Consider the following 81771-nt stretch of genomic DNA (forward strand, 5'->3'; position numbering starts at 1 on the left):
GCCGTTTCGCCCCGGGATGCCGGCTTGTACGACGCGATGCTCGACGGCTGGTTTCGCAGTGAAACCGGCGAATTGCTCAAGGGCTTTGCCATCACGGCCGGCGATACCTTGCTGGATGTGGGCTGCGGCGAAGGTGTGGCGACGCTGTTTGCCATGCGTCAGGGCGCGTCCGTGATCTTTACCGACAGCGAACAGGACAAGGTGCGCGACCTGGCTCGCCAAGTCGAAGCCCAGGCTGCCGCGCCGTTCCTGGGGCTGGTCAGCAACAGCCTGCCGCTGCCCCTGGCCGATGGCTGTGCGAACAAGATCGTCTGCATGGAAGTGCTCGAGCATATCCATGAGCCCGAGCCGTTCATGGCCGAGCTGGTGCGCATGGGCCGCCCCGGGGCGCAGTATTTGCTCAGCGTGCCGGCCTCGGTGGGCGAGCATTTGCAGCAAGGCATCGCGCCGCCGGGCTATTTTCAAGCGCCCAACCATGTGCAGATTTTCAGTGCCGAACGATTCGCCGCGCTGGTGGAGGACGCCGGGCTGGTGATCGAGCATCGCCAGGCCAGCGGGTTTTTCTGGGTCATGGGCATGATTTTCTTCTGGGCCAGCGAACGAGCGGCTGGCCGGGACCTCGAGGGTGCCGTGCGAGACCGTATCCAGGCACCGTATCCGCCGTTGATGGAGCGTTGGGCGAGCCTCTGGCAGGACTTGCTGACGCAACCCGACGGCTTGGTGATCAAGCAGGTGCTGGACCGGTTCATGCCCAAGAGCCAGGTCATCATCGCGCGTAAACCCGATCCTTCTTCCGGGAGTACTTCATGAGCGGCAAGCGGATCCTGGACATCGAATTGCTGCGCGCCGTCGCGGTGATCGGCGTGCTGTTCCATCACCTGCAGGGCATGCCGTTTCCTGGCGGATGGCCGCGCCTGGCGGCCCTGGCCGACAGTTTCCAGCTGTGGTGGGGCGTGGACCTGTTTTTCGCGATATCCGGGTTCGTCATCGGGCGCAGCCTGATTCCGCAATTGCGTCGCTGCGACAGCCCCCGGCAATTCTGGGCCGTCACCCGGGAGTTCTGGATTCGCCGGGCGTTTCGCCTGTTGCCGTCGGCCTGGCTCTGGCTGCTGCTGGTGTTGTTCGCGGTGTTCTTCCTGAACCGTTCCGGCGCGTTCGGCAGCGTGCAGGCCAACCTGCAGGCGACCCTGGCCGGTTTCCTGCAATTCGCCAACCTGCGTTTTGCCGATGCGTTCATGCAGTATGAATACGGCGCGAGCTTCGTGTACTGGACGCTGTCGTTGGAAGAACAGTTCTATTTGATCCTGCCGCTGCTGGTGTTCGTCTCGCGTCGCTATTTGGTGTGGGTGTTGCTGGCGGTGGTGCTCGTGCAGTTTTTCACCTGGCGGGCGTTGTGGCTGTCGGTGATCCGTACCGATGCCTTGGCGCTGGGTGTGTTGTTGTCGATCTGGAGCCTGCGGCCCAGCTACTGGCGCTTCGAGCCCACGTGGTTGCTCCGCCCGCCCCTGGGTGTGCTGCTGGTACTGGGCCTTGGCGGCGTGATGGCCTGGATCGCGACCGAGCACTTCAATTTGGCATTCTACCGTCTCGGGGTCATTGCGGTGCTCAGCGCCGTGCTGGTCTGGGTGGCCTCTTACGATCGGGATTACTTGTTGCCCCGCGGTCGGCTGAAAACGGCGCTGACCTGGGTGGGCAGTCGTTCCTATGGGATCTACCTGATCCACATCCCGGTGTTTTTCCTGCTGCGCGAGTTGTGGTTTCGTTTCGCCCCCTTGGGCTCGCCGGACCCGGCAAGCCATCCCTGGCCGGCCCTGGCGTGTGCGTTGTTGCTGATCGGGCTGTTGAGCGAACTCAACTACCGTTGGGTCGAAATGCCCATGCGCAATCGTGGCGCCCGGTTGGTCGAACGCCTGTCCGCCGCCCGAACCGTCCTTCCTGTTTCTGGAGCCCCGTCATGCTGAGCCTTTTGAAGAAACTCACCACGGGCACGCCCGCGCCCGCCGAACCGGTGGCCGAGAAAGTCGACCCGTACATGCTCGGGCTGCACGATGCGATGCTCAGCGGCTGGTTCAACCAGCAAACCGGCGAACTGTTCACGGGTTTCCCCGTGACACCTGAGGACACGTTGCTGGACGTGGGGTGCGGCGACGGCGGCAACGTGCATTTTTGTGGGATGCGCGGGGCGAAGATCATCATCGCCGACATCGACGCGGCCAAGGTCGAAGCCACGCGCCAGCGCTTGAGCGACACCCCGGCGCGCGGCGTCGAGTGCCATGTGACCGACTGCAACCCGCTGCCCATTGCCGACGCCACGGCCACCCGGGTGGTGTCCACCGAAGTCATCGAGCACGTCGACGACCCGGCGCAGTTCCTCGCCGAACTGGTACGGGTCGGCCAGCCCGGCGCGCTGTACCTGCTGAGCGTGCCGCACCCCAGCTCCGAAGACCTGCAAAAAGACATCGCCGCGCCGGAGTACTTCCGCAAGCCCAATCACATTCGCATCATCAGTGAAGAGCAGTTCAAGGCGATGGTCAGCGAGGCCGGGCTGGAGGTGTTGAGCCACAGCCAATACGGGTTCTATTGGTCGATGTGGATGCTGTTGTTCTGGGAGGCCAAGGTCGACTTCAGCAACGCCGACCATCCGCTGCTCAATCACTGGGCCGACACCTGGCAAGCGGTGCTGAACTCACCGCGCGGGGCGCAGATCAAGCAGGCGCTGGACGCGGTGGTGGCCAAGAGTCAGGTGATTATTGCGCGTAAGCCTTGATGACGTGGGTAGGCCTCAACCCTGTGGGAGCGAGCTTGCTCGCGATAGCGTTGGTTCAGCCGCCTATAGATTGACTGACCCACCGCTATCGCGAGCAAGCTCGCTCCCACAATGACGCGCTCGGCGTTAATCTGCACATCTTTTGCGCGCGGTAAGGCTTCATGACTGTTTTTTTCCGGCTCTCCCTGGCCCTCGCCGTGTTGCTTTTGGCGGGCTGCGAACAACCGCCACTCCCAGCCCTGGATCAACAGTTGTATATCTGGCAGCGCCAATGGACAAAGGCTCATGAGCCGGCGCTGCGCCAAAGCCGGGGCGATTTTTCCACGCTGCGGGTGCTGGCGTTGCAGGCTTTTCCCGGGGCGGGCTGGCGCCGTGCGCGGATCGACCCGGGCCTGCTCAAGGCGGACGGCCGTCCGCTGATCGCCGTGATTCGCCTGGACGGCCAGCTCAAGGCCTTGGACCAGGACGAGGTCATTGCGCAAATCCAGCAAGTGCTGGGCGATTGGCAAGCCCAGGGCCTGACCCCGGTGGGCGTTGAGATCGACCACGATGCTGGCAATGCACGGCTGCCGGCCTATGGAAACTTCCTCGGCCAACTGCGACACAGCCTGCCGGCCAACCTGCGGCTCAGCATCACGGCACTGCCGGCCTGGCTCGACAGCCCCGCATTGCCGGGAGTGTTGGACGCGGTGGACAGCAGCGTGCTGCAGGTCCACGCGGTGAGCGATCCACGGCAAGGGCTGTTCGATCCGAAACAAGCCCGGCACTGGGCACAACGCTGGAGCGAGGTCACCACGCGGCCGTTTTATCTGGCCCTGCCAGCCTACGGCGTGGCGCTGTTGACCCAGGAGAGCGGCGTGCCGGTGGTGGAGAGCGAAGTGCCGATCGATCGCGGCGGCGAGCGTCGGGAGTTGCTGGCCGATCCGCAACAAGTGGCCGGGCTTGCGGCGGATTTGCGGGCTGATCCACCGAAACATCTCGCGGGGCTGATCTGGTTTCGTCTGCCGCTGGCCGGCGACCGGCGAGCGTGGAGCCTGACCACGCTCGGTGCCGTCGCCCGGGGCGATCACCTGGACAGTCGCCTGGCATTGCAGTGGGAGGAGCAGGGCGGTTTGTACGATATCCGCCTGGTCAACCAGGGCAATCTCGACCGCCCCTGGCCCCAGCGCCTGACATTGGCGGTCGGGGCGTGTGACGGCGTCGATGCCTTGGCCGGTTACACGTTGCAACAAACTCCCGGACTGCTTACCTTCACCCGCATTCAGGAAGGCCGCTTGGCGGCTGGTAGCCAACGAGCAATCGGTTGGGCGCACTGTACGAAAATCGACCAAGGAGGTTTCAATGTTTACCCGTAAGTGGCCTCGTCACCTGCTGTGCCTGAGCCTGTGCCTGCCGCTGGGCCCGGCGTTGGCCTGCGGGCCGGATTTCCCGATGCGCCTGCTGGATAACCGCGCCCAGACCCTGGCGGAGTTGCCCGAAGGCAGCTTTCGCTTCGAGGTCAGCCGCCTCGGCCAGGCGATTGCCGGGCTCAAGCCGGCCACCGAGGCGACGCGCAACCCGGACTACAACTATGACGACCTGCCTTCCTACGTTGAACAACGCAACCAGGCCGAGCAGATTGGCCTGACCCCGCCGCAACAAGCGGTGGTGGAGCGCCTCCGGGCGCTGACCGATATCGACCAGGTGGCGGCCGAGGCGGCCAACCTGCCCGATGAGCTGCGCCTGTATGCGCTCGGCGCGACGGCTTTTAACGTCGGTGAGCATCAGCGCGCCGTGGAAGCGTTCCAGCAATTGCTGGCGTTACCGGCCGACCAGCGACGGTTGCGCAGCACCTGGGCCGCGTATTCCCTTGGGCGGGCCTTGTTTGCCGTGAGCACCGAGGCGGGCAGCGGCGACCCTGTGGCCTTGCAGGATCAGGCGCGAGCGGCGTTTCGCCAGGCCCGGGAAATGAGCATCGCCGGCTTCAGCGATCCGCTGGAACTGGGCATCGCCAGTCTTGGCGAAGAAGCCCGGGTGGCCTACACCGCCGACGACTGGGAGAGCGCCATCGGCTTGTACGCGATCCAGAACCTGCAAGGGTCCCCGGTCGGTTACAGCTCGTTGCTGCAATTGGCACAAGGCCTGAGCGTCGAGTCGGATGAACGCTTGGGCGAGCTGCTCAAGACCAAAGCGGTGCAGCGACTGGTCACCGCCTACCTGCTCAGCCGCGTTGGCTGGTGGGACGGTGAAGAACCTTCGGGTGAGAAAAGGTTGGTCAAACTGTTGCAGACCAGCGCCCGGGACAACCTGGACGATGCTGACCGTTTGGCGGCGGTGAGTTACCAGCACGGCGATTACGCCAACGCCCAGGCGTTTGTGCAAAAGGCTCCCGACACAGGCCTGGCCTGGTGGGTGCGCGCCAAGCTGGCCTTGCGCGACGGCGACAAGGTGGCCGCGGCGGCGGCCTATGCCAAGGCTGCCCAGGCGTTTCCGAACGATGAATCCTGGGGCAGCCGGCGCACACCGGATTGGAATTATGAATCGGTGCAACCCAAGTGCCGGGTCGAAGGGGAAAGCGCGATCCTGGCCTTGCAGCGCGGTGATTACCTGCAAGCCTTCGATCAGCTCTATCGTGGCCAGAGCAACTATTGGTATGACGCTGCCGCCGTCGCCGAGCGGGTGCTCACAGTGGATGAGCTCAAGCAGTACGTCGACGCTCAAGTCCCGGCGCCACCGGCGTTGAGCCAAGAGGACCGGGACAACTACGTGCCGCTGCCGGTGGCCGCGAGCTTGCGCAATCTGTTGGGCAGGCGTTTGTTGAGGGAAGGGCGCTTCGATGAGGCGCCGGCTTATTTCGATAACCCGGACCTGCAGAACAAGGCCCGTGCCTATGGGCAGTTGCGCCAGGACGCCGAGTCCAAGTGGTGGCCAACCCGGCGGGCCGAGGCGTATTTCCAAGCGTCGTGGATGGCGCGCAAATGGGGTATGGAACTGCTCGGCTATGAGATGGCGCCGGATTACGCCAGCCTGGGCGGCAATTACAGCCTGGAACCGGTCGAGCTGAACGTCGGGCCACTGGTGGCCGAAGGTGAAGTGCAACGCCAGCAGGCCAGCGTCGCGCAGCCGGATGTGCGTTATCACTATCGGTTTGTTGCCACGGCGCTGGCGAGCCAGGCGGCGGATTACCTGCCCCATACCAGCCAGGCGTTTGCGGCGGTGCTGTGCAAGGCGGTGGGGTACAACTCCAGCCTTGAAGAGCAAAGCGCGTTGTACCAGCGCTATGTGAAGGAAGGCCCGTACGTGGATTGGGCTGGGGATTTTGGCCATCAATGCCAGGAACCGGACTTCGGCAAGGCGAACAAACGCTACGTGACCCAGGCCCTGGACCCGATCCGCTCGGCGCTGCGGCCTTACAAGGTTGGGCTGGAAGTGGGCGGGGTCGTGCTGGTGGTGGCGGTGGGATTGGGGTTGATCAGTCGTCGGCGGCGCAAGGCCCGGATATCAGCCTCCTGAGGTGAAGCACCCATTGTGGGCGCGAGCTTGCTCGCGATAGCGGCATTGCAGGCACTACAAGTGCCTATGGATGACCGCATCGCGAGCAAGCTCGCTCCCACAGGGCCGGGTGTTATCGCCCGTGGAGCGTTGTTCCTACATCTGCGTCGCCATCCCCTCCACATTCATGGCCGCCTGGCGCAACGCCTCCGAACGGGTAGGGTGCGGGTGGCAGGTCAGGGCGATGTCCTCGGCCGAGGCGCTGAACTCCATGGCCACGCAGTATTCCCCGATCATCTCACTGACGCTCGGGCCCACCAAGTGCACGCCAAGGATTTCATCGGTGCGCTCATCGGCCAGGACCTTGGCGAACCCTTCGGTCTCGTGGTTGATCTTGGCCCGACTGTTGGCCGTGAATGGAAACTTGCCGACTTTGTAGGCGCGGCCTTCGGCCTTGAGCTGTTCCTCGGTCTGGCCGACGCTGGCCAGTTCCGGACGGGTGTAGATGACGCTGGGGATCAGCGCATAGTTGACCTCGGCGGCCTTGCCGGCGATCTGTTCGATGCAGGCCATGGCTTCGTCTTCGGCCTTGTGGGCCAGCATCGGTCCGGCCGTTACGTCGCCGATCACCCAGACGCCGGGTGCTTCGGTGCGGTGATGCTGGTTGGCGAGCATGCCGCGTTTATCGGTGCTCAACCCGACGTTCTCCAACCCCAGCCCTTGTGTGTAGGGCCGCCGACCGATGGCGACCAGCACGTAATCGGCGTCCAGGGCCTGTGCTTCGCCGCCCGCCGCCGGTTCGACCTGCAATTGCACACCGCTGGCCGAGGTCGTGGCGCCGGTGACTTTCGAACTCAACTTGAACTGGATACCTTGTTTAGCCAAGGCCCGTTGCAAGGTCTTGCCGGCCTCGCCGTCCACGCCCGGGCAGATGCGATCGAGGTATTCCACCACGGTCACCTGGGCGCCCAGGCGCCGCCAGACCGAGCCCAGCTCGAGGCCGATGACGCCCGCGCCGATCACCACCAGATGCCGGGGCACCTCACCCAGGGACAAGGCGCCGGTGGAGTCGAGGATGCGCTGGTTGTCGATGGTCACGCCTGGCAGCGGCATGGGTTCCGAGCCGGTGGCGATGACGATGTCCTTGGCGGTGAGTTCGGTCTTGCTGCCATCGGCACCGGTGACGGTCACCTTGCCCGGCCCGTCGATGTGGCCCCAGCCTTTGATCCAGTCGACCTTGTTCTTGCGAAACAGAAACTCGATGCCCTTGGTCAGGCCCGTCACGCTTTCGTCTTTCTGCTTCATCATTTGCGCAAGATTGAGGGTAGGGCTGACTTCAATGCCCAAGTTGGCGAACTCCGTGCCCGTGGCCGCTTCGTACAGTTCCGAAGCGTGCAGCAAGGCCTTGGAGGGCATGCAGCCGACGTTCAGGCAGGTGCCGCCCAGGGTGGCTCGACCTTCGACACAGGCGGCCTTCAACCCTAACTGCCCGGCCCGAATCGCCGCGTTATACCCACCGGGTCCACCGCCCAGAATGACCACGTCATAGTTGCTCATCGCTGTTCTCCCGCTTGGCCTGATAAAAAATTATGGCCGTAATATGAGCGTTTCCAAAGATTCCGGTCAAGGCTTAAGTCAAGAGGTCGGCGTGGGCCTTGTCATGAAGAATTCAAAACGGAAATTTCACAGTAATCGTTATAAGGTAACGGCCTATAACGAAGCGGCGGTGGCGTCTGCCCACAGGCCCGGATTTTGATCGCCACGAAAGCTGGGGTGGTATGCAAGTCGATCTAGATATCGAGGGGGCACAAGTGGCCGAATGGCCGCGTTTCCAGCGCGCGTCGTTTCAAGGGCGCCGCTTGAAGCTGATCGCCTGCGCCTTGGGAGGCGTGGCGGGATTGGGTCTGGTCCTGGCGTTTTTTATCGGGGTGTTTTCGCCGCAATCGCTGTGGCCAGTCTTGTTGGTCAGCCAAAGCGCGGGACTGGTGGTGCTGGTGGCGGGCTTGCAATCCGCTTGGTGGGTGACGCAATGGCGCAGCAGAGCGTTGTTGCCGGCTGTGGATAACCATAACCTGCCGACGGAAAACGAGCCTGTTGATAACTTGGGTTGGTATGAGCGGCTGCTGGACCGCATCGGTGCCGGTTCGGTCGGCTTGCTCAAGCAAATCGGTGCGCCTGCGTTGTGGCTGGGCGGTTGGGCCGTGCTGGTATTGCTGGGCCTGGAGCACGCCTGGGACTTGCAATTGCCGGCTGCCGCCCTCGGTACTTCGGCCAGTGTGGGGGCGGTGTTGTCGTTGTTGTTGGCGTTCGGGTTATTGGTGTTCGAGCGGCAATTGGCCCAGCAGCCCCCCGTGGAATGGCCGGAAGCGTCAGCGCTGGCGCAACTGACCCGGGTGGCGATCATCGTGCTGGTGCTTGGCGCCTTGTGCTTGTTGTTCGCTGCAGAAACGTCCATCTGGCCGGTGCGCCTGGCGGTGCTGATGGGGCTGTTGCCGGGGCTGGTGGCGGCGGAGTTGTTGCTGCGCGCGGTGCTATCGTTGTTCATCCCGCGCCGGGACGCCCTGGAGCCGACGCTGCTGGGCCGCAGTGTCATCGCCGACCTGCTGCGCTGGCCGCCACAACCGTTGCTGGCCTTGCAGCATGAACTGCATAACCGTTTCGGTATCGACCTGCGCCAGATCTGGGCCTTCAGTTACATGCGTCGGGCTTTTTTGCCGGTGTTGGCGTCAGTGGCGCTGGTGGGCTGGTTGTTGACTGGCGTGCACGAAGTGCCGTTGCAGGGGCGGGGCATCTATGAGCGCTTCGGTAAACCGGTAGAGGTGTTCGGTCCCGGCTTGCATGTCGCGTTGCCTTGGCCGTGGGGCAGGGTGCTCAGCGTCGAGAATGGCGTTGTGCATGAACTGGCGACCAGCGTCGCGCAGAGTCGTGCGGAGGTCGAAGCTGAACCGGCGGAGGGACCGGCACCGGCCATTGCCAATCGGTTGTGGGACGCCAGTCATGTGAACGACAAATCCCAGGTCATTGCCAGCCGTCGTGCCGACCAGCAGAGCTTTCAGATCGTCAACATGGATGTGCGCTTTGTCTATCGCATCGGCCTGACGGATGCCGCGGCGCTGGCGGCGACTTACAACAGCGCCGATGTGCCGACGCTGATCCGCAGCACCGCCAGCCGCATCCTGGTGCATGAGTTTGCTTCGCGTACGTTGGATGGTTTGTTGGGCGCCGACCGTGTGAGCCTGGCCGACGAAATCGGTCGCGCTGTCCAGGCTGATCTGCAATCCCTCGACAGCGGTGTGGAAATCCTGGCGACGGTGGTGGAGGCGATTCATCCGCCGGCCGGTGCGGCCAATGCCTACCACGGCGTACAGGCCGCGCAGATCGGCGCCCAGGCATTGATCGCTCGGGAGCGTGGCGCGGCGGCGGAACAGACCAACCAGGCGCAATTGCAAGCCAGCATCGCCCATGACCGGGCCAGTGCCACTGCGCGGGAAATCAACGCGACCGCCCAGGCTGCCGATTTGCGTTTCAATGCCGACCGCAAAGCCTACGCCACGGCGGGGCACGCTTTTGTGCTGGAACATTATTTGAGCCAACTGAGCCAGGGCCTCGGCAATGCCCAGTTGCTGATTCTCGATCATCGCCTGGGCGGTAGCAGCAACGCGCCGACCATCGACTTGCGAACCTTCACGCTGCCGGCCGACCCCGCGTCGCCGCGTAACCCTGTCCCGCCAGGAGCTGCCCATTGAGCCAGTCCTCTTCACACGGTCACCACGACCACACCGGTCACGATCACGGCCATGCCGGTCATCACCATGGTCATCATCATCACCACCATCACGGCGACCCGGAGCAAGCCGGTCCGTTTCCTTGGCGGCGGATGGGCTGGGCGGTGTTGTTGGTGGCATTTGCCGTCGCGGCCGCGAGCCTGGTGCAAGTGCGGTCGGGGGAGGCCACGGTCATTACCCGTTTCGGCAACCCGGCCCGGGTGCTGCTGCAACCTGGCCTGGGGTGGCGCTGGCCGGCGCCGTTCGAGGCGGCGATCCCGGTGGACCTGCGATTGCGCACCACGTCCAGCGGCCTGCAGGATGTCGGTACCCGCGATGGACTACGGATCATTGTCCAGGCCTACGTGGCCTGGCAGGTCCAGGGTGACCCGGACAATGTGCAGCGTTTCATGCGCGCGGTGCAGAACCAACCGGACGAAGCTGCGCGGCAGATCCGCACATTTGTCGGCTCCGCGCTGGAAACCACGGCCGCCAGTTTTGACCTGGCGAACCTGGTCAACACCGATGCCAGCCAAGTGCGTATCGCCGATTTCGAAGCGCAGTTGCGTCAGCAGATCGATCAACAGTTGCTCACCACTTACGGTGTGCGAGTGTTGCAAGTCGGTATCGAACGCCTGACGTTGCCCTCGGTAACATTGACTGCAACGGTAGACCGCATGCGGGCAGAGCGCGAAACCATCGCCACCGAACGCACCGCCATCGGCAAGCGCGAAGCGGCGCAGATTCGCTCCGCCGCAGAACGTGATGCGCGAGTCTTGCAAGCCGATGCCACGGTGAAAGCCGCGGATATCGAAGCGCAGTCGCGAGTAGAAGCGGCTGAGATCTATGGTCGGGCATACGCCGGCTCCCCTCAGCTCTACAATCTGCTCCGTTCGTTGGACACCTTGGGCACCATCGTCAGCCCAGGCACCAAGCTGATTTTGCGCACCGATGCCGCACCATTCCGTGTCCTGGTGGACGGTCCTGCTTCCATGGACGGCAAAGGTGGAACACAACCATGAGTTTGGTTCCACGTGGAACAAATGGGTTATCCAGTCCTTGGATCCAGGCCGGGCGTTTGGCGTTTCTGGCGCTTTACGCCGTCACGGTCTTGGCGGCGTTGGCCTGGGTCTTTTCCAACGTGCGCCAGATCGACCCGCAAAATCGTGCGGTGGTGCTGCACTTCGGCGCCTCGGATCGTATCCAGAATGCCGGCCTCTTGCTGGCTTGGCCGCGTCCCGTGGAACAAGTGATCCTGCTGCCAGCAGCGGATCGGGTGCTCGAACGGCGGGTGGAAAATCTGCTGCGCTCGGACGCGGCCTTGCAAGCTGATCGTGTGGCCAGTTTCGCCACGCCGGTCAGCGATGCGTTGGCCGGCTCCGGTTATTTATTGACCGGTGATGCCGGCGTGGTGCAACTGGATGTGCGGGTGTTCTATAAGGTCACTGATCCTTACGCTTACGTCTTGCAAGGTGAACATGTCCTGCCGGCACTGGACCGACTGGCGACCCGCAGTGCCGTGGCCCTGACCGCCGCCCGGGACCTGGACACCATTCTGGTGGCTCGTCCCGAACTGATGGGCAGTGACAACCAGGCTGCCGAGCGCCGCGAACGCTTGCGAGGCGATCTGGTTCAGGGGCTTAACAGACGCCTGGCTGACCTGGCGGCGACGGGGCAGGGGCTGGGCATCGAAGTGGTGCGGGTCGACGTGCAATCGAGTCTGCCCGGGCCGGCGGTGAGTGCTTTCAACGCGGTACTGACCGCCAGTCAGCAGGCCGACAAAGCCGTGGCCAACGCCCGGACCGAAGCGGAAAAACTCACCCAGGTCGCCCGCCAGGACGCTGACCGTGCCGTGCAAGTTGCCCATGCCCAGGCCAGCGAGCGGCTCGCCAAGGCTTCGGCCGATACGGCCACGGTGCTCGGGCTGGCGAAGACCCAAGGCAGCGATCCGCAAATGCTGCTGCGCCTGTATCGCGAACGCATGCCCGCCATCCTTCGCCAGGCCGGTTCAGTGACAACGGTCGACCCGAAAGACGATTCTCGCCTGATCATCCAGGGAGCCGGACAATGACCGCTCGAACGCCTGCTGTACCGATGTTGTCCTCGGCGGAGCAACGCATCGCCGCCCGGCAACTGACCTTGGCGATGCTCGCTCTCGGCTTGCTCGCATTGGGCCTGGCATGGCGCGGCTGGTCGCCGGAGCAGAACGGTGTCAGCCAACTGCTGTTGGGGTTCGCCTCGCTGTTGGTGGCGGTGCCAGTGATGCGTTCGGCCTGGTACAGCTTGCGGTACCCGAGCCTGCACGGAATCACTGACCAACTGATCGCCCTGGCGATGCTCGGCGCCTGGGCCACCGGCGATCTGCTGACGGCGGCGTTGCTGCCGATCATCATGATCTTCGGCCATGTGCTGGAAGAGCGCAGTGTCATAGGTTCCCAAGAGGCAATCCATGCCCTTGGCCAACTGACCCGCAGCCAAGGTCGCAAGGTACAGGCCGACGGCTCGATCCTCGACGTCGACAACGCGACGCTCCAGGCCGGCGATGTCGTGGAGGTGCGCGCCGGTGACCGAGTGCCGGCCGATGGTCGGGTGTTGTCCGGTCAGGCCAGCCTCGACACCGCGCCCATCACCGGTGAGTCGGTGCCGCTGGAGGCGGTGGTTGGCACGGAAGTCTTCGGTGGCGCGATCAACCTCGATGGTCTGCTGCGCCTGGAAGTGACCCGTACCGGCGAAGCGTCCACCTTGGGCAAAGTCATCGCCCTGATGCAAAACGCCGAACGCTCCAAGCCACCCATCACCCGTTTGCTGGAACGCTACGCCGGCAGTTACCTGGTATTGGTGTTGTTGCTGGCGGCAGTGACCTGGTTCGTGACCAACGATGCCCAGGCGATGTTGGCGGTATTGGTGGCGGCGTGTCCCTGCGCGTTGGTGCTGTCGGCACCGGCCACCGCCATTGCCGGGATCGCGGTGGCGGCGCGCCACGGGATCCTGATTCGCAGCTCGGCCTTCCTGGAAGAACTGGCGGACCTGACCTCGTTGGTCGTCGACAAGACGGGCACCTTGACCTATGGCGTGCTGCGCCTGCAATCCATCGAAGCTGCCCAGGATGCTCACCCATCGTTGTTGCTGCCGCTGGCGGCCAGCCTCGGTTCGGCCAGCAGTCATCCGGTCAGTCGTGCCTTGGCGGGGCTGGTGGAACAGGACGACTGCCTGCCCCTGACGGACATTCGTGAGCGCCAGGGGTTGGGTGTGGTCGCGATGACGACTCAGGGCGAAGCGGCGCTCGGTCGGCCGGAGTTGTTTGCCCAGCTGGGCATTCACCCCCCTGCGGTTCCTGAGCACGACGGGCCGATTGCCGGTCTGGCGCTGGATGGGCAGTTCCTCGCCTGGCTGCTGTTGGCCGACAGTGTCAAGCCGGAGGCACGGGTGGCCATGGCCGAACTGCGCGAGTTGGGTCTGGGCCGTCAGTTGCTGTTGACCGGCGATCGCCAAAGCGTGGCCACGGTCCTGGCCCGGGATGTCGGCATCGGCGATGTGCAAGCTCAGGCCTTGCCGGAAGACAAACTCAAGCGGGTCATGGCTGAAATCGACCATGGGTTCCGCCCGATGGTGGTGGGCGATGGCATCAACGATTCCCTGGCGCTCAAGGCCGGTGTGGTGGGTGTCGCGATGGGAGCCGGCGGCGCAGACATCGCCCTGGCGTCGGCGGACATCGTGCTGATCGGCAGCGACCTGCGGCGCCTTGGCACCTGCGTGCGACTGAGTCGCCAGTGTCGGCGCACGTTGCAGGTCAATGTGATCATTGGCCTGGGCTGGACGCTGGCCATCGTTGCCTTTGCCGCCTTCGGCTGGCTGGGCGCGGCGGGGGCGATGATCGCGGCGCTGCTGCACAATCTCAGTACCCTGCTAGTGTTAGGTAATGCCGGGCGCTTGCTGCGGTTCCAGGAGCCATTGCTCAAGATCCAAGCGAAGGGCACCGTTGAGTAGGGTCAGCGAACTGCGTGCTGTACTTGCAGTCTGCTATTTGGAGAGGGCGTGCCAGCGCAGGAGTTACCCGCCACAGGAGTGATTTGGGACAGCGATAGAAAAAGGCTATAAATTCGATAGCCTGCTATTTTTCTAGCATGGTCTACCCTCATTTCAGACGTCTGAAACAAAGGGGGATTTTCCATGCTCGCGCAACTTCCACCGGCCTTACAGAATTTGCATCTACCGCTTCGGCTGCGGCTCTGGGATGGCCATGAATTTTCACTGGGGGACGACCCCAGCGTCACGATTGTGGTCAAGGACCCACAAATGGTCGCGCAATTCACCCACCCAAGCCTGGACGCATTGGGGGCGGCGTTTGTCGAAGGCAAACTGGAACTCGAAGGCCCGATCCACGAAGTCATTCGGGTCTGCGATGAATTGAGCCAGGCGTTGGTCGAGGACGATCCCGACAACCAGCCGGTGCGCTCGGTCCACGACAAGGAAACCGACGCCAAGGCGATCTCCTACCACTACGATCTTTCCAACGCGTTTTATCAGCTATGGCTCGACAGCGACATGGCCTATTCCTGTGCCTATTTCGAGACAGGCAGCGAAACCCTCGAGCAGGCCCAGCAAGCCAAGTTCCGCCACCTGTGTCGCAAGCTGCGATTGCAGCCGGGTGACTACTTGCTGGATGTCGGTTGCGGATGGGGCGGCCTGGCGCGTTATGCCGCGCGGGAGTTTGGCGCCAAGGTCTTCGGCATTACCCTGAGCAAGGCGCAGCTGACGCTGGCCCGGGAACGGGTCAAGGCCGAAGGCCTGGAAGATCAGGTCGAGTTGCAACTGCTGGATTACCGCGACCTGCCCCAGGACGGACGCTTCGACAAAGTGGTCAGCGTGGGTATGTTCGAGCATGTCGGCCACGCCAACCTTGCGCAGTACTGCAAGACGCTGTTCGGCGCCGTGCGCGAGGGTGGGCTGGTGATGAACCATGGCATCACTGCCAAGCACACCGACGGGCGTCCGGTCGGTCGCGGCGCGGGCGAGTTCATTGAGAAATACGTCTTTCCCAATGGCGAGCTGCCGCACCTGTCGATGATTTCCGCGCAGATCAGTGAAGCGGGACTGGAGATCGTCGATGTGGAAAGCTTGCGCATGCACTATGCACGCACGCTCGATCACTGGAGTGAACGCCTGGAGGACAACCTCGAGGCAGCGTCGAAGGAAGTGTCGGAGCAGGCACTGCGGATCTGGCGTCTATACCTGGCCGGCTGCGCCTACGCGTTCGCCAAGGGCTGGATCAACCTGCACCAGATCCTGGCGGTGAAGGCCCATGCCGACGGTAGCCATGAGCTGCCATGGACCCGCGACGACATCTACACCCCTTAGAGAATCGGGGAAATAAGCCGGGCGATCCGCATGCCGACCTTCTGCAGGCGGTGGGTCTCCCGGCTTTCCTGTTTGTCGATTTCCTGGGCCTGGGCGAAGTCCTCTTCGAGCATTCGCTCGACCTCGGTGGCGAACGGGATATCCACGGTGAGCAGCATGACTTCGAAGTTCAAGCGGAACGAACGGTTGTCCAGGTTCGCACTGCCAATGGCGCTGATTTCCCGGTCGATCAACACCACTTTCTGATGCAGGAAGCCCGGTCCGTAACGGAACATCCGCACACCGGCCCGTACCGCTTCAAACGCGTACAGGCTGGACGCTGCGTAGACGATCTTGTGGTCGGGCCGCGAGGGCAGCAGGATGCGCACATCCACGCCGCGCAGTACCGCCAGGCGCAAGGCTGCGAATACCGCTTCGTCGGGGATGAAGTAGGGCGTGGTGATCCAGACGCGTTCGCTGGCGGCGTGAATGGCCTCGACGAAAAACAGCGAGCAGGTTTCATAGGCGTCGGCCGGGCCGCTGGCCAGCAACTGGCAAAGCACGCCGTCGTCCGGGTAGCTGTCCGGCAGGATCAGCGGGGGCAGGGAACGGGCCGCCCAGAACCAGTCTTCGGCGAACGACTCTTGCATACTCGCCACCACCGGCCCGCACACTTGCACATGGGTGTCACGCCACGGCGCCAAGGGTGGTTTATCGCCCATGTATTCGTCACCGACGTTGTGCCCGCCGACGAACCCTTGCACGCCGTCCACCACCACGATCTTGCGATGGTTGCGAAAGTTGACCTGGAATCGGTTGAGCCAACCGCTACGGGTGGCGAACGCTTTTACGTGGACGCCACCGTGGCGCAAGGCTTGCACGTAGCGGTGGGGCAGGGAGTGGCTACCAATGCGGTCATAGAGCAGGTACACGGCCACGCCTTCGGCGGCTTTCTTCAAGAGCAGCGTGTGCAAGCGTTGACCGAGGCGGTCGTCATGGACGATGAAGAACTGGATCAGCACGGCCTCGCGTGCCTGCTCGATGGCCTGGAAAATCGCTTCGAACGTGGCGTGGCCGTTGACCAGCAAACGCACCTGATTATTGGCCAGGCACGGTGTGCGCCCCAGTTTCGGCATGGCCCGTAACGAGGCGTAGGCCTGCGAGGCGCGAGCGGTCAGGGCTTCTTCAACCCAGGGGCGCCAATTCAATTCGGAGATTGCCTTGCGCATTTCTTCGTTGGCTTGCCGGCGCGCCTTGATGTAACCGTCGAAGGTGCTGCGGCCGAACACCAGATAAGGAATCAACGTCAGGTAGGGAATGAAGGTCAGCGACAAGGCCCAGGCAATCGAGCCTTGGGCTGTGCGCACCGTCAGCACGGCGTGGACGGCGGCAATGGAACCCAGGGTGTGGAGCAGCGCGATCAGGTAACCGAAAACATGCGGGCCGAAATAATCCATGGGGCAGCCTTGCTCCTGAAGTTTCAATGCTTAACAGACCATGTTCCGTGGCGAATGTCGCTATTTAATTCACCGGTCCAGGCCCTGAACCGAAGCCCCTGGCCGGCGTCTAACGGCCACTTGTCCTCTGGAGTTCGTGTAATGAATGTTCGTCTGCTGGGTTTGGCCTTGGCGATGGGTTTGTCGGTTCCGATGGCGGCTCAGGCGCAGATGCTCCAGCCGGGTTTGTGGGAATTGACCACCAGCAATATGAAGGTCGATAACCAGAACCTGCCGGACCTGCAACTGATCCTCGGCCAGCTGCAAACCCAGATGACCCCGGAGCAACGGGCGATGCTGGAAAAGCAGGGGATTACCATGGGCGGCAAAGGCATTCGCGTGTGCCTGACCCCGGCGCAGGTGCAAACCAATGACATTCCACTGCAAGACCCGCAGTCGGGCTGCAAGCAGCAGATCACCGAGCGCACCGGCAATCAGTGGAAGTTTCGCTTCAGTTGCCCGAAAGCCCAGGGGGCTGGGGTCGCGACATTCCAGAGTGATCGTGAATTCACCACCAAGGTCAACGGCACGTTCAATGCCACCGGCATCCAGCAGAACGGTAGCCTCGACACTCGCGCGGTATGGCTGGGACAGGATTGCGGGACGGTCAAGCCGAGGGCTTGAAGCTCATTTGAAGTAATCGCTTGGTGAGCCTGTGGGAGCCGAGCTTGCTCGCGGTGCAGACAATTCGGTGAGTCGCCAAGGGCATCACCGTTCATCGCGGGCAAGCCTTGCTCCCACACATGCTCTAAGGCCGACTCAGCGCTTCGTACAACGTATTGAGGTTGTATTCGAACAGGCCGGTGAACGTACTGGCCGGTCCGCTGGCGGCGAGTGCATCGGAGTACAGCGTGCCGCCGATGTGAGCGCCGCTCTCGTCGGCGATCTGCTTGAGCAGGCGTGCGTCCTTGATGTTTTCCATGAACACCGCTTTGACTTTCGCCTGACGGATCTGGGTAATCAGCGCCGCGACTTCTGCCGCCGACGGTTCACGTTCGGTGGATAACCCCTGGGGCGCCATGAACTCGATGCCATAGGCCTGGCCCAAGTAACCGAACGCATCGTGGGACGTCACGATCTTGCGATTACCGGCAGGCAATGCGCCGAGCTTGGCCTTGGCTTCGGCGAGTAGGGCGTAGATTTTCTTCAGGTACGCCTGGCTGTTGCGTTCGTAGTCGGCCTTGTTGGCCGGGTCGGCAGCTTCCAGTGCCTTGGTGATGTTGCGGACATACAGCTCGGCATTCGCCAGGTTGTGCCATGCGTGCGGGTCGGGGATGGTCTCGCCGTCCTCATCCAGTGACCGCGGGATGACGCCACGGCTGGCGCTGATCACCGGGGCGCTGGTTTCGGTGCTGGTCACCAGGCGGTCCAGCCACGGTTCGAAGCCCAAGCCATTCTTGATGATCAGTTTTGCCCTGAGCAACGCCTGGGCGTCGTCTGGGGTGGGTTCGTAGGTGTGAGCATCGGCGTCCGGCCCGACCATGTTGGTGACTTGAATATGCTCACCACCGACCTGTCGGGTCATGTCGGCGAGGATGCTGAAGCTGGTCACTACCTGAAGTTTTTCGGCCGCGGACAGGGACATGGACAGCATCAGACTGATTAGCACGAGCAGTACGCGCATCGGGAAACACCTCATTGGGATGTGAGCAAGGGCGGGCGGCGCAGCAAACCGTGCACCGGCCCGAATACCACCGACAGCAGATACGACACGCCCGCCACCAGAACGATGGACGGTCCGCTGGGCAGTGAGTAATAGAACGACAACAGCAGGCCAAGCCAGACCGAGAGGCAACCGAGCAGCGCGGCGATCAGCATCAGCAGCGGCAGGCGACGGCTCCAGAATCGTGACGCGGCGGCCGGCAGCATCATCAGGCCGACGACCATCAACGCGCCGATGGCCTGGAAACCGATCACCAGGTTCAGCACCACCAGGGTCAGGAACACACCGTGGGCCAACGGGCCGAGACGACTGACGGTTTGCAGGAACAGTGGGTCGAGGGTATCGAGCAGCAGCGGTCGATAAATCAACGCCATCGCCACCAGGCTGACGCCGCAAACCCACAACATGCCGTTGAGTGTGGGGCCGTCCACCGCCAAGGCCGAGCCAAACAGCAGGTGCAACAAGTCCAGGCGTTTGCCGGCCATGCCGAGGATCAACACCCCGGCCGCCAGGGAAATGGGATAAATCGCCGCGAGGCTGGCGTCCTCTCGTAGGCCAGTGCGCCGGGTAACCCAGGCGGCGAGCCCGGCCATGCTCAAGCCCGCCCCCAGGCCGCCCAGGGTCAAGGCCGGTAGGCTCAGCCCGGCGAACCAGAAGCCGAGGGCGGCGCCAGGCAGGATGCCGTGTGCCACGGCGTCACCGATCAGGCTCATGCGCCGAAGGATCAGGAACACACCCAACGGCGCCGTGCTGCACGCCAACACCAGGCCACCCAGCAGGGCCCGACGCATGAAGACAAACTCTTGGAAGGGTTGCCAGAAATGTGTGGCCGCGAGCATCAGGCCACCCACGCATGGGGTTGTTGGGCGATCAAATCGATACTGCGGCCCAGCACGCAGCCGGTGTTCTTGATCAGCAGCGTGTGGGGGACGTGTTGGCGTACCGCTGCCAGGTCATGACACACCACCACGAGGGTCCTGCCCGCCGCGTGCCAGCGATGAATGTGTTTCCACAATAGCGCCTGGCCTTGTTCGTCGAGGGCGGCGTGGGGTTCGTCGAGCAACAGCAACGGCGCTTCGGCCAGGCTCAGGCGAGCGAGCAGGGCGCGTTGCAGCTCGCCTCCCGACAGCGCCATTAACGGACGCTGCTCAAGGCCGCTCAGGGCCCAATCGTCCAGTACGGTCTGCAACAACTGTCTACGCATGGCTGGCGTGTGGCGATTGCCCCAAGAGCCGGCGGCCACCAGGTCTTGCAAGTTGATGGGAAATTGCCGGTCCAGATGTTGCTGCTGGGGCATGAATGAAACGCCACCACGCCGTGGAACATTCAAGGTGACTTTACCGGCTAGCGGCTTTTGCAGCCCCGCGAGCACTTTCAACAGGCTGCTCTTGCCGGAGCCGTTGGCACCGATGATGGCGGTGAGGCTGCCTGCCGGTCGCGCCATGGTGAGGGGCGGCGTGAGGGGCTGTCCGGGTGCACCCCAGCGCAGTGCTTGGCAGTCGATCATGAGGGCTCCCGGGTCCAGCGGCTTTGCGCCACGGCGTCATGGGCATGAAGGCTTTCGGCGTGGACGACACGCACATCCAGGGCGGTGATCTCCGATGAGCGAGCCAGGGCCGTGCTCAATCGCCGCGCGGCGTCTTCGCAGAACATCAGGTTTTGGCCGTTGGCCAGGGCGAAGGCTTGTTCATCGGCGCGTTTCACGGCGGTCTGCACGGCGGTGCCGAGGGCTGCTTCGGCTTGGTTGATGAACGACTGCAGCGGCAATTCATCGACAGCGGCGTCCAGACGTAGCGTCAAGGTCGCCATGCTGCGCTGGCTATGGGGGGTGGCGACAATGCCGTTCGATGAGCCCAACCATGCAAGAATTTCGGCATGCTCAAGTCTCTTGTTAGCAAAGTCGTCGACAAATTGCTGTTGGATCAACTGCCGGGCAAGGGCCGCCGAACAAGGGCAAGTCGAGGAATAGGGGATCTGAATTTTCAGTTCCACGTGGAACATTGTGTTTTTCAACTGAGCTTCGATGCTCACCGGATAGCCTTTCCAGCCTGCCAACGGGCTGATCAGCGCCGGACGTTTGAGCAGCAGTTCGGTATGCACACTGAGCGAAGCCGCACGGGATAAGCCTTCATGGCTGTCGAGAAATTGCTCCAGGATTCGGCGCAATAGTGCTGGCGAAAGGGGCGTCTCTTCCAGCAACCCCAGCGCCAGATATAAGCGCGACATATGGATGCCGCGCGCCTCGCTGTCATCGAGGCTGACACCGGCGTCGACCGTTGCGCTGAGGCGCTGGCCATCAATCAACACCGGCGTTGCGATGCCACACATGCCTACCCAATCAAGGGGCAGGGTTTGACGTGAAACCTGCGCAGCCACATCGGGCAGCGTTAACGCATTCATGGTCGAGGCCCATCGAAGGTTAAAATTAGATGTTATAGTATAACGGTTAATTTTAAGAAGCCTTTTCCATGAAAGGAGTTTCATCTCTTCGAATGTTCAGGTTCCACGTGAAACATTAACGTGATGAATCCTGGCACCCGTTCATGCGACCGCATGTAAATGCGCCGGTGCTACCGCCCGAGCTGGAAAAACGATTGAGGGTTGTCCAGCCCACACGCCGGCTGTACCCAACCCAACTTTCTCCATCCGACGCCAGTCCGGTAAAGAACGTGAGCTGACCGTAACGGCTGTTCGTTTGCGCCCAATAGCGGCGACTGGCGGCTTCAAAACCGCGCAAATAAAGCGTGTTTCCAACCGTCGCCACGCTATAGGCATTGCCTTGCATGTCCACGCACGCCAGCAAATTCGCGCTACGGGTGCAGTTGGCCAAGAGTGGACTCTGGGCCGTCGCGCTTAACGCCCACAGCAACAGTGGGCCCGCGAAAACAAATTTCAGAGGATTGCGCATGAGTGGATCTCAGACCAATGAGGAGCGGCGGGGCTGGTTGAATCGTGTTGTTATACTATAACATAAAACGATCAAGCCATGAACCCAGCCAAACCCTGGAAACGAGCCGTCATCGAAGCGGCCGCCCGATGAGGATATACCTGATGCCCAATCGTCTTCCCGTCACCGTACTTTCCGGATTCCTCGGTGCCGGTAAAAGCACACTGCTCAATCACGTCCTGCGTAATCGCGACAACCTGCGGGTTGCCGTGATCGTCAACGATATGAGCGAGATCAACATCGATGGCAGCGAAGTCCAGCGAGATGTCACCCTGAGTCGTTCCGAAGAGAAACTGGTGGAAATGAGCAACGGCTGTATCTGCTGCACGTTGCGTGAGGACTTGCTCAAAGAAGTCGGGCAACTCGCCAGGGAAGGGCGTTTCGACTACTTGCTGATCGAATCCACCGGTATTTCCGAACCGCTGCCAGTGGCGGAAACCTTCACATTTCGTGATGAAGAGGGCCGTAGCCTGGCCGATGTGGCACGACTCGACACCCTGGTCACGGTGGTCGATGGGGTGAATTTCCTGCTGGATTATCAGGCCGCCGAAAGCCTGGCGTCACGGGGCGAAACCCTGGGTGAGGAGGATGAGCGCTCGATCACCGATCTGCTGGTCGAACAAATCGAGTTTGCCGACGTGATTCTGATCAGCAAGATCGACCTGATCAGCCAGCATGAGCGGGAAGAGTTGACCGCGATTCTGCAGCGTCTCAACGCCCAGGCGCAGATCATCCCCATGGTCATGGGGCAGGTGCCACTGAGCAGAATCCTCGACACAGGCCTTTTCGACTTCGAACGCGCCGCCCAGGCACCTGGCTGGCTACAGGAACTACGGGGTGAGCATGTGCCAGAAACCGAGGAATATGGCATCGCTTCGACCGCTTATCGGGCTCGCCGGCCGTTCCATCCCCAGCGGTTCTTCAACTTCATCGACCGGCCGTGGCCCAATGGCAAACTCCTGCGCTCCAAGGGGTTCTTCTGGCTGGCCAGCAAGCCTGAGGAGGCGGGCAGTTGGTCTCAGGCTGGCGGCTTGATGCGACATGGCTTCGCCGGGCGCTGGTGGCGGTTCGTGCCGAAAAACCAATGGCCGCAGGATGAAGAGAGCACCGCAGCGATCATGAAAAACTGGCTGGCTGCCACAGGCGATTGCCGTCAGGAGTTGGTCTTCATTGGTCAGGACATTGATTTTGGCCAACTCGCCGCTGAACTGGACGCCTGCCTGCTCACCGATGCGGAAATGGCCCTCGGGGTCGAAAATTGGCGCTTGTTGCCGGATCCGTTCGGACCGTGGCATGAAGAGGTTGCAGCGTGATGCTGGCGCCGAGTCCGAAACGAGCGAAACAGGTACGACAGGTCCAAGGTGATACGCCAGGGGTGTTCACGCAGATCCTGGATGACGACACAAACCTGGCAGTCTGGCAGCGTCAGCTTCCCGCACACATCAGCGATTTTGCGGCCATGGTGCTGGCGATGGATCAGCCGCTGGCTGAATCACGGGTGCTCGACTTGCCAGAGGAAGACACCCAGCCAGCGCTGCACGGTCTGGCCGCGGGTTTCAGCGACCTGCAGGGCTATGAAGGCTTTATCGCCGATGTTTCCTGGCTGGTCTGTGCGTTTGCCTGCCTGTTGGGCGCGCAACGTGTCGGTCTGCGTCTGCGCACGCTGGACAAAGCCATGTGCCCGCGCTTCCATGTTGACCACGTACCGGTACGGCTGTTGACCACCTATGCGGGCGTCGGCAGCCAGTGGCTCAAGGAAGAGGTCATGGACCGCCGGCACCTGGCCCAGCCTGAGGCAGAGCCGGTAGATCCGCGCGTGATCCAGCAGTTTGGTTGCGGTGATGTCGGCTTGCTTAAAGGCGAGAAATGGCACGGTAATGAGGGGTTTGGCCTGATCCATCGTTCGCCTGCGCCTGCGCCGGGAGAGCGTCGCCTGATGCTCACGCTGGATTGGCTGGCTTAAGGCTTGAGCCAGGTGCCTTGGCTTTGTCCTTCGCAAAATGGCTGCAGGTACGCGGCATCGGTCGCCACGCCGTAATAGTGAATATCCTGGCGGTAAGGCATATTGGCGACCTGGGCGTTGCTGCAAACGCCGAACGCGCCACCAGGGCATTGATCGACGTATTGCACCTCGACCTTCTGGCCGGCAAGGTTTGGCTGGCAGAAGCCATCGGCAAACAGTTTCTGCGGAATGCTGCGGTTCTGTTGGCAGACTTTCACATCGAGTCGCTCCGCCTGGCTGTGAACCACGCAGGCCTGGGCCAGCGCCTGGTCCGACGTCAGTGCCAGCAACCACCAGCCGATCAATCGCATATTCACCTCCATCGAAAGCCGTCGATTATGTTGCAGCACATTCCCACCCATGTCATCGCCGGCCCTTTGGGCGTCGGCAAGACCAGCCTGATCAGGCATCTGCTGGCCCAGCGACCGGCCAATGAGCGCTGGGCGGTGCTGATCAACGAGTTCGGCCAGATCGGCCTGGATGCCGCGCTGCTGACCCAGGCTGGCGATGGTATCGCACTGGGCGAAGTGGCCGGCGGCTGCTTGTGCTGCGTCAATGGCGCGCCGTTTCAGATCGGTCTTGGACGTTTGCTGCGCAAGGCCCGGCCGGATCGGCTGTTCATCGAACCCTCGGGCCTGGGCCATCCGGCACAGTTGATGCGGCAACTGAGTCAAGCGCCCTGGCTCGGCGTGCTCGCGGTACAACCCTGTGTGCTGGTGTTGGATGCCCGGGCGATGGCGGACGGCAAACCCTTGCCCGAAGCGCAGCGACAAATCCTGGCGGATGCCGGACTGTTGGTGCTGAACAAATCCGAGAGCCTCACGAAGGCCGATCGCGAACGGGTGACGGCACAACTGTCAGGGTCTGCGTTGTACTGGACGCAACACGGGGCATTACCGATCGATCGATTGCCAGGCCTTGCGGCTCAGGGCAGCGGGGCCGTGGGTAACGTGAACCTGCCCAAGAGTCTGGGACAGATCCCGGCGATCTGGACCGACCCGACGCAACCCATCTGCCTGTATCAGCAGCAGGACGGAGGCTGGAGTATCGGCTGGCGCTGGCACCCAAGCCAACGATTCGACGCGGCGGCGCTGACGCGATGGCTACAAGACCTGGGCTGGAAACGGGCGAAGATGGTTATCCACAGCCGCGACGGTTGGGTTTCAGCCAATGCGTTGGAGGGGGCGGCGCTGGGCTGGCAAGCCAGCGAGTGGCGCCAGGATTCTCGGGTCGAGCTGATTTTCGATCAACCGCAAGACGTCGATCGCCTGAAAACCGGTCTGGTGAGTTGTCGATGTTCCTGAATCAGCCTTGTTTCAAGGCTTCCACTTGTTGTGTTCCTGGCGCCACTGGCTCAATTCGATGACTTCAGCCCTGGGCCTGGTCTGGACCGGTTCGATGGGCGCTGGCGGTGTTTCTTCGAAGGGCATCGGGTAGGGCGCCAGCTCGATGTGCGCGCTGTGGGCACCAAATTGGGTGATGGTGCCCGAATGGCGGCTTTCGCCGGTGACGGTGAACTCGAAGTTGTAGACGCGAGCCAAGCGTCGTCGACCGTTGGCGTCCTTCACGAAGCCGATTCTTTTCAGCGCCACGTTGCCGTCCAGCAGCTCGATCTTGAGGTTGGCGCAATGCTGCATGACCCTCGCCAACGCCCGTTCGCGCAAGCCATGGTTGTGCCACAGCCAGGCGCCGCCGGTAGCCAGCAGCATCAGCACAAAGATGTTTCCAAGGGTCAGCATGAACGAAGTGCTCCAACAAGTTGCTGTCAGCTTAACTGTCTCGCCGGTCTGTCGTACAGGCTGCGTTTAGTCGCATACTGCGCGGCTTGAATTTCAATCGTTTTACGGAAACTTCCTGCATGAAACGTACGCCTCATCTGCTTGCCATTCAGTCCCACGTGGTGTTCGGTCACGCTGGCAATAGCGCCGCAGTGTTTCCGATGCAGCGGGTCGGCGTGAACGTCTGGCCGCTCAATACCGTGCAGTTTTCCAATCACACCCAGTACGGCCAATGGGCCGGTGAGGTGCTGGCGCCAGAGCAGATACCGGCATTGGTAGAAGGCATTGCCGCTATCGGTGAGCTGGGGCATTGCGATGCGGTGTTGTCCGGTTACCTGGGCAGTGCGGCTCAGGGGCGGGCGATCCTGACGGGCGTGGCGCGGATCAAGGCTGCCAATCCCAAGGCGCTGTACCTGTGCGACCCGGTCATGGGGCACCCTGAGAAGGGCTGCATCGTGGCGCCCGAGGTGAGCGAATTTCTCCTGGAAGAAGCCGCTGCCGTGGCGGACCTCATGTGCCCGAACCAACTGGAGCTGGACAGTTTTTCGGGGCGCAAGGCGCAGTCGTTGCTGGACTGCCTGGCCATGGCCCGCGCGTTGCTGGCCCGTGGCCCGAAGGCGGTGCTGGTCAAGCACCTGGCCTACCCCGGCAAACCCGATGACAGTTTCGAAATGCTGCTGGTGACCGCCGATGACAGTTGGCACCTGCGTCGTCCACTGTTGGCTTTCCCGCGCCAGCCGGTGGGCGTGGGCGACCTGACGTCGGGCTTGTTCCTGGCGCGGATTCTGCTGGGGGACAGTTTGGTCGCGGCGTTCGAATTCACCGCCGCGGCGGTGCACGAAGTGCTGCTGGAGACCCAGGCCTGCACCAGCTATGAGCTGGAACTGGTCCGTGCCCAGGACCGGATCGCCCATCCACGGGTGCGGTTCGAGGCTGTGCCAATCAGCCTCTGATCGCCCCTGTGGAATGCTGCAAATCCCTGTGGGAGCGAGCTTGCTCGCGATGAGGCCATCACATTCAACATCGATGCTGGCTGTGACATCGCCATCGTGAGCAAGCTCCCACCTTTGACGCTCGGCGGCCGACTAAGGCCCGTCCGCCTTGATCTCCTGGTAGCGCCTCTCCAGTTCCTGGCGGATCTGCCGCCGTTGCTGGGCTTGTTCGTAGCGGCGTTTTTCTTCGCTGTTTTGCGGCTGCAAGGGCGGCACGGTCGCGGGCTTGCGTTGGTCATCCACCGCAACCATGGTGAAGAAGCAACTGTTGGTGTGGCGCACCGAGCGCTCGCGAATATTTTCGGTCACGACTTTGATGCCCACTTCCATCGACGTGTTGCCGGTGTAGTTCACCGAGGCCAGGAAGGTCACCAGTTCGCCGACATGAATCGGCTCACGAAAGATGACCTGATCGACCGACAGGGTCACCACGTAGCGTCCGGCGTAGCGGCTGGCGCAGGCGTAGGCGACTTCGTCGAGGTATTTGAGCAAGGTGCCGCCATGGACATTGCCAGAGAAGTTGGCCATATCGGGGGTCATCAACACCGTCATCGACAGCTGGGCGTTTCCAGGTTCCATAACGTACTCACGGTTCAAGGCAGTCATTCGGGAGTGCACCTCTGCGGGTGCTGGGGAGTGGCCTGCGAACAGGTCACTAGGTTTTAAAAACCACCGATATCGGGACGCTGCGCCTGTGGTTGCCGTCACGCGCCGATGGATCTGTTTCCATATATTGCACCGTCTTTTTGTCGGAAGTCGCGGTGTTACCCTTCAAAAGCCCATTGCGAGGGCAATTCCTACAGAGGAAACGGATTTCTCCAGCTCTGCAGTGAGTCATTTTGAACAGGGAGCCCCGACATGCATGCCATCAGTTTCATCCAGGATTTGGCGATCATCATGATGGCGGCGGGGTTGGTGACCGTACTCTTTCATCGTTTCAAACAACCGGTGGTATTGGGCTACATCGTGGCCGGCTTCATCATTGGCCCGCATACGCCACCGTTCGGTTTTATCCATGACGAAGACACGATCAAGACCTTGGCCGAGCTCGGGGTGATCTTCCTGATGTTTTGCCTGGGCCTGGAATTCAGCCTGCGCAAACTGTTCAAGGTCGGCGCCACGGCCTTCATCGCGGCGTTCCTCGAAATTGTGCTGATGATCTGGATCGGCTACGAAATCGGCCGCTGGTTCGACTGGAGCACCATGGACTCGCTGTTCCTCGGCGCCATCCTGGCCATTTCCTCCACCACGATCATCGTCAAGGCGCTCAACGACCTGAAGATGAAAAACGAGCGCTTCGCCCAGCTGATTTTCGGGGTGTTGATCGTCGAGGACATCCTGGGCATTGGCATCATCGCCTTGCTGTCGAGCATTGCCGTCAGCGGCACCGTGAGCTCCGGCGAGGTATTTTCCACCGTCGGCAAGTTGTCGCTGTTCATGATCGTCGCGTTGGTCATCGGCATTCTGCTGGTGCCGAGGGTGCTGGCCTACGTGGCGAAGTTCGACAGCAACGAAATGCTGCTGATTACCGTACTGGGCTTGTGTTTCGGCTTCTGCCTGCTGGTGGTGAAGCTGGAATACAGCATGGTGCTCGGGGCGTTCCTGATCGGTGCGATCATGGCCGAGTCCCGGCAACTGCTGAAGATCGAGCGCCTGGTGGAGCCGGTGCGTGATCTGTTCAGCGCGATCTTCTTCGTCGCCATCGGGTTGATGCTCGATCCGGCGATACTGCTGCAGTATGCCTGGCCAATTGCCGTGATCACGGGCGCAGTGGTGCTCGGTAAGATGTTGTCCTGCGGCCTCGGTGCCTTTATTGCCGGCAACGATGGACGCACCTCGCTGCGCGTAGGAATGGGTCTTTCGCAGATCGGCGAGTTTTCCTTCATCATCGCGTCGCTGGGGATGACCCTGCAGGTCACCAGCGATTTCCTCTATCCGGTCGCGGTCGCCGTCTCGGTGTTGACCACTTTGCTGACTCCGTACCTGATCCGGGCTGCCGACCCGCTGTCCGTCAAGTTGGCGACGGTCATGCCGAAACGGCTGACGCGAGTGCTGGGGATGTATGGCGAATGGCTGCGTAGCATCCAACCCCACGGAGAAGGGGCGATGGTGGCGTCGATGATCCGGCGAATTTTGCTGCAGGTCGGCGTCAACCTGGCGCTGGTGATTGCGATTTTTGTCTCGGGTGGTTTTTTCGCCGAGCGGATGTCGGCTTACCTGCAAGCATGGATCAGCGACCCGAGCTGGCAGAAAGCATTGATCTGGGGCGGGGCGTTGCTGCTGTCGCTACCGTTCCTGATCGCCGCGTACCGCAAGCTCAAGGCGCTGTCGATGCTGCTGGCGGAAATGGGCGTGAAGCCGGAGATGGCTGGCCGCCACACCCAGCGTGTGCGTCGGGTGATCGCCGAAGTGATCCCGATTCTCTCGCTGTTGGTGATTTTCCTGCTCTTGGCAGCCTTGTCGGCCAGCATTCTGCCGACCAACAAGTTGCTCGTACTGATCGCCGTGGTGGCGACTGCCGTGGCGGCACTGCTCTGGCGCTGGTTCATCCGCCTGCATACGCGGATGCAGGTGGCCTTGCTTGAAACCCTGGACAACCACAAGGAGTCGTCCGGGCATTGACCGGCGGCGGGGCTCAGCTTTCCAGCCAGACGTCCCGGGCCCAGTGCCAGACCGATTCCCAGGTTTCCTCGGCGATCAGTTCTTCTTCGGCCTGCCACAGCACCACCGTGCCGTCCTCTTCGACGCAGTAATAATCGTCGCCGTCCTGGCAGATCGGGATCAGGCTGCGGTCGACACCGGCATCCCAGGCGTTGGCGGCCACGTCCGGCAGGTAGGTATGGGACTGTGGATCGGTGACGGTCACCGGCTCCAGGCTGCCGTAGACGACATCGCTGACGGTCAGCAAAAACTCCCTGAAGACGAATGGGATATCGATGAACAGCTGCTCTTCGATCTCTACCAGCAAATCTTCGTCGGGCAATTCCAGCGGGACCGGTACGGGCTCGTTGGCTTCACGCAATTGTTCGATGATTTCTTCCACGTCCGGGGATCCTCTTTCTCGATGGCGCGGTTTCATATGAAGCGGTTTATACAGTAGCTCGCTATAGATGCAACCGCGAAATAGAAAACCCCGGCCTGGGCCGGGGTTCTTTTATTTCAACATGCGAAACGCGAAAAGGTTCAACCGTTCTGGCGGATACCTGCCACCAGCCAAGGCTGGTCATCGCCCTGGGCGCGTTCCATGTTCCAGCTTTCGCTGAACGCTTCGCCCTTGTCGAAGCGAGAATCCTTCGACACACCGATGAAGGTCAGGGTGGCGATGGTCTTGTCGGCGCGATCATCGACACCATCCAGTTGTACCTGCAGGTTATCGATGTAGGTGGACTGGAAGCCATCGCCCAGCTCGGCTCGCTCGCGCTTGAGGAACTCGAGCAGTTGCGGGGTCACGAACTCGGCGATCTTGTCCATTTCGTTCGCGTCCCAATGCTGCTGCAGGGCCATGAAGTGGTTGCGGGCGGCTTCGATGAAGCGCTGCTCGTTGAACCAGGCCGGCGCATTGATGACCGGACGAGCGGCCGCAGGCGCTGCCGAACCACCGAAGATCGAACCACTGGCGGGCTGCTGGTTGAACACTTCACGCTGCATCGGCATCGGAGCATGGCCGGCTGGAGCGAGTTGCTCCTGCTGTTTGCGACGACGGGCGGCAATGAAGCGGAAGACCAGGAAAGCGATGACCGCCATGATCAGGATGTCGAAGATCTGCATGCCCTGGAAGCCGTCGCCCATGAACATGGAGGCGAGCAGGCCACCGGCGGCGATGCCGGCCAGGGGGCCGAGCCAGCGCGAAGCGCCGCTGGCCTTGGTGGCAGCGCCAGCGGCACCGGCCGCGCCTGCGGTGGCAGCGGTGGAGCCGGCGGCAGAAGACGGCGCCATCTGGCTGGTCTGGTGAGTCGGGGCTGCTCCCGAGCTTTTACCACCGCCAAAGCGCTTGGCGGCATTGGCGTCGATGGCCATCGTCAGGCCGATGCACAACGCCATGGCGATGCTAAGAAAACGTTTCATATAAAGGCATTCCCATTTGTGGATAGCACGCGCGCCATGTTGCACAGCTGAACTGTTGCTGGCTAGCGGCAGAGTGTTTCGGGCTTTTGCGTGACAGGTTAGGTTCAGCTTCAGCTGTGCAAGAGGGCCTGTTCGCTTTGGGCTGTAGGAAAGCGGAACAAGTTCTATCGGAAATGTTTCCCTGAACAACTGTGGGAGCGAGCTTGCTCGCGATAGCGGTGTGTCAGTCAGCATCAATAATGACTGATCGACCGCTATCGCGAGCAAGCTCGCTCCCACAGGGGCCTACATAAATCTTTAGATCGCTTCCAGCTTGGCATACCCCAGCATCAGCCACTTGCTGCCTTCGCTGAAGTTCACCTGCACCCGGGCCTGGGCGCCGGCGCCTTCGAAGTTGAGGATGACGCCGTCGCCGAACACCGAGTGCCGCACGGTCTGGCCGAGGCTGAAGCCGGTTTCCGGGATGTCGCTGCCGCCGAACAGGCTGCTGGTGCTTTGTTGCTGGCCGCCACCGAATGGTCGGCTGACACTGTTGGACAGCCGCACTTCCTGGATCAAGCCCTTCGGCACTTCACGTACGAAACGCGACACCTTGTTGTAGGTCTCGCTGCCATACAAGCGTCGGGTTTCGGCGTAGGTCAGCACCAGATTCTGCATGGCACGGGTGATACCAACGTAGGCCAGGCGCCGTTCTTCCTCCAGGCGTCCCGGTTCTTCCAGGCTCATCTTGTGGGGAAACAGGCCTTCTTCCATGCCCACGAGGAACACGTAAGGGAATTCCAGACCCTTGGCACTGTGCAGGGTCATCAGTTGAATGCTGTCTTCATGTTCGTCGGCCTGGGTGTCGCCGGCCTCCAGGGAGGCGTGACCCAGGAAGGCCGACAGCGGCGACAGGTCTTCGTCTTCCTCGGTGTTCTCGAAGTTGCGCGCGGCGCTGACCAGCTCCTCGAGGTTTTCCACCCGGGCCTGGCCTTTCTCGCCTTTTTCCGCTTCGTGATAGGCGATCAGGCCGGACTGCTCGATGACGGTCTGGGTCATCAAGTGCAGCGGCATCTCCACGCACTTGGCGGCCAGGTCTTCGATCAGGTCCATGAAGGCCTTCAGGGCGCCGGCGGCGCGACCGGTCACACCTTTGTTGGCCACCAGTTGGCGCATGGCTTCCCACATGGACACATGGCTGTGGCGCGCGTGATCGCGAATCGCTTCGACGGTTTTTTCGCCGATGCCTCGCGTCGGCACGTTGATCACCCGCTCCAGGGCTGCGTCATTGCCACGACCTTCGAGCAGGCGCAGGTAGGCCATGGCGTTCTTGATTTCAGCACGCTCGAAGAAGCGCTGGCCGCCATAGATGCGGTAGGGGATCCGTTCGCGCAGCAACGCTTCTTCCAGCACCCGCGATTGGGCGTTGGAACGGTACAGGATGGCGATGTCGCTACGGGCCAGGCCGGTTTTCAGCGCGCTCTCGATGGTTTCCACCACGTAGCGGGCTTCATCGTGTTCGTTGAAGGCCGCGTAGAGGTTGATCGCCTCGCCTTCGCCGCCGTCGGTCCACAGCTCCTTGCCCAGGCGCCCTGTATTGTTGGCGATCAGGGCGTTGGCGGCCTTGAGGATGCCAGCGGTCGAGCGGTAGTTCTGTTCCAGGCGGATGACTTCGGCGTCAGGGAAGTCCGCCGAGTACTGGTGAATGTTCTCGATCTTGGCGCCGCGCCAGCCGTAGATCGACTGATCGTCGTCACCCACCACCATCAGGCTGTCGCCGCCCTTGGCGAGCAAGCGCAACCAGGCGTATTGCACGGCGTTGGTGTCTTGGAATTCGTCCACCAGTACATGCCGGAAGCGCTTTTGATAGTGGGCCAGCAGGCCTGGGTGGTCGCGCCACAGGTCCAGGGCCCGTAGCAACAGCTCGGAAAAATCGATCACCCCGGCACGCTGGCACGCCGCCTCGTAAGCTTCGTAGATGCTGCGCATCGTCGCCAGGAACAAGTCGCCGCTGGCCTGGATGTGCTGCGGGCGCAGGCCTTCGTCTTTCTGGCCGTTGATGAACCATTGGGCCTGGCGGGCCGGCCAGCGCTGTTCGTCCAGGCCCAGCTCGCGGATCACGCGCTTGACCAGCCGCTGCTGGTCGTCGCTGTCCAGGATCTGGAAGGTCTGGCTCAGCCCGGCTTCCTGCCAATGCGCCCGCAACAAGCGGTGCGCCAGGCCGTGGAAGGTGCCGACCCACATGCCGGCGGGGTTGATGCCCATCAGTTGTTCGATGCGATGGCGCATCTCGGCCGCGGCCTTGTTAGTAAACGTCACCGACAGGATCGAATGGGGCGAGGCGTTCTCGACCTGGATCAACCAGGCGATACGGTGCACCAGCACTCGGGTTTTACCGGAGCCGGCACCGGCCAGGACCAACTGACGACCCACGGAGGCAGCTACGGCCTGACGTTGGGCATCGTTGAGGGAGTTCAGCAGAAGGGAGAGATCATCGCGCATCGGGGCATTCTAGGGTGCGGCGCCACCCCGGGCAAACCGAGCTTTGCATCAGCCGATAAAAGAGCACTGGGTGATGACCGGCGGGTCACAGGCTACAGGCGTTGGCGGGACTCGCTCGGGAGCGGCGCCACCCAATGAAATAGCGAATTTTTTCCTTGTTTTTATGAGTTGGGACAGTGTGGGAAGGCCTATGGCTTGTGTATGCTCGGTGCTCGTTTCGGGTTCTCCACGTTTCACTGAATAAGAACAAGAACAGTGCCAATGACCCTCAATTCCGATCCGGCGGGCCCCTGTGTGGAACCGCGGATCATCTGCAAGCAGTACGCCACGGAGATGGCGGTCGAGCGCACACGTCTGTTGTATCAAGGCTCACTGCTGCCTACGCTGTTCATGCTGCTCAATGGTCTGGTCTGCGCCGCGCTGTTATGGGAGCCGCGGCGCTATTTCCTGGTGAGCGTCTGGCTCGTCTGGTTGTTGTCGCTGGTGGCGCTGCGGGTGATCCAAGTGGCGGCTTTCGATTCGGCGATGCCAAGCCGCCAGGCGCACCCGATCTGGTTGCGCATGTTTTTGCTGGGCTCGGCGATGACCGGCCTGACGCTGGCCGGGGCCGGCATCGCGCTGGTCCCGGCCGACAGCTTCCAGCAGCAGGCCTGGGTGTTCGGCCTGATCGGCGCGGCGGCGCTGTCGGCCAGTGTGGCCTATGCCGTGAGCCTTCCAGCATTCCTGTCCTTCACCTTGCCCTGCCTGTTACCGGCCATCGGTTATCTCTTCTGGGGCGGCGACGAGCAGCAACGTGGGTGGGGCTGGCTGGGGCTGATTGTGCTGGTTTCCCTGATCGTGGTGGCCTGGCAAGTCAATCGCTTGATCCAGAGTGGCATGCTGCGACGCTTCCAGAACCAGGCCCTGATCGAGCATCTGCAGCAAACCCAAACCCGCAGTGAGTCGCTCAACGAGGCGCTGGCCCGGGAGGTCGAGCAACGTCGCTCGGCCGAGGAGAAACTGCGGGCGGCCCAGGTTGGCCTGGAGGCCCGGGTCGCGCAACGCAGCCTTGAACTGGAGGTCGCCAGCCAGGCCCTGAGCAAGAGCGAGGCGCGCCTGGCCCTGGCCCTCAAGGCCAGCGAGCTGGGGTTGTGGGACTGGAACCTGCAGACTGACGAAGTCCATCACACCCAGCTCAAGGAGCTGTTCGGCCTGGAACCCGAATACGTCACGGCGATGCTCAGCCACCTCACCCCGCGCCTGCACCCCCAGGACGTGCCGGCGCTCAAGCGGGCCCTGGTCGAACACCTCAAGGGTCGCAGCGAGGATTACCAGATCGAATACCGTGTGCGTCACGGCGATGGTCACTGGGTCTGGATCGAAGACCGTGGCCGGGCCGTGGAGCGCAGCGCGAGCGGACGGGTGCTGCGCATGGTCGGCACCCGGCGCGACATCAGCGTCAGCAAGGAACTCGAGCAGCAACGCCAGCTGGCGGCCACGGTGTTCGAGGCCGCCAGCGAAGGTATTGTGATTTTCGACCCCAGCTACCTGTTGCTCGCCGCCAACCAGGCGTTCACGCGGGTCACCGGTTTCAATATCCAGGACATGCTCGGGCGCAACGTGGTCGACCTGCCGTGCAGCCGCGATGCGCGCCGGCACTACTCCGTCATTCGCCAATCGCTCAAGCAGCACGGCACCTGGCAGGGGGAGTTGGTGGAGGCACGGGCCAACGGCGAGCTGTATCCGCAGTGGCTGCAACTGAACGTCGTGCGCGATGTGCGGGGGAATGTCAGCCATATCGTGGGCTTCTTCGCCGATCTTTCGGCACGGCGCGAATCCGAAGAACGGATGCGCTACCTGACCCATTACGACGAATTGACTGGCTTGGCGAATCGTTCGCTGTTTCGCGAACGCCTGAACGAAGCTCATCAGCGGGTGCGCCAGGGTGGACGGCGCAGCCTGGCGTTGCTGCATATCAACCTGGACCGTTTCAAACTGCTCAACGACAGCCTCGGCCATGACATCGCCGACCAGTTGTTGCAGAGAATGGCGCGGCGCCTGATCAATGCGCTGCCCGAGGCGGATACCATCGCCCGGTTGTCCGGCGATGAGTTTGCGGTGTTGTTCGATGCCTACGGCAACCTTTCAAGCCTGGCGCGGGTGGCGACTCGATTGGCCGCCAAGCTGCGGGTGCCGCTGACCATCGAGGGCCATGAACTGGTGCTCAGCGCTTCCATCGGCATCAGCCTGTTGCCTGACAACACGCGGGAAATTGCCACGCTGGTCAGCCAGGCGAACATGGCCATGCAGCACGCCAAGCATTTGGGGGGCAACAACTTCCAGTTCTACACCGAGAGCCTCCAGGCCAGCACGCTGGAGCGTCTGCAACTGGAAAACCAGCTACGCAAGGCCTTGGAAGAGCAACAACTGAAGGTCTTTTATCAGCCGAAACTGTGCCTGGCGACCGGTCGCCTGAACGCCGCCGAGGCGCTGGTGCGCTGGGATCATCCGGCCATGGGGCGGGTTCCGCCGGGGGATTTCATCGGCCTGGCCGAAGAGACCGGGTTGATCGGGCCGATTGGCGAGTTCGTGTTGCGCCAGGCCTGTTGGCAGGCGTGCGAGTGGCAGCGCCAGGGGCTCGAGCCGATCAGGGTGTCGGTCAATCTGTCGGTGCATCAATTGCGCCAGGGCAAGCTGGTCAGCCTGGTGCGACAAGTGCTGGAAGAAACCGGTCTGGCGCCCCAGTACTTGGAGCTGGAGTTGACCGAGAGTCAGTTGCTCGACAGCGTTGAACACATCATCGCCACGTTCCAGCAATTGCGTGACCTCGGGGTCAAGCTGGCGATCGACGATTTTGGCACCGGCTACTCATCCCTGAGCTACCTCAAGCGTATTCCGGTGGACTACGTGAAGATCGATCAGGCATTCATTCGCGGGCTGGGCGAGGGCAGCGTGGATACCGCCATTACCCGGGCAATCATTGCAATGGCCCATGGGCTGTCGCTCAAGGTAGTGGCCGAGGGCGTCGAGCGGCAGGAACAGCTCGATTTCCTCAGGAACGAGCGTTGCGATGAGGTGCAGGGGTATCTGATCAGTCGGCCAGTGGAAGCTGACGGGCTGGCCGGGTTGTTGCGGATGCAACACTTGACTGAATGAACCCGATCCTCGACATGGAACTTCCCGCCAGACGCTTTTAGTGTCTGACGGGAAGTTTTTAACATGTGCTTAGTTGGTCACGAGTACTTCATCAATGTGATGCAGCAACTGCCCTTCGAAAAAAATGCTCACGCCAGTGACATGAGACTCGCCGGGTACTTTGTACTCGACGACTTTGTCGGTAATGACCGGCAGTGAAACTTCATTGGAAGATTCAAGTTGCAACTCCAGTCGCAGATCAAAGGACTTGTCCTGCATCGAGCTTCGTACCAGCTTCGGGGTAATGCCGGTGTGGGGTACGGTTACAGTGCCGAAGGTACGGAACGACGCGGCACCTGGCATGCGATCGATTTGTGCGGTCCAATCTTTGGTTGTGATTTTCATGGTAGTAACTCCTTTAGTTAAGTTGATTGCGTCCTGCGGGAGCCAATATATCGACTTTGACTTGATAGTGTCTGGAAAATTGAGAGGGGTATTGTAAGAAGACGTTAGTTGCTGAGTGAGTTGTCAGGTTCTTCGTTGGTCATGTTATCGATGACGCTGGAATATGTTGTTGGGGAAGTAGTCAGTAGTCAGTGATTGAATAGGCGGTTTTTCCCAGCCAGGGCTCAGGTCACGTCTGGGAACTCGTGGATCGGCAATGCAGAGGGTTTGCGCCAAGGCACAGGCTGCTACATCTGGCGATCCTCGGCCAAAACAAAGGGGCAGCGCGGCAATCCAGTTACGTTTTGGACGGGCAAAGCGCCAATTCTTGTAGTATAACTACAAGCTTGCTACATCCCGGCATTTGCCCATAACAAGAGTCCAGCCCCTTGAACCTGTTGCAACACATCGCCCAGTCACGCCACTTGCTGCGCAAGTCGGAGCTGAAAGTCGCCGATCACGTACTGCTTGATCCCGCGGCCGTGATGCATAGCTCCATGGCCGATCTTGCCCACAGCGTCGGCATCAGCGAACCGACCATCGTGCGCTTCTGCCGGGCCATCGGTTGCTCGGGCTTCCAGGACCTGAAACTCAAGCTGGCGCAAAGCCTGGCCGCTGGGGCGAGCTTCGGTCAGTTTGCGATCCATGAAGATGACTCGGTGGCGGACTACAGCCTGAAAATCTTCGACACCACCCTGCACACGCTGATGGAGGTTCGCGAGAAGCTTGACCCGGTGGCGTTGCAGAAAGCTGTCACGGCCATGTCCCAGGCCCAGCGTGTCGAGTTCTATGGCTTCGGCGCTTCGGGCGCGGTGGCGGCCGATGCCCAGCACAAGTTCTTCCGGTTGCTGCTGACGGCGGCAGCCTATTCCGACCCGCACATGCAGGCCATGTCGGCGGTGACGTTGAAACCCACCGATGTGGCGATCTGCATTTCCCAGTCGGGGCGTTCCAAGGACCTGCTGATCACCGCGAACCTGGTGCGTGAAAGCGGTGCCTCGCTGATCACCTTGTGCCCGAGCCAGACACCGCTGGCGGAGCTTTCCACGGTGAACCTGGCTATCGACGTGCATGAAGACACCGAGATCTACACGCCGCTGACCTCACGTATCGCCCACCTGGTGGTGATCGACGTCTTGGCAATGGGCGTCGCCATGGCCCGTGGCCCGAGCCTGGTCAACCACCTCAAGAGCGTGAAGCGCAGCCTTCGCAGCCTGCGGCTGTCGCCCAAGTCGGTGAAGGCGCTGGACGACTAAAGTCCCGAGCTTTGGGTTGAGGGGCTTTTGTGGCGAGGGAGCTTGCTCCCGCTGGGTTGCGAAGCGACCCCCAACGCTTATCCAGACACGCCGCATTGGCAGGTTTACGCAAGCTCCCTTGCCACAGGGTGTTATCTGCCCGAATTCATCGTTCTGTAACCCCCGCGCCGCCAAACGGTCATCGCGCGCCTTCATCGTGAAACTCCCGTATACGTCTTGGGAGTCTCGACATGACCCAGTCCTACGAAGAACGCAGCGCCGTCAAAACCCGTCGTCAGCAGGAAGATCAGCGCCGCATGGCGTTCCGTCGTGCCATCGAAGACCGCTATGAGCAGCGCCAGCTCCTGGCCGAGATCAGCGAATTTCCTGACGCGGCAGAATTCAACTACTGGCAGGCATCGTCGGTGGCTTCCCGTCGAAACGCTCAACCAGGCCAATGATCTGAGCGCGCTCGCCGCGCACGAACGCCAGGAAGGCGTGGGCCACCGGTGACAGGCGTTTGGCCCTGGCCTGCACCAGGCACCAACTGCGATACAGCGGCAATTCCTCCACCGGCAACTCGATGAGTGCGCCGGACGACAACTCCCGGCTCACGGCGTGGCGCGTCAACAGCGCCACGCCCAGCCCGGCCACCACGCATTCGCGCTGGGCTTCCGCCGACGCCACTTCCAGCGTCTGGGTGAAATGCACCCGTTTCTCCTTGAAGTATTCCTCGCAGGCCAGTCGCGTGCCGGAGCCCGGTTCGCGCAACAGCAGCGTGTAGGGCTCCAGGTCCTGCAAGCGCAGCGGACCCAGGTGGCTCAGCGGATGATCGGGCGGCGCCACGGCGACGATCGGATTGTTGAGGAAGGGCAGGAACTCCAGGCCCATGTCCTGGGGCACCATGGACATGATCACCAGGTCGTCGCGGTTGTCCGAGAGGCGGCGGATGACCTGGCCGCGATTGACCACCGTGAGGTTCAGATTGACCTCCGGATGCTGGCGCTTGAACGCGGCGAACAGGTGCGGGACGAAGTACTTGGCGCTGGATTCCACCGCCAGCTTCAATTGGCCTTGCAGCGACCCCTGCATGTCCGAGAGCTGCATATCGAGGTTTTCCAGGCGCCCGAAGATGTCTCGGCTGGCACGTTGCAGGGCTTCGGCGGCTTCGGTCATGTAGAGTTTCTTGCCGACATACTCGAACAGCGGTTGGCCAATCAGCTCCTCCAGGGATCGAATCTGTAGGCTAACGGCCGGTTGTGTGAGAGACATTTCGTCGGCTGCACGGCTGTATGACCTCAGGTCGCACACCTCGTTGAAAATCTGCAATTGACGCAATGTCATACGCATCAATGACTTACGCATTTTCTAAGCACTCTGGGGGCAGGCGGATAACGCAACTATAAGTCTTTGCTTATGCATGACCCAATAATTATTCATTTTTGTTAATCCACAGCCAGGACTAGTGTGGAGCTGCGACCAATTGTTACATCTGGTCACGCGTCGGCCTGGATCTCAGGCCGTGGTATCACCGGCTCAAGGGAACCTCCAATTGATAACAAAGATCCTGATCGCCAACCGCGGTGAGATTGCCGTCCGCATCGTGCGCGCTTGCGCCGAGATGGGCATTCGCTCGGTCGCGGTCTACTCCGACGCGGACCGTCATGCGTTGCATGTCAAGCGTGCGGACGAGGCCCACAGCATCGGCGCCGATCCGCTGGCCGGCTACCTCAACCCGCGCAAACTGGTGAACCTGGCGGTGGAAACCGGCTGCGATGCGTTGCACCCCGGTTACGGTTTCCTTTCGGAAAACGCGGAGCTGGCGGACATCTGCGCTGAGCGCGGTATCAAATTCATTGGCCCGTCGGCGGAAGTCATTCGCCGCATGGGCGACAAGACCGAAGCGCGCCGCAGCATGATCAAGGCCGGTGTGCCGGTCACGCCAGGCACCGAAGGCAACGTATCGGGCATTGAAGAAGCGCTGACCGAAGGTGATCGGATCGGTTACCCGGTGATGCTCAAGGCCACGTCTGGCGGCGGCGGTCGCGGTATCCGTCGCTGCAACAGCCGTGAAGAACTCGAACAGGCCTTCCCCCGGGTCATCTCCGAAGCCACCAAGGCATTCGGTTCGGCGGAAGTGTTCCTGGAAAAATGCATCGTCAACCCCAAGCACATCGAAGCGCAGATCCTGGGAGACAGTTTCGGCAATGTGGTGCACCTGTTCGAGCGTGATTGCTCGATCCAGCGCCGCAACCAGAAGCTGATCGAAATCGCCCCGAGCCCGCAGCTGACCCCCGAGCAGCGCGCCTACATCGGTGACCTGTCGGTGCGCGCGGCCAAGGCCGTGGGCTACGAGAATGCCGGCACCGTGGAGTTCCTGCTCGCCGAAGGCGAGGTGTACTTCATGGAGATGAACACTCGGGTGCAGGTGGAACACACCATCACCGAAGAAATCACCGGTATTGACATCGTTCGCGAACAGATCCGTATCGCTTCCGGGCTGCCACTGTCGGTCAAGCAGGAAGACATCCTGCACCGGGGTTTTGCGTTGCAGTTCCGGATCAACGCCGAGGACCCGAAAAACAACTTCCTGCCCAGCTTCGGCAAGATCACCCGCTACTACGCTCCTGGCGGCCCGGGTGTGCGCACCGACACGGCGATCTACACCGGCTACACCATTCCGCCGTTCTACGATTCGATGTGCCTGAAACTGGTGGTCTGGGCGTTGACCTGGGAAGAAGCGATGGACCGTGGCCTGCGAGCCCTGGATGACATGCGCCTGCAGGGGGTCAAGACCACTGCCGCGTATTACCAGGAGATCCTGCGCAATCCGGAATTCCGCAGCGGCCAGTTCAATACCAGCTTCGTTGAAAGCCACCCTGAACTGACCAACTACTCGATCAAGCGCAAACCCGAAGAGCTGGCCCTGGCCATCGCCGCCGCCATTGCCGCCCACGCAGGCCTGTAAGGAAAGTATGACCATGTCCAAGAAGATCTTTGTTACCGACACAATCCTGCGCGACGCCCACCAATCGCTGCTCGCCACCCGCATGCGCACCGAAGACATGCTGCCGATCTGCGACAAGCTCGACAAGGTCGGCTATTGGTCGCTGGAAGTCTGGGGCGGCGCGACATTCGACGCCTGCGTGCGCTTCCTCAAGGAAGACCCGTGGGAGCGCCTGCGCCAACTGCGCGCGGCGCTGCCCAACACTCGCTTGCAGATGCTCCTGCGCGGCCAGAACCTGCTGGGCTACCGCCATTACAGCGATGATGTGGTCAAGGCGTTCGTGGCCAAGGCCGCCGTCAACGGCATCGACGTGTTCCGTATTTTCGATGCGATGAACGACGTGCGTAACCTGCGGGTCGCCATCGAAGCGGTGAAGGCCGCCGGCAAGCATGCCCAGGGCACCATCGCCTACACCACCAGCCCGGTGCACACCATCGAGGCGTTCGTGGCCCAGGCCAAGCAGATGGAATCCATGGGTTGCGACTCGGTGGCGATCAAGGACATGGCCGGCCTGCTGACCCCGTATGCCACCGGCGAACTGGTGAAGGCGCTGAAGGCCGAGCAATCGTTGCCGGTGTTCATCCACTCCCACGACACCGCCGGCCTGGCCGCGATGTGCCAGCTCAAGGCCATCGAAAACGGTGCCGATCACATTGACACCGCGATCTCCAGCTTCGCCTGGGGCACCAGCCATCCGGGCACCGAATCCATGGTCGCGGCCCTTAAAGGCAGTGAATTCGACACGGGGCTGGACCTGGAACTGTTGCAGGAAATCGGCCTGTACTTCTACGCCGTGCGCAAGAAGTACCACCAGTTCGAAAGCGAGTTCACCGCAGTGGACACCCGCGTCCAGGTCAACCAGGTACCGGGCGGGATGATCTCCAACCTCGCCAACCAGTTGAAAGAGCAGGGCGCACTGAACCGGATGAACGAAGTGCTGGCGGAGATCCCGCGCGTGCGCGAAGACCTCGGCTTCCCGCCGCTGGTGACCCCGACCTCGCAGATCGTCGGCACCCAGGCGTTCTTCAACGTGTTGGCCGGTGAGCGCTACAAGACCATCACCAACGAAGTGAAGCTCTATCTGCAAGGCGGTTACGGCAAGGCGCCGGGTTCGGTGAGTGAAAAGCTGCGTCGCCAGGCCATCGGCAGCGAAGAGGTGATCGACGTGCGTCCGGCCGATTTGCTCAAGCCGGAAATGACCAAGTTGCGTGGCGAAATCGGTGCGCTGGCCAAGTCCGAAGAGGACGTGCTGACCTATGCCATGTTCCCGGACATCGGTCGCAAGTTCCTCGAAGAACGCGACGCTGGCACCCTGACCCCGGAAGTGCTGCTGCCCATCCCCGAGGCGGGCAGCGTCAGCTCCGCGGGCGGCGAAGGCGTACCGACCGAGTTCGTCATCGACGTTCACGGGGAAACCTATCGCGTCGACATCACCGGTGTGGGCGTCAAGGCCGAAGGCAAGCGTCATTTCTACCTGTCCATCGATGGCATGCCGGAAGAGGTCGTGTTCGAACCGCTCAATGAGTTTGTCAGCGGCGGCAGCAGCAAGCGCAAGCAAGCCACCGCGCCGGGCCATGTCAGCACCACCATGCCGGGCAACATCGTCGATGTCCTGGTCAAGGAGGGCGACGTGGTGAAGGCCGGCCAAGCGGTGCTGATCACCGAAGCCATGAAGATGGAAACCGAAGTGCAGGCGGCCATCGCCGGCAAGGTCACCGCCATTCATGTGGCCAAGGGCGACCGGGTCAACCCGGGCGAGATCCTGATCGAGATCGAAGGCTGAGTTAACAGCCTCGATACAACGCTTTAACCTCGGGGGGGCAGGTGCTCCCCTTTTTTTTGCCTGGCTTTGCGCGTCCCCCCGTGGGAGCGAGCTTGCTCGCGAAAGAGGTGTGACCACCAGCAAAAATGTTGAATGTGCCGACGCTTTCGCGAGCAAGCTCGCTCCCACAGGGATGGTGGTGTCTGCCGAAAATGAGTCAGAACATCATCCGCCACTGCCCCATCAGCGTGCCGTTGCGATTGTCCTGGCCGGTTTCACCCTTGTAGCTCACCCCCAATGTGTGTCGTGGCGAAACGGCCAGGTCCAGTCCGGCTTCCAGGAGCCAGCTGTCCCGGTCCAGCTCGATGCCCTCGACGGTATAGGCCTTGCCGCCGCCGACCAGACGTTGCCGAGAACTGCCTCGGACGTCGCCATAGAGGTGTTTCCAGCCGACATTCAGGCGCGGCGTCAACCGCGCTCCCTGGTCGAGAACGAAGGGGCGGGCGAGGTGCAGGCCCAGCTCGCTGGTGTAGTGGTCTTGGGTCTGGCTCTTGAACCGCAGCGCCGCGTCGCCACCTTTCTCCGTGAAGCGATCGCGTTGGTAGCGCTGGTAGCCCAGTTGGACATAGGGCTCGATATCGAAATGCCCGACGTCCAGGTTGTAGCCGACTTGCCCGAAGACCTGCTGCGTGTTGGCGTTGTAACGACCTTTGAGTCGATCGCTGAAACCGTTGAAAGCCACGTGGCGCTTGGTGCTGCCGTCGTGATCGCCATACACCGCGCCCAGGCGTAGCGCCAGCGGCCCATCCTGACGCAAGGCATAGGCGCCGACATGCCAACTGTCGAGCCGGCCCTCGAATCGATGACCGTCCAGCCGTGTCTCGCTTTTGGCGCCGATGACCCCCAGGCGCCAAGTCGGGTTGATCGCCCAGTCGGTTCCCAGCAGCAAACCTGTTGTCGAATGCTTTAGCGCGTAGTCGTCCAGATGCTTACCGATGCGGCCACTGTTGCCGATGGCCTGGACCCAGACCTGTCCATTGCCATGGGGGCCCTGCGAAGTGTCCTGGCCAATGGCCGCGAGCACCCCGGTGCTGATGGGGATGATGCTGCTCAAAGTGGCATTGCCCAGGTCGGCCACATCGTAGCCAGTGAGCTGGTCGATGGCGTCGGCGGCGGTCACCAAGTTGGTTCCGAGCAGGGCGTTGATGGCGTTGTTGGGTTCTGGTTGGGGCTCGATGGTTTGAGCCTGGACGGTGGGGGAATGGATAGTGCTGATGAGCTTGGGTGATTCGACGGGTGGATTTGCGAGGGCCTCTACATCCGGCTGGCCACCAACTGCCTCGGCAACGGTGGGCGCTTCGATAAGCTCAGGTGCGTTCGGTTTGACCTGTTGCACGTCTTCAATCGCCTTCACAAATGATTGCGCGTTATCGGTATTCGCTGCCTGCGTTATCGGCACCCTGTTGCGGGCATAGGTCAGGCTGACTTGAGTTTCTGTGTAGTCCGGTTTCACTTCCAAAAAAGCCGGGTCACTGTCGATCTTTCCAAACTTACCCACGACCTCCTTCGCTTCGAGCACGATGTGGTTGCTGCTGCCGACATATTCGCCTGGCACGGCGACAACTTTCAGGGTCGCATCGCCCAGTGTCGCGGTACCGCCGACCTTGATCGTGGCGCTGCCTTTCTCTGTGCCGATGCCGTAGACCATCGTCGCGTTCTTGGAAAATTTAAGGTCGTTGGCAATTGAAGGGGCGCCGATTACAGGGCCGACTTCCATCGTCCCCGCCACATCCAATGCGTCGACCGTCCCGTTGCCGCTGAACTTGGCCTTTTTCCCCACGAAGACAGGCCCGGTCACTGTGCCCTGGTTGGCGAACTCACCAAGAACGTGTACCGCCCCACCTATACGGCCGATGTTAATCAGTTTGGCACCCGAATCGATCAAGGTTTGGCTGTCGAAAGCCTTGCTGTTCGACCATTCGCCTCGCTTCAAATACAGATCCTGGAAATGGCCTATTTCACCCAGTTCGCCTCCCTTGGCGATATCCAGTTGCAAGACATTGGCACCGCCGCCACCGTCGGTGAGCCCGACGAGTTCGCCCTGCCTGCTGACAAGTACCAGATCGTCGCCGCCGTCCTGCGACAGCGGCATTTCCTGGGCGTTGGTGACCCGCTTGATATTGATGCCCGGCGTAGCTGCGAACGCCTTGAGGCGAGCCTGCATTTCGGCGGTCGTTTCGAATGGACGGGGTGGCCCGTCAACGGACTGCGCCATCGAAACCTCGACACAACCAAGTGCCAAGGCAATTGCCAGCGCGAGATGCTGGGGCAGAAACAGGTTTTGGGTAGGCATCGAATGGGACCTCTGATGGAAGAGGTCGCACTTTAAAAATTCCACCTGGGCGGCGATGCCAGCCGTTTTCTCACTGCGGGCAAGATTCGGCGGATGAAATCTGTAGGCTGTTCATGCTGTGATCAGCGTGGCGGTTCGTTGGCTTTCATGGTTCGAAGCTTTGCCTTACAGCCCGAACGGACCTTTCTATTTGACCGGCGTTTGACGGAGCAATACCCCGCCACTCGGCACCTCGCCTAGGCTCGGTGCATGGTTAGGAATGAACGCGTTTCTCCTGTGGGAGCGAGCTTGCTCGCGATAGCGGTGAGGCAGTTTGCGGTGATGTTGGCTGTGCCGACGTCATCGCGAGCAAGCTCGCTCCCACAGGTTTTTGTACCGGGCCATGCGGGTGAGTCATATCGGCGACTCTGGCAACGGCTCAGCGGTTATTCAGATACGCCTTCCCATAATGCCGCTCCATCCGCGCCTGGATCAGCTCCAGCGCAATGGACATCAACCAGTAAATGATCGCCGCGGTGGTGAGCATTTCGATGTAGCGATAGCTGGAGCGACCATAGGACTGCGCCAGGAACATCACCTCCCAGACCCCCATCACCGAGATCAGCGAAGAATCCTTGAGCATCGAGATGAATTGGTTGGTGGTCGGCGGGATGATGGTGCGCATGGCCTGGGGCAGGGTGACGCGCCAGAAGATCACGGTTTCGCTCAGGCCCAGGGCGAGGGAGGCTTCGCGTTGGCCGTTGGGGACGCCGAGGATGCCGGCGCGGAAGATTTCGCTCAGGTAGGCGCCGTAGTTCAGCGACAGGGCGATGATCCCGGCGGCGATGGCGCCCGGGACCACGCCCAGTTGGGGCAGGCCCAGGTAGATCAGCAGGATCTGGATCAGCAGGGGCGTGCCGCGAAAGAACGACGCGTAGAAACTGGCGATGCCGAACGCCACCGCGCTGCTGGACAGGCGCGCCAGGGCGGTGATGAAGCCCAGCAATGACGAGGCGACGATCGAGCACAGGCACAGAAACAACGTCAGCACCGCACCCTGCAAGAAGCCATTGGGCGCCAGATGCACACCCAGCAGGTTCGGCAGTTTGTCGAGGATGATGGAGAACTTCAGGTCGAAGCTCAGGAAGAAGCTCGCGAACAGCACCAGCATGGCCGCCCAGGTCAGATACAGCCGGGTGCGGAAACCGAAGATTTTCTGCAGGCGTGACTCAGCCACCGATGGCGGTGGCTGAGGGGGTGGAAAAGAAGTCATTGGGTGATGTCGGCGCCGATCCATTTTTGCGAGAGTTTGCTCAAGGTGCCGTCCTGTTTCAGCTGGGCGAAGACTTCACGCACCTTGCTGTCCCACTGGGCGTCGCCTTTTTCGATGGCCACCGAGTTCGGTTCGGAATAGAGCGGCTCGCCGGCCAGCTTGAAGCGCTTGTCTTCGGTCAGGCGCGGTTGCGCCGTCACCAGGTTCGTCAGCACCGCGTCCAGGCGCACCCCGGTGCCCAGGCCCAGGTCCTGGAACGCCACGTTGTCGGTGTCGTACGGGGCGACCTGCACGTCCTCGAACGGATAGCTCAGCTGGGTATCCTCGGCGCCTTCGATCACCAGGTTCTTGTTCAGGTAGCTTTCGTAGCTGGAGGCGCTGGTCAGGCCGACTTTCTTGCCGCTCAAGTCCTTGGCACCGTGGATACGGTCGTCCTTGGCGTTGACCACGATCACCGCGGGCGAAGCGTAGTACTGCACCGGGAAGTCGAACACTTCGGCGCGAGCCTTGCTCGGCGTCATGGAGCAAATGCAGATGTCATAGCGCCCGCTCCAGTGACCGGCCGCGATCACGTCCCAGGAAGGCGTCTCCAGGCGCAGTTTCACCCCCAATTTCTGCGCCACGGCCTTGGCCACGTCGACGTCGAAACCGTCGAGCTGGTTCTGTTCGTTGAGGAACGAGAAGGGCGGATAGCTTTCCATCAACACGCCGACCAGTTCTTTTTTCTGTTCGATGCGATCCAGCGTGGCACCGGCAAACGCTTGCGAAGAGGCGGCCAGCAGCGTCAGACCCAGGGCCAGCAATGGTTGTCGTTTCATGTGAGGGCCTGTTAGAAAAATAAGTTGTAGTTCTCTGAATGGCGCGTATTAAATAGTTATAAGAACAACTCCGGTAGTGAGTATTTTTCATAAGCTTATGAGTGAATCGCATATGGGCGCAGCAACGACAGTCATTCTTGATGGCGGCATGGGCCGCGAACTGCAACGCCGGGGCGCGCCGTTCCGCCAGCCCGAGTGGTCGGCCCTGGCCTTGAGCGAAGCGCCCCAGGCGGTAGAAGCCGTGCACGCGGCCTACATTGCCAGCGGCGCCAACGTGATCACCAGCAACAGCTATGCGGTGGTGCCGTTCCATATTGGCGAAGCGCGTTTTGCCGCCGAAGGCCAGGCCCTGGCCGCGCTGGCTGGCGAGTTGGCGCAACGGGCGGTGCAGGCCTCAGGCAAAACGGTGCGCGTGGCCGGGTCGCTGCCGCCGCTGTTCGGTTCCTATCGGCCGGACCTGTTCGACGCTTCCCGCGCCAGTGAACTGTTGGCGCCCCTGGTAAACGGCTTGGCTCCCCATATCGATTTGTGGTTGGCCGAGACCCAAAGCTCCACGGTCGAAGCGCGGGCGATTCACGCCGGTTTGCCGAAGGACGGCAAGCCGTTCTGGCTGTCGTTCACCCTGAAAGACGAAGACACCGATGAAGTGCCGCGCCTGCGCTCCGGCGAACCAGTGGCGGAGGCCGCGGCGGTGGCGGCCGAACTGGGCGTCGAGGTGCTGCTGTTCAACTGCAGCCAGCCGGAAGTGATCGGCGCGGCGATTGACGCTGCCCGCGAAACCTTCGAGCGCCTGGGCGTGGCGATCCACATCGGCGCCTACGCCAACGCCTTTCCGCCGCAACCCAAAGAAGCGACCGCCAACGACGGGTTGGACCCGCTGCGCGAAGACCTCGATCCACCGGGTTACCTGCAATGGGCGGCGGACTGGCACAAGCGCGGAGCCAGCCACTTGGGCGGCTGCTGCGGGATCGGGCCGGAGCATATTGCGGTGTTGGCGCAGCAACTGGGCTGAACCGTCTGGCGGGTGACTGCCCTCACGCCAGGCCGGCCCCACGGCCATCGATAGAGGGCGACACGTGGGATTACGTTTTTCGCCAGGCTGCCTAGCCACGCTATAAATATGTATGCCGTTTGGGCGGCGACGGCGCGATAGGGTCCGGATTCTTCAATCAGAACCGGACCATTCAGATGGCTATTTTCTCCAAAGGCGACCCGGCCAACGCCGTCGTCCCCCAGGGTGAACCGCTCAGCGCCCAGGCAAAGGTGCAACTCAGGCAACTGGAGTTGCTGGACAACAACCAGATTCAACTCACCCAGTTGTTTGCAGGCCTTCCCACGTTCGACGGGGTGCTTGGGAACCTGCTGGTCAGTCTGCTCAAGACGAAGATTCCCGCCGACAGATTCCGCCCATCGCTGCTTGCGGATATCGATCCGGATAACTGCTATGTGAACCGCTTTACCACGGACCAGACCGGTGGCCGCGCCCTGGCGTCCTCGGAGCGTTTCACCGATGTCCTGCGCAACGGTTTGCTCAGCGACACGGCGCCTGACTTCACGAACGGTGGCGTCGGCTTCTTCACCCGTCCGGACTCGCTGGAGGAGGCCGACAGCGTATTTGCCCGGCAACCGGACGCGCAGACGCTACGGGCCTTGGCGTCGGTGTTCCATATTTCCCGGCCCACGGCAAACGAACGGCTGAAACGTCAGTTTCGTGACGAACTGGCGCGCTTTCGCCTTGGCAAGAACCGGGGCGACGCCAGCGAGGCGACCGCACCGTCCACGGCTGAAGCGGTCCTCGCCCAACTGCTTTCCCAACGATTCCTGCACCTGTTCAACTTGTATAAAGCGGATCGGGATCCTGCTGCTCCACTCACCCAAGCCGCGCGAATCCAGCAGGCCGATGACGATCGCCTGCTGGACCTCATCACCACCCATCCTTCCCAGGCTGACAGGAACCGGTTGCTACGGGCGCCCATTCCCCACGCCTATGCCGTCCTGCTCGACCAGGGCACGGCCTCGCCGCGGAAATGGCCCGCGGCAATGGTGATCAAGTTCACGGATCGGCCCTCGTTGTTCCTGTATTCCCTGGAACGCGGGCTGCAGCGATTTCACTCTTTCCAGGACCTGGTCGACAACGTCCGTCCGCTCCACGAGGGCCAGGAACGCTCGATCCGGGATATGTCCTCTGAATTGGCCGGGCATGTGTTCGAGGTGGCGGCAGCGGATTTGCTGCAGATGCAAAGTGCCGCCCTGGAGGCGGTGTTGACTGCGCCGGACAACGCAACGGTGCCGGTGGATGTCTTTGCCCAGCGAACGGAAGCTGCCCTTGGCTTGCCCATGTTGTCGCTGACCGGGCCGCTGGCGGCCCGCCAGGAAACCTTGGTGGACAATCGTCGCCCGGGTTTCTACAAAGCCGCGACGCTGGCCGAACAGGCCCGCTATCGCCATCTCGAAGATCGGGTGTTCCAGGCCGTCTACGCGCTGGGCAGCGGTGTCCCGACGCTGGTGCAGTTCACTCGCCAGAAGATCCGGCAATACCTTCAGCAAAGCATCCACCCGCACATAGAGCCGGATCCGGACCGGACCATGGTCAGGCTGTTCTTCGGCGATCGGGCCAATCCGAGGCAGTCCCGGACCAGCAGCCTGACGCAGTTGATGCTCGATAATCTGCGTGCACCGCAGTACCCGAACGCCATGAGAGAAGTGCTGGCCGTTGACCTGGTCGACCGGCATGGTCAACGTGTCCGGCACCCGGCAAGCGGTTTCCTGATCACGGTGACCGGGAGCGAACTGGCCAGGATGGCGTCGAGCATCGATGCCGGTGGCCGCTATGAAATCCTGCTTCGCGAACAAATGAATACGCCGCACTACAAGGCGGCCTGGCAGGCGGCGTACCTGGCCAACCTGGCGTTCAAAGGTTACGCGGCCGGGCTCCGGGGCGACGAAGTGTTCAAGGCGACGGTGATCAATCCCGACGCCAGCCCACCGAAGGCGCAGAAGCGGGTCGCGGGCTGGCTGGAGGCGCTGCTGCAATCGCCCACCGCTGCCAAGCGCCCATCGGTCGGCGGGCGCAGCGTGCGCGTCTACGGACTGCTCTTGGGCGGCACCGTCGGCTTGCAGCATGGCACGACGGGCAATGCGATCAGCATCGATGGCGTGCTGATTCTTTCTGACCAGCCGGGGCCGCTGATCGAGGGAACCGTAGGCGTCTATTTCCCGGACAGCCCTCATGGCGATGACTTCCATGAATTTTCGGACCTGAGCGACGGCGTCACGGGGTTGCTGCAACAAGAAGAATGGCGCACGTACTTCCGTTCGCGCATGTCCACCCTCGACCCGGAGGAGATCAAGCGTGCGTTAGGGCAATATCGCGGTCGCCCCCTGGTCCGTGGGTTCCTGATCAGTGGCAACTTCCTCGAGGACTTTCACCGGGCCCACGTCAATTTTCACAGCGCCCATGCCGATCACCGCTCCAACAGTAACCGGGATATCAGTCACCAAACCGCTATGAGGCTGGCGATGATGGTGGTGGAGCTGGTCATGGACCTGGCAGGCCTGCTGCTTATCCCCGGTTTCCAGATGCTGACACGTGCGGTCAAAACGGGTTTGCTGGTGCTCAAGACCGGTGCCGTGCCCACGCACCTGGACACGCTGACGTTCGTGCACACGGTGGCGAACACCCGACGGTCACCAGGCCTCGGCGGCGTGCCATTCAAGGTGCGAGGCCAGGGGACTTTCCTGCCGGTAGCGGCTCGGCAGAACTCGACTGAAGCGCTGCTCGGATTGCCCCTGGAGGACGCGCTGTACCGCCGTTATGCCGTGACGGATACCGCGTTGCTCCGTGGGCTGTCAGCGGATACCCGGGGCTTCTATCGCCCCGCCATCACCGACGGCGCCACGGGCCGCGTCACGCGCCAGGTGTATGTACGGCAACCCGATGGGACGGTGTTCCGGGTGCACGACCATACGCCGCTCAACGCCACCGAAGCCACCATCGTCAACCCGGCCACAGGGTTGAGCATCCGCTCCAGCGGGGTGATGAGGAGCACCGTGGCGCGTGGGCCCGATGGCGAGTGGCGCGCCGTAGGGTATGGCCTGGGCGGAGGAGGCAAGCGCCCGTCGCAAGGCTCTCCCCAGCCGGGCCCTTCAGATCCCAAGCGATCGGCACCCTCGCTTCGCGCCGTTTCCGACCTGATCCGTACACCAGGGGTATGGGACGTCCAGATCATGGAACTGGTGCCTTCCTTCATCACCCGCATTCCAAGTTGGCCGCGAAATCGCAGCTTGCTGATCATCGACCGACGCCATGGGCACCGGGATTGGACCGTGCGTTTCACGCCAGGGCAGTACGAAAGCAGCTACCCATCGGGCACGCATCCGCTCAGGTCAAGCACCGACGTGGTGCTGATACGCACGGGGGAAAACCACTACACATTGAGGCTGGCTGACAATACGGACGTCACGTTCGCGGCCGACGGCGATTGCTTCTTCAACGCCGTCGCGCGGGGATTGAACGAGGGGCAGGCGCAGCCGACGGTTTCGATGCAGGGGCTGCGCAATGAAGCGGCCGCCTACATCGATCAGCACCCGGAGCTCAACAATTACCTGGTGACGCAGCCCACTGGGTTGCAGCAGGCGCTCGTCGATAATGCCCGTCCCTTGGAGAACCTGTTGGGCGAGGGGGCGGTATTCGACCTGAGTCAGATTGTCTACGGGGTGCGCAACCCGCATAACCTGTTTCAACCGCTGCTGAGGCTCTTGCACCTGCATGCAGATGACATGGCGCGCCGGGTATTGAACCAGGCATCGGACGCCGCCTTGCCGCCGGAAATACTGCGCCACATCGGTAGCTTCGTGTCTCCACGGGCTCCGGGGCGACCGGTGCTGAGCAGCATTCCCTACTACACCCAGAATGATCAGTCCCTGCGGAGCTTTTTCGAGGACACGCTGCTGGCGCCTGTCGAGCCTACGGAAGTGGGCGAACTGCTCAACAATGAATTCCTCATGTTCTCCCAGGACGTGATCCATATCATGCTCGAGTACGGGGTCAAGGCCCGGGACCTGACCGATCACCACCCCAAGAACAGCATGGCATACGTCCGCTACGACCAGGCCGTGCATGGTCATCTCAGCGAAGAGCAGCTCGAAAACACGCTCAACGGTGCCTATCTGGTGGACAGCGGCGACTTGAAGAAGGTCGGGACAAGGTTCAAGGAGGAAACCGGCCGCAGCATGTTCGACGATGAAGATCTGTTGGCGCAATTTATCCAATACGATCGGGCCGAGGACCTGGTCGACCTGCTGACTGTCGCCCTCCAACGATTCCCTATCTTGTCGAGGCGGGCGACCATCCTGCTCAAGTCACCCTTGATCGCTTCCAACCTGGGCGGGCTGTTCCCCTTGAACCTGCTTGCGCAATGGATACGCACCCCTGGCTTATCCGATGCGCGGCTTGAACTCATTGCCCAATATCTCACGGGCCGTTATGACGAATTGGAGCTGTACGGCAGCGTCGATATCCGCTGGATGCAGCCGTTCGATGATTGGAATCTGCAAAACCTGTTCACGCATCGCAAGGCCCTGCTGGAGTTCTCCGGCTATATGCTGGAGGCCCGATACGTCAGGGACAGCGACTTGTCTGCTGTCGCCAGGTTGTTCAGTACGCCGGGCCAGCCGTTTTCCAATAGCCGGATCGCTGTCCTGTTCGACAGGCCGGACCTGTGGTGGTCCATTCTCGCCATGCGCGGGATCACGCGCGCAAGCGCCCGGAGCATTTGGCTGGATCTGACCGGGCCGCACTTCAGCAACGACAACATCCGGTTCGTGCTGGGCCGGCCCGGTGCGCTCGACAGCGAGTCAACGTTCGCGAGCGCCTTGATCGACAGCCTGACCCAGGACGAGGCTCGGGCACATCAGCTGATTTTGGATGCCTACAGCATGAGCGACAGGCAAGCCCAGTACTTCCTCTACAACTTCGATTTTTCGGGGGGGCTTGCGGGGCACAGCCGGTTGGATTTCGCCAGTTATGTGAACGCCCATGGGGCCATACCGCAATGGGCCTGGCCGTTTGCCCGAAGAGGGGTGACGCCCGAGGTGCTCAAGCCATTCCTGGCCACGAGGAAACCGCCTGAGTCCTGACAGGCCGTCTTCCAAAAACCGTGGCGAGGGAGCTTGCTCCCGCTGGGCTGCGCAGCGGCCCCAAAGGCCGGACGCAATCGACCTGACGCACCGAGGCGGCAGACTCTAGGGCTGCTGCCCCCCCCAACGGGAGCAAGCTCCCTCGCCACGGGTTTACGGGGCAAGTGGCCGGCATCGAATCTAGGACCGGCACTCCACCAAGCCGCGCACCTGCCCGTTCTCGCGCTGGTTCTCGTCGCTCAACCAGCGCTCGAATCCGGCGCCAATGGCTGGCCACTCCGAATCCAGCATCGAATACCACGCGGTGTCGCGGTTCTGGCCCTTGACTACCATGTGCTGGCGGAACACGCCTTCGAACGTGAACCCCAGCCGTTCGGCGGCGTATTTGGAACGAGCGTTGCCGTTGTTGCACTTCCACTCCAGCCGGCGATAACCCAGGGCGAAAGACTCCTTGGCCAACAGGTAGACCGCCTCGGTGCTTTTCGGCGTGCGCTGCATCGGTGCGCCGAAGGTCACGTGGCCGATCTCGATGCGGCCCTGGGCCGGGACGATGGACATGAGGCTGAGAATGCCCTGCACCTCGCCGCTGGCGCGGTCGATCACGCTGAAGAAATACGGGTCGGTGCTGGCGGCGTGGTTGTTCAGCCAGGCATCGAACGCGTCGCGCTCCTTGAACGGGCCATAGGGCAAGTAATCCCAGAGTTTCGGGTCGGCCCCGGGGCCTTCGAGGGCTTGCCACAGGCCGTCGGCGTGCCGCGCCGGATCGAGTTTTTCCAGGCGGATGAAACGCCCTTCGAGCAATTGCGCGGAGGGCGCCGGGACACCTTTCCAATCAGCGAGTGAAGACGACATGGGGCGCTCCTTAAAGGGCTTTGCGAAATTGAATGAAGCCTGGGCGCTCGGCGATGCGCTCGTACAGCTGGATCGCCGTGGCGTTGGTTTCGTGGGTCAACCAGTGCACCTTGCAGCAGCCATCGGCCTTGGCGGTGGCGTAGACGAACTCGATGAGCTGGCGACCCACACCGGTGCCACGGCTCTGTTCTGTCACCAGCAAATCTTGCAGGTAGCAGGAGTTCTCGATGCTCCAGTTCGAACGGTGATAGATAAAGTGCACCAGGCCCACCGCCGTGTCGCCCTTCCAGGCCAGGGCAGCATGGGTCGGTTCACGCTCATCGAGCAAGCGCTGCCAGGTGCTTTGGCTGACCGCCTCCGGCAGTTCGGTGTTGTAGAAGCGCAGGTAGGCTTGCCACAACGGCAACCAGGCGGCGTGATCGTCGGCGCTGACGCGGCGGATGTCGAGTTGGCTCATGTTCACTCCTTGGACGATGATTCAGGCATCAGGTGGGCGAGGGCCCGGTCCTGTGGGTCGGGGCTGGCGGCGAGCCCGCTGCGTACCCCGGCGGCATCCGCAGGGCTGCGGTTCTGGCTGAGCTTGCGCTTGCCTTCCAGGCGTTGGACGGGCAGGGCGAAGCCGACGATGGCCTTGAGCATGCTGTCGATGTACTCCGGCGGTGCATCGTCGATTTTCCAGGGCTGCTCGCGAGCGGTTTCGTGGCGGTCGGTGAGGGCGCCGACCAGATTGCGCAGGCGCTGCGCGTCGCTGAACACCTCAGCGCTGCCGTAGGCGTGGACGGCCACGTAGTTCCAAGTCGGCACGACTTTGCCGTGTTCGGCCTTGCTAGGGTAGAAACTCGGGCTGACGTAGGCCTCGGCACCGGCGAATATCACCAGAGCCTCGGTGCCGGCTTGCAAGTCGCGCCATTGTGGATTGGCCCGGGCCATGTGCCCGTAAAGGGTGCCGTTAGGCCCCTGTTGCGTGTCCAGCAACAGCGGCAGATGGCTGGCCTGCAAGCCGTGTTCACCGTGGGTGATCAACACGGCCAAGCGGCAATCGCCCATCATCTGGTGCAACTGGGGCAGGTCTTCGACGGCAAAGGCTTTGGGGTTGTACATGATGATTTTCCTTGGCGAATGCGAGCATCCTAGGCAGGCTATTGGTCTGTTGTAAGAGCCACTTCCGGCCAATTCGATAGGTCCATTCGCGAGGGCTTTCATGCACAACGTCGTGCCGCCACTGTCGTTCAACCCTGCAGGCATCGAGCTGGACCGCCGCCAGGGCCTCAGCCGCCAGCTTTACCAGGCGTTGCGCGCCCGGGTGCTGGACGGACGCCTGGCCAGCGGCACGCGCCTGCCGGCCAGCCGTGACCTGGCGGCGGCCTTGTCGATTTCCCGCAACAGCGTGGTGCGGGCCTACGACCAGCTCTACGCCGAGGGCTTCATCGAAGGGCGGGTAGGGGACGGCACCTATGTGGCGAAACTGTCCTCGACGACCCTGCCGCTGAAAAACATATCCACAAAAGTATCCACAGGGTTTTCAACAGGCTTACCCACAGCCTTATCCACAGATTGGCTCGATTTGCCTGTGATTTCATCCAGTAAAGTTATCCACAGCGGTGCGCTGAATCGGGTCGAAAACCACCATTTACCCCAGCCGCCCAGTGGCCCGCCGCGAGCATTCAGGGTCGGTGTGCCGGCTTTCGATCTGTTCCCTTTCGACGTCTGGGCCAAGCTGAACGCGGCTTTCTGGCGCAAGCCGGATCTGCAACAGTTGTGTTATGGCGACCCCCAAGGAGATGCGCGCTTGCGCGGGCTGATTGCCGCTTACTTGCGCAGCTCCCGGGGGCTGCACTGCACGGCTGAACAAATTGTGATCACCAGTGGCGCACAACAGGGCATCAGCCTTTGTGCACAGCTGCTGGTGGACCCGGGCGACGTCGTGGCGGTGGAAAATCCCGGGTATCGCGCGGCCGGGCATGCGTTCGCCGTCGCCGGTGCCGACGTCAAGGGCGTGCCGGTCGATGATGAGGGCCTGGATTGCACGGCGCTCGGTGGGTTGAGCCACTGCCGGCTGGCCTACGTCACCCCGTCCCACCAGTACCCGACCGGGGTGGTCATGAGCCTGCCACGGCGCCTGGAACTGCTGGCGTGGGCCGAACGCAACGACGGCTGGATCGTCGAGGACGACTACGATGGCGAGTACCGCTACAGCGGCGCGCCCCTGGCGCCCTTGGCGGCATTGGATCGCCAGGGGAGGGTGCTTTACGTCGGTACGTTCGGCAAAGTGGCGTTCCCGGCCTTGCGCCTGGGCTACCTGGTGCTGCCGCCGGGCCTGGTCAACGCCTTCGCCCGGCGTCGTGCCGTGGACGTGCGCCATTCCGAAGTCAGCACCCAGGCGGTAATGGCCGAGTTCATGGCCGCCGGGCATTTCCAACGGCACATCCGGCGCATGCGACGGGCCGCGCTGGTCCGCCGAGACGCGCTGCTGGCGGGTTGGCCCAAAGACATTTCAGGGGTTGGCACCTTGCCGACCGTCGTGGCCGGGCTGCACGTCACGGTGCCGGTGGACAGCCTCGCCCGGGAACGCGAACTGATCGCCCAGGCGACGGCGGTGGGGGTCGAAATCAATGGCTTGAGCAGTTATTGGTTGCCGACCACGGCCTCGACACAAGTGCGGGCCGGGCTGGTGCTGGGCTTCGCGGCCGTGCCGCCCGCGGCGATCGCTGCCGCACTGGCGAGCCTGGCCCAAGCCTGGAGGCCCTGACACCCCGGTTCATGACCGTAATACGGTTCACTTAAGGTAATCGACAAATCCGTGGCGAGGGAGCTTGCTCCCGCTGGGCCGCGAAGCGGTCCCAAAACCTGCCAATGCGGAGTATCAGACATACCACACCCGCCGGTTTACGACTGCTTCGCAGCCGAGCGGGAGCAAGCTCCCTCGCCACAGGTCGATCATTTTCCTAAATGAATTGCATTGGGCTCATGAACGGCCTTTATGAAAGAACACTTCCTTGGCCTGATCCACGGCAATTTCGCTGCGGTAATGGTCGACCAGTTGACGTTGGGTGAGGGGCTGGATGTCTTCGACATCAACGACTTCTTGACTGGCTTGCTCGATGGTTTTCAAGCGTGCAGACAGGAACGCGTGGGCGGGTACCCAGTTTGTCGAATAACGAAAATCCGCGAACCAAAGGGTTTTATTGGTCTTCACGTCTTTGATCTCGTACCGGTCGAGATAGCCGTAGGGCGGGGTCTTGATGCGTTGACGGCTCTTTTGTTTGGTGATGGAAATCTGGTTCCGGCTCTTGAGCCACAGGATGCTGCTCATGGTCGGCGGGCGTTGCTTGATGAGATTCAAGACCGTGTCGAAGCCCAGGATGTAAAGGGCGCTCGATTCCCTTTCGAGTTGCGCGCGCAAGGTTTCGGCCGCGCGCCGTTGTTCTGCCGGCAATTCGAACGTTTCGTTGGACGCCACGCCTTGTGCCTGGTCGAGCGCTTTTTTGATTGCCGCGCTGATTTTCTCCATCCTGCCGGCGTGGGCGTTGAGGATCATCCCGAGTCCGGTGGGCGTTTGGGTGGGTTTTTTTGCGGTTGCTTCGATCTGCGCCTTGAACGCCGCCAGGCCGTTGATCAAGTCATTGCCCTTGGCGACGCTGATGTTCAATGCCGGGACAGCGGCCGGTGCAGCATCGGGCTTCATGTGAGGAATCCATTCGCCAGTTTCCTTGCGGTGGAACGTGACGATGACCTCCCCAGAGAAGGGTTTTTTCACATCGACCCAGTCCGTTTCCTCCATGAGCTTGGACAAGCGCGGCTCGCCACTGACCAGGCCCCAAAAGCGCGCGCGGATGAATTTTTTCCGAGGCCTGGGCCGTTGTTCGTAAGGCGCCCCCGAGCTTCGCTGATTCTTTCTTTCCTCCAAGGCGGTCCCCAGGTGACGCAACGTCCATTGCTCCAGCATGGCGATCCCCGAGCGCAGTCGAGCCAGTTGTAACGGCTGCACGCTGCCCTTGTATTCGTTACCCAGGTATTGGAGGTGTTCATCGATGGCAGCGAACTGTTCGGCCAGGCTGCCGAATGCATCGATTCGCTCGTCCAGCCGGATCACGCTTCGCTCATCGATCGCGTCACGCAGGCTCTGGAACGCCACCGTGGCGTTATCGACGACCTGATTGAGCGCCTCCCAGCCTTCGGGCATCGACTCGACGCTTTCCAGCGACAGGCAGAGATGGCGATACATATCCAGCTTGATCATACGAAGATCGGCGCCCGTGTAGAGCGGCATTTTCTTGCGGTGCCGATGGACAAACTCGAAGCCTTCGTAGCCCACAGTCTTCAGCTCGGTGAAGCGCGTTTCCATGTAGTCCAGGCGTTCGATCATGTCGTCGCCGACGCTGATCATGCTCTCGGCCGCGTCGATGTGCTGTTGCTCCAGCACCTCGACTCCGGAGGTGATCATGCCCTTGGCCTTGTTCAAGGCCGGGATGAATCGTTCCTGGAGTGCCTCCATTTCGGCGAAGGTGAAATCGATCTGCGCGTTCAGGTAGCCGAGCCGGGTGCGAGCGTAGTCGGGCCTTGACTGGAAGAGCGGCCATTCCATCAATGTTCGCAACGCTTGCTCATAGTTTTGCCGCTGTGTTTTCAACAGGTCGACATATTCGTCGCGCTTTACTTCCTTGGCTGGCCCCGAAGCCTCGTTCATTTCCTTGGCTTGCATGGTCAACAATTTCTGGTTCTGTGGTTTTTTTTCTTCGAACCGGTTCAGCGAGGCAAGCAGCTCGGTCCGGCGTCGTTGCGCGTCGGCGATGACTTTCTGACGGATGCCTTTGGAGCCGCCGCCACTTAATCGCAGGCGCGTATCGATATGCCATGTGCCGTGCGTATCATTGATCAGGGGCGGTCCCTCGTGGTTGGGATCTTTCCCGTCGACGATAGAGACCGACTCGCCTTCGACTTTCACTTTGAACCAGCTCCCCGCCATTTTTGCGTACCAGTTCCCGCTTCGTTCGTAGAGCCCTTTTAGCGCGCCTGCGGCCTGGAGTTGCCCAGGGTCTGCGGGCTCGTCGATGCTCAAGGCGTCCAGGAGCCGGATGCTTTCCCTCGAGCGTCCCATCAAGGCGCCACTGGAACGGATGGACTTGTAGCGTTCGGTCGGCAGCGCGGTGCTCGACAACGGTTCGAGCTGTTCTATTACCAGTTGATGCTCGGGTTTTGGCAGGCTCTCCAGTTCGCGCACCTCCTTCGATACCTGCCGATTCGAACTCCTGGTGGCCCTGGCGCGGTCGATGGCATGGGTAATGATCGCCAATGCGAGGTTCAACAGCAGGTCGGCGAACGCCTCCCACTGGGTCGGGCGGTTGGCTTCGTCGTTGTGTTGCGTCAGTTTGTCGATGTCGTCCATGATCTGCCAGAGCCAGGTCGCGGTGCCGACGGCGGTCCCCAGGTAAGGCAAGACCAGGTTGAAAATCAGCCAGCCTGCCTGCTTGAAGGTCTGCCAGCGATTTTCACGGTTGGACACCGCTTGCCGATCGGCCAGCTCCACCAGTGCATCAGCGTTGGCCTTGAACAACTGCGGCAGGAAATCCGCCCCAAGGATCTTGTCGGTCAACCTGACGGGACCACTGTTGGCCAATGAGGTCAAAGGCGCGGCCACGAACGCCACGATGCTCCAAGGGGAGGGCAGCAAGTCGGGGAAGACGAACCGGCCGTAGTCGTCGCGCACCCCATCAGGCAACCACGCCAGTACCGATTGACGCAAAGAAGGGGTTTGCCGGATCGCGTACAACAGGTTGCTGAACGATGGGTACTGGCTCAACTGCGGCTCCATCATCGGGCGATACAACAGGCAGGGCCCGGCGCTCGAGTCCTCGGGGCCGATGATGAACATGTTGGCCACGACATCCTCCGCGTCGCCCAGCTGTAGCTCGGGCACGAAGGCCAGTTTGCGCAGGACGATGGTTTTCCCATCCACCTTGCGATTGGCTTCTTCGGGCTGCATCAGTGCGGCGACGTAGCGGTAGCCCCGATCGTCCAGGTGACCCAGGCCACGGATCTTGCATTCCAGCGCGAGCATCGGGAGCTGGATGCGTAACTGGGAGGTGTAGAGCTTTTCGCGGCGGCTCGACTCTGCCGGATCGTCGAGCAGCTTGTGCTTGATCAGCTCGGGGTAGACACGGCCGATGTCGACCTGGGTGATGAGGCTCTCGACGTACTCGACGGTCATCCAATCGGGCAACTCGGTGTCGTCCACGAACTTGACGATCTTGTCGCCAAGGGGAAGGGCGATGAGGTTTTGCAAGGCGAGCTCGACAAGGCTGAAGCGGGTGGTCTCGATCTTGCCGGGCACCACGAAGGTGCCCCAGACCACGGGGCTGCGCACCTCGATCTCGATGGCCTCCAGGTCGAGCTTCGAGGCGTCGGCATGCTTCGAGACCATCCGCTTCCTCAGCAGGCCGAGCGCATATTCCTTGAGGGGAGGAATCTCATCCAGGTAGGTTTTGCCGGCATGGACCTGATTCAATATTGACAGGCTCTTCATGTGCTGGGCGAACAGGATCTGGTCGGACAGCGAGGCCCCCAGCAGCCAATCGGGCACTTGTTTCTGAAACCAGGCCACGAGTACGTCCTCGTCCGTTTCTTCGCCGTTGGCCGGGGACGATGTGTTTTCGTAGGTCGCCCATGTTTGCGGAAAGGTCCCCAGGATCGCGACTTGCTCGGCGATGATCCCGCAGGCCTTGTGATCGAAAATATTGCCGTCGGGCTCGTACAGCCGCCATTGGAGTTTCCGGTAGCTGGTCGAGATGAAGTGGGACGGCAAGGACTTCCCCAGGGCCTGCCGTGAATCGAACTTCTCGTAACCGTTGCTGAGCGAGTAGGCCAGGATGACTTCCTTTTTTTCGACGGTGCCGATCAGCACCACGAGTGTGTTGTCACCCAGGTGTCTAACCTCAGGGCCATCGACATTATCGATGTCGATCAGGTACGCGTGGCTGTCACAAGGGTCGTTGTCCTTACGGTCCTTGCGGTCGGGGTAATGGAACAATTGCCTGGCCATGGCGCATTCAGTGGCCGTCCAACCCTCGATGCGCACAACGTCCCAGGCCTTGCGCAGGGTGTTGGAGAGTTCATGCCAGAGTGGGCCGGACTCGCCCTGCGGCGCGTTCCAATACGCCAGTTGCTGTTCCTGGCAGGCCGTCAGCATGGCCGGTACCAGTTCGTTGAGCAGGCGCCCGATCTGGTCGATGCGCACCGGCAAATGCACTTCGGGCTCGGTGAGCGGCAACTGGGTGAGGAAGTGCAGGCCTTCGATCAACAGCAGCGGGTCGCTTTTTTCGTTCACCAGCCCGGCCAGTATCTCGCTGAGGGTTTCGTAGCGGGTCGGGCGCCGCACGATTTCGTCATCGACAATGTCCCAGGACGGCTCGCCGACCAAGGTATTGTGCGGATCGAGGTTGAGCGTGGGGTAGAGCTTCTTGAGGCCATCGCTCAGAAGGACGGCGGCGACCTCTGGATAGGTGGGCCCTGCGAGCAACTGGTTGTACACCGCTTCCTTGGGGTCGGCTTTGGGCCTGGTGTTAGACGTAGATGTCATCTGAGTCTCCCTGTCTTGTGATCCATGGCGTTCCCGGAGCGAAACGCTCGGGGTTTTCCATGCTAGGGCGGCTCAAAACGGGGAAGGTGGTAACTATGTATGGGACGTGGGAGGGAACGGGGAGAGCGCCTGTGGGAGCGGGCTTGCTCGCGAAAGCGGTGTACCAGGCGCCGGTGATGTTGAATGTGCCGGCGTCTTCGCGAGCAAGCTCGCTCCCACAGGTTCTCTGCTTAGCTTGACGATCTCATTGACCGGACTTGATCCGCGTCCAGGCCCGCGTCCGCGCTCGTTCGGCATCCCGTGGCAAGGGTTGCAAGGTGTAGAGCGTGGTCATGGCCGCTTCGGTCGGGTACAGGTTGGGGTTGTTGCGGATCGCCGGGTCGACCATCTCGGTCGCATCCTTGTTCGGGTTCGGATAACCGACAAAATCACTGACCGGCGCGATCACCTGCGGTTGCAGCAAATAGTTGATGAAGGCGTAGGCGTCGCCTGGGTTGGCGGCGCCTTTGGGAATGGCGAGCATGTCGAACCAGATCGGCGCGCCTTCCTTGGGCAGGCGCATGTCCACCGTCACGCCGTTCTTGGCCTCCTTGGCGCGGTTGGCCGCCTGGGAAAAGCTGCCGGAGTAACCCACCGCCACGCAAATGTCGCCGTTGGCAATGTCGGCCATGTACTTGGACGAGTGGAAATAGGTGATGTGCGGGCGAATCTTCATCATCAGCGCTTCGGCCTTGGCGTAGTCCGCCGGCTTCTTGCTGTTGGGGTCCAGGCCCAGGTGCTGCAAGGCCAGGGGCAGGATCTCCGACGGCGAATCCAGCAGCGCCACGCCGCACTGCTTGAGCTTGCTGATGTTCTCTTCCTTGAAGATCAGGTCCCAACTGTCCACCGGCGCGTTGTCGCCCAGGGCGGCCTTGACCTTGTCCGGGTTGAAGCCAATCAGAATGGTGCCGTACATGTAGGGCACGGCGAACTTGTTGCCCGGGTCATTGGCTTCGATCAGCTTCATCAGCTTGGGATCGAGGTGGTTCCAGTTCGGCAGCTTGCTGCGGTCCAGGGGCTGGAACACCCCGGCCTCGATCTGCTTGGCCAGGAACACGTTGGACGGCACCACCACGTCATAGCCGGAATTACCCGTCAGCAGCTTGGCCTCCAGGGCTTCGTTGGTGTCGAAGATGTCGTAGACCAGCTTGACCTGGCTGTTCTGCGCCTTGAAATCCTCCAGGGCCTTGGGCGTGATGTAGTCGAACCAGTTGTAGACGCGCAAGGTGCGCTCCTCGGCCTGGACAGCGCCGCAAAGCAGCGCGGCGCACACGGCCGGAGCCATAAAACGCTTGAGTCTGTTCATGCTGTGATTCCTCATGGGGCGCTTTGGAAACCTTCAAGAACGTTCACGGCATTGATGCCGATTTCTGCCACCGCGTAGCCGCCTTCCATCACGAACAGCGTCGGCTTGCCGAGCGCCGCGATGCGCTTGCCCATCGCCAGGTAATCCGGGCTGTCGAGCTTGAATTGCGAGATGGGGTCGTCCTTGAACGTGTCGACACCCAGGGACACGACGATGACATCGGCGTCGTAACCCCGGATTTGCCCGCAGGCCTGCTCCAGCGCCGCGCTCCAGGTGTCCCAGCCGGAGCCGGCCGGCAAAGGGTAGTTGAAATTGAAGCCCTCGCCGTCGCCCTCGCCCTGCTCGTCGGCATACCCCAAAAAGAACGGAAACTCCGCCTCGGGGTGACCGTGGATCGAGGCGAACAACACGTCGCTGCGCTCATAGAAAATCGACTGGGTGCCGTTGCCGTGGTGGTAATCCACATCCAGGATCGCGACCTTCTGATGACCCTGGTCGAGAAAGGCCTGGGCGGCGATGGCCGCATTGTTGAGGTAGCAATAACCGCCCATCAAATCGCCGGCGGCGTGGTGCCCCGGTGGGCGGCACAACGCAAAGGCACTGCGCGCCCCGCGCTGGATGTCCGCCTGAGCGGTGAGGGCCACCTGCGCGGCGCTGTAGGCCGCCTGCCAAGTGCCGGCGGTAATCGGCGCACCGCCGTCGAAACTGTAATAACCCAACTGGCCGTGCAGGCTCGTGGGAATGACCGAGCGCAGGGTTCGCGCCGGCCAGGTGAAGGGCAGCAAATCGCCGTCGCGGTTGTACTTGGCCCAGCGGTCCCAGGCGCCTTTGAAGAATTCCAGGTACGCCGCACTGTGGATGCGCTGGATCGGCCCCAGGCCAAAATCCTGCGGCGCCTCCACCGGCCCCAGCCCCCGCGCCTTGACCCGCTCCAACACATGATCGGCCCGGGACGGCATCTCGAAGCAAGGCATCAATTGCCCATCCATCAACTCGCACCGCCCATGGTGCAGGTGGTGATCGTCTGAGTAGATCGTCAGCATTTTTTTGTTCTCCGCAAGGCTGGTCGGTTTGAACACAGTCTTGCGGCGCGCGGCGTTTCAGAGAACGGCAGGAGAGGCCAAAAGGGGATCGAAATGGCCAAAAGGTTTGACCGTAAATCGCCCCTTGTTGGCGCGGGGGTTGGGGCAGGGGCAAAAAACACTATCGAATAAAAAAAATACTCCGCTTATCTATAAAAATCAGAGTGGTCCACCTTGGGAAGCTCATTGTCATACGTAAAGGGTATTGACTAAGATGTCATTAAGCCAGTACAACATCGCTGTAACTACATTGTTTTAGAATTCAACCATGAAAAGGCTCTAACAATGGCTGACGCTCAAGTAACTTGCATTACAAAGCCGAATGTAAATAGCTCTCATGAACATATAACCCATCTAGGAAATACAGCAGGCCAATGGCGCTGGACTCGCGAGCAAGTGATTGCTAGTCTTGAGGCTGGCACTAATACTTTCTATGTTGTCGATCCGACAAGCGGTGCCCGGGCAGATATTGGTGTTGTACGCGAGTCTGGTCATGCGCCATATTTACGCACTTATGCAGATGGCAAGTGGAATAATAACTTGCTCTCTCTCAGTCAATGTCCCATATAATTAAGAACTAAGCTTATTTTTAGTTTGCGTTTTAAGTGGATTGGATCGGTCTGCTATAAGTTGAAGGTGGCAGTCGGCTAATTTGTAAAGTAATACATATGATCAATCGCAGTAAGTGAAGTGCTTAATAAAAGCATGAGCATTATGCGGTCATCTCGGTAAAGAATGGAGACTTTATGCCGTATGCTTTAGATGTAGAAGTAATCGCCCCTTTTGATCCAGCAGTACACGGAACAGATAGAGAGTTGAAGCTCTATTATGATGAGACTAATAATGTACGAAAGCTATTGTTAACTGAAAACGGCTTCAACGTATCTAAATACGATAATTTTGTGCTTGGTGGAGTAGTGGTTGATGAAGGTGTTGATTTTGGAGATCTGGAGGATCTGCGGGGCATCCTAAAAATTCAGAAGTCAGCGCCTGAAATAAAGTTCGATCTTGTCGCGCGAGGAGAATTTGAAAAGGTATTGGATTCTAGGAAGTTAGGGGATTTTTTGTATTGGTTAATAAGTAAAGATATAAAAATTCATTATACAAACATGAATATTCTCAATTGGTGTATTCTTGATATTGTTGAGTCGATTGTTGCGGATGAATCTTTTCGGAAATATTTTTCAGTGCATCGAGAGTTGAAAAATGAACTCTATCGCATGGTTGCGCGTGATGTGCCGGCATTTTTGTCTATACTCAAAGCTTTCAACTACCCTGATGTGAATCGGGGCGCGACTTCGGACTTTTTAAAAGCGGTTAGAGGGTTTGTTTTAAAACATCTACCAATCGAGCATAATCAGGTAGTCGCAATGCTCGCCGAACTCCTCCTCGAAGCCCAGTCTCTATCTGAGCTTACATTTATTGTTGACGAGACTCCCGGCCAGCTAATTAGAGGGTTTCAGGATATTTTCCTGAATCGTGTGGCTAGATTCAGAAATTCGACTCATGTTTTTGATGAGGAGCCGACTATTCAAAAAGCGATTGAAGGTATTAGGGTTAAGGACAGGAATAAAGATGTAGCCTTTAGTTTTGCAGATTCTAAAGTTGTACCCGGAATACAGCTTTCAGATGTGGTTGTGGGTTTCTTAGGAAAATATTTTACTTTTATAGAGCGTACTTCGGCGGGTACGCTCATCAAAAAGAAAGCTAGCCTTACTCAGACTCAAAGAGAAAATCTAAATTCCTTTCGACAGCTTGTTGAAAAAACTGACAAATTTAGTAATGCTCTGCTGCATAGAATTACTACTATGGATAGTGATTGGAAGGCCGATTACTTTTTATTCGGACGAAAGCTGCCACCTCATTTGAAAGGTAACTAATGTTTTAATCTCGCCCTGCCTTTGATTAGGCAGGGCTTCCAGCAATAAATGATGGTTTTGAATAGGGTTGCCTATGCGTTTCACATTATTTGTAAGATGCTTCATAAGTTCTCGTAATACATCACCAAACCATAACAAAAATTTTTACCAATTGATTGCGCACCGAATCGCCCCAGTGCCTTTTTGAAGTCTATTGCTCGACTATTTCGATGAACATGAGTAGGTAGTGTTGGAACCAGTTGATGATAGAAGTAGATAGTTTCAAAGTCTCCAATATGCTGGTGAAGTAAGTGTTTGTCGATTGCGCCGGCGATTTTTTTGGCTAATCGCTGATATTTATATAGTCTCTCGAAGGACAGACGCTCCATTGGAGCGGTACGTCTTATCCCTTTTCTTCGAGATTCCTCAATGTCGCGGCCAAATGCGTGGCCAATTTTGTTTCTTAACGTACGCATGGACTCCAACTCGCTGATACTGTTTTCTAGAATCGGTGGTACTGAGCCAAATATGGATCTATAAGCTGCTATCCTTGACGACCAATCACCCTTTACGCAGTTGGTTACATGGGCTCCAATATTTGATTTTAGAATGTTTCCGTGCTTAAGGACGTAAATTCCGTCAATAGATTTTGGCGCCCCGTAAAGAACTCCAACGTCCGATTCAACTGCCAGAGATACGATGGAAGATATGTACGTTTCCAAATATGACGCTAGTGAGACAAGTGCATTTAAGTTAGTCCAGTTTCCAAACTCATGAAATCCATTTGACCAGTCCTTCATGTCTTTAAAAAGTTCTGCTTTATGCAGGTCTTCAAATACAAAATGGTCTGTGGGTTGATCAGTCCATTTGGCAGATTTTCCAAGATGAGAGTAGATGAGTTTGGTGGTGGGAAAATATGCCCAATAAGCTCGATAAAGCTCGCGCTCGTGGCTTTTGAAGACTTGATAAGGCCAAGATGATACTTCGCGGGGAGTCCAGCGTGAAAATTGCTTTTGACTTCGAGCCATGATTTCCTCGGAGAATCTAAAATTTATGCTTGATGATTACTAGTTACCAGCACCGCCCTATGCCTAGGTAGTTTGTGCAAGGTCTATGGTGAAGCTTTCTGTTATCCGAAGTCTGCCAAAACAGTCCCGGCGCTCATTAACTAAGTAATTCGGGGTAACAGTGGTGGATAGCCTGAGTCAATCAATACTGTTCTAGTAGCCGTTTGCGGTTTATCGATACAGGACACCGATAATGGAGACAGCATGCATCACTCTTCTCAGTCCATTGTGCTCACAATCGATAGCAAGAACATCCGCCAAGCCCAGCCCACCGATAGACTCAAATTGGCGAAGGTGTTGCAATGGTGCAGGTAGCTTGGCCCCTACTCGTTTGAACAGACTGCTGCCATCGTCGAGGTGCAGCGCAACATATTTATCGAGATAGGCATCGAACTCCTCCATGGCGATGGCTGCGCCGCCCAGTGCGATTTGACCAGGAAGTGCGAGGGGGACGGCGCTATCTTCTTTGATACGGTAGGCAGACTGGACTTTCTGGATCTGCGGCACCGCAGGTATTTGCACGGCTTCATTTTTGGAGCTGGGCACGAAGTCGAGGCTGCCGAAGAACATCCCCACAATCGAATGCAGCAGCACTTGATTTTCGTGTAGCAGCTGCGTTGGCGGGCTTTTGCGTGGATCGGGGGGTTCGGCAGCCAGTGCAACAAATTCTGAATGCTGGGGCTTCAATAACCTGCGAGCGAAAACTTCTTTCTCCGTTCGTGCGATGACAATTTGTCGATCCACTGGGGCGGACGCTTCTATCTCTACAATCGCCACGCTGCCCTGAGGACCTGCAAATCCTAAGGTGTTTGACCTGATATAGAAGAAGGCTTTGGACTGGAACCAGTCGGAGGTAATTTCTTCAAATTCGACCTCCTGAGAGTCGCCGACCGAGGCACCTCGTACAAACGCTTTCAGGGAGGCCCGGATAAAAACTCGAAATTCCGGAACTTCGGCGGGGCATAAAGCGGCCAAATTTGTGGAAGGTATAGCTAATGGCTCACGGCGGTTGAAGGTGCGGAATTCCTCATGTGCACGTTCTACACCTTTGCGTAGTCGCTCAAGATTCTCCTTGATCGCGGACACGTCCTGTGGGCGAATTCTTTCCTTATCTCTATGATGGGATTTGTTGAGCAGCCCGAGTGTTGGAGATCCATCGTTTAAAGCATGATCGTTGATGAAGCCCCTGATGACCGGGCTCTTGAACAACTCATTTGGAGGGTTTTTGATCAAGCCGCGCAGTCGGCCCAGATGGTCACTGAGTGTGGGCGCGAAGCTCGCCGTCGCAGCAGCAGGATACGCACGGTCATCGAACAGATCTCCCATACGCCCCTCCAGAAATATACGACATTCTGCGAGATAATCTTGGGCCGCTCTGGCATCGTCGGGGAGTGCCTTGAACTGGTCAAATGCCGCCTGAACTCTGGTCACGCTGGGTGTCAGGAAGATGGTGCCGCGGGAAGCTGTAGCCGGATGTACATACTGATGATTAAAGGCGACTGGCTTGCCTTGTAGACGTCTGGCTACTGCTAGGGCGAAGCGCGTGTCATGTGTTGTGATGATTAATTGCGCATTTGCTTTATAGATTTCATATGTAGCTTCAGCGAGCCTATCGCGATTATCTCCGTCGAGCAGCTCTTGGGGGTCATCCAGCAGAAGCAACTGCAAGCCTCCTCGCTCGCTGAGCATGTACTGCCAGTAAGCAAGGTAGAAGCCCAAGAGACTTGCACGTAGAGCTGAAGCGTTCGACACGTGCTGTGCTGGTGCGGCGAGCCTGTTTGCACCCACTAACAACTGCAGCTCACCGCTGCCGCTCATCCGGGTGTCCACAAGCTCCAAGCTGGTTGTGGGGAAAGCGCTGGAATAGATCTTTTGTCGCCAAGCTGTAGCGCTGCTATGTAGTCTCTTTTGTAGCAGCAGAACCTGCTGCTCTGCCAACTCACCTACGGTGATACATTCTTTCAGCGCTAGGCTTGCTTCTCCGTAGGCCTTCAAGCGTTGCTCAAAACTCCGACGTTTCTTGAGTTCAGCCATCAGCCGCTTTTGCTTCACGGCGGCATCATCAACAGGGGCAATCGCAGCGACCACAGCTTGCAACTTTTGTAGCAGTCCCACGAGTGAACTTGGTACTGTCTCACGCTCGGCGGTCGGTTGGCCAATGACCTCCGCCATGAAGCTGTTCCTCGCCGATGTGGCCCGCTTGCGCCATTCAGGATAGGCCAACGCGCGCTCAACGCGATAGATAAGTTTATTGAGAACTTCAAGCTCAGCGCGTCCGCCTCCCAGCTCTGGCGAAGCAGTAAAGTTAAATTTAGGAAAAACCTCTAAGCCGTGGTCGCAGGCCTCGGCAACGCTCTGTTTAAGCGGCGCCAGACTTCCGACGAAGGCAGTATCAAGAAATAGCTCGTCTACCACCGCTTGTCGAAGCAGCGAGGTCGGGTTTTCTGGAAGGTCGCGTCTTGCCTCGGCAGCAATAGCAGCTGGGAGTCGTGTCGTTATTTCACCTATGACGTGATTCGCCCAAGTAGTGAAGGTTTGCCCTGCGTAATCCCCCTCTTTGGCAGCCCCCCCAATGTGGTCTTTAATTTTTTGTCCTGTTATGTCATCTACGACGTCTTCCAGATTGTGGCCACAGACCGCACAATTGTTTTCGTCGTGCAGTCCGGGATGTTCCCGCATCCAGGCCGCAACCCGCGCGTAAAGTCGCACACGTGCCGCCTTGTTTGGCTCGGCAGCAATCTCAACAAGTTCTTCTGCTTCTTTCCGCACTACAGATATAAAATCTCGAATGGGTGCCGCCTCATCATTCGAGAGCTTAGTCAATCCTCCCAGTCGCGCGATTGAAGGAAGAGTGCTTAGTTTGCCAACAGCGCTAAGTGCCGGTGCGATGCTCTTCACCAAATCACTCCGTTGCTTTTCATCCTGAGCATCGAATGCGTCACCTAATACCAGTTTCGCATGCTCAAGTCCGGACGACTTGAGCATTTCGAGCTGATCCGCGAGTTCATCGAGCTTGGCCTCAAGGGTTGCATCGTCTGAAGGGAGTGGAACGGCTTCTTCTTCAATATCTAATGTGTGCTTATGGATCAGATCCATCAGGTCGCTGCGGGTGATAATGTAGGCTTCGTCCGATTGCTCTAGTTCGCTTCTTTTGCTCTTCGAAAGGTCGCCGTCAATTTTCTTCTTGGCTTTTTGGGCGTGGTTTGCCAATTGAACCAGAGGTGCCATACCAGTGAGTTCTGAAACTGCCTTGCCTAGTGCGGAGGTAGAGCCGACCTGCACATAGGGCAGAATGCCGGGAATCGTCGTACCAACCCGCGTGCTGATGGGATCTAGGCCCATTTCGTCCAGACCGGAGACTTCCTCCTTCAAGACGTTACGCGCGGCGCGCTTCAGACTTCGACGAACTGGGTAGCGCTGGTTATCTTGATCCTCGAATACCAACTCCACCCAAGTATTGACGGGGATCGCTTGAGTGGCCAACGGCTCCAGCGCCGGGTCGGGCAGCGGTACGACTGGTGGAGCTGCATGAATAGCGCTTTCATTAACTTCAAAATCAAAGTCCTTGCTGCCTGACTCCGGTGCTCGCTGTGGTCGTAAGACCTCCCCGGTCAACGCCCAGATGATGGCATTGATGAGGGATGTCTTGCCGCAACCGTTGTATCCCTCGAAGAGAGTTACACCACTTTTAACCTCAAAGACGAAGTCGTTTGGTTTGGCTTGGGAGGTTCCAGCATGATGGAGACCGGCGAACTGGTGGGCTTGGATCGACACGAGGAGAAATCTGCGGGGGGAGTCTGAGCGGCTGGCATGCGCAGGCGTGTGCTGGGGAGCGGGGTCGGCAATAGATGCATCGACTATAGCCTCCACATCTGTGGTTTGAACGTTGGCTGCCCATCGGGTTTTATTTTTTGTATACCAGTAAAGCACGCCCCGCGATGCGCTGGATTTAAGTTGAAAAGTACTTCCGTCATCGCCCACGCTAACGGATAAACCTGCTATTAGGTCTGCGCAAAGGCTATCCAGTGTATGTAGGTGCAGTGGGCGGTTCGCCGTCGTCATGTCCTATTCTCATTTTTGCTGCGCTGAGCATAGCCCTGATGCTAGCGATGCGCCACTTGCAACACATCTATGCCTTCGCCGTCGTCTCTACAAGAGAGTGCTCCTGGAGTGGTTTACCACACTCGCACTCCAAACTACCGGTTCGAGGTTTGACTGTAGTAGAGAAAGCGAATTTATAGTTCCAACGGCTGATTTTGGCCGATTCTGTTGAAAAAGCCGGCCTTGATTTCTATGGTAGGAAAGTACGCGTCTAAGATTGAAATCCTTAATCTTCGCCGAGGTTCTCGCAGGCTGAGAATTCGCGTAGCGGCGTGCTAAAAGGCGCTTTCATCGACCAATGGCCGGTTACTGTCGGTGGCTAGAGAGGGGCGTCATTGGGAGAATGGAAAAATATCGTGAGGGTGATTTGGGCGCATTCTCGATTCCTTCACGACTTCGGTAACCACATGCATCCACCGTGTGTATTTGACAAATTTTTAATTTTCTTCCTTTGGCATAGGACTTTTCAGTGCGCCAAGAAAAATTTCAGTCGAGACCATTTTGCTGATTTTTCCTGACTCGCCGGCCCCCTAGAGGACCACACAGAGCTACTGCGAATATCCCCTTAGCCGGAATAGAAAAAGGCATATCGATTGAACCGATATGCCTTTTTCTTCGGTTTGGTTACTAGCGAGGGTCGACGTTATCCAGCACTCGGTTCGCCAGCATTGAACTCAGTTCGATCAATTGCTGGATGCCGAGGGCGATGTGGCGCCGGGGGCCTTCCAGGTCGAAGGCCAGGTTGCTGATCATCGCGTCGGCGGATGCCAGGTTTTCGCTAAGGTTGGCGAGCAGGCATTCGTTGTCGGCGTTTTTTGCCACAGTGAATAGCTGGCCTGGTTTGGATGCCTCTTCGGACTTTTCCGGTTTCGGTAGCAGGTAATAATCCAGGGCGCGTTTTTCTGCCTCGTCTTGTTTCTTTGTTTTGGATTGAGTGGACGCAGAAGTGTGATCTGCTTCGGGGGGATTTGGTGTGACTTTGAACATGGTGGAGCTCCTTTCGTAAGAGGAACCATCACCGTCTGCCGCCAAGCAGATGGGGTGACGGGTTACACAAGGTTGGCGGACCGGAACGAAAGGAACCCGGCATCCCCGAAGGGATCCTTGCGCAACCCGCCATAACATAGGAGTGCCAATGCCAGAGGCATCGCATTCATATTGAGGGGCTGTTGCGCCTTTCGTGTACCGGGCCGCCAAACCCGACCACTGATGGGCAGTGGCAGGGAAACGATAGAACCCATGGGCAAGGCGCACAAGCGGGCGGATTCTGGCGTAGTTGTAGGCAATGGCGCAAGGATTCGTAGCTTGGTGGAGGCGTTGCGGAGGGAGAATAAACAAGCCTTTATAGTGCCCAGGATTCGGGGCGAGGGAGCGTGCTCTCGTTTGGTGGAGCAGTGTTTTTTTCTGTAGGAATGAGCCGACTATTTTGGGGCAGTTTTGTCGTCCAGCGGAATTGTGGTGCTGCGGCGAGAGGAAGGCGACATAACCCGGCATCCGGCTCGTCAGCAATGAATGAGTTTGAGCCGTCGTTGGATGTCGGGCAGGGAACCGTACGGTGAATTCCTTGATGTTCTACAAGCCCATCCTAACTGGTTCCAGAGCCTTGATAGATCAAAAAGTGATCGATTATTAGCTGGTTTGGCATGTTTAGCTGTCCAGCTAAACATGCCATTAGAGCTAAGGTAATGCATGTACAGGAAGTTTTGCTGCTGCTCGATGCCTTGGCGTACGCCCATAGCCGTGGCGTACTACACGGCGACATGAAGCCGAGCAACGTCATGTGAGCGAGGAGGGCCTGCGTCTGTTCGATTTTGGCTTGGGCCTGGCCGAAGGAGGGCCCTCGCGGCATCTGCCGAACCTGAACCGTGAGCGCCTCAACGCCTGGACGCCAGGTTACGCGGCGCCTGAACTGCTTGAAGGTGCGCACCTGTCAGCGGGTGCCGATGTCTATGGTGTGGCTTGCGTGCTGTATGAACTGGCGAGCGGCAAGCACCCGTTCCGACGGTTACCTGCCACCCAGGCCCGCGATGCCCGGTTGGAGCGCGGGCTCAAGGCTCCGCGCAACCTGCCCAGGCGTTGCTGGCCGGCGCTGCGAATGGCGTTGGCGCTTGATCCGGGGCAGCGGCGTATTGGTGCGGCTCAGTTACGTGATGCCTTGGGTGATGTTTCGTCTTGGTGGTGACATACCCTTGTGGGAGTGAGCTGTTCGCAATAGCGGTCTTGTCTGACCCGGTGATGTTGAAGGTGCCGCCGTCATCGCGAGCAAGCTCGCTCCCACAGTTTTTTCCCAGTTGTTCATAGGCATTGCGTTCACGCAAATCCCCTGTGGGAGCGAGCTTGCTCGCGAAGGCGGCAGTACGTTACACACCTGAATCCGGCCCTTCTCGATCTGAAGGTGCGATCCGTGGCCAGAGATCGCTCCTGCTGGGTGGCGCATCTGTCGTAAACCGGTTGATGTGGTTTTCCGAGGAACTGGGCCAGCCTATTTTGGGGCGGCTTCGCCACCCAGCGGGAGCAAGCTCCCTCGCCACGGGGGTGGTGCTGCGGTTAACGCGGGTCGACGTTATCCAGCACTCGGCTCGCCAGCATTGAACTCAGTTCAATCAGTTGCAGGATGCCGAGAGCGATGTGGCGGCGGGGGCCCTCCAAGTCAAAGGCCAGGTTGCTGATCATCGCGTCGGCGGATGCCAGGTTTTCGCTAAGATTGGCGAGCAGGCATTCGTTGTCGGCGTTTTTTGCCACGGTGAATAGCTGGCCCGGTTTGGATGCATCTTCGGACTTTTCCGGTTTCGGTAGCAGGTAGTAATCCAAGGCGCGTTTGGCGGCTTCGTCCTGCTTTTTGTTTTTGCTACCGGAACGGGTAGTGGTTGGGTCTGTTTCTGGAGGGTTCGGAGTTATCTTGAACATATGCATTTTTCCTTTAGTAGGCCGCAACCATCTCGCTACTAAACGAAGGGGTGGCAGCTGTGCGCAAGTTAGTAGACCGGTGGAAAACACATAAAAGCCCGGCGCGCCCGAGGGCGCCATGCGCACAGCCACCATCAAGTGCAGACAACGCCTGACTGATGAGACTCATGCAACCATTATGTATTTCCAACCAGGGCTACTAAACCCGACCACTGATGGGCAGTGGCAGGGAAACGATAGAACCCGGGGGCAAGGCGCACAAGCGGGCGGATTCTGGCGTAGTTGTAGGCAATGGCGCAAGGATTCGTAGCTTGGTGGAAGCGTTTCGGAGGGAGAATAAACAAGCCTTCGTAATGCCCAGGATTCGGGGCGAGGGAGCTTGCTCTCGTTTGGTGGAGCAGTGTTTTTTCTGTAGGAATGAGCCGGCTGTTTTGGGGTGGTTTTGTCGTCCAGCGGGATTGTGATGCTGCGGCGAGGGGGAGGCGACCTCGAGTATCGATAAGTATTTGCTCATCCGAACCTTTCTCGTCGCGCCGTCCAACAACGAGGCGGGCAGCTAGGGTTTGTCGGTGGCCAACGGTGATGGTGGGACAGTCACGTAAATTGAATGAAGAAATATCCAGCTTCGTCACCTTCCTTCATCTTTTTTGCACGGTTATCTGCAAACACATAACCGATGCCGCCGGCAAACAATCCTTCGTGTCGGGGGCTGATTTTTGCGATGTCGGCGTCCAATATCTGGGTTAGAAAGTAATAGCGAGGGCTTTCATTCAGCGGATCTTGCAACCAGCCGGGGCGACCTAATACTTTGCTGAGGCCGGCGCCGCTGTCCGGATCATCCAACTCTTCCATCATTTGTTCTGCCGTAAGGGGCTGCAGATCGATGTAGCTTCGCGGGATCGGATCTTCCAGGGTGGGCGGCATAAGCTCGAGAGGCGCCAGTGTATGAAGCAGAACCTTACTGTGACCTTGTGCCAGTTTCTCCATCTCGCTCTGTTGATGGACAGTCAATCTGCGTATTGAAGAGCGTTTATATACCCCTCCTTCCCGCTCCACAGAAACGAATACCGTCAGCGCCATCCCTGTCGGTATGAAGGGGGTATTCAGGAAGTTTGATGTCATCGTAAGCACTGGGAGCATCAGCTGATCGGTCTGCGGATCTTTCGGCCATAGCGCAATATCGTCGAGTCGGGCGCCTCCTCCGATTTGCCCGATGCCGAGGTCTCTTTCGGAAAAAATAATTTTATTGATGCTCATAGCCTTTGATCCTTAAAAGCAGCCTTTTCGTTTGGCGAATGATGTTGCGAAACGCCTCGCTGTTCGTGCTTGTTGTTGGGAAATTACGCCGGTTTTAACCAAGGAGTTATGAATTGCCTGGGTCATGAGTCGAATTTCCAGCTTTCCGCGTTTAAGCATTTGATTAACCCCCAACCCGCGAGCTCGTCGCAGACGATTTTCCTCGGCGTGCACCATGTCATGATGTTCGGGTGATAGCGCAATGGAAGGGTTGCCTTTGTAGCGCCGGCCTTTCGCAATTCCTTTTTCTTCCAAAAACTTGTTACGAACTATCTCGTGCGCTTCCAATCCGTCATTCATGTGAGCCTTGGCACCGTAGCCGGCCACTTCGCCCTCTTTGAGTAGTCCAGACGGGTCAATCCAGCCGATAGGGTTTGGAGCATATTGGTAAAGGTTGAGACCACCTTCCAACCCAATCGGATCCGGCGTAATAAACCGCCCCACATCCGGATCATAAAACCTGAACGTATTGAAATGCAGCCCGGTTTCCCGGTCCAGGTACTGCCCCTGGAATCGCAGGTTCTGCTCTTCGATGTAATACGGTTCACGCACTTCTTCTAGCGTGTTGCCCCACACCCGATACGTGGCCTGCCACACGTTGTGCCCGTCGGCTTCGGTGAGTTGTTCCGGCAGGCCGTTGAGGTCGTTGTGGTAGTAGCGCACTTTTTGCAGCGCACCGCTGCCGTCGACACGGGCCAGGGGCTCGTAGCCGTCGTCTGGGTACAGGTAGAGGCTGGTCTGCTGGTGGCGGTGTTCCTGCAACAGGCGCAGGCCGTCCCAGGTGAAGCGGGTTTCCCCCAGCGGATAGCCGTGGCTGTCGTGTTCGGTTTTTTCAATGCGCCGGCCCAGTGGGTCGTAGGCCATGTTGACCATGCTGCCGTCGTCGTTGCGCACCTCGATCAAGCGGCTTTCGGCGTCATAGGCGAAGTGTTGCACGCCGCGTTTGGCGCTGCGTTTTTCGATCATCCGGCCGAAGGCGTCGTAGCGGTAGCGCTTGTCCTGGTAGGTCAGCAGTTTGTTGTGCACCACCAGCCCGACGCCGGGGGCCGGGCCGTCCAGCAGGTTGGCGGCGGCGTCGTAGGTGAAGGTCTCGCGTTGGCCGTGCAGGCTGTCCTGGCTGGCGATGATGCGGCCGGTGGCGTCGTAGTGCAGCAGTTGGCGCTGTTGTGCGGCGGGTTGCTGGTCGAGTTTGCCGATGAGATTGTCGGCGGGGTCGTACTCGAAGTGTTTTTGCACCGCCGCCGGCAGCAGCGAGGGTTGGCCGCTGTGGCGGCGTTGTCGCGCGCGCAGGCGGCCGCTGCGGTCGTATTCGCTACGGGTGCTGAGCTGCCCTTGGGTGCGCAGCACTTCGCGGTGCAGGCGGTCGCGTTCGAAGTCGCTGATGACTTGGCCGTCGAGGTTGATCTGGTGCAGGTGGCCGCTGCCGTAGTACAGGCGGTTGACCCAGCGGCCATCGGGCAGTTGGCTCTGGATCAGGTTGCCGAGTTCGTCGTAGTGATGTTGCAGGCTGCCGGCGGTGCTGTTTTCGGCGAGCAACTGGCCGAGGGCGTCGTAGGCGAAGCTCAGGGTCTGGGCGTTGCCTTGCAGGTCGGTGAAAGTGACGGCGGTGAGTTGGTCCAACGGGTCGTAGCTGTATTCAGTGCGGCCATCGTCGGTGACTTTGGCGATCAGCCGGCCTACGGCGTCGCGTTCCAGGCGATGGACGATGGGTGCCGGCGGTGTTTCGGAAACGAGCGCCAGGCCTGTGCCGTAGGGCGCGGGCATCGCCGTCACTGCCGCGACGTTGTCGAGGCGGTCGTAGTCGTAGCGCTTGGCGCTGCCATCCAGGTCTTGTTGTTCGGCCAACCGATCCCCGATATCCCAGGCAAACCGGTAGCTTTCACCATTCTCGTTGGTCAGCGCTTGCAGCCGGCCGAAGCTGTCGTAGGCAAACTGCACCTGCTGGCCCTGGGCGTCGGTGCGTTGGCGAACCTGGCCGCGGCGGTTGTGTTGGTAGAGCGTGGTGTGCCCGGCCGGGTCGGTGTAGCCGGTGAGTAAGCCTGCGGTGTCGCGCTGGTAGTGCTCGGTGCGGCCGTCCGGCAATTGGCTGCCGAGCAGGCGCCCCTGGGCGTCGTAGCTGAACTGGGTGCGCTCGCCGAGGGCGTCGGTGATGGTCTGCAGGTAACCGCGCGCGTCGTAGCTGAAACGCGTCGGGTAACCCGAGCAATCGACGTGTTCCACCAATTGGCCGAACGGGTTCCAGCGCAGTTTTTTGCTTTTGCCGGTGGCATCGATGATTTCCACGACCTGGCCGTGGGCATCGTGGCGATAGCGAGTGACATGGCCCAGCGGGTCGGTTTCCGCGGTGCAGTTGCCGCGTTGATCGTAGCGGTACTTCCAGCTATGGCCGGCGGCGTCGGTGTCCACCAGCGGCAGGGCCCAGTGTTCGAGCCAGAGGGTGGATTCGCTACGGCCCAACGGGTCGGTTTCGCTGATCAGGTTGCCGGCTTCGTCGTAACTGAACGAGTACTGGCCGCCTTGTGGATCGGTAGCGCTGAGCAACTGGCGCTCATCGTTCCACTCGAATAGCCAGGTCTGGCCGAGGTTGTCGGTGTATCGGGTGATCTGGTGCTGGCCGTTCCACTGCCGGGTGCTGACGCGCTGCAAACTGTCGCTGATGCGGGTGATGCCGGCCTTGAGATCATAGTCGAACTGGTAGGCGTCGCCTTCGTCGGTCCAGTGGCGGACCACGCGCCATTCCTGGTCGTCGATCAGGGCCCATTCATAGAAGCAGTGCAGGCCGGTGGGCAACTGGTGCTCGACCATCCGTTGCCCGGCGTCGTAGCGGAAGCGCCGTTGCACCTGGCCGGTGGCGTCGCGCACTTCGGCGAGGGTGTTGGCCGCGTCGTAGGCGTAGCTGACCAGCACCTCCCGCGTTTGGTCGGGGTAGAGACGTTCGATGTGGGTGACGCGTTCGCCTGCGCGGATCAGCTCGACGTGCACCAGGTCGAAGGTGTCGCGCAGCCGCACCAGGCGTCCGGCGTCGTCGTAGTCGAGGTGGATGCGGTTGTCGTTGCGGTCGCCCAGTTGGCTCAGGCGCAGGTGTGATGGGTTGGCTGGCGAGGGTTCGAACAAACGGTAAAGGCCGTCTTCACTTTCGATCAGCAATTGCCCGTTCACATGGCGGCGCACGGCCAGGCCTTCGCCGGCGCTGAACACCGCGCCGCCCAAGGGGATGGAGCCCATGTCGATGGGCCGGCCCTGTTCGTCGGTGTAGACCAGGGTTTCGCCGCCCTCGGGGTGGGGCTGGATTTCCACCTGCACTTCGTAGGCGACGCTCCAGCCAGCGCCGAACAAACTGTCGCGGCGTTCGTCGCGGCTGTTGTAGACGCGCTGCCAGTCAATCGGCAGGATGCCGGGCAAGACGAAATCCAGGTCCTCGTCAGCGCCCAGCACCTTGGCCCCGGTGGCGGCATGCACTGGGTTCGACGAACCCATGGCGGCGTTGGCGGCCGCGTTCGCCGCGCTGCTGGCGGCCATGGACACCGCGCCGCCCACCAGCATGCACGGCAGTTTGCTGAAGAACTTGCCCTTGCCGCCCTTGAGCATCAGCAGTGCGGTGACCGCCAGGCCTACGCCCGGGGTCTTGCCGCTGCGGATCTCGCGCACCACCACCGAGGCGCCGCCAATGGTCACGTTGGGCGAAATCAGCCCGGCCGACACCACCGTCGCATCGCAGGTGCTGCGGTCGCCGCTGCGCACGGCGGGCTGGCCGTTGATGGTGACCTTCTCCGAACCTTCGGCCATGAACTGCGGTGGCATGGGTGGGTGCTTGGTGCAGATCACCAGGTCTTCCGGTCGGGTCTCCGTGCCGGGGGCGGGCGAGGCGACAGTGGGGCGCCACATCTGCGAGAAGAAATTCCCGGCCATGTCCAGGTAGCTGGTTTCGGCTTCTTCTTCCGGCTCGGGCATTTCCAGTTCGGTGCCGGCCGGCGCGACATGGGAAACCACAATGCCGGCGGCGCGGGCCGAGGGGATGTTGTTGGTGAAGGTGTCCTTGGAGCCGGTGAGGATGTTGGCCTGCACCGTGGGCGGAAAGAAGGCGTTGCCGATGCCCTCGCATAAATCGCTCAGGCCTTTGTCGGCCCCGGTCTTGCTCATGGCCAGGCCGACGATGGTGCCCACCACCAGGCCCAGGACGAAGCAACCCAGGCCGCCAGTGACCACGGTGATGCCCGTGGCCGCGACCACGGCGGCGGTCGCCAGGGCAGTGATCGCAATGTTGGCCGCCACCTCCAATACGCCGCCCAGGATGTCGGCCATCATCGAGGTGTGGTTGAGTGCATCGCCCAGGCGGGCGGCCCAGAGCGCGTCAGACATGCAGGTTGCTCAGGCGGGTTGGGTGGTTGGAGAGCGTGGCTTCAAGCAATTTGTGGCCTTCCATTGCGCCAATGTCCTTGTGGGTTGCGGCATGCTCAAATGCCATTTCTGGCGCTTGATCCGCTTCTGCTTCTTCAAGCGATTTCAGAGCGGGTGCTTTTTGTTCCATCCACCACCGTCCTTCTGTGGGAGCGAGCTTGCTCGCGATGAGGCCCTTTCAGTCAACCTCATCAGTGACTGGTCCACCGCCATCGCGAGCAAGCTCGCTCCCACAAGGGTCAGGGTTGGGTGTCGAACACCAGCGAACCCTTGATCGTCGCCCAATGCGCTGCTTCGGCATCGCCGAGCTTTTCCGCTTTCACGTAGCTCAAGGCAAGCATCTTGCGGGTGCCGGGCAGTACCAGTGCGAGCTGATACTGGAAAACCTTTTCGTTGCCCTTGTTGAACTGGCTGCGCAACTCGATGGCTTCGACTTCCTGGCTGGCGCCCACGCGTACGGTGGCGCCCGGTTGGCAGCGCAGTTGCTGGACTTGTTTTTCCAGGCGCTTGAGCTGGTCGTCGAGGTTGCTTTGCAGGGTTTCGCCTTCGGCCAGCAGGCTGCGGCTGACGATCAAGGAGGTGCCCAATTCGGGGAACTTGAGGATGTTGATCGTCGCGTCCAGCAACTCGCTGGGCGGTAGCTGGAGCTGGAATTCATTGAGGCGGTAAGTCATGGCGCATAGATCTCGAAGTTAGCCCTTGGGGAACGCGGCGCTGATGTTGGCGTCGATCTTGCCCTTGACGCCCTGGCCCTCCGGCGTGGCACCCGGGCCGCCGCCGTTGTTCAGGTGCAGCACGCCGCCGGTGTTGAATTCGGCATCGCCGCTGGCGTAGAAGCTGATCTGCACGCCGGTCAGATTGATCTGGCCGCTGGCGTTGAGCTCCAGGATGCTTTGGCCGCACACCAGGCGCAGGTTCTCACCCACTTGGATGACGTAGCTCTGGCTGATGCTGTCGGTCTTGCGCTGGCCCACCGAGAGGATGTCCTCCTGCTTGACGATGCGCAGGCGGTTGTTGCCGATGGTCACCGTTTCGTTGTGGCCGATGCATTTGTTGCGGTCGTGGCCCACCGAATGGCTCTCGTCCACCTCGACCACGATGTCCTGGTTACGCTCGGCATGGATGTACAGCTGCTCGGCGCCTTTCTTGTCTTCCATGCGGATTTCGTTGAAGTTCGCCGGCGTGCCACCCTTGCTCGAACGGCTTTTCATGCCGCTCTGGGTCGCGTTCGCAGGCAGGTCATAGGGCACGGTCTGTTCGGCGTTGTAGACACGGCCGGTGATGATCGGCCGGTCCGGGTCACCCTCGAGGAAACTCACGATCACTTCCTGGCCGATGCGCGGGATCTGCATCGAACCCCAGTTTTTCCCGGCCCAGGATTGCGACACGCGGATCCAGCACGAGCTGTTCTCGTTGGATTGGTCGTGACGGTCCCAGTAGAAATGCACCTTCACCCGGCCATACTGATCGGTCCAGATTTCCTCGCCTTTGGGGCCCACCACCAAGGCGGTCTGCGGGCCTTTGACGATAGGGCGGTGAGTAATCGCCAGCGGACGATAACTTTGCTGGGCGTCGATGCAGGTCAGGCTGCTTTCGAATTGCGCCGAAGGCGCGCCGCCACCGGTTTCGCCGCTCTCCTGGGAAATGTAATAGCGGGCGCCGACGATCAGGTATTCACGGTTCTGGTCCTGGCGGCTGAAGCCGGTCAGGCTGAACAGATGCCCCGAGCCCAGCCCTCGAGCGTTACCCGATAACTCGACCTGTTCGTGCAGGGTCTGCAAGGCTTCGATGCGGGTGCGGGCGTAGTGCTCGCCGTCGGCGCTTTGCACGTAGGTGCCGGGGTAGTCGTACAGCGGATAGTCACCCGCGGTATGCGGGCGGGGCATGGCCGAGCGCACGTCGATGCGGGCACTCGGGCGCTGGAAATCGTAGTCGTTGAGTTCCAGAGAACCCGGCTGGACTTCCTGGGCCAGGTGCCAATCGTGGATATGGTCACGCTCGCGCTGCTGCTCATTCTTCGGGTAGTACGGCACCGAACCGTAGCCGGGTGCCGTGGTGTGGGCGCCATAGGCGTCAGCCAGCACCAGCACATGACGACCCCGCTCATGGCGGAAGAAGTAGTAGATGCCTTCCTGCTCCATCAAGCGGCTGACGAAATCGAAGCTGGTCTCGCGATACTGCACGCAGTATTCCCACTCGCGATAGGTTTGGCTCAAGGCGTCTTCGAAATCGGAAAAGCCCAGGTCGCGGAACACCTGCTTGATGATCTGCGGGATGGTCAGGTTCTGGAAAATCCGGCAATCGGAGGTGCGGGTCAACAGCCACAACCATGGGCGCAGGGTGGCGTGGTAGCTGGCGAATTGGCCCTGATCGACGTTCTGGCTGCACCGGGCGACGATGCC

Annotated in this window: 59 protein-coding genes and 1 pseudogene (1 of these 60 cut by a window edge); 27 read left to right on the forward strand and 33 right to left on the reverse strand. The window is 60.3% G+C overall.

The features are described from left to right. The 5 genes from BLO80_RS20835 to BLO80_RS20855 form a co-directional block, all read left to right on the forward strand. Positions 1-810: the 3' portion of a class I SAM-dependent methyltransferase gene (locus tag BLO80_RS20835; RefSeq protein WP_092330868.1), read on the forward strand. It extends 60 nt beyond the left edge of the window; the window shows 810 of its 870 coding nt (coding positions 61-870); its start codon lies off the left edge, out of view; the stop codon is at positions 808-810. Further along, a complete protein-coding gene (locus BLO80_RS20840; RefSeq protein WP_092330870.1) occupies positions 807-1961 on the forward strand; it encodes an acyltransferase family protein in 1155 nt (384 codons plus the stop codon). Before BLO80_RS20835 ends, BLO80_RS20840 begins: the two co-directional genes overlap by 4 nt. Next, positions 1955-2767 carry a class I SAM-dependent methyltransferase gene (locus tag BLO80_RS20845; RefSeq protein WP_072407604.1) on the forward strand — a complete coding sequence of 271 codons (813 nt, stop codon included), beginning with the start codon at positions 1955-1957 and terminating at the stop codon, positions 2765-2767. Before BLO80_RS20840 ends, BLO80_RS20845 begins: the two co-directional genes overlap by 7 nt. Positions 2768-2928: 161 nt before the next feature. Continuing rightward, positions 2929-4122 carry a DUF3142 domain-containing protein gene (locus BLO80_RS20850; RefSeq protein WP_092330873.1) on the forward strand — a complete coding sequence of 398 codons (1194 nt, stop codon included), beginning with the start codon at positions 2929-2931 and terminating at the stop codon, positions 4120-4122. Then, positions 4109-6259, forward strand: a complete 2151-nt coding sequence (locus BLO80_RS20855) for a hypothetical protein (protein WP_092330876.1) — start codon at positions 4109-4111, stop codon at positions 6257-6259. Before BLO80_RS20850 ends, BLO80_RS20855 begins: the two co-directional genes overlap by 14 nt. 135 nt (positions 6260-6394) lie before the next feature. On the opposite strand, the gene lpdA is transcribed toward BLO80_RS20855, so the two are convergent. After that, the gene (gene lpdA / locus BLO80_RS20860; RefSeq protein WP_092330878.1) at positions 6395-7795 is read right to left on the reverse strand and encodes a dihydrolipoyl dehydrogenase; all 1401 of its coding nucleotides are present in this window, start codon (positions 7793-7795) and stop codon (positions 6395-6397) included. Positions 7796-8016: 221 nt separating this feature from the next. Between lpdA and hflK (BLO80_RS20865) the strand changes: the two genes are divergently transcribed. The 5 genes from hflK (BLO80_RS20865) to cfaB all read left to right on the forward strand — a co-directional run bounded on the left by hflK (BLO80_RS20865) (position 8017) and on the right by cfaB (position 15360). Beyond that, positions 8017-9984 (forward strand): protease modulator HflK, encoded by a 1968-nt coding sequence (gene hflK / locus BLO80_RS20865; protein ID WP_092330881.1) that lies wholly within the window; start codon positions 8017-8019, stop codon positions 9982-9984. Then, positions 9981-11024: a protease modulator HflC gene (gene hflC, locus BLO80_RS20870; RefSeq protein ID WP_092330884.1), complete on the forward strand. Its 1044-nt coding sequence runs from the start codon at positions 9981-9983 to the stop codon at positions 11022-11024. Before hflK (BLO80_RS20865) ends, hflC begins: the two co-directional genes overlap by 4 nt. After that, positions 11021-12073, forward strand: a complete 1053-nt coding sequence (gene hflK, locus BLO80_RS20875; protein WP_092330886.1) for a protease modulator HflK — start codon at positions 11021-11023, stop codon at positions 12071-12073. The genes hflC and hflK (BLO80_RS20875) overlap by 4 nt, the downstream gene beginning before the upstream one ends. Beyond that, positions 12070-13989, forward strand: coding sequence for a heavy metal translocating P-type ATPase (locus BLO80_RS20880; RefSeq protein WP_092330889.1), 1920 nt, complete (start codon positions 12070-12072; stop codon positions 13987-13989). The genes hflK (BLO80_RS20875) and BLO80_RS20880 overlap by 4 nt, the downstream gene beginning before the upstream one ends. Before the next feature lie 183 nt (positions 13990-14172). Then, on the forward strand, positions 14173-15360 hold the full coding sequence (gene cfaB, locus BLO80_RS20885; protein ID WP_092330891.1) for a C17 cyclopropane fatty acid synthase CfaB: 1188 nt from the start codon (positions 14173-14175) through the stop codon (positions 15358-15360). On the opposite strand, the gene cls is transcribed toward cfaB, so the two are convergent. After that, on the reverse strand, positions 15357-16796 hold the full coding sequence (cls, locus tag BLO80_RS20890) for a cardiolipin synthase (RefSeq protein ID WP_092330894.1): 1440 nt from the start codon (positions 16794-16796) through the stop codon (positions 15357-15359). The genes cfaB and cls overlap by 4 nt on opposite strands. 141 nt (positions 16797-16937) lie before the next feature. Here cls and BLO80_RS20895 point away from each other — a divergent pair, with 141 nt between their 5' ends. Next, a complete protein-coding gene (locus BLO80_RS20895) occupies positions 16938-17459 on the forward strand; it encodes a DUF3617 domain-containing protein (RefSeq protein ID WP_092330896.1) in 522 nt (173 codons plus the stop codon). A gap of 124 nt (positions 17460-17583) precedes the next feature. Here the strand turns inward: BLO80_RS20895 and BLO80_RS20900 are convergent, their stop codons facing one another. The 5 genes from BLO80_RS20900 to BLO80_RS20920 all read right to left on the reverse strand — a co-directional run bounded on the left by BLO80_RS20900 (position 17584) and on the right by BLO80_RS20920 (position 21406). Then, positions 17584-18459 carry a metal ABC transporter substrate-binding protein gene (locus tag BLO80_RS20900; RefSeq protein ID WP_092330899.1) on the reverse strand — a complete coding sequence of 292 codons (876 nt, stop codon included), beginning with the start codon at positions 18457-18459 and terminating at the stop codon, positions 17584-17586. Between the two features lie 11 nt (positions 18460-18470). Next, positions 18471-19337 carry a metal ABC transporter permease gene (locus BLO80_RS20905; protein WP_092330901.1) on the reverse strand — a complete coding sequence of 289 codons (867 nt, stop codon included), beginning with the start codon at positions 19335-19337 and terminating at the stop codon, positions 18471-18473. After that, complete coding sequence (locus BLO80_RS20910) at positions 19337-20005, reverse strand: metal ABC transporter ATP-binding protein (protein WP_092330904.1); 669 nt, start codon at positions 20003-20005, stop codon at positions 19337-19339. Before BLO80_RS20910 ends, BLO80_RS20905 begins: the two co-directional genes overlap by 1 nt. Continuing rightward, positions 20002-20898, reverse strand: a complete 897-nt coding sequence (gene folE2 / locus BLO80_RS20915) for a GTP cyclohydrolase FolE2 (RefSeq protein ID WP_092330906.1) — start codon at positions 20896-20898, stop codon at positions 20002-20004. The genes BLO80_RS20910 and folE2 overlap by 4 nt, the downstream gene beginning before the upstream one ends. A gap of 115 nt (positions 20899-21013) precedes the next feature. Then, positions 21014-21406, reverse strand: coding sequence for a glutamine synthetase (locus BLO80_RS20920; protein ID WP_092330909.1), 393 nt, complete (start codon positions 21404-21406; stop codon positions 21014-21016). A 143-nt stretch (positions 21407-21549) separates the two neighbouring features. Between BLO80_RS20920 and zigA the strand changes: the two genes are divergently transcribed. Both zigA and BLO80_RS20930 read left to right on the forward strand, forming a co-directional pair. Beyond that, positions 21550-22758, forward strand: a complete 1209-nt coding sequence (gene zigA / locus BLO80_RS20925) for a zinc metallochaperone GTPase ZigA (RefSeq protein ID WP_092330911.1) — start codon at positions 21550-21552, stop codon at positions 22756-22758. Next, a complete protein-coding gene (locus BLO80_RS20930) occupies positions 22758-23408 on the forward strand; it encodes a DUF1826 domain-containing protein (RefSeq protein WP_092330914.1) in 651 nt (216 codons plus the stop codon). The genes zigA and BLO80_RS20930 overlap by 1 nt, the downstream gene beginning before the upstream one ends. On the opposite strand, the gene BLO80_RS20935 is transcribed toward BLO80_RS20930, so the two are convergent. Next, positions 23405-23758, reverse strand: a complete 354-nt coding sequence (locus tag BLO80_RS20935) for an NADH:ubiquinone oxidoreductase (protein WP_092330916.1) — start codon at positions 23756-23758, stop codon at positions 23405-23407. The two genes, BLO80_RS20930 and BLO80_RS20935, sit on opposite strands and share 4 nt — an antisense overlap. A 27-nt stretch (positions 23759-23785) precedes the next feature. On the opposite strand from BLO80_RS20935, the gene BLO80_RS20940 reads away from it, so the two are divergent. Continuing rightward, positions 23786-24751: a CobW family GTP-binding protein gene (locus BLO80_RS20940; protein WP_092330919.1), complete on the forward strand. Its 966-nt coding sequence runs from the start codon at positions 23786-23788 to the stop codon at positions 24749-24751. Between the two features lie 12 nt (positions 24752-24763). On the opposite strand, the gene BLO80_RS20945 is transcribed toward BLO80_RS20940, so the two are convergent. Further along, positions 24764-25186: a DUF3301 domain-containing protein gene (locus tag BLO80_RS20945; protein WP_092330922.1), complete on the reverse strand. Its 423-nt coding sequence runs from the start codon at positions 25184-25186 to the stop codon at positions 24764-24766. 119 nt (positions 25187-25305) lie between these two features. On the opposite strand from BLO80_RS20945, the gene pdxY reads away from it, so the two are divergent. Then, positions 25306-26178, forward strand: a complete 873-nt coding sequence (gene pdxY, locus BLO80_RS20950; protein ID WP_092330925.1) for a pyridoxal kinase PdxY — start codon at positions 25306-25308, stop codon at positions 26176-26178. 132 nt (positions 26179-26310) lie between these two features. Here the strand turns inward: pdxY and BLO80_RS20955 are convergent, their stop codons facing one another. After that, complete coding sequence (locus BLO80_RS20955; protein ID WP_060739964.1) at positions 26311-26796, reverse strand: acyl-CoA thioesterase; 486 nt, start codon at positions 26794-26796, stop codon at positions 26311-26313. A 279-nt stretch (positions 26797-27075) separates the two neighbouring features. On the opposite strand from BLO80_RS20955, the gene BLO80_RS20960 reads away from it, so the two are divergent. Continuing rightward, entirely contained in the window at positions 27076-28839 is a 1764-nt protein-coding gene (locus tag BLO80_RS20960) for a cation:proton antiporter (RefSeq protein WP_092200346.1), read from the forward strand. 13 nt (positions 28840-28852) lie between these two features. On the opposite strand, the gene BLO80_RS20965 is transcribed toward BLO80_RS20960, so the two are convergent. From BLO80_RS20965 to uvrD, 3 genes are all read right to left on the reverse strand, one after another. Continuing rightward, positions 28853-29260: an SMI1/KNR4 family protein gene (locus BLO80_RS20965; RefSeq protein ID WP_003187120.1), complete on the reverse strand. Its 408-nt coding sequence runs from the start codon at positions 29258-29260 to the stop codon at positions 28853-28855. 140 nt (positions 29261-29400) lie between these two features. After that, positions 29401-30282 carry a Tim44 domain-containing protein gene (locus BLO80_RS20970; protein ID WP_092200349.1) on the reverse strand — a complete coding sequence of 294 codons (882 nt, stop codon included), beginning with the start codon at positions 30280-30282 and terminating at the stop codon, positions 29401-29403. Between the two features lie 297 nt (positions 30283-30579). Next, positions 30580-32763, reverse strand: coding sequence for a DNA helicase II (gene uvrD, locus BLO80_RS20975; RefSeq protein WP_092330929.1), 2184 nt, complete (start codon positions 32761-32763; stop codon positions 30580-30582). Between the two features lie 261 nt (positions 32764-33024). On the opposite strand from uvrD, the gene BLO80_RS20980 reads away from it, so the two are divergent. Then, on the forward strand, positions 33025-35898 hold the full coding sequence (locus BLO80_RS20980) for an EAL domain-containing protein (protein WP_092330932.1): 2874 nt from the start codon (positions 33025-33027) through the stop codon (positions 35896-35898). A 69-nt stretch (positions 35899-35967) separates the two neighbouring features. Here BLO80_RS20980 and BLO80_RS20985 read toward each other — a convergent pair whose 3' ends face one another. After that, positions 35968-36282 (reverse strand): hypothetical protein, encoded by a 315-nt coding sequence (locus tag BLO80_RS20985; protein ID WP_092330934.1) that lies wholly within the window; start codon positions 36280-36282, stop codon positions 35968-35970. A gap of 428 nt (positions 36283-36710) precedes the next feature. On the opposite strand from BLO80_RS20985, the gene hexR reads away from it, so the two are divergent. Together hexR and BLO80_RS20995 are read left to right on the forward strand one after the other, a co-directional pair. Continuing rightward, positions 36711-37577, forward strand: coding sequence for a transcriptional regulator HexR (hexR, locus tag BLO80_RS20990; protein ID WP_003187110.1), 867 nt, complete (start codon positions 36711-36713; stop codon positions 37575-37577). A 230-nt stretch (positions 37578-37807) separates the two neighbouring features. After that, entirely contained in the window at positions 37808-38017 is a 210-nt protein-coding gene (locus BLO80_RS20995) for a PA3496 family putative envelope integrity protein (RefSeq protein WP_092330937.1), read from the forward strand. Here the strand turns inward: BLO80_RS20995 and BLO80_RS21000 are convergent. After that, complete coding sequence (locus BLO80_RS21000) at positions 37959-38921, reverse strand: LysR family transcriptional regulator (protein WP_092330939.1); 963 nt, start codon at positions 38919-38921, stop codon at positions 37959-37961. The two genes, BLO80_RS20995 and BLO80_RS21000, sit on opposite strands and share 59 nt — an antisense overlap. Before the next feature lie 187 nt (positions 38922-39108). On the opposite strand from BLO80_RS21000, the gene BLO80_RS21005 reads away from it, so the two are divergent. Continuing rightward, positions 39109-40524 (forward strand): acetyl-CoA carboxylase biotin carboxylase subunit, encoded by a 1416-nt coding sequence (locus BLO80_RS21005; protein ID WP_025216234.1) that lies wholly within the window; start codon positions 39109-39111, stop codon positions 40522-40524. Positions 40525-40537: 13 nt separating this feature from the next. Further along, positions 40538-42346: a sodium-extruding oxaloacetate decarboxylase subunit alpha gene (oadA, locus tag BLO80_RS21010; protein ID WP_072407549.1), complete on the forward strand. Its 1809-nt coding sequence runs from the start codon at positions 40538-40540 to the stop codon at positions 42344-42346. 196 nt (positions 42347-42542) lie between these two features. Here oadA and BLO80_RS21015 read toward each other — a convergent pair whose 3' ends face one another. The 3 genes from BLO80_RS21015 to BLO80_RS21025 all read right to left on the reverse strand — a co-directional run bounded on the left by BLO80_RS21015 (position 42543) and on the right by BLO80_RS21025 (position 46748). Next, complete coding sequence (locus BLO80_RS21015; RefSeq protein WP_092330942.1) at positions 42543-44678, reverse strand: autotransporter outer membrane beta-barrel domain-containing protein; 2136 nt, start codon at positions 44676-44678, stop codon at positions 42543-42545. 418 nt (positions 44679-45096) lie between these two features. Beyond that, positions 45097-45930, reverse strand: coding sequence for an amino acid ABC transporter permease (locus BLO80_RS21020; protein WP_060739974.1), 834 nt, complete (start codon positions 45928-45930; stop codon positions 45097-45099). Next, positions 45927-46748 carry an ABC transporter substrate-binding protein gene (locus BLO80_RS21025; protein WP_092330944.1) on the reverse strand — a complete coding sequence of 274 codons (822 nt, stop codon included), beginning with the start codon at positions 46746-46748 and terminating at the stop codon, positions 45927-45929. The genes BLO80_RS21020 and BLO80_RS21025 overlap by 4 nt, the downstream gene beginning before the upstream one ends. 112 nt (positions 46749-46860) lie before the next feature. Here BLO80_RS21025 and BLO80_RS21030 point away from each other — a divergent pair, with 112 nt between their 5' ends. Together BLO80_RS21030 and BLO80_RS30350 are read left to right on the forward strand one after the other, a co-directional pair. Then, positions 46861-47760 carry a homocysteine S-methyltransferase family protein gene (locus BLO80_RS21030; RefSeq protein ID WP_092330947.1) on the forward strand — a complete coding sequence of 300 codons (900 nt, stop codon included), beginning with the start codon at positions 46861-46863 and terminating at the stop codon, positions 47758-47760. A 176-nt stretch (positions 47761-47936) separates the two neighbouring features. Beyond that, positions 47937-52886, forward strand: coding sequence for an OTU domain-containing protein (locus BLO80_RS30350; protein ID WP_256574227.1), 4950 nt, complete (start codon positions 47937-47939; stop codon positions 52884-52886). 180 nt (positions 52887-53066) lie between these two features. Here BLO80_RS30350 and BLO80_RS21040 read toward each other — a convergent pair whose 3' ends face one another. From BLO80_RS21040 to BLO80_RS21050, 3 genes are read right to left on the reverse strand one after another with little or no spacing between them, the layout of a single operon-like run. Continuing rightward, on the reverse strand, positions 53067-53738 hold the full coding sequence (locus BLO80_RS21040) for a GNAT family N-acetyltransferase (protein ID WP_092330949.1): 672 nt from the start codon (positions 53736-53738) through the stop codon (positions 53067-53069). A 10-nt stretch (positions 53739-53748) separates the two neighbouring features. Then, on the reverse strand, positions 53749-54195 hold the full coding sequence (locus BLO80_RS21045; RefSeq protein ID WP_092330952.1) for a GNAT family N-acetyltransferase: 447 nt from the start codon (positions 54193-54195) through the stop codon (positions 53749-53751). A 2-nt stretch (positions 54196-54197) separates the two neighbouring features. Beyond that, a complete protein-coding gene (locus BLO80_RS21050; protein ID WP_092330955.1) occupies positions 54198-54839 on the reverse strand; it encodes an FMN-binding negative transcriptional regulator in 642 nt (213 codons plus the stop codon). 100 nt (positions 54840-54939) lie between these two features. On the opposite strand from BLO80_RS21050, the gene BLO80_RS21055 reads away from it, so the two are divergent. Then, positions 54940-56487 carry a MocR-like pyridoxine biosynthesis transcription factor PdxR gene (locus BLO80_RS21055; RefSeq protein WP_092330957.1) on the forward strand — a complete coding sequence of 516 codons (1548 nt, stop codon included), beginning with the start codon at positions 54940-54942 and terminating at the stop codon, positions 56485-56487. Between the two features lie 216 nt (positions 56488-56703). On the opposite strand, the gene BLO80_RS21060 is transcribed toward BLO80_RS21055, so the two are convergent. From BLO80_RS21060 to BLO80_RS21075, 3 genes are all read right to left on the reverse strand, one after another. Beyond that, positions 56704-61314: a dermonecrotic toxin domain-containing protein gene (locus BLO80_RS21060; RefSeq protein ID WP_092330960.1), complete on the reverse strand. Its 4611-nt coding sequence runs from the start codon at positions 61312-61314 to the stop codon at positions 56704-56706. Positions 61315-61558: 244 nt separating this feature from the next. Next, positions 61559-62659 (reverse strand): polyamine ABC transporter substrate-binding protein, encoded by a 1101-nt coding sequence (locus BLO80_RS21070; protein ID WP_092330965.1) that lies wholly within the window; start codon positions 62657-62659, stop codon positions 61559-61561. 11 nt (positions 62660-62670) lie between these two features. Then, the gene (locus tag BLO80_RS21075) at positions 62671-63702 is read right to left on the reverse strand and encodes a histone deacetylase family protein (RefSeq protein ID WP_092330968.1); all 1032 of its coding nucleotides are present in this window, start codon (positions 63700-63702) and stop codon (positions 62671-62673) included. A gap of 324 nt (positions 63703-64026) precedes the next feature. Here BLO80_RS21075 and BLO80_RS21080 point away from each other — a divergent pair, with 324 nt between their 5' ends. Both BLO80_RS21080 and BLO80_RS21085 read left to right on the forward strand, forming a co-directional pair. Continuing rightward, positions 64027-64311 carry a DUF3892 domain-containing protein gene (locus BLO80_RS21080; protein WP_092330971.1) on the forward strand — a complete coding sequence of 95 codons (285 nt, stop codon included), beginning with the start codon at positions 64027-64029 and terminating at the stop codon, positions 64309-64311. Positions 64312-64487: 176 nt separating this feature from the next. Beyond that, positions 64488-65621: a DUF3800 domain-containing protein gene (locus tag BLO80_RS21085; RefSeq protein ID WP_092330973.1), complete on the forward strand. Its 1134-nt coding sequence runs from the start codon at positions 64488-64490 to the stop codon at positions 65619-65621. A gap of 101 nt (positions 65622-65722) precedes the next feature. Here the strand turns inward: BLO80_RS21085 and BLO80_RS29575 are convergent, their stop codons facing one another. The 3 genes from BLO80_RS29575 to BLO80_RS21095 all read right to left on the reverse strand — a co-directional run bounded on the left by BLO80_RS29575 (position 65723) and on the right by BLO80_RS21095 (position 71755). Next, positions 65723-66628 carry a hypothetical protein gene (locus tag BLO80_RS29575; RefSeq protein ID WP_139197084.1) on the reverse strand — a complete coding sequence of 302 codons (906 nt, stop codon included), beginning with the start codon at positions 66626-66628 and terminating at the stop codon, positions 65723-65725. Positions 66629-66838: 210 nt separating this feature from the next. Continuing rightward, complete coding sequence (locus BLO80_RS21090) at positions 66839-70729, reverse strand: AAA family ATPase (protein WP_092330976.1); 3891 nt, start codon at positions 70727-70729, stop codon at positions 66839-66841. 666 nt (positions 70730-71395) lie between these two features. Further along, positions 71396-71755, reverse strand: a complete 360-nt coding sequence (locus tag BLO80_RS21095) for a DUF6124 family protein (RefSeq protein WP_092330978.1) — start codon at positions 71753-71755, stop codon at positions 71396-71398. Positions 71756-72471: 716 nt separating this feature from the next. On the opposite strand from BLO80_RS21095, the pseudogene BLO80_RS21100 reads away from it, so the two are divergent. Then, positions 72472-72950: pseudogene (locus BLO80_RS21100) on the forward strand (protein kinase); the annotation flags it as partial. A 365-nt stretch (positions 72951-73315) separates the two neighbouring features. Here the strand turns inward: BLO80_RS21100 and BLO80_RS21105 are convergent. The 6 genes from BLO80_RS21105 to BLO80_RS21125 all read right to left on the reverse strand — a co-directional run. Continuing rightward, positions 73316-73675 (reverse strand): DUF6124 family protein, encoded by a 360-nt coding sequence (locus BLO80_RS21105; RefSeq protein ID WP_092330981.1) that lies wholly within the window; start codon positions 73673-73675, stop codon positions 73316-73318. 594 nt (positions 73676-74269) lie between these two features. Next, positions 74270-74932, reverse strand: coding sequence for a hypothetical protein (locus BLO80_RS21110; protein WP_092330983.1), 663 nt, complete (start codon positions 74930-74932; stop codon positions 74270-74272). A gap of 12 nt (positions 74933-74944) precedes the next feature. Beyond that, positions 74945-79330, reverse strand: coding sequence for an RHS repeat-associated core domain-containing protein (locus BLO80_RS21115; RefSeq protein WP_256574229.1), 4386 nt, complete (start codon positions 79328-79330; stop codon positions 74945-74947). Beyond that, the gene (locus BLO80_RS29985) at positions 79323-79499 is read right to left on the reverse strand and encodes a hypothetical protein (RefSeq protein WP_175459530.1); all 177 of its coding nucleotides are present in this window, start codon (positions 79497-79499) and stop codon (positions 79323-79325) included. Before BLO80_RS29985 ends, BLO80_RS21115 begins: the two co-directional genes overlap by 8 nt. A gap of 109 nt (positions 79500-79608) precedes the next feature. Next, on the reverse strand, positions 79609-80043 hold the full coding sequence (locus BLO80_RS21120) for a DcrB-related protein (protein ID WP_092330986.1): 435 nt from the start codon (positions 80041-80043) through the stop codon (positions 79609-79611). An 18-nt stretch (positions 80044-80061) separates the two neighbouring features. Beyond that, positions 80062-81771 (reverse strand): type VI secretion system Vgr family protein (locus BLO80_RS21125; protein ID WP_092340975.1); only part of this gene is annotated, 1710 nt, incomplete at its 5' end.

Source organism: Pseudomonas sp. NFACC56-3 (assembly GCF_900100025.1).
GTDB classification, from domain to species: domain Bacteria; phylum Pseudomonadota; class Gammaproteobacteria; order Pseudomonadales; family Pseudomonadaceae; genus Aquipseudomonas; species Aquipseudomonas fluorescens_AA.

What these genes read in the sequence shown, in the direction of transcription:
- BLO80_RS20840 (WP_092330870.1), top strand. Translation starts at nt 807, where the DNA reads ATGAGCGGCAAGCGGATCCTGGACATCGAATTGCTGCGCGCCGTCGCG.
- BLO80_RS20845 (WP_072407604.1), top strand. Translation starts at nt 1,955, where the DNA reads ATGCTGAGCCTTTTGAAGAAACTCACCACGGGCACGCCCGCGCCCGCC.
- BLO80_RS20850 (WP_092330873.1), top strand. Translation starts at nt 2,929, where the DNA reads ATGACTGTTTTTTTCCGGCTCTCCCTGGCCCTCGCCGTGTTGCTTTTG.
- BLO80_RS20855 (WP_092330876.1), top strand. Translation starts at nt 4,109, where the DNA reads ATGTTTACCCGTAAGTGGCCTCGTCACCTGCTGTGCCTGAGCCTGTGC.
- lpdA (WP_092330878.1), bottom strand. Translation starts at nt 7,795, where the DNA reads ATGAGCAACTATGACGTGGTCATTCTGGGCGGTGGACCCGGTGGGTAT.
- hflK (WP_092330881.1), top strand. Translation starts at nt 8,017, where the DNA reads ATGCAAGTCGATCTAGATATCGAGGGGGCACAAGTGGCCGAATGGCCG.
- hflK (WP_092330886.1), top strand. Translation starts at nt 11,021, where the DNA reads ATGAGTTTGGTTCCACGTGGAACAAATGGGTTATCCAGTCCTTGGATC.
- BLO80_RS20880 (WP_092330889.1), top strand. Translation starts at nt 12,070, where the DNA reads ATGACCGCTCGAACGCCTGCTGTACCGATGTTGTCCTCGGCGGAGCAA.
- cfaB (WP_092330891.1), top strand. Translation starts at nt 14,173, where the DNA reads ATGCTCGCGCAACTTCCACCGGCCTTACAGAATTTGCATCTACCGCTT.
- cls (WP_092330894.1), bottom strand. Translation starts at nt 16,796, where the DNA reads ATGGATTATTTCGGCCCGCATGTTTTCGGTTACCTGATCGCGCTGCTC.
- BLO80_RS20895 (WP_092330896.1), top strand. Translation starts at nt 16,938, where the DNA reads ATGAATGTTCGTCTGCTGGGTTTGGCCTTGGCGATGGGTTTGTCGGTT.
- BLO80_RS20900 (WP_092330899.1), bottom strand. Translation starts at nt 18,459, where the DNA reads ATGCGCGTACTGCTCGTGCTAATCAGTCTGATGCTGTCCATGTCCCTG.
- BLO80_RS20905 (WP_092330901.1), bottom strand. Translation starts at nt 19,337, where the DNA reads ATGCTCGCGGCCACACATTTCTGGCAACCCTTCCAAGAGTTTGTCTTC.
- BLO80_RS20910 (WP_092330904.1), bottom strand. Translation starts at nt 20,005, where the DNA reads ATGATCGACTGCCAAGCACTGCGCTGGGGTGCACCCGGACAGCCCCTC.
- folE2 (WP_092330906.1), bottom strand. Translation starts at nt 20,898, where the DNA reads ATGAATGCGTTAACGCTGCCCGATGTGGCTGCGCAGGTTTCACGTCAA.
- BLO80_RS20920 (WP_092330909.1), bottom strand. Translation starts at nt 21,406, where the DNA reads ATGCGCAATCCTCTGAAATTTGTTTTCGCGGGCCCACTGTTGCTGTGG.
- zigA (WP_092330911.1), top strand. Translation starts at nt 21,550, where the DNA reads ATGCCCAATCGTCTTCCCGTCACCGTACTTTCCGGATTCCTCGGTGCC.
- BLO80_RS20930 (WP_092330914.1), top strand. Translation starts at nt 22,758, where the DNA reads ATGCTGGCGCCGAGTCCGAAACGAGCGAAACAGGTACGACAGGTCCAA.
- BLO80_RS20935 (WP_092330916.1), bottom strand. Translation starts at nt 23,758, where the DNA reads ATGCGATTGATCGGCTGGTGGTTGCTGGCACTGACGTCGGACCAGGCG.
- BLO80_RS20940 (WP_092330919.1), top strand. Translation starts at nt 23,786, where the DNA reads ATGTTGCAGCACATTCCCACCCATGTCATCGCCGGCCCTTTGGGCGTC.
- BLO80_RS20945 (WP_092330922.1), bottom strand. Translation starts at nt 25,186, where the DNA reads ATGCTGACCCTTGGAAACATCTTTGTGCTGATGCTGCTGGCTACCGGC.
- pdxY (WP_092330925.1), top strand. Translation starts at nt 25,306, where the DNA reads ATGAAACGTACGCCTCATCTGCTTGCCATTCAGTCCCACGTGGTGTTC.
- BLO80_RS20955 (WP_060739964.1), bottom strand. Translation starts at nt 26,796, where the DNA reads ATGGAACCTGGAAACGCCCAGCTGTCGATGACGGTGTTGATGACCCCC.
- BLO80_RS20960 (WP_092200346.1), top strand. Translation starts at nt 27,076, where the DNA reads ATGCATGCCATCAGTTTCATCCAGGATTTGGCGATCATCATGATGGCG.
- BLO80_RS20970 (WP_092200349.1), bottom strand. Translation starts at nt 30,282, where the DNA reads ATGAAACGTTTTCTTAGCATCGCCATGGCGTTGTGCATCGGCCTGACG.
- uvrD (WP_092330929.1), bottom strand. Translation starts at nt 32,763, where the DNA reads ATGCGCGATGATCTCTCCCTTCTGCTGAACTCCCTCAACGATGCCCAA.
- BLO80_RS20980 (WP_092330932.1), top strand. Translation starts at nt 33,025, where the DNA reads ATGACCCTCAATTCCGATCCGGCGGGCCCCTGTGTGGAACCGCGGATC.
- BLO80_RS20985 (WP_092330934.1), bottom strand. Translation starts at nt 36,282, where the DNA reads ATGAAAATCACAACCAAAGATTGGACCGCACAAATCGATCGCATGCCA.
- BLO80_RS20995 (WP_092330937.1), top strand. Translation starts at nt 37,808, where the DNA reads ATGACCCAGTCCTACGAAGAACGCAGCGCCGTCAAAACCCGTCGTCAG.
- BLO80_RS21000 (WP_092330939.1), bottom strand. Translation starts at nt 38,921, where the DNA reads ATGCGTAAGTCATTGATGCGTATGACATTGCGTCAATTGCAGATTTTC.
- oadA (WP_072407549.1), top strand. Translation starts at nt 40,538, where the DNA reads ATGTCCAAGAAGATCTTTGTTACCGACACAATCCTGCGCGACGCCCAC.
- BLO80_RS21015 (WP_092330942.1), bottom strand. Translation starts at nt 44,678, where the DNA reads ATGCCTACCCAAAACCTGTTTCTGCCCCAGCATCTCGCGCTGGCAATT.
- BLO80_RS21020 (WP_060739974.1), bottom strand. Translation starts at nt 45,930, where the DNA reads ATGACTTCTTTTCCACCCCCTCAGCCACCGCCATCGGTGGCTGAGTCA.
- BLO80_RS21025 (WP_092330944.1), bottom strand. Translation starts at nt 46,748, where the DNA reads ATGAAACGACAACCATTGCTGGCCCTGGGTCTGACGCTGCTGGCCGCC.
- BLO80_RS21030 (WP_092330947.1), top strand. Translation starts at nt 46,861, where the DNA reads ATGGGCGCAGCAACGACAGTCATTCTTGATGGCGGCATGGGCCGCGAA.
- BLO80_RS30350 (WP_256574227.1), top strand. Translation starts at nt 47,937, where the DNA reads ATGGCTATTTTCTCCAAAGGCGACCCGGCCAACGCCGTCGTCCCCCAG.
- BLO80_RS21040 (WP_092330949.1), bottom strand. Translation starts at nt 53,738, where the DNA reads ATGTCGTCTTCACTCGCTGATTGGAAAGGTGTCCCGGCGCCCTCCGCG.
- BLO80_RS21045 (WP_092330952.1), bottom strand. Translation starts at nt 54,195, where the DNA reads ATGAGCCAACTCGACATCCGCCGCGTCAGCGCCGACGATCACGCCGCC.
- BLO80_RS21050 (WP_092330955.1), bottom strand. Translation starts at nt 54,839, where the DNA reads ATGTACAACCCCAAAGCCTTTGCCGTCGAAGACCTGCCCCAGTTGCAC.
- BLO80_RS21055 (WP_092330957.1), top strand. Translation starts at nt 54,940, where the DNA reads ATGCACAACGTCGTGCCGCCACTGTCGTTCAACCCTGCAGGCATCGAG.
- BLO80_RS21060 (WP_092330960.1), bottom strand. Translation starts at nt 61,314, where the DNA reads ATGACATCTACGTCTAACACCAGGCCCAAAGCCGACCCCAAGGAAGCG.
- BLO80_RS21070 (WP_092330965.1), bottom strand. Translation starts at nt 62,659, where the DNA reads ATGAACAGACTCAAGCGTTTTATGGCTCCGGCCGTGTGCGCCGCGCTG.
- BLO80_RS21075 (WP_092330968.1), bottom strand. Translation starts at nt 63,702, where the DNA reads ATGCTGACGATCTACTCAGACGATCACCACCTGCACCATGGGCGGTGC.
- BLO80_RS21080 (WP_092330971.1), top strand. Translation starts at nt 64,027, where the DNA reads ATGGCTGACGCTCAAGTAACTTGCATTACAAAGCCGAATGTAAATAGC.
- BLO80_RS21085 (WP_092330973.1), top strand. Translation starts at nt 64,488, where the DNA reads ATGCCGTATGCTTTAGATGTAGAAGTAATCGCCCCTTTTGATCCAGCA.
- BLO80_RS29575 (WP_139197084.1), bottom strand. Translation starts at nt 66,628, where the DNA reads ATGGCTCGAAGTCAAAAGCAATTTTCACGCTGGACTCCCCGCGAAGTA.
- BLO80_RS21090 (WP_092330976.1), bottom strand. Translation starts at nt 70,729, where the DNA reads ATGACGACGGCGAACCGCCCACTGCACCTACATACACTGGATAGCCTT.
- BLO80_RS21095 (WP_092330978.1), bottom strand. Translation starts at nt 71,755, where the DNA reads ATGTTCAAAGTCACACCAAATCCCCCCGAAGCAGATCACACTTCTGCG.
- BLO80_RS21105 (WP_092330981.1), bottom strand. Translation starts at nt 73,675, where the DNA reads ATGTTCAAGATAACTCCGAACCCTCCAGAAACAGACCCAACCACTACC.
- BLO80_RS21110 (WP_092330983.1), bottom strand. Translation starts at nt 74,932, where the DNA reads ATGAGCATCAATAAAATTATTTTTTCCGAAAGAGACCTCGGCATCGGG.
- BLO80_RS21115 (WP_256574229.1), bottom strand. Translation starts at nt 79,330, where the DNA reads ATGTCTGACGCGCTCTGGGCCGCCCGCCTGGGCGATGCACTCAACCAC.
- BLO80_RS29985 (WP_175459530.1), bottom strand. Translation starts at nt 79,499, where the DNA reads ATGGAACAAAAAGCACCCGCTCTGAAATCGCTTGAAGAAGCAGAAGCG.
- BLO80_RS21120 (WP_092330986.1), bottom strand. Translation starts at nt 80,043, where the DNA reads ATGACTTACCGCCTCAATGAATTCCAGCTCCAGCTACCGCCCAGCGAG.